At 57.5% G+C, this 113176-nt stretch carries 107 protein-coding genes and 1 riboswitch (2 of these 108 only partly in view); of the genes, 41 read left to right on the top strand and 66 right to left on the bottom strand.

Features of this window, described 5'->3' with window-relative positions; genetic code table 11:
* Window positions 1-130, top strand: partial view of an FUSC family membrane protein gene (locus E5K02_RS11765; RefSeq protein WP_135395008.1) — the 3' end only. It extends 2009 nt beyond the left edge of the window; 130 of the gene's 2139 nt are visible here — the last part of the coding sequence; the start codon falls outside the window, past its left edge; its stop codon occupies window positions 128-130.
* A gap of 9 nt (window positions 131-139) precedes the next feature.
* On the opposite strand, the gene E5K02_RS11760 is transcribed toward E5K02_RS11765, so the two are convergent.
* The 3 genes from E5K02_RS11760 to E5K02_RS11750 form a co-directional block, all read right to left on the bottom strand.
* The gene (locus tag E5K02_RS11760) at window positions 140-784 is read right to left on the bottom strand and encodes a response regulator (protein WP_135395007.1); all 645 of its coding nucleotides are present in this window, start codon (window positions 782-784) and stop codon (window positions 140-142) included.
* A 60-nt stretch (window positions 785-844) separates the two neighbouring features.
* Window positions 845-2683: a sensor histidine kinase gene (locus E5K02_RS11755; RefSeq protein WP_167856378.1), complete on the bottom strand. Its 1839-nt coding sequence runs from the start codon at window positions 2681-2683 to the stop codon at window positions 845-847.
* A gap of 252 nt (window positions 2684-2935) precedes the next feature.
* Window positions 2936-4990, bottom strand: a complete 2055-nt coding sequence (locus tag E5K02_RS11750; protein ID WP_135395005.1) for a S9 family peptidase — start codon at window positions 4988-4990, stop codon at window positions 2936-2938.
* A 165-nt stretch (window positions 4991-5155) separates the two neighbouring features.
* On the opposite strand from E5K02_RS11750, the gene E5K02_RS11745 reads away from it, so the two are divergent.
* Window positions 5156-6058, top strand: coding sequence for a LysR substrate-binding domain-containing protein (locus E5K02_RS11745; RefSeq protein WP_135395004.1), 903 nt, complete (start codon window positions 5156-5158; stop codon window positions 6056-6058).
* Window positions 6059-6151: 93 nt separating this feature from the next.
* Entirely contained in the window at window positions 6152-7180 is a 1029-nt protein-coding gene (locus E5K02_RS11740) for a YeiH family protein (RefSeq protein ID WP_135395003.1), read from the top strand.
* 85 nt (window positions 7181-7265) lie between these two features.
* Here the strand turns inward: E5K02_RS11740 and E5K02_RS11735 are convergent, their stop codons facing one another.
* Complete coding sequence (locus E5K02_RS11735) at window positions 7266-7451, bottom strand: hypothetical protein (RefSeq protein ID WP_135395002.1); 186 nt, start codon at window positions 7449-7451, stop codon at window positions 7266-7268.
* Between the two features lie 148 nt (window positions 7452-7599).
* Between E5K02_RS11735 and E5K02_RS11730 the strand changes: the two genes are divergently transcribed.
* From E5K02_RS11730 to E5K02_RS26055, 5 genes are all read left to right on the top strand, one after another.
* A complete protein-coding gene (locus E5K02_RS11730; RefSeq protein WP_135395001.1) occupies window positions 7600-7848 on the top strand; it encodes a hypothetical protein in 249 nt (82 codons plus the stop codon).
* A gap of 46 nt (window positions 7849-7894) precedes the next feature.
* Window positions 7895-8623 (top strand): hypothetical protein, encoded by a 729-nt coding sequence (locus E5K02_RS11725; protein ID WP_135395000.1) that lies wholly within the window; start codon window positions 7895-7897, stop codon window positions 8621-8623.
* A gap of 32 nt (window positions 8624-8655) precedes the next feature.
* Window positions 8656-9879, top strand: coding sequence for an SHOCT domain-containing protein (locus E5K02_RS11720; RefSeq protein WP_135394999.1), 1224 nt, complete (start codon window positions 8656-8658; stop codon window positions 9877-9879).
* A gap of 126 nt (window positions 9880-10005) precedes the next feature.
* Window positions 10006-11025: a DUF3089 domain-containing protein gene (locus E5K02_RS11715; RefSeq protein WP_167856377.1), complete on the top strand. Its 1020-nt coding sequence runs from the start codon at window positions 10006-10008 to the stop codon at window positions 11023-11025.
* Between the two features lie 9 nt (window positions 11026-11034).
* Complete coding sequence (locus tag E5K02_RS26055) at window positions 11035-11166, top strand: hypothetical protein (protein WP_262709848.1); 132 nt, start codon at window positions 11035-11037, stop codon at window positions 11164-11166.
* A 402-nt stretch (window positions 11167-11568) separates the two neighbouring features.
* Here E5K02_RS26055 and tsf read toward each other — a convergent pair whose 3' ends face one another.
* From tsf to rplM, 4 genes are all read right to left on the bottom strand, one after another.
* Entirely contained in the window at window positions 11569-12405 is an 837-nt protein-coding gene (gene tsf / locus E5K02_RS11710) for a translation elongation factor Ts (RefSeq protein ID WP_135394997.1), read from the bottom strand.
* Window positions 12406-12556: 151 nt separating this feature from the next.
* Window positions 12557-13324, bottom strand: a complete 768-nt coding sequence (gene rpsB, locus E5K02_RS11705) for a 30S ribosomal protein S2 (protein ID WP_100337368.1) — start codon at window positions 13322-13324, stop codon at window positions 12557-12559.
* A gap of 18 nt (window positions 13325-13342) precedes the next feature.
* Window positions 13343-13729: a 30S ribosomal protein S9 gene (gene rpsI / locus E5K02_RS11700; protein WP_135394996.1), complete on the bottom strand. Its 387-nt coding sequence runs from the start codon at window positions 13727-13729 to the stop codon at window positions 13343-13345.
* 38 nt (window positions 13730-13767) lie between these two features.
* Window positions 13768-14220: a 50S ribosomal protein L13 gene (gene rplM, locus E5K02_RS11695; RefSeq protein ID WP_135394995.1), complete on the bottom strand. Its 453-nt coding sequence runs from the start codon at window positions 14218-14220 to the stop codon at window positions 13768-13770.
* Between the two features lie 207 nt (window positions 14221-14427).
* On the opposite strand from rplM, the gene E5K02_RS11690 reads away from it, so the two are divergent.
* Window positions 14428-15906, top strand: a complete 1479-nt coding sequence (locus E5K02_RS11690) for a hypothetical protein (RefSeq protein ID WP_135394994.1) — start codon at window positions 14428-14430, stop codon at window positions 15904-15906.
* Between the two features lie 12 nt (window positions 15907-15918).
* On the opposite strand, the gene E5K02_RS11685 is transcribed toward E5K02_RS11690, so the two are convergent.
* The 5 genes from E5K02_RS11685 to recA form a co-directional block, all read right to left on the bottom strand.
* Window positions 15919-16635 carry an RluA family pseudouridine synthase gene (locus tag E5K02_RS11685; protein ID WP_135394993.1) on the bottom strand — a complete coding sequence of 239 codons (717 nt, stop codon included), beginning with the start codon at window positions 16633-16635 and terminating at the stop codon, window positions 15919-15921.
* Window positions 16636-16670: 35 nt separating this feature from the next.
* Window positions 16671-17753, bottom strand: coding sequence for a sensor histidine kinase (locus E5K02_RS11680; protein ID WP_135394992.1), 1083 nt, complete (start codon window positions 17751-17753; stop codon window positions 16671-16673).
* Between the two features lie 101 nt (window positions 17754-17854).
* Window positions 17855-18553, bottom strand: a complete 699-nt coding sequence (locus E5K02_RS11675; RefSeq protein ID WP_240737256.1) for a response regulator transcription factor — start codon at window positions 18551-18553, stop codon at window positions 17855-17857.
* Between the two features lie 321 nt (window positions 18554-18874).
* Entirely contained in the window at window positions 18875-19579 is a 705-nt protein-coding gene (locus E5K02_RS11670) for a DUF3108 domain-containing protein (RefSeq protein ID WP_240737254.1), read from the bottom strand.
* A gap of 327 nt (window positions 19580-19906) precedes the next feature.
* A complete protein-coding gene (recA, locus tag E5K02_RS11665; RefSeq protein WP_135394989.1) occupies window positions 19907-20992 on the bottom strand; it encodes a recombinase RecA in 1086 nt (361 codons plus the stop codon).
* Between the two features lie 243 nt (window positions 20993-21235).
* Between recA and E5K02_RS11660 the strand changes: the two genes are divergently transcribed.
* Window positions 21236-22366 (top strand): hypothetical protein, encoded by a 1131-nt coding sequence (locus tag E5K02_RS11660; protein ID WP_135394988.1) that lies wholly within the window; start codon window positions 21236-21238, stop codon window positions 22364-22366.
* Between the two features lie 27 nt (window positions 22367-22393).
* Here the strand turns inward: E5K02_RS11660 and E5K02_RS11655 are convergent, their stop codons facing one another.
* A complete protein-coding gene (locus tag E5K02_RS11655; RefSeq protein WP_135394987.1) occupies window positions 22394-22963 on the bottom strand; it encodes a GNAT family N-acetyltransferase in 570 nt (189 codons plus the stop codon).
* A gap of 192 nt (window positions 22964-23155) precedes the next feature.
* Here E5K02_RS11655 and E5K02_RS11650 point away from each other — a divergent pair, with 192 nt between their 5' ends.
* Window positions 23156-24043 (top strand): SDR family NAD(P)-dependent oxidoreductase, encoded by an 888-nt coding sequence (locus tag E5K02_RS11650; RefSeq protein ID WP_135394986.1) that lies wholly within the window; start codon window positions 23156-23158, stop codon window positions 24041-24043.
* Between the two features lie 81 nt (window positions 24044-24124).
* Here E5K02_RS11650 and E5K02_RS11645 read toward each other — a convergent pair whose 3' ends face one another.
* From E5K02_RS11645 to E5K02_RS11595, 11 genes are all read right to left on the bottom strand, one after another.
* Window positions 24125-24571, bottom strand: a complete 447-nt coding sequence (locus E5K02_RS11645) for a hypothetical protein (protein WP_135394985.1) — start codon at window positions 24569-24571, stop codon at window positions 24125-24127.
* A gap of 93 nt (window positions 24572-24664) precedes the next feature.
* On the bottom strand, window positions 24665-25630 hold the full coding sequence (locus E5K02_RS11640; RefSeq protein ID WP_135394984.1) for an AAA family ATPase: 966 nt from the start codon (window positions 25628-25630) through the stop codon (window positions 24665-24667).
* 125 nt (window positions 25631-25755) lie between these two features.
* Window positions 25756-27144, bottom strand: a complete 1389-nt coding sequence (locus E5K02_RS11635) for a peptidylprolyl isomerase (protein ID WP_135394983.1) — start codon at window positions 27142-27144, stop codon at window positions 25756-25758.
* Window positions 27145-27384: 240 nt separating this feature from the next.
* Window positions 27385-29685, bottom strand: coding sequence for a peptidylprolyl isomerase (locus E5K02_RS11630; protein WP_135394982.1), 2301 nt, complete (start codon window positions 29683-29685; stop codon window positions 27385-27387).
* Window positions 29686-29855: 170 nt separating this feature from the next.
* Window positions 29856-30269, bottom strand: a complete 414-nt coding sequence (locus E5K02_RS11625; protein ID WP_135394981.1) for an ATP-binding protein — start codon at window positions 30267-30269, stop codon at window positions 29856-29858.
* A gap of 22 nt (window positions 30270-30291) precedes the next feature.
* The gene (locus E5K02_RS11620; protein WP_135394980.1) at window positions 30292-30621 is read right to left on the bottom strand and encodes an STAS domain-containing protein; all 330 of its coding nucleotides are present in this window, start codon (window positions 30619-30621) and stop codon (window positions 30292-30294) included.
* Between the two features lie 14 nt (window positions 30622-30635).
* A complete protein-coding gene (locus tag E5K02_RS11615; protein WP_135394979.1) occupies window positions 30636-32732 on the bottom strand; it encodes a PP2C family protein-serine/threonine phosphatase in 2097 nt (698 codons plus the stop codon).
* A gap of 191 nt (window positions 32733-32923) precedes the next feature.
* Window positions 32924-34396 carry an IMP dehydrogenase gene (guaB, locus tag E5K02_RS11610; RefSeq protein WP_135394978.1) on the bottom strand — a complete coding sequence of 491 codons (1473 nt, stop codon included), beginning with the start codon at window positions 34394-34396 and terminating at the stop codon, window positions 32924-32926.
* Window positions 34397-34512: 116 nt separating this feature from the next.
* Entirely contained in the window at window positions 34513-35307 is a 795-nt protein-coding gene (locus E5K02_RS11605; protein ID WP_135394977.1) for a DUF2490 domain-containing protein, read from the bottom strand.
* A gap of 230 nt (window positions 35308-35537) precedes the next feature.
* Window positions 35538-38072 carry an ATP-dependent helicase HrpB gene (gene hrpB / locus E5K02_RS11600; RefSeq protein ID WP_135394976.1) on the bottom strand — a complete coding sequence of 845 codons (2535 nt, stop codon included), beginning with the start codon at window positions 38070-38072 and terminating at the stop codon, window positions 35538-35540.
* A 78-nt stretch (window positions 38073-38150) separates the two neighbouring features.
* The gene (locus E5K02_RS11595; RefSeq protein ID WP_135394975.1) at window positions 38151-38474 is read right to left on the bottom strand and encodes a rhodanese-like domain-containing protein; all 324 of its coding nucleotides are present in this window, start codon (window positions 38472-38474) and stop codon (window positions 38151-38153) included.
* 118 nt (window positions 38475-38592) lie between these two features.
* Between E5K02_RS11595 and pnuC the strand changes: the two genes are divergently transcribed.
* From pnuC to E5K02_RS11575, 4 genes are read left to right on the top strand one after another with little or no spacing between them, the layout of a single operon-like run.
* The gene (gene pnuC, locus E5K02_RS11590) at window positions 38593-39222 is read left to right on the top strand and encodes a nicotinamide riboside transporter PnuC (RefSeq protein ID WP_167856376.1); all 630 of its coding nucleotides are present in this window, start codon (window positions 38593-38595) and stop codon (window positions 39220-39222) included.
* Complete coding sequence (locus tag E5K02_RS11585) at window positions 39222-39776, top strand: AAA family ATPase (protein ID WP_135394973.1); 555 nt, start codon at window positions 39222-39224, stop codon at window positions 39774-39776. Before pnuC ends, E5K02_RS11585 begins: the two co-directional genes overlap by 1 nt.
* Before the next feature lie 29 nt (window positions 39777-39805).
* Window positions 39806-40693, top strand: a complete 888-nt coding sequence (locus tag E5K02_RS11580; RefSeq protein ID WP_135394972.1) for an aldose 1-epimerase family protein — start codon at window positions 39806-39808, stop codon at window positions 40691-40693.
* Between the two features lie 11 nt (window positions 40694-40704).
* Entirely contained in the window at window positions 40705-41124 is a 420-nt protein-coding gene (locus E5K02_RS11575) for a GNAT family N-acetyltransferase (RefSeq protein ID WP_135394971.1), read from the top strand.
* Between the two features lie 111 nt (window positions 41125-41235).
* Here E5K02_RS11575 and E5K02_RS11570 read toward each other — a convergent pair whose 3' ends face one another.
* Window positions 41236-41478: a hypothetical protein gene (locus E5K02_RS11570; RefSeq protein ID WP_135394970.1), complete on the bottom strand. Its 243-nt coding sequence runs from the start codon at window positions 41476-41478 to the stop codon at window positions 41236-41238.
* A gap of 203 nt (window positions 41479-41681) precedes the next feature.
* Window positions 41682-41790: riboswitch (TPP riboswitch) on the top strand.
* A gap of 62 nt (window positions 41791-41852) precedes the next feature.
* Here E5K02_RS11570 and E5K02_RS11565 point away from each other — a divergent pair.
* A complete protein-coding gene (locus tag E5K02_RS11565) occupies window positions 41853-44351 on the top strand; it encodes a TonB-dependent receptor (protein WP_135394969.1) in 2499 nt (832 codons plus the stop codon).
* A 210-nt stretch (window positions 44352-44561) separates the two neighbouring features.
* Here E5K02_RS11565 and E5K02_RS11560 read toward each other — a convergent pair whose 3' ends face one another.
* Window positions 44562-46298, bottom strand: a complete 1737-nt coding sequence (locus E5K02_RS11560) for an APC family permease (RefSeq protein WP_135394968.1) — start codon at window positions 46296-46298, stop codon at window positions 44562-44564.
* A 232-nt stretch (window positions 46299-46530) separates the two neighbouring features.
* On the opposite strand from E5K02_RS11560, the gene E5K02_RS11555 reads away from it, so the two are divergent.
* Complete coding sequence (locus E5K02_RS11555) at window positions 46531-47763, top strand: acyl-CoA dehydrogenase family protein (protein ID WP_240737251.1); 1233 nt, start codon at window positions 46531-46533, stop codon at window positions 47761-47763.
* 497 nt (window positions 47764-48260) lie between these two features.
* Here E5K02_RS11555 and E5K02_RS11550 read toward each other — a convergent pair whose 3' ends face one another.
* On the bottom strand, window positions 48261-48620 hold the full coding sequence (locus tag E5K02_RS11550) for a hypothetical protein (RefSeq protein ID WP_135394967.1): 360 nt from the start codon (window positions 48618-48620) through the stop codon (window positions 48261-48263).
* A 55-nt stretch (window positions 48621-48675) separates the two neighbouring features.
* Entirely contained in the window at window positions 48676-49098 is a 423-nt protein-coding gene (locus E5K02_RS11545) for a hypothetical protein (protein ID WP_135394966.1), read from the bottom strand.
* Window positions 49099-49305: 207 nt separating this feature from the next.
* On the opposite strand from E5K02_RS11545, the gene E5K02_RS11540 reads away from it, so the two are divergent.
* Window positions 49306-49740, top strand: coding sequence for a hypothetical protein (locus E5K02_RS11540; RefSeq protein WP_135394965.1), 435 nt, complete (start codon window positions 49306-49308; stop codon window positions 49738-49740).
* Between the two features lie 66 nt (window positions 49741-49806).
* Here the strand turns inward: E5K02_RS11540 and E5K02_RS11535 are convergent, their stop codons facing one another.
* Entirely contained in the window at window positions 49807-50268 is a 462-nt protein-coding gene (locus E5K02_RS11535) for a DUF4268 domain-containing protein (RefSeq protein ID WP_135394964.1), read from the bottom strand.
* Between the two features lie 126 nt (window positions 50269-50394).
* On the opposite strand from E5K02_RS11535, the gene E5K02_RS11530 reads away from it, so the two are divergent.
* Window positions 50395-50751, top strand: a complete 357-nt coding sequence (locus tag E5K02_RS11530) for an HIRAN domain-containing protein (protein WP_135394963.1) — start codon at window positions 50395-50397, stop codon at window positions 50749-50751.
* A 15-nt stretch (window positions 50752-50766) separates the two neighbouring features.
* On the opposite strand, the gene E5K02_RS11525 is transcribed toward E5K02_RS11530, so the two are convergent.
* Window positions 50767-51774 carry a hypothetical protein gene (locus tag E5K02_RS11525; RefSeq protein WP_135394962.1) on the bottom strand — a complete coding sequence of 336 codons (1008 nt, stop codon included), beginning with the start codon at window positions 51772-51774 and terminating at the stop codon, window positions 50767-50769.
* A 191-nt stretch (window positions 51775-51965) separates the two neighbouring features.
* Here E5K02_RS11525 and ruvB point away from each other — a divergent pair, with 191 nt between their 5' ends.
* The 3 genes from ruvB (at window position 51966) to queG (ending at window position 54528) form a co-directional block, all read left to right on the top strand.
* A complete protein-coding gene (gene ruvB, locus E5K02_RS11520) occupies window positions 51966-53015 on the top strand; it encodes a Holliday junction branch migration DNA helicase RuvB (protein ID WP_135394961.1) in 1050 nt (349 codons plus the stop codon).
* A gap of 137 nt (window positions 53016-53152) precedes the next feature.
* The gene (locus E5K02_RS11515; protein WP_135394960.1) at window positions 53153-53395 is read left to right on the top strand and encodes a hypothetical protein; all 243 of its coding nucleotides are present in this window, start codon (window positions 53153-53155) and stop codon (window positions 53393-53395) included.
* 158 nt (window positions 53396-53553) lie between these two features.
* On the top strand, window positions 53554-54528 hold the full coding sequence (queG, locus tag E5K02_RS11510) for a tRNA epoxyqueuosine(34) reductase QueG (RefSeq protein ID WP_135394959.1): 975 nt from the start codon (window positions 53554-53556) through the stop codon (window positions 54526-54528).
* A 41-nt stretch (window positions 54529-54569) separates the two neighbouring features.
* On the opposite strand, the gene E5K02_RS11505 is transcribed toward queG, so the two are convergent.
* From E5K02_RS11505 to E5K02_RS11485, 5 genes are all read right to left on the bottom strand, one after another.
* Window positions 54570-54758: a hypothetical protein gene (locus tag E5K02_RS11505; RefSeq protein ID WP_135394958.1), complete on the bottom strand. Its 189-nt coding sequence runs from the start codon at window positions 54756-54758 to the stop codon at window positions 54570-54572.
* Between the two features lie 231 nt (window positions 54759-54989).
* Window positions 54990-55859 carry a ferritin-like domain-containing protein gene (locus E5K02_RS11500; RefSeq protein ID WP_135394957.1) on the bottom strand — a complete coding sequence of 290 codons (870 nt, stop codon included), beginning with the start codon at window positions 55857-55859 and terminating at the stop codon, window positions 54990-54992.
* Between the two features lie 32 nt (window positions 55860-55891).
* Window positions 55892-56575 carry a ferritin-like domain-containing protein gene (locus E5K02_RS11495; protein WP_135394956.1) on the bottom strand — a complete coding sequence of 228 codons (684 nt, stop codon included), beginning with the start codon at window positions 56573-56575 and terminating at the stop codon, window positions 55892-55894.
* Window positions 56576-56734: 159 nt separating this feature from the next.
* Window positions 56735-57607, bottom strand: coding sequence for a ferritin-like domain-containing protein (locus tag E5K02_RS11490; protein WP_135394955.1), 873 nt, complete (start codon window positions 57605-57607; stop codon window positions 56735-56737).
* 31 nt (window positions 57608-57638) lie between these two features.
* Window positions 57639-58349, bottom strand: coding sequence for a ferritin-like domain-containing protein (locus tag E5K02_RS11485; RefSeq protein ID WP_135394954.1), 711 nt, complete (start codon window positions 58347-58349; stop codon window positions 57639-57641).
* A 260-nt stretch (window positions 58350-58609) separates the two neighbouring features.
* On the opposite strand from E5K02_RS11485, the gene E5K02_RS11480 reads away from it, so the two are divergent.
* The 3 genes from E5K02_RS11480 (at window position 58610) to E5K02_RS11470 (ending at window position 62158) form a co-directional block, all read left to right on the top strand.
* Window positions 58610-60091 (top strand): BatD family protein, encoded by a 1482-nt coding sequence (locus tag E5K02_RS11480; protein ID WP_135394953.1) that lies wholly within the window; start codon window positions 58610-58612, stop codon window positions 60089-60091.
* 112 nt (window positions 60092-60203) lie between these two features.
* A complete protein-coding gene (gene aroC, locus E5K02_RS11475; RefSeq protein WP_135394952.1) occupies window positions 60204-61280 on the top strand; it encodes a chorismate synthase in 1077 nt (358 codons plus the stop codon).
* Window positions 61281-61531: 251 nt separating this feature from the next.
* Window positions 61532-62158, top strand: a complete 627-nt coding sequence (locus tag E5K02_RS11470) for a NifU family protein (RefSeq protein WP_135394951.1) — start codon at window positions 61532-61534, stop codon at window positions 62156-62158.
* A 125-nt stretch (window positions 62159-62283) separates the two neighbouring features.
* On the opposite strand, the gene E5K02_RS11465 is transcribed toward E5K02_RS11470, so the two are convergent.
* The 10 genes from E5K02_RS11465 to E5K02_RS11420 form a co-directional block, all read right to left on the bottom strand.
* Complete coding sequence (locus tag E5K02_RS11465) at window positions 62284-63186, bottom strand: DUF5777 family beta-barrel protein (RefSeq protein WP_135394950.1); 903 nt, start codon at window positions 63184-63186, stop codon at window positions 62284-62286.
* Window positions 63183-63758, bottom strand: a complete 576-nt coding sequence (locus tag E5K02_RS11460; protein WP_135394949.1) for a YceI family protein — start codon at window positions 63756-63758, stop codon at window positions 63183-63185. The genes E5K02_RS11465 and E5K02_RS11460 overlap by 4 nt, the downstream gene beginning before the upstream one ends.
* Before the next feature lie 12 nt (window positions 63759-63770).
* On the bottom strand, window positions 63771-64142 hold the full coding sequence (locus E5K02_RS11455; RefSeq protein WP_135394948.1) for a hypothetical protein: 372 nt from the start codon (window positions 64140-64142) through the stop codon (window positions 63771-63773).
* A gap of 33 nt (window positions 64143-64175) precedes the next feature.
* A complete protein-coding gene (locus tag E5K02_RS11450) occupies window positions 64176-65741 on the bottom strand; it encodes a hypothetical protein (RefSeq protein WP_135394947.1) in 1566 nt (521 codons plus the stop codon).
* Window positions 65716-66312 (bottom strand): RNA polymerase sigma factor, encoded by a 597-nt coding sequence (locus E5K02_RS11445; protein ID WP_240737249.1) that lies wholly within the window; start codon window positions 66310-66312, stop codon window positions 65716-65718. The genes E5K02_RS11450 and E5K02_RS11445 overlap by 26 nt, the downstream gene beginning before the upstream one ends.
* A gap of 157 nt (window positions 66313-66469) precedes the next feature.
* The gene (secDF, locus tag E5K02_RS11440) at window positions 66470-69469 is read right to left on the bottom strand and encodes a protein translocase subunit SecDF (protein WP_135394946.1); all 3000 of its coding nucleotides are present in this window, start codon (window positions 69467-69469) and stop codon (window positions 66470-66472) included.
* Window positions 69470-69594: 125 nt separating this feature from the next.
* Entirely contained in the window at window positions 69595-69960 is a 366-nt protein-coding gene (locus E5K02_RS11435) for a hypothetical protein (protein ID WP_135394945.1), read from the bottom strand.
* Window positions 69961-70216: 256 nt separating this feature from the next.
* A complete protein-coding gene (locus E5K02_RS11430; RefSeq protein ID WP_135394944.1) occupies window positions 70217-70846 on the bottom strand; it encodes a uridine kinase family protein in 630 nt (209 codons plus the stop codon).
* Between the two features lie 108 nt (window positions 70847-70954).
* Complete coding sequence (locus E5K02_RS11425; RefSeq protein ID WP_135394943.1) at window positions 70955-71545, bottom strand: non-canonical purine NTP diphosphatase; 591 nt, start codon at window positions 71543-71545, stop codon at window positions 70955-70957.
* Between the two features lie 155 nt (window positions 71546-71700).
* Complete coding sequence (locus tag E5K02_RS11420; protein WP_135394942.1) at window positions 71701-72096, bottom strand: hypothetical protein; 396 nt, start codon at window positions 72094-72096, stop codon at window positions 71701-71703.
* Window positions 72097-72291: 195 nt separating this feature from the next.
* On the opposite strand from E5K02_RS11420, the gene E5K02_RS11415 reads away from it, so the two are divergent.
* The 4 genes from E5K02_RS11415 (at window position 72292) to hemC (ending at window position 76271) form a co-directional block, all read left to right on the top strand.
* On the top strand, window positions 72292-72537 hold the full coding sequence (locus E5K02_RS11415) for a type B 50S ribosomal protein L31 (protein ID WP_135394941.1): 246 nt from the start codon (window positions 72292-72294) through the stop codon (window positions 72535-72537).
* 218 nt (window positions 72538-72755) lie between these two features.
* Window positions 72756-73991, top strand: a complete 1236-nt coding sequence (locus E5K02_RS11410) for a GlmU family protein (protein ID WP_135394940.1) — start codon at window positions 72756-72758, stop codon at window positions 73989-73991.
* Window positions 73992-74001: 10 nt separating this feature from the next.
* On the top strand, window positions 74002-75138 hold the full coding sequence (locus E5K02_RS11405; RefSeq protein ID WP_135394939.1) for a DNA polymerase III subunit: 1137 nt from the start codon (window positions 74002-74004) through the stop codon (window positions 75136-75138).
* Between the two features lie 185 nt (window positions 75139-75323).
* The gene (hemC, locus tag E5K02_RS11400; RefSeq protein ID WP_135394938.1) at window positions 75324-76271 is read left to right on the top strand and encodes a hydroxymethylbilane synthase; all 948 of its coding nucleotides are present in this window, start codon (window positions 75324-75326) and stop codon (window positions 76269-76271) included.
* Window positions 76272-76331: 60 nt separating this feature from the next.
* Here hemC and E5K02_RS11395 read toward each other — a convergent pair whose 3' ends face one another.
* On the bottom strand, window positions 76332-76976 hold the full coding sequence (locus E5K02_RS11395) for a DUF2238 domain-containing protein (RefSeq protein WP_135394937.1): 645 nt from the start codon (window positions 76974-76976) through the stop codon (window positions 76332-76334).
* Between the two features lie 239 nt (window positions 76977-77215).
* On the opposite strand from E5K02_RS11395, the gene E5K02_RS11390 reads away from it, so the two are divergent.
* Both E5K02_RS11390 and E5K02_RS11385 read left to right on the top strand, forming a co-directional pair.
* Window positions 77216-77860 carry a peptidylprolyl isomerase gene (locus E5K02_RS11390; protein ID WP_135394936.1) on the top strand — a complete coding sequence of 215 codons (645 nt, stop codon included), beginning with the start codon at window positions 77216-77218 and terminating at the stop codon, window positions 77858-77860.
* Window position 77861: 1 nt separating this feature from the next.
* Window positions 77862-78770, top strand: a complete 909-nt coding sequence (locus tag E5K02_RS11385) for an SDR family oxidoreductase (RefSeq protein WP_135394935.1) — start codon at window positions 77862-77864, stop codon at window positions 78768-78770.
* A gap of 584 nt (window positions 78771-79354) precedes the next feature.
* Here E5K02_RS11385 and E5K02_RS26250 read toward each other — a convergent pair.
* The 4 genes from E5K02_RS26250 to E5K02_RS25545 all read right to left on the bottom strand — a co-directional run bounded on the left by E5K02_RS26250 (window position 79355) and on the right by E5K02_RS25545 (window position 83380).
* Window positions 79355-80044, bottom strand: a complete 690-nt coding sequence (locus E5K02_RS26250) for an ABC transporter permease (RefSeq protein ID WP_394346419.1) — start codon at window positions 80042-80044, stop codon at window positions 79355-79357.
* A gap of 284 nt (window positions 80045-80328) precedes the next feature.
* Entirely contained in the window at window positions 80329-81066 is a 738-nt protein-coding gene (locus E5K02_RS11375; protein WP_167856374.1) for an ABC transporter permease, read from the bottom strand.
* Window positions 81067-81399: 333 nt separating this feature from the next.
* Entirely contained in the window at window positions 81400-83139 is a 1740-nt protein-coding gene (locus E5K02_RS11370) for an ABC transporter substrate-binding protein (RefSeq protein WP_135394932.1), read from the bottom strand.
* An 88-nt stretch (window positions 83140-83227) separates the two neighbouring features.
* A complete protein-coding gene (locus E5K02_RS25545) occupies window positions 83228-83380 on the bottom strand; it encodes a hypothetical protein (RefSeq protein WP_167856373.1) in 153 nt (50 codons plus the stop codon).
* 372 nt (window positions 83381-83752) lie between these two features.
* On the opposite strand from E5K02_RS25545, the gene E5K02_RS11365 reads away from it, so the two are divergent.
* Complete coding sequence (locus tag E5K02_RS11365; protein ID WP_135394931.1) at window positions 83753-85294, top strand: hypothetical protein; 1542 nt, start codon at window positions 83753-83755, stop codon at window positions 85292-85294.
* A gap of 3 nt (window positions 85295-85297) precedes the next feature.
* On the opposite strand, the gene E5K02_RS11360 is transcribed toward E5K02_RS11365, so the two are convergent.
* From E5K02_RS11360 to E5K02_RS11335, 6 genes are all read right to left on the bottom strand, one after another.
* On the bottom strand, window positions 85298-85792 hold the full coding sequence (locus E5K02_RS11360; protein WP_135394930.1) for a hypothetical protein: 495 nt from the start codon (window positions 85790-85792) through the stop codon (window positions 85298-85300).
* A 297-nt stretch (window positions 85793-86089) separates the two neighbouring features.
* Window positions 86090-86827 (bottom strand): LytR/AlgR family response regulator transcription factor, encoded by a 738-nt coding sequence (locus E5K02_RS11355; RefSeq protein WP_135394929.1) that lies wholly within the window; start codon window positions 86825-86827, stop codon window positions 86090-86092.
* 55 nt (window positions 86828-86882) lie between these two features.
* Window positions 86883-87707: a response regulator gene (locus E5K02_RS11350; RefSeq protein WP_135394928.1), complete on the bottom strand. Its 825-nt coding sequence runs from the start codon at window positions 87705-87707 to the stop codon at window positions 86883-86885.
* 31 nt (window positions 87708-87738) lie between these two features.
* A complete protein-coding gene (locus E5K02_RS11345; protein WP_135394927.1) occupies window positions 87739-89775 on the bottom strand; it encodes an OmpA family protein in 2037 nt (678 codons plus the stop codon).
* Window positions 89776-89823: 48 nt separating this feature from the next.
* Window positions 89824-90888: a tetratricopeptide repeat protein gene (locus E5K02_RS11340; protein ID WP_135394926.1), complete on the bottom strand. Its 1065-nt coding sequence runs from the start codon at window positions 90886-90888 to the stop codon at window positions 89824-89826.
* Window positions 90889-91001: 113 nt separating this feature from the next.
* Window positions 91002-91319 (bottom strand): hypothetical protein, encoded by a 318-nt coding sequence (locus E5K02_RS11335; protein ID WP_135394925.1) that lies wholly within the window; start codon window positions 91317-91319, stop codon window positions 91002-91004.
* A 167-nt stretch (window positions 91320-91486) separates the two neighbouring features.
* On the opposite strand from E5K02_RS11335, the gene E5K02_RS11330 reads away from it, so the two are divergent.
* Window positions 91487-91909, top strand: a complete 423-nt coding sequence (locus tag E5K02_RS11330) for a BrxA/BrxB family bacilliredoxin (RefSeq protein ID WP_100337443.1) — start codon at window positions 91487-91489, stop codon at window positions 91907-91909.
* A 79-nt stretch (window positions 91910-91988) separates the two neighbouring features.
* On the opposite strand, the gene E5K02_RS11325 is transcribed toward E5K02_RS11330, so the two are convergent.
* Both E5K02_RS11325 and recQ read right to left on the bottom strand, forming a co-directional pair.
* Entirely contained in the window at window positions 91989-94076 is a 2088-nt protein-coding gene (locus E5K02_RS11325; protein ID WP_135394924.1) for a M3 family metallopeptidase, read from the bottom strand.
* Between the two features lie 177 nt (window positions 94077-94253).
* Window positions 94254-96449, bottom strand: coding sequence for a DNA helicase RecQ (recQ, locus tag E5K02_RS11320; protein ID WP_135394923.1), 2196 nt, complete (start codon window positions 96447-96449; stop codon window positions 94254-94256).
* A gap of 122 nt (window positions 96450-96571) precedes the next feature.
* On the opposite strand from recQ, the gene E5K02_RS11315 reads away from it, so the two are divergent.
* Both E5K02_RS11315 and E5K02_RS11310 read left to right on the top strand, forming a co-directional pair.
* Complete coding sequence (locus E5K02_RS11315; RefSeq protein ID WP_135394922.1) at window positions 96572-97510, top strand: KpsF/GutQ family sugar-phosphate isomerase; 939 nt, start codon at window positions 96572-96574, stop codon at window positions 97508-97510.
* 83 nt (window positions 97511-97593) lie between these two features.
* Entirely contained in the window at window positions 97594-98685 is a 1092-nt protein-coding gene (locus E5K02_RS11310; RefSeq protein WP_135394921.1) for a mannose-1-phosphate guanylyltransferase, read from the top strand.
* A gap of 111 nt (window positions 98686-98796) precedes the next feature.
* Here E5K02_RS11310 and E5K02_RS11305 read toward each other — a convergent pair whose 3' ends face one another.
* Entirely contained in the window at window positions 98797-99288 is a 492-nt protein-coding gene (locus E5K02_RS11305; protein WP_240737247.1) for a cupin domain-containing protein, read from the bottom strand.
* A 104-nt stretch (window positions 99289-99392) separates the two neighbouring features.
* The gene (locus tag E5K02_RS11300; RefSeq protein WP_167856371.1) at window positions 99393-100457 is read right to left on the bottom strand and encodes a LacI family DNA-binding transcriptional regulator; all 1065 of its coding nucleotides are present in this window, start codon (window positions 100455-100457) and stop codon (window positions 99393-99395) included.
* Between the two features lie 193 nt (window positions 100458-100650).
* On the opposite strand from E5K02_RS11300, the gene E5K02_RS11295 reads away from it, so the two are divergent.
* Window positions 100651-101697 (top strand): LacI family DNA-binding transcriptional regulator, encoded by a 1047-nt coding sequence (locus E5K02_RS11295; protein WP_135394918.1) that lies wholly within the window; start codon window positions 100651-100653, stop codon window positions 101695-101697.
* Between the two features lie 85 nt (window positions 101698-101782).
* Here E5K02_RS11295 and rlmB read toward each other — a convergent pair whose 3' ends face one another.
* The 5 genes from rlmB to E5K02_RS11270 form a co-directional block, all read right to left on the bottom strand.
* Window positions 101783-102721 (bottom strand): 23S rRNA (guanosine(2251)-2'-O)-methyltransferase RlmB, encoded by a 939-nt coding sequence (rlmB, locus tag E5K02_RS11290; RefSeq protein ID WP_135394917.1) that lies wholly within the window; start codon window positions 102719-102721, stop codon window positions 101783-101785.
* Window positions 102685-103908: a GWxTD domain-containing protein gene (locus tag E5K02_RS11285; protein ID WP_135394916.1), complete on the bottom strand. Its 1224-nt coding sequence runs from the start codon at window positions 103906-103908 to the stop codon at window positions 102685-102687. The genes rlmB and E5K02_RS11285 overlap by 37 nt, the downstream gene beginning before the upstream one ends.
* Before the next feature lie 161 nt (window positions 103909-104069).
* The gene (locus E5K02_RS11280) at window positions 104070-107057 is read right to left on the bottom strand and encodes a glycosyltransferase family 117 protein (protein WP_135394915.1); all 2988 of its coding nucleotides are present in this window, start codon (window positions 107055-107057) and stop codon (window positions 104070-104072) included.
* A 157-nt stretch (window positions 107058-107214) separates the two neighbouring features.
* Window positions 107215-107847 carry a T9SS type A sorting domain-containing protein gene (locus E5K02_RS11275; RefSeq protein ID WP_135394914.1) on the bottom strand — a complete coding sequence of 211 codons (633 nt, stop codon included), beginning with the start codon at window positions 107845-107847 and terminating at the stop codon, window positions 107215-107217.
* A 239-nt stretch (window positions 107848-108086) separates the two neighbouring features.
* Window positions 108087-108854 carry a biotin--[acetyl-CoA-carboxylase] ligase gene (locus E5K02_RS11270; protein ID WP_135394913.1) on the bottom strand — a complete coding sequence of 256 codons (768 nt, stop codon included), beginning with the start codon at window positions 108852-108854 and terminating at the stop codon, window positions 108087-108089.
* 41 nt (window positions 108855-108895) lie between these two features.
* Between E5K02_RS11270 and rsfS the strand changes: the two genes are divergently transcribed.
* The 5 genes from rsfS to E5K02_RS11245 all read left to right on the top strand — a co-directional run.
* Window positions 108896-109282 carry a ribosome silencing factor gene (gene rsfS / locus E5K02_RS11265; protein ID WP_100337452.1) on the top strand — a complete coding sequence of 129 codons (387 nt, stop codon included), beginning with the start codon at window positions 108896-108898 and terminating at the stop codon, window positions 109280-109282.
* 80 nt (window positions 109283-109362) lie between these two features.
* On the top strand, window positions 109363-111480 hold the full coding sequence (gene ftsH, locus E5K02_RS11260) for an ATP-dependent zinc metalloprotease FtsH (RefSeq protein WP_135394912.1): 2118 nt from the start codon (window positions 109363-109365) through the stop codon (window positions 111478-111480).
* 145 nt (window positions 111481-111625) lie between these two features.
* A complete protein-coding gene (locus tag E5K02_RS11255; RefSeq protein WP_135394911.1) occupies window positions 111626-112279 on the top strand; it encodes a LutC/YkgG family protein in 654 nt (217 codons plus the stop codon).
* Window positions 112254-113036: a UDP-2,3-diacylglucosamine diphosphatase gene (locus E5K02_RS11250; protein ID WP_135394910.1), complete on the top strand. Its 783-nt coding sequence runs from the start codon at window positions 112254-112256 to the stop codon at window positions 113034-113036. The genes E5K02_RS11255 and E5K02_RS11250 overlap by 26 nt, the downstream gene beginning before the upstream one ends.
* A protein-coding gene (locus E5K02_RS11245) for an NHL repeat-containing protein (protein ID WP_135394909.1) crosses the window boundary here: on the top strand, window positions 113026-113176 show its 5' end (the start). 788 nt of this gene lie beyond the right edge of the window; the window shows 151 of its 939 coding nt (coding positions 1-151); it begins with the start codon at window positions 113026-113028; the stop codon falls past the right edge of the window. Before E5K02_RS11250 ends, E5K02_RS11245 begins: the two co-directional genes overlap by 11 nt.

Below are 113176 nucleotides of genomic sequence, written 5' to 3'. Positions count from 1 at the left end.
CGTCGAAGCTGATGCTTTTCCTAAGCAGGTGCTAACGCCGGAAGAGAACCTGGTGCGCGAGCAGCTAGAGTTTATTCAAAAAGTCAGCAGCGACATCAGCAAGACCACCGACGCCATTCTGGCCCGGTAAACTACCTGGTTACAACCCGTAGTCAAACGCGAACTGCAGCAGGGCCGCCATATTCGGCAGCTCCAGCTTGTGCATGATGTTGCGGCGGTGGGTACCCACCGTGAATTCCGACAACGACAACCGGTCGGCAATTTCGCGGGTAGTCAGCCCACCCCGAATCAGCCCCACTATTTCCCGCTCCCGCACTGAAAGCCGGTGTAGGCGTAGCAATGGTTCGGTGGCCGTCAGGGTCGGTGCGTGCTGCCGGGGCCGCTGGGGAAACATCTGCTCGCCGGCGTGCACCCGCCGAATGGCGGCCAGCAGCTGGTCGGCGTCCGCCGATTTGGGCAGGTAGCCCTGGGCCCCGGCCGCGGCCACCCGCTCGATAAGCTCGGGGCCGGTGGCTGTGCTGAAGACCAACACCCGCAGCTGGGGCCACTGCTGGCGCAGCTGGGGCAGCAGGGTCAGGCCGTCGGGCCCGGGCAGGTGCAGGTCCAGCAGCAGCACATCGGCAGGGGAGGGGGCGGCGGCATGCAGCCAGGCTAGCAGCGCCCCACCCGAAGCCAGCTGCCCCACCACTGTAATGTCGGCCTGCTCGGCCAGCAGTAGGGCCAGACTTTGGGTTAGCATGAGGTGGTCATCAACGATAAGAAGGCGGCAGGGAGCAGCGGGCATATAGGTCGTTGAAGAGAGAGCAGGAGAAAGTGAAAAAGCGGCTGGATCTCCAGAAAGGGATTAGCAGGGAAGGCGTACGATGATACTAGTACCGTGGGATGCGCTGTCGATATGCAGCTGCCCGTGCAGGTAGTCGGCCCGGGCCCGCACCCCCCGCAGCCCGATACCGGCGGCCGGGTGATTTTGTTCGAAGCCGCGGCCATTATCTTCCACCAGGATTTCCAGCTCTTGCGGGTGGCGCAGCAGCTGCACCGATACTTCGGTGGCCCGGGAGTGCCGAATGGCGTTATTCAGCAGCTCGGCAGTAATACGGTAGGCCGCCTGTTGCACCGCGGCGGGCAGTTCATTGACCCCAGCGTCGCAGTAAGGAGTTACCTTCGGAGTGCCATACGCATTGTGCAGCTCGGCCAGCACCGCCACCGATTCGGTTAGGGTGCCCTGGCCGGGTTCGACGGGCAGGATACTGTGGCTGAAGGTGCGGACATCGTCGCGCAGGTGGCGCAGCAGCAGCTCGGTGTGGTGGGCTACGGCCGTGGCGGCCGGGGAGCTGGCCAGGGCTTCGCGCATGGCCGGGCCCTGCCAGGCCATGTGCAGGGCCGCCAGGTTGGGGCCCAGGGCATCGTGCAGCTCCCGGGCCAGCTGGGCGCGCTCTTCTTCCTGGGCGGCAATCAGTCGGGTGCCTTGGGCATTGCGCTGGCGCAGCTGGCGGATGCGCAGCTTCTCGTTTTGCCGCAGCGTGTGCCGAAACCGGCCCGTGAGCAGGGCACTCAATACAATAAGCTCTAGCACCAGGCCCCAGGCTAGGGCATTGGGCCGAATCAAATTAAAATTGGTCAGGCCCAGGTGATTGAGCCAGAAGAGCATGAACCCGACGAAGAAGAAAAAATACGTAAGCGCGTAGTAGGCGGCCAGCTGCTGACGGCGGGAAAGCAGCACCGCTATCAAGGTGCCCCAGCTGTAGATGGCCAGTGTGAGTAGCAGTACTTCCCGCGCGCCGTTGAGCACGGTGGCCAGCGTGGCACTGGTTTTCACGGCCCAGGGAAAAAGAAGGGAATACGCCAGCACGAACCCGGCCGAGCCAGCCGCCAGCCAGTTGCCCAGGCGGTAGAGGCGGGGCCAGCCGGTCCGCAGCCGCAGATACGACTGCATAATCTGCACCCCGCAGGCGGCGGCCAGCAGCAGCAGGTTAAATTGCCCCACCGACCATATCAGCTGGTAGAGGACTGCGGGCAGCACCAGGGCATCGAAGCCGTCTTCCATCAGCAGAAACAGCGTGATGCAGAGCACGTACAGCACGTACCAGATGTGGATACGGTCGCGCAGAAAGGCGAACAGCACCAGGTTGAACAGGGCACTGCTAACGTAAAAGCCCAGCAGCCAGATCCAGTGCCGCTCAAAAGGAGCCTGCACTTCCGAGGCCAGAAACTGCTCGGTGGTTTCGATGTAGGTGGGCAGGTAGAGGGCCCCAGCCCGGTGGTCGACGCGTAGGTAGAGCACGGCCCGCTGACCTGCTTCCAGGGTGAAGGGAAAACTCAGGGAACGGGCCGGAAAGGGGCGCTGGTCGGCGGGCTGCCAGGAGCTGGCCGTTACTTGGCTGAAGCGCTGCTCACCGGCAGTACGGATGTAGAGGGTGGCCGAGTCGGTGAAGTTGTAGATGCTCCACACGTAGCGGCTACGCTGTGGCGAGGTATTGGCCACGGCAATTCGCTCCCAGACGCGCTGGTGCAGAAACCCCAGGCTAAGCGCCTTGTGCCAGCGGCCCGGGGCAAAGGCGCCGGCCCGCCACAAGCTGTCGGCGTGCTCCGGGCTGGGCTTGACGGAAAACGGCTCGGTGTAGTAACGGTACACTTCCGAGACGTGCCGGTGGTTTTCGCCTTCCAGGAATAGTGTATCCAGCAATGTCTGAACCTCAGCTGTTTGAGCTATACCGCGCACCGAAAAGCCAAACAGGAAGGCACACAGAGCAAGCAGGCGAAGAAGCACGGGAGCGGAAAAAGCGGGGTGAAGGCAAAGAACAAGGGAGGAACTGGCTGTATAGTACTGCGGAAGCCCTTGCCACGTTGCCTTGCCGCCCAACTTAAGGGCCGTAGCAAGCATAAACGCCCGTTTCCACAGCAGGAAACGGGCGTTGGCAAGGCGGCCCTAGTAGATTTACTTGGCCACCGGAGCTTCGGGCTTTAGTGTGCGGCCCAGCCACTCAAAAAACACCCGGTTCCAGAGCACCGCATTCTGGGGCTTCTGAATCCAGTGGCCTTCGTTGGGGAAGTACAAAAAGCGGCTCGGAATACCGCGCAGCTGCGCCGTGCCGAAAGCTTCCATGCCCTGATCTTCGGGCACCCGGAAGTCTTTGCCGCCGTGAATCACCAGAATCGGGGTGTCCCACTTGCCCACAAACTGCTGGGGGTTAAACTCAGTGTAGCTTTTGTTGAGCGGGGTTTCCCAGGGCGCCGCGCCCAGGTCGTGCTTGGCGAAGAACATTTCCTCGGTGCTGGGGTACCAACTCGTCAGGTTGAACAGGCCGGCGTGGGCAATGAAGGTTTTGAAGCGGCCTTCGTGGTGGCCGGCCAGGTAGTACACCGAGTAGCCGCCGTAGGAGGCGCCCACGCAGCCGCGCCGGTCCTTGTCCACAAAAGGCTCCTTGCTCACCTCGTCAATAGCCGAGAGGTAGTCGCGGATGGGCTGTCCGCCCCAGTCGCCCGAAATGCTATTGTTCCACTCGGTGCCGAAGCCCGGCAGGCCGCGGCGGTTGGGTGCCACCACAATATAGCCGTGGGCGGCCATGAGCTGGAAATTCCACCGGTACGAAAAGCTCTGGGTAATGGGGCTCTGCGGGCCGCCCTGGCAGTAGAGCAGGGTGGGGTACTTCTTGCTCGGGTCAAAATCGGGCGGGTAAATGACGTAGACCTGCATCTGTTTGCCGTCGGTAGTCGTCACGCGGCGGTTTTCCACCTTGCCCATTTTCACCCCGGTCAGCTGCTCCTGGTTGAGGCTAGTCAGCGACGTTTCCTTGCCGGTCTTCAGGTCTAGGCGGACCAGGTCGGCGGGGCTGCTGATGGTGGTTTTGTTGGCCACCGCCTGGTCTTTGCCCACCAGTTCAAAGGCATTGTAATTTTGGGCGCCCTGGGTCAGCTGCCGGATTTTGCCGCCCTTGCTCGGCACCGAGAAAATCTGGTCGGTGCCCTGAATCACGCTGGCAAAGTAGATAGTCTTGCCGTCGGGGCTCCAGCGCAGGTTGGCCGCCGACTGCTCCGAGCCTGTGGTAATGTCTTCGCGCTTCTTGGTTTTGAAGTCGTACACCACAATGCCGTTGCGGTCGGCCTCGAAGCCCGGCGTGGCCATGCTCAGCCAGGCCACCTTAGTACCGTCGGGCGAAAATACCGGCTCCACGTCGTAGCCCTCCAGACCCTGGCTCAGATTTTCGGTTTTACCGTCCCGGATGCTGTAGAGGTAGATGTCGGAGTTGGTGCTTTCGGCCTCGGCCTTGCCCGTGAGCTTGCGCGAGGTGTAGGCAATGGTGTAGCCGTCGGGCGAAAAGGCGAGCTGCTCGGAGCCGGCCAGCGGGGCCAGCGGCGAGTCGAATTTCTCCCCGGCCATGGCGTCCTTGCCGTAGCCAGTGGGTTTGCCATCAGCGGCCAGGGGTTGGAAAAACACGTGTGAGACTTTGAAATCGTCCCACACATTCCAGTGCCGGTAGTTCAGATCGTCGATGATACGGGCCTCGGCCTTGGGCAGGTCGGGATACCAGTCCTTCACCTCCTTGCCCGTCTTTACATCCTGGGTGTAGAGAATAAAGTTGGCTTTGGGGGCGTATTTCAGGTTAGCCAGTCCTTCCTCCGGAAACTGGCTGAGTTGCTGCTTGCCCGAGCCATCGGCGTTGATGACGTAGAGCTGGTCGGTGCCGCTTTCCCCCGATACAAACGTCAGCTTGCCGTCGGGGCGCCAGTTCAGGGTGTTTTCCGAGGTAGGGGTGGTGGTAAGTTGCTGTACGGCCCCGCCGGCCACCGGCACCAGGTAGATGTCCGCGTTGCCTTTGTTGTCGCCCAGGCTGTAGCGCGTCACGGTGAAGGCTACCGTTTTCTGGTCCGGCGACACCTGCATCTCGCCCAGGCGGCCCAGCTGCCAGAGCTTTTCCGGTGTCAGCACCGATGGTTGGGCCACGGCGGCCAGGGGGAGCAGGGCCAGTGCGGCGAGGAAAGGTTTATTCATGGAAACTGTGGAAATGGGAATTGCTCAGGAAAGGTAAGCAGAGTTCGTTTTGGGTAGGCCGAACGTAAGCTTTGAGCAACTGATTAACCGACCAATACCCTCTAAAAGCCCGGCCCGGCCCAGCGTAAACAACGAAATACCAAAAACCGGCAGCATCTTGCACCCATGCCCGATTTTCGTCTTCGCGTTTTTCAGTCGGTGGCGCGCCACCTGAGCTTTACCAAGGCCGCCCAGGAGTTGTTTATCACCCAGCCTGCCATAACCAAGCACATCCGGGAGCTGGAGCGTAGCTATGGGCAGCGCCTGTTTGAGCGGCGCGGCAACCGGGTCAGTCTTACCGAAGCGGGCCGCCTGCTGCTCAGCCATGCCGACGCCGTGGAAGTGCTGCACCAGCAACTCACCGACCAGCTCCACGGCTTGCACGCCGAGGCGGCGGGCCGCTTGCGGCTGGGAGCCAGCACCACGCTGGCCCAGTACGTGCTGCCCCCGATTCTGCCCGGCTTTCAGGCCCGCTACCCCAACATCGAGCTGACCCTCTACAACGGCAACTCCGAGCAGATTGCCGAGTCCTTGCTCTATGGCCACGTCGACCTGGGCTTTGTGGAAGGGCAAGTGAAAAACCGCGACCTGCACTACGAGCCGCTGCTGGACGATGAGCTGGTCGCCGTGCGCCGCACCACGCCCACGGGGCCGCCCACCGAACCCATGTCGCTGCGCGAAGCCCTGCAACACCCGCTGGTACTACGAGAGCGGGGCTCGGGTACGCTCGAGGTCCTGGAGTTTGCGTTGCGAGCCCAGAAAATTCGCATGTCCGATGTGCAGGTAGCACTGTACCTGGACAATACCGAAGCCATTAAATCGTACCTGGAGGCGGCACCCAACTGCCTGGGCTTCGTGTCGAAACAGGCGTTGAAAAAAGACATTGAGGCGGGGCGGCTGGAAGTGGTGCCCGTGCGCAACCTGACCCTGACGCGGCAGTTTGAGGCCGTCTGGTTGCAGGGGCAGCCGCTGGCCGTGCCGGCCCGCCGGTTTTTGCTCCACGCCCAGCAGGCATTTAGTGAGGTTTAGTATTACTTTAAGTAATAACTAATAATCAATTTTGATTATCGAACGGGCTGGGGTGCACGTACTTTTGGGGCAGTAATTGCTTCTGCCCTACCTATGAAGGTAACCCACCCCGCCCCACCCGTATTGCCTCACCCCGAAGAAGCGCGTAGTGCTTTTTCGGCTTTTCTACGGCATCCCTTTCCCCTGTTGGGAGGAAGCCTCACGCCCCAACGGCTGATTTTTGCCGCGGCCTTGCTGGTCTGCATTTCGCCCTTGGGCTCGGCGCCCCTGGCTTTGCTGCTGGGGCTGCTGGTGGCCTTGGTAGTTGGTAATCCTTTTCAGGCGCAGAGCCGGCGCCTTACGAGTAAGCTGTTGCAGTGGTCCGTCATCGGGCTGGGCTTTGGTATGAATGCCCAGGCGGCCGTGCAGGCCGGGCAGCAGGGCTTTGTCTTTACCATTGCCTCTATTTTCGGCACGCTCACGCTGGGCTACCTAGTTGGGCGCTGGTTTCGCCTTGATACCAAAACCTCCCACCTGATTGCCAGCGGCACGGCTATTTGCGGGGGCAGTGCCATTGCAGCCGTAGGCCCGGTGCTGAAAGCCAATGAGTCGCAGATGTCGGTGGCCCTGGGGGCGGTGTTTATCCTGAACTCTATTGCCCTGTTCGTTTTTCCAATGCTGGGCCACGAGCTGCACCTAAGCCAAACCCAGTTTGGGCTCTGGTGCGCCATTGCCATCCACGATACCAGCTCGGTAGTAGGGGCGGCCAGCCACTACGGCGACCAGGCCCTGCAGATTGCCACCACCGTTAAGCTAGCCCGAGCCCTGTGGATTATTCCCGTAGCTCTGGGCACCGCCTTTCTGTTCAAAACCCCGGGCGCCAAGGTCAAGCTGCCGTACTTCATTTTGGGCTTTATCGGGGCCATGCTGCTCAATACCTACGTACCGGCGCTGCAGCCCGTAGCTCCCTGGGCCGTGAAGCTGGCTAAAATCGGCCTGACGCTGACCTTGTTTCTAATTGGAGCCGGACTGTCGGCCCAGGTGCTGCGCTCCGTTGGGGTCCGGCCCTTTGTGCAGGCGGCCCTGCTCTGGGCCGTTATTTCGCTGGTTTCGCTGTATGCCATCCTGCATACGGTCGTTTAGCCCTCCAAAAACCGACTTAGCAAAATCCAAAAGGCCCATCCTGCGCAGGATGGGCCTTTGCTCTGTGGGTACACAAAACAGCTGACTACTCGTCGGCTTTCTTGCGGCCGGAGCCGCTTTTCTTACCGCCGCCGTCGTTCTTGTTGACCGTGGCCCAGGCCCGACGCTCGGCCTCGTCTTCCGACAGGCCCCGCTTTTCGTAGCCTTCTTCGATATGTTCAGCCTGCCGCTTCTGTTTGTCGGTGTAGGCCGATTTGTCTCCTCTTGGCATGATGGAAAGTCGTTAGGTGCGAAGAATCACTAAACTGGTTTTCAAGCTATACGCCCCGTTTTTTGTGGTGTTATGTCGAGCTTGGAGCCCGGGAGTTGCCAGCCGGTGCCTATCTTCGCCCCTTGTTCGTTCCTTATGACCTGTTGCCATGCGCCAACTTGCTGATATTCCGCATCCGGAGGCTAAAATCACGCTTTTCTCCTGGAATGGTAAATACCTCATTAAGCTGGAACGGGGCCCGTTTGAGCAAACCTATAAGGTGAGCGAAATGGATGTTGCCAGCGAGGCAGAAGTGCGCGCCCTGCTCGATGAGGAGTTTATTGCAGCCGCAGTGCAGCGCTTTGCCCAGATGCACCACGATTTGCAGGCTGCCTTCACCCGGCACGATATTTATTAACCAGCCGCCACTGGCCTGGTCGTTCCGTTCGTTTGAATCCTTTACTATGAAATTCTTTGTTTCTACCATCCTGCTAGCCTCGTTGTTGGGCTTGTCGGCCCCGAAGGCCAGTGCCCAACTCTACGAGGCCCGCACTAGCTCTGTCAACTTTGAAAAGAAGGAGCGCGACGCAGTGAAAGTGCAGATAGAAGCCACCGCCGCCTGGACGCGCGACTTCTGGCAGTCGTGGCTAAAGGACACTTACAACATCCGGCTCAAAGGCGACGGAGTGCTGGGCGTTGGCAAAAAAGACGTTCTCGTGGCCAAACAAACCCCCGCTTCCAGCGTGTCGGGCAAGCTGATTGACTTCTATTCCATGGTTACGGCGCCCTCCGATTCGACTTCGGAGCTCTCGGTTTTTGCCGCTTTTGGCCCCGACACGTTTCTGAACCCCGACAAAACTCCGACCGAGTTTGCCGCCCTGCGCAGCATGGCCCAAAGCTTTGCGGGTGCGGCCCGCATCAAGGCCTACAAAGAGAAAATTGCCGAAGCCGAAAAGCAGCTCAAAGAGGCTGAAAAGGAAAAGGAGCGCCTGCAAAAGGAAATTACCACCCTGGAAGCCAATACGACCAGCAACCTGGCCCGGATTGAGGCCCTGAAGCAAACCAACATCAGCAACGCGCTGAAAGCTCGCGAAGACTCGGTCAAGCTCGTCACCAACGCCCAGCAAATGGAGCTGCGCAAGGTGCAATTGCAAAAGCGGCGTGACCGTCTGTCGGCCCTAGACCGTAAATAGGCTGCTGCTTGCCAGCCAAACAGCTGATTCCTATGGAAAAAGACCCTTCTCCCCTTGATACCCTGCGCCAGCTCAAAGAGTGGCTCGACGCCGGTACGATTACGCCGGCCGAGTTCGACACCCTGAAGCGCAAGCTCCTCTTCAGTGAACAGAACGCGTCGGCTTCTGCTCCGCCTGCGCCAGCTACTCCGGCGACTCCTGTTGCGCCACCACCGGCACCAACCGAGCCGCCCGTGGTTGTAGGTCCGCCGGCGTCTCCGGTACCACCCTTGCCAAGCTCAGCGGCTGGTGGCTTCGGGCAGGAGCCGCCCCGCCCGCCGGTGGTAATGAAGCCCGTGGAACCCGAGTTCCGGCCAACTCCTCCGGTTGTGCCACCCGTAACTCCGCCACCCGTCCACCCGGTGCCGCCCGTAGAAACTTACAGCTACACGCGCGACCGGCCGGCCGAGCCAGTGTATACCAACGTTCCGGCCCCGCAATTCGAGGCCAACGAGCTGCCCGATGAGCCGGACGAGGCGGCTTATGTGGCCCCGGCCCGTAGCCCGTTGTCGACCATTCTGATTGTGGGCGGCATTCTGGCTCTGCTGGCTCTTATTGCTTACCTAACCCTTGGTAACCGCGAATCGGAGCGTCTGAGCAGCTTGTCGCGCACTGAGCAGGATAGCCTGGCCACTAAGCCGGAAGAAGGCCCCCAGGCCGAGCAGATTGATTTGCCGCCCGCCGCCGCGCCCGAAACGGTGCGGGTAGCTCCCGCGCTGCCGCCGGCCGCCGCCCCGGCCCAAGACTCGGCTGCTACGGTTCCGGCTACTAGCCCTGCGCAGGAAGCCACGCCTGCGGCTGCCCCAGCCGTCGATGAAAGCGCCGTGCGCAGCCGTATCGAAAGCACACTGTCGGCTTACTACGAAGACATGAAAGCCGCACCCTTCAGTGCTGCTCAGTATTTCTCGCCTACGGTCGAGCGGTTTTATACGCTGCAAAACACCACGCCGGCCGCCATCAATGAGGAGCTGACCCGCAGCCACTTCCCGGAGTTTCTGGAGGCGTCCACCGAAATTGAGCCAGGCAGTTTGCAAATCAGCGACGTGGCCAACGACGGTTCGCGCGTAGTGACCTTCCTGGAGAAAAGCCAGGCCTTGCGCCAGTCGCTGCAGAAGCACCAGCAAACCCGGGCGCAGGTGCGGGTGCGCTTCGATAAGAACTACAAAATCAAGTACCTGCGTCAGGAGCGGTTGCTCGAAAATACATTTACGGACTAACCTACTTGGGTTAGTGCTTCTGGAAATAGCTCACGCAGTCGGCTGCGTGAGCTATTTTTGTGTTCTCCTTATCCGTTGGCAATGGTTACTTCTGCTCTATATCGGTCGGTTTGGGTAAGTGCAGCATTGCTGACTCTGCCAGGACTGAACGCCTGTATTTCGGTTATCAAGCCCGGCAAGCAGTTCGCCGATACCCAGCCCGCCTCCCTGCCCGACTACGCTCAGCCCGACAACTGGGCCGCGCTGCCGACCCGGCGCGACTCGGCCGACGTCGTGCCGCTGGGCTCCGGGCTGCGCGACCAGCAGCGGCAGGCGTTGGCCGATGTGTTCTACGTGCACCCAACTACTTACTACAAGCGCGAATCCTGGAATGCCGACCTCACCGATGAGCGCCTGAACCACTTCACCGACAACAGCACCATCCGCAAGCAGGCTACGGTTTTCAACGCGGCGGCTCGGGTGTATGCCCCGCGTTACCGGCAGGCTACGCTGTATTCTTTCTTCGATGAGAAAAGCAGCAACGGTAAGGAAGCGCTGAATCTGGCGTATTCAGATGTTAAAGCCGCTTTTCAATACTACTTAGCGCACTACAACCAGGGCCGTCCCATCATCATTGCCGGCCACAGCCAGGGTACGTTCCATGCCACGCGCCTGCTCCACGAGTTCTTCGACAATGACCCCAAGCTGCGCAAACAGCTCGTCGCTGCCTACCTCATCGGCTTCAAAGTCAAAACCGACGAGTACCAAGCCCTGCGTCCCTGCGAAGACTCCACCCAAACCGGCTGCTACGTGGGCTGGAATTCGGTGGAGTGGGGCAACGAGTATCCGCCTTTCGACGGTGGGGTGGCCACCAACCCTCTGACCTGGAAGCGCGACACCGCCGCGGCGCCTAGTCACCTGAACAGGGGAGGAGTCCCACTGGCCTTCAACCGGATTGACACCGCCGTTGTCGGGGCCCAGGTACACAACGGCTTGCTGTGGATCAACGTCCCCAAGCCCATCGGCTACCCGCGCTTTCTGCTGCCCGGCCAGCCCGAACTTCGCCATTCCTTCCACATTGCCGACTACGGCCTGTTCTACCTCAACCTGCGCCGCAACGCTGTTACCCGGGTGCAGGCTTATACTGCCCAGCCCCAACGCCCGTAAAGCCTTCCTATGAAGAATATCAATTGGCCCCGCGTCCTGATTGGCCTGCTGTTTTTACTGCTGCTGGCTGCGCTGGCTAAGAATTTGGTTGGTGGCCTGAATCGGCGGAAGCAACTGCGTACGACGACGCAAAGCCGCTGATTGACTAGCTGATTCTGCCTTCTAAGATTCCGTCGAATATTCGTCGGAAGTGGCTTAAGTTACCTTGAGGCTCTCGTTGATTGTATGCCTCAATGTTTGCCCAAAACGCTGTTTCGTTAAAGCCTACGAAATCAGTAGCAGCTTGTAAGGCAAAGTTGTGTAGCAGATAAGCAACTGAGCCAGCATACCTCAACCGGTTATCCCGCTGTTCAGCTGTCCATTCAGTGGGCAACGCTGATTCAAAGATTGGGGTAGTTCGAATGTCGAGCAGAAACTGGTATAGTAAGTACCGGTACGCATTCTTTCTTCTTTCCTCCATAGTCGTTAGATGAACGAGTAATCAATAAAAAGGCCCGCCGGTTTTCACCAGCGGGCCTTTTCAATAAACTAAACTTCTACCGCTTAGGCACCGATGGCCACGCGCTTGAAGTCGGTTACGGTCATGCCTTTCGACGTTTTGTCGAGCAGCTGAGCGATGGTCAGCGAGTTGTCTTTCACGAACTCCTGGTTCAACAGGGTGTTTTCCTTGTAGAACTTGTTCAGCTTGCCCTGCGCGATTTTCTCCAGCATAGCCTCGGGCTTGCCTTCGGCACGCGCCTGCTCTTTGCCGATTTCGATTTCGCGCTCGGTGATTGAAGCGTCCACACCGTCTTTGTCAACGGCAACGGGCTTCATGGCTACGATCTGCATAGCAACGTCGCGACCAACGGCGGCGGTGTCGGCACCACCTACGTTCTTCAGGCCCACGAGTACGCCTTTCTTGCTGTCGGAGTGGATGTAGGAAGCTACTTTCTCGGCGCTCAGGGTAGCGTAGGTCAGGTTCAGCTTCTCGCCGATTTTGCCCATCAGGTCGGTGATGTGCTCCTGAATGGTCAGGCCATCTTCTTCCTTGGTAGCCAGCAGCTCTTCCTGGCTGGTAGCGTTGGTGCGCACAGCAGCATCCAGGATGCGCTGCACCAATTCGCGGAACGAGGCAACCTTGGCTACCGATTCCGTTTCGCAGGCCAGGGCCACCAGCTTGCCGGCGGTGCCGTCTTCGCTTACGGCTACGGCTACAAAGCCTTCCGACGTTTCGTTGTCAGCACGCTTGTCAGCAATTTTCTGACCCTGCTTGCGCAGAATGTCACGAGCAGCTTCGAAGTCGCCATCGGCTTCGGTCAGCGCTTTTTTGCAATCCATCATGCCTGCACCGGTCATGGTGCGGAGCTTGTTCACGTCTGCGGCGGTAATTGCGGCCATGTATTTAGAACTTAGAGTTAAGAGCTTAGAATGTAGAATGGGGAACGGGAAGGGCTTAAAAGCAAGAAGAAGTTAGAAGCCAAAAACAGAGAAGTAAATCAACTCCTGCCGTCTCTAACTTCTAACTTCTCAAGTCTCACTTCTAAGAAGACTATTCGTCGGCGGCCAGCTTCTCTTGGATGCCTTCGTCTTCCGACTGCTTCTTGTCTGCTTCGTCTTTGTCGACTTTGCGCTCCGACAAGCCTTCTTCGATAGCCTTGCTGATGATACCTACGATCAGCGAAATCGACTTCGAGGCGTCGTCGTTAGCGGGAATCGGGAAGTTTACCAGCTCGGGGTTCGAGTTCGTATCGCAGATAGCGAAAACGGGGATACCGAGTTTCTGGGCTTCTTTAACGGCAATGTGCTCACGCTTTACGTCCACAACGAACAGAGCAGCGGGCAGGCGGCTCAGGTCGGCAATGCCGCCCAGTACACGCTCCAGCTTCTCCCGCTCGCGCGACAGCATCAGACGCTCACGCTTTGCAAGTGCTGCGTAGGCCGTGTTTTCCTTCACCATCTTGTCGATGGTGCTCATTTTCTTCAGCGACTTGCGAACCGTGGCGAAGTTGGTGAGCATGCCACCCAACCACCGGTCGGTAACGAATGGCATTTTCAGGCGCTTGGCCTCTTCGGTAACGATTTCCTGAGCCTGCTTCTTGGTAGCAACGAACATTACTTTCCGACCGCTCTTGGCGATGTTGCGGATAGCAGTGGCGGCTTGCTCCAGCGAAACCAGGGTTTTGTTCAGGTCAATGATATGGATGCCGTTCTTCTCCATGAAGATGTACGGCGCCATTTTCGGGTCCCACTTGCGCGTAAGGTGACCAAAGTGGGCACCTGCGTCGAGCAGTTCTTTATACGTGGTGGACTGAGCCATGATAAAATTCCTCTGGGTTTAGCGTTTCGAGAACTGGAACGAACGACGAGCTTTGCGCTTGCCGAACTTTTTGCGTTCCACCATGCGGGGGTCACGGGTCAGGAAGCCTTCTTTTTTCAGGGCGGGACGCACGTCGGCGTTGTCACCCACGAGGGCTTTCGAGATGGCCAAACGGATAGCCTCAGCCTGAGCCGAGATGCCACCACCGCGCACGTTCACCTTGATGTCATACTGGTTGAGTTGCTCAACCGTGTTCAAAGGCTGGTTCACGATGTTTTCCAGGAGTTCATTGCCAAAGTAGGCTTTCATTTCCCGGCCGTTGATAGTGATATTCCCTTGCCCGGCTTGCATGTAGATACGAGCCACCGAGGTTTTTCTTCTACCAGAGGTGTTGGAGATTTCCATTAATGAAAAATTAGAGAAAAAAGGAAAGCTGGTGAGGCTTACAGGTTCTTCAGATCAACAGCTACCGGCTGCTGAGCTTGGTGGGGGTGCTCGGCACCTTCGTACACGAACAGGTTGCGGAATTGCTCCCGGCCCAGACGGTTGCCGGGCAGCATGCCGCGTACGGCGTGCTCGATAACGCGGGTCGAGGATTTCTCCATCACCTCACGCATCGACTTGCGCTTCTGGCCGCCGGGGTAGCCCGAGTGCGACACGTAAATTTTGTCGGTCATCTTTTTACCCGTCACGCGCAGTTTGTCGGCGTTGATAACGATAACCGAATCGCCGCAATCAGAGTTGGGCGTGAACGAGGGCTTGTGTTTGCCGCGCAGAATGTTGGCAACTTGGCTGGACAGGCGGCCCAGGGTGTTGTCACCAGCATCAATCACGACCCAGCCCTTGTTGGCGTTGGCTTTGTTGACGGACACCGTCTTGAAGCTCAGATGATCCATTGGGGAGTTGAGTAAGCGTTTGAAAATGAGATAGAACCCAGCAAGGGTTCGGGAAAAACGGACACAAAGTTACCCTTTTTCGCTTACGAAGCAAAGGGCTGTATAGAATTATCCGCTTAAAACCCATTCACTTACCGGTTGCAGCGGTTTTCAAGTAACGGTATAGCGGGTCGTTACTACCTTTAAGGCTCTTGCTGCATCCTTTCTATGCCCGTACTTCCGGAATTACCTGTTGCTACTGCCACCCCGACGGGGCAGCGCCCGGCTCTGCTTTTACTATTGGCTTTATTTGCCTTGTCCATCGTGTTGGCCGCTACCACAGCCACTACCTACGACAGCGGCGACAGTATCAACCACTACCTCTTTAGTCGCTACGCTTTTCAGCACCCCAGCAACTTCCTGGATTCCTGGGCCAAGCCGTTGTTTGTACTGCTCACGGCGGGGCCTTCCCAGCTGGGCTTTCTGGGTATCAAGCTCTTCAATTGCGTGGTAGTAGCCGCCGCCGCCTGGCTGGCGTACCGGGTGGCCGATAGACTGCGGCTGCCCTGGCCCTGGCTGGCCGTGCTGTTCAACTACGCCGCTCCCGATTATTTCCGAATTCAATTTTCGGGGCTGACGGAGCCCTTGTTTAGTTTGATTTTAGTCGCGGGCGTGTGGCTGGCCGTGAGCAACCGGGTCGGCTGGTCGGCGCTGCTTATGTCGTTTCTGCCTTTTGTGCGCTCGGAGGGCTTTTTGCTGCTGGGGGTCTGGGCAGTGTATCTGGCGCTCAGCGGGCAGTGGCGACAGTTGCCCAAGCTGCTGGTCGGTTACGTGGTGTATAGCTTAGTGGGCCTGCTGGTTTACCAGGATTTCCTGTGGGTTTTCACCCATAACGCCTATCCGTACCGCGCTGCTCAATACGGGCACGGCACGCTGGACCATTATTTCATTCAATTACCCGGGGTCATCGGGCTGGTCCTGTTCGGGCTGTTCTGGCTGGGCGGTGTTCGGCAGATACTGCTTTGGCTGCGGCCGCAGCTCCGGTCGCAGCCCGCGCTATTTTGGGCCGAGCTATTTCTAATTTATGGCAGCGTGGTGGTGTACTGCGGGGCGCATATCCTCTTCTGGTGGAAAGGAATATTTGCCTCCTTTGGCATGGTGCGCGTGCTCAATGCCATGGTACCGCTGTTTGCGCTTATTGCTCTTCATGGCTTGGATGGGTTAGCCTCCCTTTTCAAGAGTCCGCAAGCGCAGCACCGGCTACGCATTTTCTTCACGGCAGCGGTGGTGCTCTTCCTGTTCACCGGGGCCCGCACGGCCTTTCGGTGGAAGCGCGACTTCTATGCCGCGGCCGATATCCAACTGGCCGACGAAGCCGGAGCTTGGCTTCGCCAGACCTACCCCCAACAGAAACCCCTGATTGTGCTGGAGCATCCTTACTTGGCGCTGGCCCTGCAGGTCGACCCGTTTGATTCGGAGCAGCGCCGGAATATGGGCTTTTTGCATCCTAACGGCCCCAAGGAGCCCGTGCCAGCTGGTTCGCTCATCTTCTGGGACAACTGGTTTTCGGTAACCGAAGCCGGTGTGCCCCTGGCCCGCCTGCAGAACGACCCGCACTATCGGCTGCGCTGGCAAGGCGCCAAGCCCAGCAACCTGACGCGGCCCGACGCCGACTCCTGCCGGCTGATGGTATTCGAAAAACTCTAGCTTAGCCCCAAGCTAGCTGTATTGGCGTAGCGTATCGACCAGCACCCGGAAGTCCTTGGGGTAGGGGGCTTCGACCGTTATTTCTTCCCCGTTAAGACGAGCGAAAGTCAGCTGGGCCGCGTGCAGGGCAAACCGCTTGATGAAGGGCTGCTCTTCTTCGCCGTCCTTCATGTTGAATTTTTTCTTGAGCGAAGACAGGTAAAAATCCTCGCCTCCATACACGACGTCGCCCACAATCGGAGCCTGCAGATACATCAGGTGCAGCCGGATCTGGTGCATGCGGCCCGTGATGGGCACGCACTGCACCAGCGTATGGCGAGCAAAGGGCTCTAGCGTCGTGAAATACGTTTCGGCAGGCTTGCCTTTGTATGCCAAGCGGGCTTTGCCTTTGGTCGTGGTTTCGATGCTGCGGTCAACCAGCTTATTATCGAACTGATGCACGCCCCAGGCCACGGCGTGGTAGCGCTTCTTGACCTCCCGGTTTTCAAACTGCATCGAGAGGTGCCGATATGCCTCCGGGTTTTTGGCCAGCGCCAGGGCCCCCGATGTTTCCTTATCGAGGCGGTGGCAGGCCTGCATATCTTCGGAGTACTCCCGGGCCAAACGCAGAATGTTCGGGGCGCCGCCCACCCGCTCATCGAGCGTGGCCAGAAAAGGGGGCTTGTTGATGACTACGAAGTCGTCGTCTTCAAACAGAATGAGGTCTTTAAAATCTAAGTGCTTCTTCATAGCGGGCCGCAAAGGTACGCCGAAGACTTGGAAGCTCAGGCTTCGGAGGTACTTACTTCATCGGTACTGATTTTCTGGGCGCGGGGTTTGGGCAGCTTAAACTCCAGCGTGGTGCCAACCCCCACCTCACTGCGCACCCGAATTACGGATTTATGCGCTTCAACAATGTGCTTGCTGATGGCCAGCCCGAGCCCCGAGCCCCCTGAGTCGCGGGAACGGCTTTTGTCGATGCGGTAAAACCGTTCGAAAATGCGGTTTTGGTGCTGCTTGGCAATTCCCTCCCCATCGTCGCGCACCGCTACGCGCACCACTTTGCCGCTTTCCACCAGGCTGACGATGACGTGGCCCTCTGCCCGGCCGTACTTGATGGCGTTATCAATCAGGTTGACCAGTACCTGCCGGATCCGGTTGCGGTCGGCCAGTACCATAAGGGGCTGGGTGGTCAGTTCGGGGGGGGAAAGCTCCAGGGTAACGTGGCGCTGTTTCGCTTTTAGTTCAAGCTGCTCGAATATCTCCTGCACCAGCGCCGCTAGGTTGAAGTTCTGCTTGCGCATGCGCACCACGCCCTTCTCCAACTGCGAAATCGTGACCAGGTCCTGCACCAGGGCGTCGAGGGTATCGAGGCTGGTAGCAGCTTTGGTGAGAAACTTCTGGCGTAAAAATTCGTCATCAACATCTCCATCCAGCACGGTGTGCAAAAAACCTTGGGCCGCAAAAATTGGAGTTTTTAGCTCATGCGACACGTCGGCCAGAAACTCCCGCCGTAGCACCTGCAGGCGCTTGAGTTCGTCAATTTCCCGCTGCTTACGCTCGGCCATTTCCAGAATCTCGTCGCGCATGCGCTTCAACGGCTCGGGTCGGAACAGAAACTTATTAGACATCCGCCGAAACTCCTTACGCTTAATATTTTCCAGGCCGGCGTAGATATTGTTGATTTCCCGGAATATCAGGGCCTCAAAAGACAAATACACCAGCAAAAAGCAGGCAGCCACCGTTATGCCCGTAGCTAGCACCGCCTGGCGCATGGGCAGCGTGGGAGCCACCCAGGCAAAAGTGCTCAGCACGCCCGCCACGAGCAGGGCAATGAGCAAGGCAATAGTGCGGGACGAAAGATTCACGCGCGGAGAAAAGTGGTATGGGTATTAAAAATACGACTGTCACCCCAGAATTGGAAGGATGACAGTCGTGAAGCTGAAAAGCGGTTTGGCAAGCTGCCGTCTTAATCGGCGTTGAACTTGTAGCCTACGCCCTTAATGGTTTGGATATGATGGTCGCCCACCTTTTCCCGGACTTTGCGCACGTGCACATCCACGGTGCGAGCCAGTACGAATACGTCGTTGCCCCAGATATTCTGCAGCAGCTCTTCGCGGCCGAATACCTTGTGGGGTGAGGCCGCCAGGAAGGCCAGCAGTTCGAATTCCTTCTTGGGCAGTGAAATCTTACGCCCTTCCTGGAACACGGCAAAGCCCGTGCGGTCGATAGTCAGGCCGTTGATTTCAATGGTTTCTGATGCGGCCGAGGTTTCATGGTCGCGGCGCACGTAAGCGGCCAAGCGGCTCATCAGGGCCCGGGGCTTAATGGGCTTGGCAATGAAGTCGTCGGCGCCGGCATCGAAGGCGGCTACTTCCGAAAACTCTTCGGCCCGGGCTGTCAGAAAGATAATGTAGGTTTCCTTGAAGCGGCTCATGGCCCGTAGCTGCCGGCAAGTATCGATGCCGTCGAGGTGGGGCATCATCACGTCGAGCAGAATGATGTCGGGGCCAAACTGGGGGGCTACTTCCAGGGCCTTGCGCCCGTCGGGGGCACTGGCCACGAGGTAGCCTTCTTTGCGCAGATTATATTCCAGCAGTTCCACGATGTCCGGGTCATCATCGACTACCAGGATTTTGTAGGCGTTGGAGGAAGGGGTAGGGTGCACGGGTCGTGGGGTTTGGGGGTAAAAAAAAATGCGCGACGACAAAAATACCTCTTGCCGAATGGTAGCGCGTGTTACCTTTTTGTGAACTGCGCCGCCCGGTGCTGCTGTCTGCCGCACGTTCTGCGCGGGTCGAACCACCGTTGGCGGGCAGTGTCGGTTCGGGACCAGATTCTGCAGAAGGGACTTAGCGCTCTTTGGCGGCAACGTTTCAGTCAGCGGCATAGCGTGGTGCTAGGGTGAGTAAGCGGAAAGGGCGTTTGGGACAGCAGCATAGGAGCATAAAAAAAAGCGACCCGGACGGAGTCGCTTTTAGAAACAGAATCAATTTTTGGCCACCAGATTCAACCGGTTTCGCAGGCCTTGGTATTTATACATGTCGACTTTCACGGAGCCGACAAACATTTCAGCCTGAAACAAAACCGGTATTTTATTTCGGTCGTCGGAGAGGTATACTGATACGGCATTTTCTCCTTTAAAAATCTTGTTTTCAGGCATCTTCGGCACCAGGCGAATGGCCCGAATGACGCCGGCTTTGGTTTCAACCGTTTCCTTGCCTTTGTAGGTCACGTCCATGTTGAAAACCTCATCGTCGAAGAAGCCCTGCACCCGAATAACCTCGCCGACTTTGCGGTTGTCGTAGTTCAGGGTCCGCAGAAAGTAAAAGCCGCTGACGATGTCCTGAATGTTGTCGGGCGTCTTGAAGGTTCCTTTCTTGGCCGGGTCCTGCTTGCGGTGAGTTTCTACCTGCACCACGTTTTTGTCGTGGTCGAAATCCATATACTCCTTTTTGCGGAAGCTGTTTTCCTCAATACTCTGGAAAAAGCGCTGGGGCAGGATGCTGGTCGTATCAATATAAGACCGCCACGTGTCGCGGATGCGCAGGAAAAAGTCGAAGGAGCCGGTCGTCTTACCCGTAACGGTGGCCTTGTAGCAGGGCCGGTCGTTGACCTTGTGAATCTCGTCGGAGAGCTCCACCGTAGCTTCGGCTGCGTTGATCAGGCCGTAGTGCACCTTGTAACGCAGCACTTCACCCTTGGTAAAGCTGTGATTAGAAACGGCACGTTCGGTTTTGGCAGTGTCAAAAGACCACAACGAGGCGCAAAAAGCAAGAAGCAACGGAGAAAACAGGAGCCAGCGACGGTTCATGGAAAACGGCAAAATGGTTTTGGCCGATGCTTATTCAAACGAGATGCCAGCAAAGATACCAGTAACCGGATAAACTACATCGTACTTGGGCAAAAGGAACGGAAATGGGGGTATTGAGTTCCGTTACGCTTTTTCCAGCCTGATAAGTTACGCACAAAAAAGCCTCCCCGCTTTTGCAGGGAGGCTTTTTTCGATGAACCGGGAAGTTTACTCGTCGTCGTCCTCGTCCGTCGACTCGTCGGTGGGAATGGCGGCCAGCGCAGCGGCAGGCTCGCCTTTCACCATGGCCCGAATCTTCTGTTCGATTTCGTCGGCCAGCTCAGCGTTGTCGAGCAGAATTTGCTTCACGCCTTCGCGGCCCTGGCCGAGGCGGTTGCCATTGTAGGAGAACCAGGAGCCCGACTTGACGATGATGCCCATGTCGACGCCCAGGTCCAGAATCTCACCGACCTTGCTGATGCCTTCGCCGTAGATGATGTCAAATTCAATGACCTTGAAGGGTGGGGCCACCTTGTTTTTCACCACCTTCACTTTCGTGCGGTTGCCGGTTACGTTGTCCTTGTCTTCCTTGATCTGGCCAATCCGACGGATGTCGAGACGGACCGAAGCGTAGAATTTGAGGGCGTTACCACCGGTCGTGGTTTCGGGGTTACCGAACATGACACCGATTTTCTCACGCAGCTGGTTGATGAAAATGCAGCAGCAGCCGGTTTTGTTGATGGTACCGGTGAGCTTCCGCAGGGCCTGGCTCATCAAGCGGGCCTGCAGGCCCATTTTGGAGTCGCCCATGTCGCCTTCCAGTTCGCCTTTGGGCACCAGAGCGGCTACGGAGTCAATTACAATAATGTCGATGGCACCCGAGGAAATCAGGTGGTCGGCTATTTCCAGCGCTTGCTCGCCGTTGTCGGGCTGCGCAATCAGCAGGTTGGTCGTATCGATACCCAGCTTCTCAGCGTAGGTTTTGTCGAAGGCGTGTTCGGCGTCGATAAACGCGGCGATACCGCCTTTTTTCTGAGCTTCGGCAATGCAGTGCATCGTGAGCGTGGTTTTACCGCTCGATTCAGGGCCGTAGATTTCTACGACGCGGCCGCGGGGTAAGCCGCCGATGCCGAGGGCAATATCAAGACCGAGAGAGCCGGTGCTGATGGCCGGAATGTCGACCACGCGCTCATCGCTCAGCTTCATGACGGTGCCTTTACCGTAAGCTTTGTCAAGCTTGTCCATCGTGAGCTGAAGCGCCTTCATCTTCTCGACGTTGGCATTGACAGCTTTATCAGTGGTGGGTGCAGCCATTGGAATGGGGTTAGAGATAAATGCTTAGGTTTGGTGAATGTAGGCGTTTTAAGCCGCTAAAACAACCCGACAGGGGCCTTTTACGACGTCGGCCGCAGGGTGTTCCTGGTCGGCAATGGGTAACACAACGGGACTATATTTTGTCCCCGCAATGCTAAAAAAATTTGCTGAATTTCGGGGTAAAGAATGATGCTAAAATTTTTATCAAAGATACTCCCTGATTGCCAGGCAAAACCAGTTTGGTTGGCTTTTTTTACTTGCTTTTTTTTCCTGGCAGCGGTTCCCCAAAGCTGGGCGCAGCTCAACAACCGGGCCTTCTACCGCCCCATTGAAATCAAACCCGAGTACGACCAGCAGCTCTGGCTCGACGTGCAGGGCCTGCTCTTCAACAAGGACAACGAGTACTTCAACAAGATTGACGAGGGGCGCACGTATTACGGTACCCAGCTGGCTCCCCGCCTGGTGTATTTTCCCAGCCCGAAGCTGCGCCTGGAGGCCGGCGTGTTTCTGCAGAGAGACTACGGCACCGAGCGGCTGCGCCTGGTACGGCCCTTGTTCACGGCTATCTACCAGCACGGGCCGCACCGGCTGCTGCTGGGCAATATTCAGGGCCACTTGCAGCACGGCTATATCGAGCCGCTGTTCGACTTCGAGCGGGTCATGACCCGCCCGCTGGAAGAAGGCACCCAGTATCAACTCACGACGCGCCGCCTCAAGCTCGATGCCTGGGTGGACTGGCAGCGCCAGCAGTATGCCTACAGCGACTATCAGGAAGAGGTAGCCGGGGGCCTGGCCCTGGAGGCTACCGTGCTGGAAGATTCGCTGGGCTGGCGGGTGGGGGTTCCGTTTCAGTTTACGGGCTTCCACCGGGGCGGACAGATTGATACCGTCGCCAAACCCTTGCAGACCTACTTTAACCTCGCTAGCGGGCTACGGGTGCGAAAAAAGCTGGCTTCGGAACTGGTGCAGGCAGTGTATATGGAAAGCTACCTGACGCAGTTCATTGATTACTCCTTTACCCAGGAGCTGCCGTATGAGAAAGGCTACGGATTATACCTGAATGCCGGCGTGGACACGCGCTTGTCGAACCTGCAGGTAGGCTACTGGAAAAGCAACGGGTTTTATTCCCCGCTCGGCGGGCGGTTGTACCGCTCTACTTCCTCAACCGTGAGTGACCCCAACTACACCGAGCGGCAGCGGGAGCTACTGATTCTGCGCGTTCTGCGCGACTACCGCCTGACGGACAACTTTGTGCTGAGTACCCGCTTTGAGCCCTTGTATGACTTTGGCAACAAGTCCATTGACTTTTCTTTTGCCCTCTACCTGAACTTCAACCGCAGCTTCGTGCTAACGACACTGGGGCGAAACAAGTAAGCCTGTGCTTCCACGGCCGAGGCGGGGTCAGGACTTGCTTAAGCTGTAATAATAGATTTCGGGCTGCTGGCGCTGCAGCCACAGCCGCGGACGGGGTGGTAAACGCCGAAAGCCGACGCGCTCAGCCACGGTACAGCTGCGCGGGTTGGTAGCGTAGCACCGGATGTCGAGCCGGCTGGCCCCAAGTGGGGAATTGAAGCCGAAGGCTACGGCCGCGGCTAGAGCTTCTTGGGCATAACCCTGGCCTTCGGCCGCGGCGGCAAGGTAGTAGCCTATTTCGGCCGTAACCGTGCGCCCCCATGCGGGCTTTAAGCTGATGTCGCCCAAGTAGGTGCCCGATTCGGAGTGCCAGATACCGAAGACGAACAAGCGCCGCGTGTGCCAATCCTGGGTGTAGGAAGCAAGAACCTGCCGGGCATCGGCTAGCGTTTGGACTGCGCCAACCCGGGAAGGGAAGGCTGGCAGCAGCCGGGGCCGGTTCTGGTCGATAACCATGAAAAAGTCCTCCGCATCCGTGGCGACATACGGCCGCAGCGTGAGGCGGAGGGTGCTGAGGGGCGTACGGGGCGGGGCTTGCGGCAGCTCAGCAATACTCATAAGGCTAGGACCTGAACACCTTGGACTAGACGTAGCAGCGGGCGGAAGGTTGGGCCCAAAGAGGTGTCAGTCCGATAACCTCCACTGGAAAATGTCGTTATGACTAAGGGCATCTGCCGGCTACAGCACGTGCGTTGAAGGCCGTTGCCGGTGACCAAACCGTATTCTGACACATATAGATTCATCGTTATCATGACAAAAAGACTGGAAGGAAAAGTGGCTATTGTGACCGGGGGCGGTGCCGGCATAGGGGAAGCCATTAGTAAAAAGTTTGCCCAGCAAGGAGCCGCCGTCGTGGTTGCTGGCTTTGCCGAAGACCCGGTAGGTGCCGTAGTCGAGGAAATTGTGGCGGCGGGTGGCCGGGCCGTAGCCTTCACGGGCGACATTTCCGACCAGACCACGGCCGAGGCCTGCGTCCAGATGGCGCTTTCCCAGTTTGGCAAGCTCGACGTGCTGGTGAATAATGCCGGGGTTTTTCCCGCCACCGACGAGCTGGATAAGTACCCGGTGGAAGCCTTCGAGTACATGATTAAGAACAACATCTACACCGTGTTTCACATGAGCCGGGCGGCCTTGCCGTACCTGCAGAAAACGCGGGGCACCATAGTCTCGGCCGGCTCGGAAGCCGGGAAGATGGGTTCCCCCAATATCACGCCCTACGGTGGGACCAAAGCTTGGGTCATGACTTTCTCCAAAGGGCTGGCGGTAGAGCAAGCCAAGTACGGAGTACGCGTCAACTGCGTGGGCCCGGGCCCCATCGACACGGCCTGGACTCATAAGGAAACCGGCCCGATGGACAAGAAGATGGAGAAGAACACGGTGGAAGGAGTACCGATGGGCCGCCGCGGCACGCCCGAGGAGGTTGCCAACGTGTACTTGTTCCTGGCTTCCGACGAGGCCAGCTACGTAACCGGCACCACGTACTTCGTTGACGGGGGCGTAACGGTTTCCAAAAGCTTGTCGGGGGAAGAAGTGCCGAGCGACTTGAAAAAGGAGCCGGCGGGCGAGCTGGTTTTGGCTCATTCTAAGGAAGGCCACGCCGAAATTCGCCCGCAGGACGGCGGACACATGAGCAGTTAAGGCACTTCTGGTCTTAGTAGCTACCAACAAAAAAAGCCTCCCGCGTGCGGGAGGCTTTTTTTGTTGGCTCTGGCAGAGCTATTACTTTTTCAGGGCAACGCCGGTGCTCAGGTGGGGGTGCTTGTATTGGGTGGGGCTGCCCAGGGCCTGCTGGGTGCGCATCACGTTTACTAGGCGGGCTGTTTCGTTGAAGTACTCCAAGCGCCGAATCATCATTTCCTTCGTCAGGACGCGGCCTTCGGGGGTACGCATAAAAGAGCGTTTGTCTTCCAGAATGCGGCGCATGATGGCCTCTGTCTCGGCTTCCTGGCGCAGATACTGCTCCTCGAATTCGGCCAGCCGGGCTACGCCTTCGGTCGTGAGCCGGTAGGTGGCCCCGCCTTCATTGAGCACTTCGCACAGTACGTAAACTTCCAGGGGCAGGGAAACTTCCAGCGGAGTCGTGCGCAGATCCAGGCCGGCCCGCAGCGCGTCGAGGATGATGCCAATATTACGCTCAAATTGCTGATAGTAGCCGAGAACTTCCACGGTAATGAATCTTGAAAAGGTGAGGAAAAGTTGAGGGAAAGCCTGGAGGAAGGATGCGCTTAGCCGGCATTCAACGCCCAAAATTCAACATTTCTAAAGAATTTCTTTTACGATTTGGTCAATGCTGATGCCTTCGGCTTCGGCCTTGAAGTTGCGCACCAAGCGGTGGCGCAGAATGGGCAGGGCAATGGCCTTGACATCCTCAATGTCGGGGGAATACTTGCCGTTGAGTAGGGCGTTGCACTTGGCCCCGACGATAAGGTGCTGCGAAGCCCGCGGGCCCGCTCCCCATTCCAGCAACTGATTAATTCGAGCCGGAGACCGTTCGGTGTTGGGCCGGGTTTTGTGCACCAGGTTCACGGCGTACTCCACTACGTTGTCGGCCACGGGCACGCGGCGCACCAGCTGCTGGTAAGCCTGAATCTCGTCGGCGTGCAGAATTTTGCTTACCGACGGCTTCTTATCGGAAGTCGTGTTCTTGACAATCTGCAGCTCGGCCTCGTAGCTGGGGTAGCCCAATTCGATATTGAACATAAACCGGTCGAGCTGGGCTTCGGGCAACGGGTAGGTGCCTTCCTGCTCAATCGGGTTTTGGGTGGCCAGCACAAAAAACGGGCGTTCCAAACCATACCGCTTACCGGCCACCGTTACGGCGTACTCCTGCATGCTTTCGAGCAGGGCCGCCTGGGTTTTGGGCGGTGTCCGGTTGATTTCGTCAGCTAGTACAATATTGGCAAACACGGGGCCTTTCACAAACTGGAAGTCGCGCTGCTGATTCATCGTCTCCGAGCCCACAATGTCGGAAGGCATCAGGTCGGGCGTGAACTGGATGCGGTTGAACGACAGGTCCAGTGAGTCGGCTATGGTTTGAATAAGCAAGGTTTTGGCCAGACCCGGTACCCCCACCAGCAAACAGTGGCCTTGGGAGAATACCGCCGTCAGTACGAGGCGAACCACGTCGTCCTGGCCAATAATAACTTTGCCGATTTCCTGGCGCAACGTACGGTAGGAGGCTGCCAGGGCATCGGCGGCTTCTTTATCAGAAGAGAAAGTGCGCATGAAAAGAGGAAGTGGTGAAGATGTGAAATTGTGAGATGGGGAAATGGTGAGTTAGGATTCGGTTAGCGCCATCAGGCGCGGCTCGAACAGCAAACTCACCACCTCAGACTTCACAATTTCACCATTTAATAAACCGTATCCAGCAGCTTGCAATCGGCATACTGAGGGTCGGCTTCGAGGTAAACCGAGCCGCGGTTCTTCAAAAACCACTCGTCCAGCGCCTTGTTTTTCTTTTCGGTCAAAGCGGCCTGAGCAATTTTCTGGTAGTCGTCCTTGAGGTTGGCCTGGTGGGGCGGGGTGTTCGACTTCAGCCAGATAATGCGCATGGCGTCTTTGCCATCGTCGGTACGGTAGGGCAGGGGCGGCGTAATGTGGCCCACTTTCATCGTATCGATGGTAAAGAAAATGGCCGGGTCGAGCTTGTCCAGGGGCAGATACGTACCACCGTCCTGGCGGTTGGCCAACAGCCCCCCGTTGCCGCTGGTGGGCTTGTCGTCCGACATATCCTTCGCCGCCTTAGCAAACGTAATGCTGTCGGCCAGAATGCGGCGGCGCAGCTTGGTCAGCTGGGCGCCGGCTTCGTTTACGTCGTTGCCACCGGCAGCAGGCTTGAGCAGAATGTGACGGGTGCTGTAGCTGTCGCCCTTGCGCTCGATAAGCTGGATCAGGTGAAAGCCGAATTGGGACTCGACGATGGGCGACAGTTGCCCGGGCTCCAGCCGCAGGGCCGCCGCTTCGTACTCGGGTACCAGTTCCTTGCGCTTGAAGAACCCCAGGTAGCCACCCTGCGCCCCCGAACCGGGGTCTTCGGAGTACTGCTTGGCCAAGGTTTCAAAGCTTTCCCCGGCCTGAATCCGGGCGCGAAGGTCGTTGAGTTTGGCAACAGTTTCCTGCTTAGCCTTCGGGTTTACCTGGGCCAGCTTCACAATCTGACCAACTTCCACCTCGGTCGAGAAGTAGGGCAGGCTGTCTTTAGGAATGCGGTTAAAGTACTGGCGTACCTCGCGCGGGGTCACGGTGACTTTACCGGCAATCTGCTCCTGCATCTTCTGCTGAATCAGCTGCTCTTTTACCTGGGGCCGCAGGTCGTCCTTGAGCTGCTTGATGGGTTTGTTGTAGTATTCCTCCAGCTTTTTTTCTGAGCCGATCTGCTGCACGAAATAAGCCATGCGGCGGTCCAGCTCATTTTTTACCTGATTGTCATCTACCACCACCGAGTCCGTTTCGGCCTTGGCCAGCATCAGCTTATTGAGCACGATGCTCTGCAGAATCTTGCAGCGCAAATCGGGGGGCAGTGGCTTGCCCTGCGCCTGCTGCACCTGCTGGGCGTAAGCTATTTCCAGGTCGGAGCGCAGCACAATCTGGTTGTCCACCTTCACAATGATGGCGTCGGCAATCTGGCGGCCGACGGGGCGGCCAATACCAAGCTGCGCGTAACTAGTTGTAGCAGTGCCAGCCAGCAAACCCATGCCAAGCAGGGCCGCGCGGGCCGACGAACGAAGGAATTGAATCATGGAATCGTAAAGAGTAATGCTCGCGGCAGCTAGAAAGAAAGCACTTGCCGGAGCCAGCCGACTTCTGAAACGCAGAAAGCCGCCCGTAAATTTCAACATAAATCCTTTCTCCGGCAAAAACAACGGTTTGGATAGTCCAAGGAGTCGGATGAGGGCAATGGCGTTGCATTGTGGTCAACAAAGAACAAGCCTCGGTGGTGGCCGAGGCTTGTTCTGAAGGGGGCTGGCAGGGCCAAGAGGTTACTTAGTTACAAGCTTATCCACTTCGCCCTGATTGATTTTTACGGGGTACTCTTCGCGCAGCTGCGAAATCCACTGCTTTTCCAGGAAGTTCTGGTAGTCGGAAGTGGCTTGGCCGCGGGCTTCGGCCAGGGTTTTGGGGCCGGCTGGCAGCACCTTGTCAATCGTAACGGCGTAGTAGCGGCCGTCCTTATTGACCGTATACGTGCCAGGGCCCTTGCTCACGAGCTCGTCTACCACTTTGTTGTCACCCTTCTGGAAGCTGCGCTGCTGAATCTGCACTGCCAAGGGATTCTGCTCGTTCAGATTTTCTTCCAGGGCCGTTGGGCTGGTGCTCGTCATCGACAGTGCAATGGGGCTGCTAGCGGCCGTCTTGCTGGTTTTGGTGAGCAAGCGGCGGGCGGGCACTCCTTTCTGCACCAGGTAGGACTTCACGCTATTGGCGCGGGGAGCGGCCAAAGCCGCCGACTCACCCTTTTTCGGCCGGCCCGTAATAGTCAGGGTCAGCGTGGTGTCCGACTGCAGACGGCTAGCCAGGCGGTCCAGGTCAGCCCAGCCGCCTTTCGCAACATTCGATTTGCCCGCCAGGAAAGGCACATTCTGTACCAGCCCGCGCTTCACCTCGTACCGGCCGGCTTTGAGCTGGGCCTGGGCCTGGGTAAGCAGCTGGGGCGTAGCCGCGCTAATGACAGTACCCTGCACGCGGGGTTCCCACTGGTATTTGCTTTGATTGTCGGCAAAGAACTTCTGCAGGCCTACTGTGTCTTCAATGGCTTTCGACCATACTTTCTCGTCCATCAGCTGGAAAAGCAGAATACCGTCGCGGTACTCCTTGACGAGCATGCGGTAGTCTTCGTACTTGGTTTCCAGGTTGGCTTTCTCGAAGTCGGTCAGGCTCTGATCCACGTACTGGTCGTAGAGCTGCTGCATGGCGTAGCGGGGCTCGGCGCCGGCCTTGGCCCGCTGATTTTGCTGGGCGTAGGTCAGGAAATCTTTTACCAAGTAGGGCTTGCCCTTAATGGTAAACAGCGTGGAGTTGTCGTTAACCGTCTTGCTGGCCTTGGTTGGAGTGGCCGGAGCAGTGTACTTGAAGCGGCCCCGTACCAGCGACGTGTCGGCTTTGGCAAAGACGAAATCTTTGCCGGCCTGGTTTTCGGTGAACTGGTTTTCGGTGCGGATGCGCTTGAGGAAAGCCGTGCGGTTCAGCTCCGAACGGGAATCTTTCGAAACCTTGCCTTTCAGGGAAGCTTCCATGTCCTCGAACTTGGGCACCGGCTGTTTTTCCAGCAGGCGGATGATGTGCCAGCCGTAGGGCGTCTGCACGGGCGACGACAAGTCGCCGGGGTTCTGGAGGCGGAAGGCGGCTTCTTCGAACGAGGGAATCATGCGGCCCGTGCCGAAGGGCGGCAACTCGCCCCCGTTGGCAGCGGAGCCGGCATCTTCCGAAAACTGGGCTACCAGCTTATCCCAGGGCTCCTTGCGCTGCAGGCGGCTGTAGAGCTCGTCAATCTTTTTCTTGGCCGTAACCGAATCGGCCTTGGGCATGCCCGGCGTGGCCCGGATCATGAGGTGGGCTACTTTAATTTCGCCCTGGGCCGTGCGCACATCGTTTACCTTGATGATGTGGTAGCCAAAGCGGGTACGCACGGGCTGCGACACTTCGCCTACTTTGGTGCGGTACGCCGCCGACTCAAACGGATACACCATTTGCATGGCCGTGAAGTAGCCCAGCTTGCCCCCGTTGTCCCGGGCTGAGGGGTCTTCGGAAGTTTCGGCGGCTACTTTGTTGAAGTCTTCCCCACCGGTTACGCGCTGGCGCAGGGCCACGATCTTGTTGTAGGCGGCCAGCGTGTCGGCCGGCGTGGCGTCGGGAGCCATCCGGATCAGAATGTGGGAGGCGTTGACCTCCTTGCTCATCCGGTCGTAGGCTTCGCGCACCAGTTGGTCGGTCACGCTCTTCTCGGTGAGATAAGGCTGGGCCAGTTGCTGTTTGTAGCCTTCCAGTTCGCGCTTGAATGCTTGAGTGGTATCGAGGCCGCGCTTCTCGGCTTCCAGCACTTTCAGTTTGAAGTTGGTGTACAGGTCTAAGTATTCCTGCACGCTGGGCCGGGTGCCAAATTCGGGGGCGCTGCCGTTGTTTTTCCGGTAAACATAGGCAAACTCCCCTGCGGGTACCTCGTAGGTTCCCAGGGTCTCAATGACGGGCTGTTTGGCGGCAGTAGTAGTCGATTTGGTCGTCTGGCAGCCAGCGGCCAGCAGTGCAGCAGCCAAGGGGCCGGCGTACAAAATGCGTTTGTGCATACAAAAAATAAGATACTACAAAGCGTGCAGTCCTCGTAACAGGGTAAGACGGAGGGCTGACTGACGCAATTTTACGCATTTTTTTCGGGCCGACGCTGCCAACCAAGTTCCACGTCGGGCATAAAAAAAGCACTCCGCAGGCGAAGTGCTTTTTCGGATAAGCTCGGGGCTCACACAATGCGTTTGTAGAGCCGGCAGACGTTGTGGGTACCCGTTGTGGTAAACTCTACGCGGTCCATAATTCGGTTGACCAGCGTCATACCCACCCCACCTTTTTTACCGATGCGGATGTGTTCCTGCAGATCGGGTTCTTTGTAGAGCGAAGGTTGGTAGGACGACTTGCTGTCGTCTTCGATTTCGATTTCAAATACCTGATTGTCCATGCCCATGCGCAAATCCAGAAACTGGGATTCGTCCTCGTGGTTGGCATGAATAATTAAGTTAGCTACGACTTCGTCGACAGCCAGGATAATCTGGTTGAGCTGCAAATCCGACAGGCGGTAAGCCGCCAGATAGGCGCTTACAAAGTCGCGCACCACTTTTAGGTTGTGGCGGTTACAACTGATACGGATTGCGTCTTTCATTCCCTACGATACCCCTAGAAGCTTAAAGAGCAGTGGCTTCGGCCTCCGAAGGCACGATGGTCATCAGGGCATCCAGGCCCAGAATTTCAAATACGTTGTGCACTTTCTCCTGCATGTTGAAGAAAATCAGCTTCACGTTAGCATCTTGAAAGCGTTGCAGATGGGAAATAAATACGCCCAGGCCGGCGGAAGAAATATAGTTCAGGCGCTGGCAGTCTACCAGAACCTTCTTATAATCAAGAACTTCAGGCTTGGTCAACTCCGTGTCAAGCAGAACGGAGGAGCTGGCATCCAGTTCGCCATCCAGACTGAGGGTGAGGGTATCTTCGGTGGTTTGTTGGTTAATTTTCATGCCTCCACTGTACGTTAGATAGTTGCTTCTGGTTGAGCTGCCTTAAACTTGATGACCAGTAGAGTCTGGTCATCGTGCATGGGCTGGCCTTTACTGAACTCATTCAGGTCGTCCAGAATCTGTTGCTTGATTTCGTCGGCCTCCAGGTAATACGTGTGTTCGAGCATTTGTTTGAGGCGCTCCTCGCCGTATTCTTCCTGGTTGGCCCCGCGGGCCTCCACAATGCCGTCGGTATAGATTACCATCACGTCACCGGGGTTGTAGTCGTAGAACTGGTTCTTGATGTGCTTCTCGTACGAATCGTTCCGAATGATACCCAGGCCCAGACCAGCGGTGCGGAAGTAGGACACTTCCTCCTTGATGGAGTGGTAGTAAAGCGTGTGGCAGTGGCCGGCGCGGGCAAACACGAAGCCCCCGTGCTCGTAGTCGACGATGTAGAGCGCGGCGGTAATAAAGGACGACTTCTCCAGGCAGTGGGTCAGGGCGCGGTTGGCCATCGACATGAACTTGCTGGGCACCGGAAATTTCTCCCGCTCGTCCTTGGCCAGCGGGTTTTCCTGCATCAAGGCGTGGAAAATGCCCTTCATCTGGGCCATGTGGAAGGCCGCCGTGATGCCCTTGCCCGATACGTCGCCGATGAGAATAGCCAGCCGCTTGCCGGGCAAGTGCAGGAAGTCGTAAAAGTCGCCGCCTACTTCCTTGGCCGCCAGGGCGTGGGAGCCAATTTCAAACCAGTTGTCAATAGGCAAGTCCTTCGGAATCAGGCTATCCTGCACCGAAGAGGCAATTTTTAACTCCTCTTTTACCCGCTCATTTTGCAAGGAGGCTGCCACCAGCTGCAGGTTTTCGATGCTAAGCACCGTCTGGCTGGTGAAGGTTTGCAGAATGCCTAGGTTTTCGCGGTCAAAGCTCTGCCGCTGCTCTTTCAGCATGTACAAGGCGCCGTACTGCCGCTTGGCCGAGCGCATAGGCATCACAATCAGGGAACCGTAGGGTAGCTCCAGGCTGCGGAAGCCGCTGCTGTTGGGCAAGTCGTTATTGAGGTATTCAATCTGACCCAGATTGTAATCGGTAAGCAGGGTCCGAATAGCCTGGGTATGCTCGGTACTGACGTTGAAGAGCTGGGCGGGGTGGAGCTGGCCCTCGTTCTCGATATCCAGCCAGGCCGCGTCGGCTTCTACCGTTTGAATGGCAGCCTCGAACAGCATCTGGTAAACTTCTTCTTCCGTCTGACCTTTCTGAATCAGCTGGGTTAAGCGCTGTAGGCTCAGAATCTCGTCCCGTTTCTGCTCAAAAACGCCGGCCGTGGGCAGGTTGAAAAAAGTAACCAGCAGCCCCGCCAGGGAATAGAACCCGGCAAAGAATACGGTCAGCAGCAGAAAAGCATGCTGGGGCGCGGGCGCAACTAATTTGGGGTCTTGGGCAATGCGCAGAAAGTAAATCGTGAAAATGCCCAGGCACAGCAGCAAGGCCAGTTGCATAAATACTACTTCCCACTTTTGACGGCGGTTCAGGTAAGCCACCCACTTTTGATTGCCACTCAGATACACCCCAAACACCGCCAGACCGCCCAAAATAAAGTAAGCTACCGGCACGGGCGGGGTCCAGGCAAACAGGCGAAATAGTAAGGTTCCACCCAGCAGGAGTTCAAACCACTGCCAGTCGCGGCGTAGGCGGGCCGAGGAACGGAACAGCACCAAGGAGCGCCAGGAGTAGTTGGTATACGCCAGAAAAACGACGAACAGGCCCAGATTGATAGTGTAAACGCAGGCAAAGAGCGTCCGGTCGGCAGTAGGCTGTCGAAACTCGATGAGGCGCTCAAGCAGGTGCAGGCCGACACAGACGGTAGCCAGCAACCCCGGCCCCAGTACCAACCGCCGCAGCAGGCCCACAAAGTCGGTGCCCCGGAGCGGGTCGGGCTGGCTGCGCTGGTACACAAAGACGCCGGCCACGAAAGCTGCTTGGGCCAGCAGCGTGACCCATTGCGGGGGCAAACCAAGGGATTCAGCAGTGGCCGGACTAGCGTGTAGCAGAGTGCTGATAAGCAGTATCAACCAGCTCAGCACGGTGAAGGGCAACACTATAGCTTTCAGCTTCTGTCGGAAGGGCATGAATAGGAATAAAATACGAACGGGCTTCTGAGTTAGTAGCGCCCGTAATGTATCCGCAAGATACGGCCTGATTAGCAAATTGGCCGATAGGCTTTCCGGGATGATAAGATTACCCCTACGAAAATGCAAAAAAAGAGGTCAACCGCCCTGGGGCAACTGACCTCTTTTTTTGTAATAATTACCCCGAAAAGTTAGCGGCTGCTATAATTAGGCGCTTCACGGGTAATCTGCACATCGTGGGGGTGACTCTCGCGCAGGCCGGCTCCGGTGATGCGCACCATCTGCGCCTGCTGCAACTCCTCGATGGTAGCCGCCCCGCAATAGCCCATGCCGGCCCGCAGGCCACCCGCCAGCTGGTAGAGTACCTCCCCGGCGCCGCCCTTGAACGGCACCCGGCCAACAATACCTTCCGGAACCAACTTTTTTACGTCGTCCTCGGCATCCTGGAAATACCGGTCCTTGGACCCTTCTTCCATTGCTTCGACCGAGCCCATGCCCCGGTACGACTTGTATTTGCGGCCTTCGTAGAGCGTTACTTCCCCGGGCGCTTCTTCTGTGCCGGCCAGCAAAGAACCGACCATAATAGACGATGCTCCGCCAGCCAGGGCTTTCACTGCGTCGCCGGAAAACTTTACCCCGCCGTCGGCAATAAGCGGGACGCCCGTGCCTTCCAAGCCGCGGGCCGCTTCCATTACCGCCGAAAGCTGGGGCACCCCGATACCGGCAATAATGCGCGTCGTGCAAATTGAGCCGGGGCCCACCCCTACTTTCACAGCATCGGCCCCGGCGTCGGCCAGGGCTCGGGCTCCGGCGGCCGTAGCCACGTTGCCGGCAATAACCTCTAGCTTGGGAAATTTGGTTTTGATATTGCGCACGGCGTCCAGCACGCCCTTGCTGTGGCCGTGGGCCGTGTCGACGCTTACCACATCCACGCCCGCGTCAACCAAGGCGCCTACCCGGTCTAGCAGGTCGGGCGTGACGCCTACGGCGGCCCCCACGCGCAGGCGGCCGAATTCATCTTTGCAGGCATTGGGGCTGCGGCGGCGCTTGCGAATGTCGCGGTAGGTAATCAGGCCAACCAAGCGGCCTTCGGTATCAACCACGGGCAGCTTTTCAACTTTCGAATCCTGCAGAATCTCCTCGGCATGAGCTAGTTCGGTGCCGGCGTTGGCCGTGACCAGCTTGTCTTTGGTCATTACCTCGGCCACGGGCCGCTCCATGTCTTTTTCGAAGCGCAGGTCCCGGTTCGTCAGAATGCCCTTGAGGCGGCGCTGGTCGTCGACAATCGGAATACCGCCAATTTTATTGTCGCGCATCAGGCGCTTGGCATCCCCCAGGGAAGCGGTTTCCTGCAGGGTGAAAGGGTCCAGAATCATTCCGCTTTCCGAGCGTTTCACGCGGCGCACCAGCTCGGCTTGCGCCTTGATGCTCATGTTCTTGTGAATGATGCCGATGCCGCCTTCCTGGGCCATGGCAATAGCCATTTCCGCTTCGGTGACGGTGTCCATGGCAGCCGAAATAAAGGGCAGCTTCAGGCGGATGTTACGGGTGAGCTGGGAGCTGGTGTCCGCGTCGCGGGGCAGTACCTCCGAATAGGCAGGCAGCAGCAGGACGTCGTCGTAGGTAAGGGCCTCGAAGGCAATTTTGGGCAGCGCGTTGGCCATGGCAATAAGATGATTAGGTACCGCTTATTGCCGGGTAAAGCTACGACGAAAAATCGGGTAAGCGCGTGTTAAGGTTTAGCTACCCCTGATTTTGCGTTGCGTAAGACGAAGATGGCCTACTGTGGCTGGGCGGAAGCCAGGGTGCCAGTGGGGCGAAACTCCGGGTTGAATGTCAGGCCTATCTGCACTGAATGCATGCTGCCAAAGTCAGTGGCGCTGTAGGGTTGTAGCAGTTGATTCAGGTAGCCCGCTTCCAGGGCCAGGGCCTTACTAATCTGGTAGCCCACCGCTGCATAAGCACGGTTTTGATCGAAGATGCCGTGCTGCACATTGGCCCCGAAGCCCAGAAACAGTTCATCGGCAGCTACTAGGTAAGCCCCACCGGGTTGTAAGGTCGGAGCCGAAAGCGGATAAGTCAGGCGGAGCTGGTAGCGGATGCGGTTAAGGTAAACGGGCGCCGGTTGGTCGGCAAGCTGCACCCAGCGCTGTTCGAGCCGGTAGCGGTGCAACAACTGCAGGCGGCCGTGGGAGTCGTGCAACTGCAGCTGCTCGTACACCCGGTGCTCGGGCAACTGCGTAACGGCAGAAAAGTCACCGCTCGGAAAAGTCAGTACGTGCGCATACCCGGCCGAAAAGACCAAAGCAGCGCTGGCATGATAGTTTATGCCTAAGCGTAGCAAGTTTTGCCGGGCGGCGCCACCGGAAGTTCGGCGCCCCTGAACTTCGGCATGAGCACCCCAGTGGTCGGCAAGGCGTGTATCAGAGGTAAGGGCTAGCCAAGTGGCAGTACCTGCCCGGCGCGGCTGGCCCAAACCTGGACCCGACCCTGCACTTTGCGCCCATGCCTGTTCCGTCCCGGTGATGAGGAGGGCTAACGTAGCAAACAGCAGAGAGGTAGGGCGCGCAAGCATCCACTAATGTTACGCAATTGTTACCTGCATTACCAAATTGTTACGATTGTATTTTAGCTATTACCGGTAGCAGCAGTTAATTTTTTTCGAAACGAGGTGTCTTCGGGCAAGTACAGGGTGTTTTCCCGATAGGCTGGCCTTACCGGATCAACCGGTACAGTTGGAGCTGATGGGAAGAGAAAAGCAGCGCGCCCAACTTCGTGCGTTAGCCATAAGCAGTGTATTGCATTTTACCCCGGGCGTTTCTTAGTGCCCCGAGTGGCGGGAGCCTCCAACGGGTTGTCGGGCCAATGATGCTTGGGGTAGCGGCCCCGTAGGTCTTTGCGTACTTCAAAATAGCCCGTAGACCAAAAGCTGCGTAGGTCGCGCGTGACCTGCACTGGGCGCCGGGCCGGGGATAATAGGTGCAGGGTAAGCGGAATTTTACCGTGGCCCACCGTAGGCGTATCGAGCAGGCCAAACACCTCTTGCAGGCGTACAGCCAATACTGGAGCTTCCGGGTTAGAATAGTCCAGGGTGATATTCGAGCCGCTGGGTACCAGGCAATGGGCCGGGGCTAGGCGCTGTAATTCCTGTTGTTGAGCCCAGCCACCAGGCAGCCAGTTCAGCAGGGCTTCGCCCAATGGCAAACGGTTTACTTCGGCCATGCTTCGCACACCGGCCAAGTAGGGGCCAAGCCACTCGGGCAAAGCTTCGGCCAAGGCCTCGTCCGACACATCGGGCCATTCCGCCGGGTTCCAATAGTGCGCAAAAGCCAGCCGTTCCCGAACCTGCTGGGCTTCCTCAGTCCAGGGCAGGCGCACTATACCGCCTTGGCGCAGGCCTTCCAGCAAGGCCGCGGCCACTGCTTCGGCGCTGGGTTGGGCTAGGATAGTTTCGGAAAGGGTAACTGCCCCGAGGCGGCGGAGGCGGCGGGCCACCACGCGCCCGGCAGCAGCATCCCAGCGGACTTCCTCTAAGTTTTCAAGTAACGCCGTGAAATGCTGCTCCAACTCTTCCCGCTCCACGGGCGCGGCCAGGGCAGCGCGCGGGGCGTGGGGCGGCCCATCCAGATGCGCTATGGCGAAAAAGGTAGTGCCCTGACTGAAGTACTCGGCGGGCAATGCGGCCCGCTGCCCCGTAATAAGACGTACTCGTTCGGGAGTTTCGCGCTGGGCCAGGCGGTCGGGGTAGGCCAGGGCGGCCAGCAGCCCCGCCGCATCCGGCTCCAGGGGGGTGTCGCGGACGTGGGCCCGGTTGCGCAGTACTGCTGCCGCTTCCCGTACGCGGCGAACCGCGCCGGCATCGGGGAGCAAGCCGGGGAGTGGGGCCCGGCCCGTAGCCAGCGCCTCGACCCGTAAGCGCAAATCGGGAGGAGCCGGGGTACCATCGGCTAGGCGCAAAATGTCACGCTCCGTAAGCAGGGCGGCCAGGGCGCAGGCCGTAGCACCGTGGCCGACGGCCTTGCCCTGAATAACCAAGTGGCCCAGGCGAGGAACCAGGCCCAGACCGGCCAAGGTGCGGCCGTGGGGCGTAGGTTGCCCTTCCTTTGTGAGAGCCCCCAAGCGCACCAACAGCTCCCGGGCTTGCGCTAGAGCGGCCGCCGGCGGGGCATCGAGCCAGCGGAGCGCGGCTGGATCCTGCGTACCCCACAAAGCCAGTTCCAGCGCCAGCCCACTCAGGTCAGCAGTTAAGATTTCGGGTGGCAAGTGGGCTGGGCGCATGCTGTGCTCGGCCTCGGTCCAGAGCCGATAGCACGTGCCGGGGCCGAGGCGGCCCGCCCGCCCCCGGCGCTGGTCGGCGGCAGCCTGACTGACGGGCACCGTGGCCAGGGTCGTCAGGCCGGTGCGGGGCTCAAACTGGGGCACGCGGGCAAAGCCACCATCGACCACAATCTGCACCCCCTCGATGGTCAGGCTGGTTTCGGCTATGCTGGTGGCCAGCACAATCTTACGCCGCCCTTTGGGCGCGGGGCGCAGGGCGGCATCCTGCTGTTCGGCGGGCAACTCCCCGTGGAGCACGTGAATATCCGTTGTGGCAGAAACGGCTCCGGCCAGCTTCTCCGCGGTGCGGCGCTGGTCGGCCAAGCCCGGCAAAAACACCAGTACGTCGCCTTCCGGGTGCTGGTGCAAGGCTTCCCGAACCACGGCCGGGGTGAGGTCGGCCAGGCGCTCCGAAGGCCGGCTACCGGCGGCGGCTACCCGGGCCGGCGTCAAGTAACTAGTGCTAACGGCGTGTTGCAAGCCGGCACTGCGGACCACCGGGGCCTGCAGCCAGCTGCCCAGACGCTCGGCTTCCAGCGTGGCACTCATAATAAGCAGGCGTAAGTCGGGGCGGAGCACAGCCTGGGCATCAAGGGCCAGGGCCAAGCCCAAGTCGGCTTGCAGGCTCCGTTCGTGAAATTCATCGAAGAGCACGGCCGCTACGCCTTCCAGGGCCGGGTCGTCCTGCAGCATCCGGGTCAGAATAACCTCGGTGGCCACCTCAATGCGGGTGTGGGTCGATACGCGGCTTTCCAGCCGAACCCGGTATCCGACCGTTTGCCCCACCGGCTCGCCCAGAAGGCTGGCCATGCGGGCGGCGGCGGCCCGGGCTGCCAGGCGCCGGGGCTCGAGCACAATGATGCGGCCGGCGGGGGGCATCCAGTCGGCTGCAAGCAAGGCCAGCGGTACTACCGTGGTTTTGCCGGCGCCGGGCGGGGCCTGCAGCACGGCGCAGTTAGTGGTGGCCAGGGTAGCCAACAGCTCGGGCAGAGCCGCACAAATAGGTAAGTCGGGCAGGCGCACGGGGCGGGGAAGGGGAAGTATTCGGAGAAAAGTCGCTGAACTAGGCAGCGGTTGGAAGCTGCTATTTGCCAGGTGGCCTTAGTACACCGGCACGGTGGGGTCGACGCGCACCGACCAGGCGTGAATGCCGCCGCGTAGGTTGAGCAGATTGCGCAGGCCGTGACGGTGCTGCAAAAAAGCCAGGGCCTGGGCCGAGCGGACGCCGTGGTGGCAAATCAGTACCACGGGCTGGTCGGTGGGCAGCTCTTCCCAGCGGCGGGCAATTTCACCCAGCGGAATAAGTTGGCTGCCCGTAATCTGGCAATAGTCAAATTCCATGGGCTCCCGTACGTCGAGCAGGTGCAGGGCCTCGCCTTGCTGCAGGCGGGCGTGCAAATCTTCGGGAGTAATTTCGGGGAGCATAGACTAAGAAAAGCAAAAGTGAGATGAGACCGTAAAATTAGCGGGTCACTGGTTAGCTTTGGCCTCGGCCCGGCCCGGTCGGCCCGAATACTTCCCTACCGCGTCATTCTCTTTCACTTTGTTACACGCTCTCTACGAGTTCTGGACTTCCGCTGCCGGCGGCACCCCGCTGGAGTGGGTGGCTGTGCTTACCGGGTTTGCCTGCGTCTGGCTGGCGGCCCGCGAGTCGCTTTGGAACTTCCCGGTGGCCATCTTCAGCTGCGGCCTCTACGCGGTGGTCTACTTCCGCACCCAGCTGTATTCGGACAGTCTGCTGCAGGGATTTTTCATTTTGATGAGCCTCTACGGCTGGTACGAGTGGCTCTACGGCGGAGCCCGCCAAACGGCCCTGGTCGTGAGCCGGACGCGCCCCTGGGAGTGGGCGGCCGTGGGGCTGGGCGTGGCCGCCTTCACCCTGGGCTTCGGCTATTATCTGCAACACAACACCGACGCGGCCCTGCCACACTGGGACAGTTTCACGACGGCCGGCAGCATGGCCGCTCAGTACCTGCTCACCCGCAAACGCCTGGAAAACTGGCTGCTCTGGATTGTGGTCGACCTGCTGTACGTGCCGATTCTGTGGTATAAGCAGCTGTATCCAACCAGCGGCTTGTATGCCGTGTACCTGGTGCTGGCCGCGTATGGCTACATTGAATGGCGCCGTACGGCCCGCCTGGCGGCCCCCACTGCTAACTCCGTTTCTGCCTGATGCTGCGCGTAGCCCTCACCGGACCCGAATCGACGGGCAAAACCACGCTCAGCCGCCAGCTGGCCGAGTACTACCACACCACCTGGGCCCCGGAGTATGCCCGCGAATACCTGGAAAAGCACGGCTCGGCTTACACCATCGACGACCTGGAACGCATTGCCCGCGGGCAGGTAGAGGCCGAGGAAAAAGCCGCTGCCGGGGCCAACCGCGTGTTTTTTTGCGACACCGACCTGCTGGTCATCAAAGTCTGGTCGGAGCATGCCTTCGGGCAGTGCCCGGAGTGGGTCAAGCACCGGATTCAGCAGCAGCACTACGATTTGGTGTTGCTGCTCGGTATCGACATTCCCTGGGAAGCCGACCCGCTGCGGGAGCATCCCCACCACCGGCAGTATTTCTATACCATCTACCACACCGAGCTGAGCAGCCAGATGTCCAACTTCGCGGAAATCAGCGGCTCGCCGGCCCAGCGGCTCGAGCAGGCCTGCTTTTACGTGGATGCCTTGCTGGCGGAAAAAAGCCGCGCTGTGCCGCCGCCCGACGCCTTGTCGGCGTAAAAGGAGCTTTCCTGAACCAATGGTAGCTTATGAACTATTCGCTCGAAAACGACCAGTGCCGCGTTACGATAAATAGCCAGGGAGCCGAACTGAGCAGCCTAGTGCGCAAAGACCTGCCCGAAATTGCTGATCTGGAATACATCTGGCCCGCCGACCCGGCCGTGTGGGCCCGGCACGCGCCGGTGCTGTTTCCCATCGTTGGCCGCCTGCCCCAGGATACCTACCGCCACCAGGGCCGGGAGTACCGGCTGCCCCAGCACGGTTTTGCCCGGGACCGGGAGTTTATGGTGGTAGAGCAAACGGCCGAGTCCCTGACCTTCGAACTGCGCGCCGATGCGCAGAGCCGCCAGGTGTACCCGTTCGATTTCGTGCTGCGCATCGGCTACCAGCTGCGCGGGCTGCAGCTCACGGTGCAGTGGCAGGTGCAGAACCCGGATTCCGCCCAGGAGTTGCTGTTTAGCATTGGGGCCCACCCGGCGTTCAACTGCCCGCTGATGCCAGGGGAGAAATTTGAGGACTACTTTTTTCACTTCGACCACCCCGTTACCCTGGAACGCCACCTGTTGGAGGGCGGCCTGCTGAACGGCCAAACGGCCCCGGTGCTACAGCAAGAAACCGAAATGCCCCTGACCTACGAGCTGTTTGCCCAGGATGCGTTGGTGTTCAAGCACTTCGACTTCACGCACATTTCGCTGCGCAGCTTTGCCTCCGACCGGGCCGTGCGCCTGCGCTTCGATGGGTTTCCATTCCTGGGCCTTTGGACCAAAGGCGAAGGAGCCCGGTTTGTCTGCATCGAGCCCTGGCAGGGCATTGCCAGCAGCGTGGGCGGCCCCCCGGAACTAGCCGACAAGGAAGGTATCTTGACCTTGGCTCCCGGCCAGGAATATTCGGCGCAGTATGCAATAGCCATAACCTAGCGGCCACCCCAATGACCACCTCAGTGCCGGAGATTAGGGCCATTGCGGCGGAGCAAACGTACCCGCTGCGCCATGCTGTGCTGTGGCCGGAGAAGCCTTTCGACTACGTAAAAGTTGAGAATGACGGCGAGGGGCAGCATTTTGGGGCTTTCCTTGACCAGCAGCTGGTGTCCGTTATTTCCTTGTTTGTGGACGACGAACAGGCCCGTTTTCGCAAGTTTGCCACTGACCCCAAGTTCCAGCGGCAGGGTATCGGCTCGGTGCTGCTTCAGCGGGTAATCGACGAGGCCCGGCGACTTGGGGCACGCAGTCTGTGGTGCGATGCCCGCCAGGATGCTACGGCATTCTATCAGCGTTTCGACATGAGGGCCGAAGGGGCGGTTTTCTACAAAGGCGACATTCCTTACCAGCGCATGCGGCTGGCCTTGTAAGCTTGCGCAGCGCAACCATAAAAAGCGGCCTTTCTGCCAGTTTTTTCCAGTATCAGCCACGATTAACCGGAAGCAACAAGGCAAAAAGGCCGCTTTTTTATACCTGCGAAATCAGAAGGTGATGGTTTCCAAAGGCCGGACCGGGGTGGTGGGGCGGCCGTAGTCGGGCTCCCAGTCGTTGATGGGCCGGGAAATGCCGGGGGGCAGATCCAGGTCGGGTAGTCCGTCGTCGAGGGGCTCCCCGCCGTCGTCGTCACCGTCGGTGTATGGAGGCTGCTGGTAGCGGTGGCGCGGAGCCACGATGAAGTAGGCCAGAATGGCAAATACCACGAGCGTGTAGATAAGACTGATCATGGCAGCAACGGGTAAAAGGCGACGGAAAGGGGGACGAGCCGGCGGGCTTTAAAAATCTAACGGAGCGAACGGCAAGGATGTTTTCAGAAGCCGTAATTTTTCCGGCTTGCCTTACCGCTAGCCTAATATAGGTGATTATCAGGCGAAAGTAAAGCGTAGAAATACTGGATTTGGAACTCCCCGGCCGCGGCTCTAGCTTTGCAGAATAGTTTTAGGGGTGCCCTACCAGCGGCTTGCTGCCGTGGGGCTGAGATCATACCCATTGAACCTGTCCGGGTAATGCCGGCGAAGGGAACAAACGATCCGCGAACGTGAAAACCTAGTGCGCCGACCCCTGGCGCAGGGCCCGTTCCACTTTTTCTTTACCCATTTCCTTGAAAAATATATTGGTTTTGGGCGCCGCCACCCTGGCGTTGCCCCTGCTGGTTGCTCCGGCGGCGTGGGCCCAAGGGCCCCTGACGGGCACCGTGACCGACGCCCGCTCGGGCGATGCCCTGCCCGGCGCCACGGTGCTGCTCGACGGCGCCGTAGTGGGCACGACCGATGCGGCCGGCACTTTCGTGCTGCCTGCCGTAGCAGCTGGCCCCCACGCGCTGCGCATCTCGTTTCTGGGCTATGAGGTGCTGCAGCGCCAGGTACAGGGCCAGGCCGAAGAGCAACGCCTCGCGCTGGGGCTGCAGGCGGGCGTAGTGCTGACCGGCGAAGCGCTGGTAACGGCCAGCCGCGCCAACGACCGCACGGCCACGGCCTATACCAACGTGAGTCGGGAGGACTTGGCCAAGCGCAACTTCGGGCAGGATTTGCCTTACCTGCTCGACCAAACGCCTTCGGTGGTCGTCAATTCGGATGCCGGAGCCGGGGTGGGCTACACCGACATCCGGATTCGGGGCACCAGCAACACGGGCATCAACATGACCATCAACGGGGTGCCGCTGAACGATGCCGAGTCGCACGGCTCGTTTCTGGTGAACCTGCCCGATCTGGCGTCGTCCATCAACAACCTGCAAGTGCAGCGGGGCGTGGGAACCAGCCAGAACGGTGGGGCAGCTTTTGGGGCCAGCATTAACATTTCAACTCTGGAAAACCGGCGCGAAGCCTACGCCGAAACCCAAAACACCTACGGCTCTTTCAACACCTGGAAAAACAATGTCTCGTTTGGCACGGGCCTGCTCGGCGGGCACTTCACCGTTGATGGCCGCCTGTCGCGCATTGCCACCGACGGCTACATGGTGCGGGCCTCTTCCGATTTGAAGTCGTACTATCTGGCGGCGGGCTACCAGGCCAAAAACACGCTGCTCAAGTTCATCACCTTTTCGGGCCGGGAGAAAACGTACCAGGCCTGGAACGGGGTGCCCGAGCCCTTTATCACCGGCAATAAGCAGCTGTTGCAGCAATTCCTGGACAATGGGGAGCTGAGCGAGGCCGATGTGGCCCGCGGCCTGCGCGAAGGGCGCCGCTACAGCTACTATACCTACGACAACCAGACCGACAACTACCAGCAGAACCACTACCAGCTTCACCTTTCGCAGGGGCTGGGCGCCGACTGGAACATCGGGGCGGCCCTGCACCTGACCCGGGGCTTCGGCTATTATGAAAGCTACCGGGCCAACCGCAAGCTGGTCGATTATGGGCTGGAGGATGTCGTTATCGGCACCCAGACCATCAAGCGCACCAACCTCGTAGACCAGAAGTGGCTCGACAACTACTTCTACGGCGGCACCTTCGCCCTGAACTACCAGCCCCACGACAACGACAAGCTGCAAGCCACTGTGGGCGGGGCCTGGAACCGCTTTACCAATGACCACTACGGGGAAGTAATCTGGGCCCAGTATGCTTCCAACGGCAGCATCCGCCACCGCTACTACTTCAACGACGCTACCAAAACCGACTACAACGCCTACGCCCGCGCCACGTGGCAGGTGCTGCCCTGGCTGAGCGTGTACGGCGACCTGCAGGTGCGTCACATCAAGTATGCCATTGATGGGGTAGAGGACGACCAGAACGACGTGACCACCCGCGCCGACTACACTTTCTACAACCCCAAGTTCGGCTACACCATTTCCCTGGGGCAAGGTCATCAGGTGTACTCCAGCTTTGCCGTAGGGCAGCGCGAGCCGGTCCGGTCCGACTTCACCGACCGGCCCGCCGGCGACCAGACCGCTAAGTCGGAGCGGCTGGAGGACTACGAGGCGGGCTACCGCTTCACGCGGCCCGGAGTGCCCCTGTTCGGCCGCCCGACGGCGGTGCGCTTCGAGGCCAACTACTTCTACATGAACTACCACAACCAGCTGGTGGCCACGGGGCAGCTGAACGACGTGGGGACGGCCCTGCGTACCAACGTAGCCCGCAGCTACCGCACGGGCCTGGAGCTGAGCGGCTCGGTGGCCGCCCAGGACGTACTCAGCCTCAGTAGCACCCTGACGCTGAGCCGCAACCGGATTCTGAACTACCGCGAAACGGTGTACAACGAAAATTTTGAGCCCGTAACCGCCTCGGAAGGCCGTTTGTCCACTATTTCGTATTCGCCCGCCGTCGTGTCGGCCCACACCTTGGAAGGCCAGCCGCTGAAGGGCCTGCGCGTGGCGTTGCTCTACAAAACGGTGAGTGAGCAGTTTCTCGACAACTCGGCCAGCGACGCCAAGCGCATAGCGCCTTACCAAGTCCTGGACCTGCGCCTGCGCTACACCATTCGGCCAGTATTCGTAAAGGAAATCGAGCTGGGCTTGTTGGTCAACAACCTGCTGAACCGGGAGTATGTGGCCAATGGCTACACCTACGGCTACCCCGACGCCACCGGCCGCCAGCAAATTTTCAACTTTTACTTCCCGCAAGCTACCCGTAACTACCTGGCCTCGGTCGGCGTGAAGTTTTAATGTGCTGAGCTACTAATGTGCTACATGTGGGGAGCGTGTCGTTGCGAGGCGCAGCCGTGGCAATCCGTCCGCTGAAAGGTGCTGAGTGCTCTAAAGTGAAAAGCCCCTTCCTACCGCGTGTAGGAAGGGGCTTCCTGATTTAAGGGCGTTAGTCGCCAGTGTAGGACGGATTGCCACGGCCTCCGGCCTCGCAATGACACGTTTACCAGATCAGATAATCAGCCGCACGCCGCCCAGCTCGGATACGTGGTAGGGAAACTGGTTGCCGGGGGAGCCGATGAACATGAAGTTTTTGGGGATGTTCCACTTCTGCGACAAGTCATCAATCAGCTGGGGGCCGAATTGCCCTTCGATGGTCACAAAGTCTACTTCTATCTGCTCGTAGGCGCGGTCCAGTACGTGAATGTCGGTGAGCAGCTCCTGCGGGTACTGCTCGCCGGGCTTGAGCAGGGTCACGATTTTGAGGCGGTTGGTAAACTCATTCTCCACCACGTAGGCCATAACCTTGTTCAGGTTGGAAACATTGTCGCCTTTGGTGAAAAACACAAATTCCTGCTTGTGCAACTCCCGCAGCTGCCGACGCACAAACAGCCGGCCCAGGCGCGAGAAACGGGAGTGTTCGGCAACGGAATTGATGGCCGCCAGCCCCAGATTTAAAATAGCCGTGCGGTTGAGCATAATATACACCAGCGCCATGGTAGGCAGGAAGTACTGCAGGAAGACAATCAGGTAGTCGGGGTGGATTTTGATATTGCCGTACAGGGCCACCAGAATGCTGATTAAAGCAAGTGTCACGGTGAAAATGCCCGCGTACACTGGTCGGGGCAGCTTGGGCCGCTTACTCTTGAGCAGAAAGTTGCCCAGGGCAAAAAAGGCCATTACCGCCAAAAACGAAATAGTATACACCCCCGACAGCGGCCCTAGTTGCCCGCTCGTAATAAAAAGCACCGACGCGCAAAGCAGGAAAAAAGTAATCAGGATGAGGTAGTTGCTCTTGCGCTTGTTCTCCTTCAGAAAGAACTGGGGCAGAATCCGGTCCAGAGTCATGCGCTTCATCAGCCCGCTTACTCCCACGAAGGACGTTAGCACGGCCCCGCTGAGCACAGCCACCGCATCCACCGAAATCAGCGTGCCCAGCCACCGCCCGCCCGTGGTAGTGCCCAGGTGGGAGAGCAGGGTTTCGGTGTGCTGGCCTACTTCCTGCATGGGTAGCGCGGCAATGGCCAGAAAGGCGATGACCGGGTTGAAGAAACTCACCACAATCCACATGTTGCGCAGGGTTTTGGGGAATACCCCCCGGGCTTGCTCTTCAACAAAGTTAGCCGAGCTTTCGAAGCCCGAGATACCCAGCATGGCGGCGCTAAAGCCAAAAAATAGGGCGTTAGCAATGCTGCCCCCTTTCACGGGCAGCTGAAAGTTCAGATTCAGGTTGGCCAGCCCGTGCGTAGCCAGATACCAGACAGCACTGCCCACCAGCAGGGTGAGCGAAACCAGATGCACCAGGAAAATGCCCACGGCCACCTTCGCCGATTCGGAAATACCCAGGATGGTCAGCACCAGAAACAGGCCCAGCAAGCCCAGCGTGGCCCCGATAATAGGCAGCCCGTGCCAGAGCGTGTGCAGGTAGTGCATGGCCTCGGAAGCCGAAATAACGGCCGTAGCCATGTAGGAGAGAATGGTGAGGCAGGCAGCCAGGGCGGCGTTACGCTTGCTGGTCGTGTTGAGCAGCACGTTGTAGGCCCCACCGTTGAGCGGCAGCGCCCCCACAACTTCACCGTAAATCGTGCGAAACAGAAACAACACGGCTCCCACAAGGAGCAGGGCAATCCAGGCGTACTGCCCGGCGTAGGCTATGGCCAGGGCCGACACATACAGACACGACGAAGAAATGTCGTTGCCGCAGATAGCCGTGGCTTCCAGTTCGTTTAGTTTCTTTTCGTGACTCATAGATGCAGGGAGGGAAAGGGCGGATGGGAGAATGTGCCCTCTACGGAGAAATTGGGGTTTTCGAATATAAAAACGAATGATTCTCGGGCTGAGCAGGAGTTGCTACTGGTGGAATCAGGATATAGCATACACTGCTCTACTTGCTGCGCCACGGCGAACCAACCCCCCGCAGAGCCTGTTCCGCATTTTGAAACTTCTATCTTTGAGGCTGATTCCCACCCAATCCCCAGTTATGTCTTCCCAATCCGACGTCCTCTCGCCGAAAGCTAAAGCTGAGCACCGCAGCGGTTCTTTGAATGCGGCCGGCTTTACCGACTACTACGACATCGACGGCCTGCTAACCGAAGAGCACAAGCTCATTCGGCAGAGCATCCGCGACTTCGTTAAAAAGGAAATCAGCCCCAGCATCGAGAAGTGGGCTCAGGACAATCATTTTCCCTCCGAAATCGTCAAGAAGTTTGGCGACGTGGGCGCCTTCGGGCCCACCATCCCGACTGAGTACGGCGGCGGCGGCCTCGACTACATCAGCTACGGCCTGATTATGCAGGAAATCGAGCGGGGCGACTCCGGCATGCGCTCCACGGCCTCGGTGCAGGGTTCGTTGGTGATGTACCCGATTTATGCCTACGGCTCGGAAGAGCAGCGCAAGAAGTACCTGCCCAAGCTGGCTTCGGGCGAGTGGCTGGGCTGCTTCGGCCTCACCGAGCCCGACCACGGCTCCAACCCCGGCGGCATGGTGACCCGCATCGAGGACAAGGGCGACTACTACCTGCTCAACGGCGCCAAGCTCTGGATTTCGAACTCGCCCGAGGCTCAGATTGCCGTGGTGTGGGCCAAAAACGAGCAGGGCCGCATCAAGGGCCTGATTGTGGAGCGCGGCATGGAAGGCTTCACCACGCCCGAAATTCACAATAAGTGGAGCCTGCGCGCCTCCTGCACCGGCGAGCTGGTATTCGACAACGTGAAGGTGCCCAAGGAAAACCTGCTGCCCAACGTGGAAGGCCTACGCGGCCCCCTCGGCTGCCTCGACTCGGCCCGCTACGGCATTGCCTGGGGCGCCATCGGCGTGGCCATCGACTGCTACGAGTCGGCCCTGAAATACTCTCTGGAGCGGGAGCAGTTCGGCAAGCCCATTGCCGCCTTTCAGCTCCAGCAGAAGAAGCTGGCCGAGATGATTACCGAAATCACCAAGGCCCAGCTGATGGTGTGGCGCCTGGGCATGCTCAAAAACGAGGGCAAAGCCACCAGCGCCCAAATCAGTATGGCCAAGCGCAACTCCGTAGACATGGCTCTGCAGGTAGCCCGCGAAGCCCGCCAGATTCACGGCGGCATGGGCATCACCGGCGAGTATCCCATCATGCGCCACATGATGAACCTGGAGTCGGTCATTACCTACGAAGGCACCCACGATATTCACCTGCTCATCACCGGGGCCGATATTACCGGCATTCAGGCGTTTAAGTAAAGCTTTCTGACAAGAAAACAGAACGTCATGTCGACCAACAGAAACGGCCGTCCTGGAAACCGGGCGGCCGTTTTTTGCTATAATGCTGACATGAATCATGAGACGGTAGAGTATATACTCACATACTTTTCACGCCTGCTGTCAGACCAGGAGAAATTGCTGTTGCGGCACATACAGTCAACAGAAAAATTAGGCGCAATGGCTGATGCCAGCCGTCAAAGGATGCTGTTACTCTTTCAGCGTAAGAACTGGCTAATCATGGATAAGCACCTGTTGGAAAGGCTGGCCGACGGGCCGGAGGCTTTTCTATATAATACGGCCGTTGCGGTCTTCAACGCACATGGCCGCGAGAAGCTCTTGAACCTGTGCCCCCGATGCGGCCGGCTAGCTCGCACGCCCAATGCCCGCCAGTGCCGTCATTGCGGCCACGACTGGCACTAGCCCGATCTGCGCACTTATTTAGCAGACTCAACGCAAAAGGCTGCCTCGTATCCAGCTCAGCGCCGCTCCAATAAATACGTGGCCGAGCTCACCACGTCCGGGCCCAGCAACGGGTAGTTCAGGTTGGGCGTGCTGGTTTCGGTCTGCTGCATGTCGACCACCGTCCAGCCCTGGCTGCGCAGCTCGTTGAGTTTTACCAGCAGCAACGCCTGGTATTTGTAGTCCCCCTTGGCTTTGGTCGTCAGCTTTTCCTCCGTGACCTCCCCACTGGGTGAAATGGTGACCAAGACAGGTTTGCCAGAGCCTGCGTACATCGACACCTGCATATAGCCCCCAGCAGCACCAGAGCGGGGGTAAAAGGCCCAGCTACCCAAGGCTACGAGTAGTAAAGCGGACACAAAAAATACATTTCTCATAGCGTGAGCGAAAGGTTAGAAGGGAAACTACATTGGCAAAGACCCCGGCGCGGTCTTAATTCGCTGGACCATCCTTGCGGAATAAATAACGGATGGTCTGGGCTTCCTGAGTGGTGCTCACCAATTGCCACCCTTGGGCGCTCAGCTCGTTGAGCTTTTTCACCTCGGCCTGATGCACGATATTTTGGATGTAACGCTGCCGCCGCAAGAAGTTATTGGTCGAGTCCGGTGTGAAACGGGCAATACTGGCATTGACGGCCTTTTTGCTCACTTTGTTGGCTTCCACCTGTAGTTCCTCGGTGCGGAAGGTGCCGTCGGGCGCAATGACCGTGAGCGATATGCGGCGGCTGGCATTGGCATCAGAGGCATCCACTTCGCGCACCAGCATCAGGTAGCGAGCCGCGGGCGTAGCCTGCCCTTGGGCAACGGCCAAGCTGGTCGTTAGGCCGAAACCCAGCAGATAGATAAATTTTTGCATAAGACAGGATGAGTAAATGAAAGAATAACAGGCTTCCTCAAGCTTTTTTCGGCTAGCAGGGGCGCAGAAATTACGCCAGATCTTGCCGCAAACCCATGCGTCACGTACCGCAGAGCACCGGCTGCTCCTGATAAGATTTCGGTCTTTGCTATCCGGCTGCGGCAGTAATCGTATAAAGAGCTGATTTCCACCACCAACCTCAACGCTATGAACAACGACCAGCAGCACGAAAACGCCGAGTCGCGGCGGCAGGAGCGCCGGGAGCACGACAAGGAGCAGTACCGCCAGCAGGGCGACGAAATGCGCCAGGGCGGCCCCGACCCGAACATGCGCCACCACGACCGCACCCGCGACGGCGACGGCAGCTTCCGTCCCGACAGCCAGTCGGATTCGGGTTCCTCAGATGGCATTGCCAAGACCACGGCCGGCAGCGGCGGCAACAATGGCGGCCGCTACGACAACCTCGATGAGGTGAATAACAGCAGCCCCAATGCCGACCAGGGCGGTACCACCGGCGCGGGCCAGAGCCGGGAACCCCAGCTGCGCACGCCCAGCGCCCAAACCTCCCACACCAGCAAAGGCCCGCAAAGTGAAGGTGGCGAAAGCCAGAGCCAGGGCAGCAAGAGCGGCAACCAAGCCTAGCAAGCTGCCCTAGTTTCTGTTAAAAAAGGCTGCCTCTATCCGTAGAGGCAGCCTTTTTTGTGAAGTTTAGCGCAGGTCGTCGAAGGCGTATTGGGCCCCGCTCCAGAACTCATCCAGAGCCATAAGGCGGGGTTTGAAAAAAGAAATCAGCTGGGGCCAGTCTTCGCGGTTAAACATATTCACGGGCCGCAGCTCCTGGTAGATACGACTCAGTGTCTGCCCGTTCTCATCCACGAAACTCGGTTCCCAGATCCAGGCTTCCCCCAGACTTTCCTCCAGCATGCCTTTCAATTCCTGAAACTGGTGGAAAAACAGCTCCCGAATGCCTTCGTCGGGGTGGGTGATGTCGATGCTGATGGTGGCGTGGCGCACGTCGGCCCGCATGCGGAAATACACGTGCTTGAGGCCGGTTTTGTAGTTAATCCAATTGGTTGGCAAGCCTTCAGCGGATGGCACGGGCGCCATGTACTGGCCAAAGGTCGTCCAGAAGGCCTGCCGGAGCTGGGCTGCTTCGGTTTTGCTATACATCTGCTACAGAAAAGATCAAGAGAGTAGGGGTGTTTGGGCCCGAGCTTAGCCCCGTAATACGACCGTTCGCACAGCCCGATAACTGAAAAAAGCAGAAACCTTGCGCGACTCCCGTAAATTGGCCGCATGACTACTGCTTCTGTTTCTTCAACCCAGGATTTGATTTTGCTGGAATGCCTGGTGGCCGGCACCACGCACCGCGAGAATCTTAAACAGCACGAGCCCCAGCTGTACGTCGGCCAGGCCCTGCAGCTACTCCGCGAGGCCGACAGCAAATACGACGACTGGGCCGTGAAAGTGCTGACTACCGACGCGGAAGGGGCCCTGTGGCTGGGCTACCTGCCCGAAGTGCGCAACGAAACCGTGGCCCGCCTGCTCGACGCCGGTTATTCCCTCGGAGCCCGACTAGTGCACAAGGCCTGGGAAGATGACTGGCTGTATCTGGAAATAGAAGTGCTGCTGCCCGCCGGGAGTAGACAGTAGGGCTCAAGCTCAGCCTCAGACCAGATCCGTCAGATCCGCTATTTCCTGACGTGCCTGCGCAATAGCAGGCTCTTCGGCGAAGTTGGCCTGCACCCATTCGGTAAAGCCACTCACCATTTCGCCGACGGCCTGCCGGCTGCTCATCGGGCCTTTACCAGTAGCGTCGGCGGCCGTGGCTCCGGAGGGTTCGGGTGGCCCCGACATGAAGTCTTCCAGCCCCAGGGAAGCCAGTACGTCCGACACGAAAACCAACCCGCAGACCTGCATAGCCTGGTAAAGCTGTACCAGTTCGGGCATCGTGAGGGTCAGCTGCTCGCCGGCCTGCAAGGTGCCCAGCCGCTCGGCTGTGGCCTCGAGGTGCTCGGGCTGCAAGGCGGGTAGCTGCAGCACGGCCTGTAGAAACGGCACTTCCGAATCTGCCGGGAGGCTGTGTACCAGCAGTACGGCCAGGCGCACCATCTGGAGCTGCGGTTCGTTGAAGCGCACCGACGCTACCGAAGGCAGCGGCTCAGCTACGGCTTCCAGGGCACGGCTGTGCGTGAAAAACACTTCTTCCACCTGCAACCGATGCTGACCCAGGCGGCCGGCTACGGCGCGGTCCGTTTCGGCCAGGTGCTGCTCCACCGATGCCAGAAAAGCCTCGCTCAGGTCGATACAGTAGCCTTTAATCGCCTCTATCTGCTCCTCCGAAACGTACATCTGCTGGCGTACAAAGCGCAGCACGGGTTCGGCCAGGGAGGTATCGAGGCCCAGGCGGCCCAGTAGGAGCAGGTCGTACACATGGGCGGGCTGCTGGCGCAACGCATCCAGCAGCTGCTCCTGGCTCAGAATGGCGTTTAAATCGGCTACGGTGGCAGCATTAATAGGTGTCAGGAGCGTGAGCTGTTGCACCAGGGCCGAGTCGGGGCGGCTAAACAGCTCGGCGCACACCATACCATGCAACGACAGGCAATGGGCCAGCTGGTCATAGATGTCGGCCGGCAGCTGGGTCAGCCAGGTATCGGAAAGAGTGAAATTCATCATTGCGGCGAATAAGGGCGCAAAGAAGAGAAGAAAGCCTTGTTTCCAGCCTATTAAAACACAAAAACAGCTGCATTGCTAATTTGAATAGTAGAACGGCCGAGGTTCTTGCTAATTTTTACTAAAAACAGGGAGCATTTTGGGCGTGTAAAGCGTTACCTTTATTCAACGCAATACCTGAATATAGCCCCGCTATGCGCGAACCATTCATGACCGGTGGCAACGACCACATGGACTCCGGCGAAAAAGAAATTGACAAAGCGCTACGTCCCCTCAGTTTCGCCGACTTCACTGGCCAGGCCAAAGTAGTCGACAACCTGCAGATCTTTGTGGGGGCGGCCAAGCAGCGTGGCGAAGCCCTCGACCACGTGCTCCTGCACGGGCCTCCCGGCCTGGGCAAAACGACCCTGTCCCACATCATTGCCAACGAGCTGGGTGCCGGCATCAAGATGACCTCGGGCCCGGTGCTCGACAAGCCCTCGGACCTAGCCGGCCTGCTCACCAACCTGGACCCGCACGACGTGCTGTTCATCGACGAGATTCACCGCCTGAATCCCGTGGTGGAAGAGTACCTGTACTCGGCCATGGAGGATTACCGCATCGACATCCTGCTCGACTCGGGCCCGAATGCCCGCTCGGTGCAGATTTCTCTGAGCCCTTTTACCCTTATCGGGGCCACCACGCGTAGCGGCATGCTGACCTCGCCGTTGCGGGCCCGCTTCGGCATCAGCTCCCGCCTGGAGTACTATGACGCCAAGCTGCTGACCGACATCGTGATGCGCTCGGCCGAAATCCTGGCCACGCCCATCTACGAGGATGCGGCCTTCGAAATTGCCCGCCGCTCCCGCGGTACGCCCCGGATTGCCAACAACCTGCTGCGTCGTACCCGCGACTTTGCCCAGATCAAAGGCACCGGCACCATCACCGTCGACATTGCCCAGTTTGCCCTCAACGCCCTCGACGTGGACCACCACGGCCTCGACGACATGGACAAGCGCATCCTGACCACCATCATCGACAAGTTCAAGGGTGGCCCGGTGGGTATCAGCACCATTGCCACGGCCTGCGGCGAGGAAGCCGAGACCATCGAGGAAGTGTACGAGCCTTTCCTGATTCAGGAAGGCTACATCAAGCGCACCAGCCGGGGCCGCGAAGCCACCGAAGCCGCCTACAAGCACCTCGGCAAGCTCATGCCCCAGCACCTGCGCGGCAACTCGCCCGGGGACTTGTTTGAGCAGCAGTAAGCAGATTCATTTATTAAGGGAGCTAAAAGGAAGCTTTTAGCTCCCTTTTCTTTTGTCTTTGCTCTGGTGAATGGGTCGGCCGCAGACCCAGCAGCGGCGATGCCCATATAATGGCAAACCTCTAAAACCCTTTTTTAATGGAGAAAGTAAAGCTGAAATCTTTTCTTGGGACGACTCAGGCTCCGGCTGATACAGAGCAGAGGGAAAACTACTGGCAGCTGATTGGCAAAAGCGGGGAAATCATTGATGCAAATGAAAATCACGACGGGCGGGTACTGGTACTGTTTGACAACAATCTGGACGACTATGATTTAGAGAGTCATAATCCTGTCAAGAACTCGCTCTGGATTCGCCTTTCTGATTTGGCAATAGAAGGGTAAGTGAGACAACAAATGCGTTTTTTCGTCCCAACCGGTCGTTGGTAAAAGGCAGGCGTACCCGAACTACCCGGGTGCGCTTTTTTGTTGTCCCCGAATTACGGCAAGCTCCTAATGTGGAAATCTGCGGGTAGCTGCCTCGTTCTCCCGACCTTTGCCTGATGCTGGCCTCCGATCTTATCCGCTCCGACCGAACTGCCTTTATCAAGCGCCGCGCGGCGGAGCTGGGCTTTATGTACTGCGGGATTTCCAAGGCTGAGTTTCTGGAAGAAGAAGCGCCCCGGCTCGAAAGCTGGCTCAACCAGAACATGAACGGCAAGATGGCCTACATGGCCAACCACTTCGACAAGCGCCTCGACCCGCGCCTGCTCGTGGATGGGGCCAAGTCGGTTATTTCCCTGCTGCTCAATTATTACCCGGCTCCGGAAGACCAGCAGCCCGCCGACGCCGATACGCTCAAGATCAGCAAATACGCCTACGGCCGCGACTACCACTTTGTCATTAAGGACAAGCTCAAGGAGCTGCTCCAGGACATGCAGGCCGAAATAGGGGAGGTGGGCGGCCGGGTCTTTGTCGATTCGGCGCCGGTGATGGACAAGGTCTGGGCCAAGAAGAGTGGCCTGGGCTGGGTCGGCAAAAACTCCAACCTGATTACGCCCGGCGTGGGCAGCTTCTACTTCATTGCCGAGCTCATCGTGGACGTGGACCTGGACTACGACGGGCCCATCAAGGATTACTGCGGCACCTGCACCAAATGCGTAGATGCCTGCCCGACAGACGCCATTACCAACCCCTACGTGGTGGATGGCAGCAAGTGCATCAGCTATTTCACTATTGAGCTCAAGGACCAGATTCCGCAGGAAGTGGCGGGCAAGTTTGGCAATTGGGTTTTCGGCTGCGACATCTGCCAGGATGTATGCCCCTGGAACCGCTTTGCCAAGCCGCATACCGAGCCCCAGTTTCTACCCCATGCCCAGCTGCCCCACCTGAAGACCAACGACTGGCAGGAAATCACCCACGAATTGTTCACGGAGCTGTTTCGGCAGTCGGCAGTGAAACGAACGGGCTATGCGGGCCTAACACGAAACATCCGGTTCGTGACGAACGAACCGGATGCACCGTTTGGGGATGAATAGATGGTGGAAAGAAGAGAAAGGGTGAACGAAGGACGAGTTGCTCAGGCGGCCGTGGCAAACACTCGATTCAGGATGCCGCGGTAGATTTTAGCAAACTGTTGATAGCACCAGGCTTTCAACTCGGCTAACTCCGTCGGGACAAGCATGCGGAAACCTTTGCGCAGCTCTTTCTCAAATAGAATTTTGTCGAAGCTGACTTTTAGCAGGATGGTTTTAACGTATTCCAGCATCGGTCAAGGTTGTTTTGGGTAGGTTGGGTAGGTTGGGGGATGAGGGCAGGCACTGTATACGAGAGCCGCTGAAAAAGCTGCGGCTGGGAGGCTGATACGGAACAACTTTACTGAAAGATACAAGAATAAACTCTGATAGTACAAGCTGAGCGGTGACTTTAACCTATTAGTAATACAAAAAAAGAACGGCCGAAGCCGTTCCGAAGGTCTTGTTCCAAAGTGTACTTAGCGCTACACCAGAAAGAGCCCCGCAATAGACGTGGCCGTGGGCGCCGTCATAGGCTCGTCGAAGGCCTCGCCTAAGCTAATCGTGGCTTGCTCGCGCGTGCCCGTTACCACTAAGGAAGTGGCTTTGGGAAAATAATTAACAAGGTCGGGCAGGAGCTGACGGGCTGCCTCCTCTCCGGCATACACGGCATCGGTTACCCCGGCTGTGGTAATGCTTTCATCCTTGGTGCTGATCCAGGGACGAACGTTGGCGCCAAGTGCGCGGCGCATGCCGCGAATGTGGGCGGCGTGACGGGCTTCTACGGCATGGATGCGCAACGCGGCGTCGAGTAGGTCGTTATCGGTTATCAGCGCGTCAACCTGACCTTTATAGGCTCGCACGCCCGTGTCTTCCAGCAGTTGAGCTACTTTCAAAAAGGTGCCAAAATCCTGGAAAACCGTGGGAAACAGGGGCGTCCGAGTGCCGTTTTTACTGCCCGTAAAATCAAAAGTCGGTTTCGCTGGCACTTCCACTCCGGAAGCCCTTAACGTAGCCTGCAGAAAAGCAACATGGTCTTGCTCGTGCTTGGCAATCTGCTCGATAACGGCTTTTGTGGTACCCGGGAAGGCTAGAGAAGAACTCAGGGCCCGGCTGTAAAAGTCGCTTTCCAGGTACTCCAGCGTGAGGGCTAGCGTAAAAGCATCCAGAATAGTCGACGACTTGCGGCCATAAGCCTTGGTGAGCACCGCGCCAAAAGCCAGGGGCACGGCGGCGGCTACGGCCCGCCGGCCGGTCTGGCCCAGGCTGGTAAGCGCCCCCCGGCGGCCACTAAGCCGCTCGTAGGAATCAGGGTCGACAGCAACCAGGTCAGCGAGTAATTTGAGAATATTCATGGGCAGAAAAATAGCAGAGCTGAAGCCTGTGCTTAGGCCGTCGGCAACCCGGACGTAATGACGGTGAAGGGAAAAAACTTAACGGCGGCCTCGATTACCTGTAGTGGGGTAAGAGCCGTAGCCATGCCCGTGTACCGGCCGCTGGTTTCAACGACACCGGTAAAAGCCGGAGCCTGAGCCAAGTCGTGGATAAAGGCCGCGTGCCGGGCCTCTACCGAGGCAATTTTGCCGGCGGCTACCAGAAACGCCTTGCTCGTAAAAAGCTTGCCGGCTCCGTTGTAAGCCGCTACGCCCAGGTCCTCAAACGTGCGAGCTGCGGCCAGCACGCCGGCCCGGGTAGTCAGGGTAAGCGAAGTAAAGTCAAACTCAACGGTGGGAATAGCATTGGCACCCAGCAACTCCTTTAGGTACTCGCGGTGAATGACCTCATGGTCGCGTAGCTCCGTGAACAGGGCCAGCTCTTCCTTAGGCATGTCGGCTGGGGGCGTATCCAGCACCTTTTGGTAGAATGCCGCCTCCAGTTGCTCGAGTAAATAGGCGTAATTCAGCACGCCCGCGTCGTTGGAGCCCAGGTTGAGGACGTTGGTAGTTGTGGGCTGCACCACTTCGGTGTCTTTGCACCCGGCCAGCACCAGCGTAGAAGCGGCCACGGTAGCGCCGGCTACCTGGAAAAAGGAGCGGCGCCGCATTGTACGGGCCAGAAAAGAAGTTTTCATAAGCAGACTAACTCCCAACACTACCGCACCAAGCACGGCTCTGGGTTCAACAAAGGTAACTTGTTCTGATGGGATCCTCTAATGGGGCAGTAGGTTGCATAAAAAAGGCGTCTTCTGTTCGAAGACGCCTTTTTTGGTAGGCAGAAAACTGTTGCCAGACTAGAACGTGGCCGTTGCGCGGGCAATGGCCGTTACGGTCGTGTTGTCGAGGCCTTCGTCGAAGGCCGCGCTTACATCTTCCACTGTGTAAGTAGTACCCAGGCCCGTGGCTAAGTTTGAAATACCGCCCTGAGCTAGGTTGCTTTCTGCCGGGAAGGTAGCTACGGGGTTGCCGGCGCCATACACAACAGCCGGTGCGCCATTGGCATCCGCGTTGTTGATCCAGGGGAAAATGGTGGATTGGGCACCTGCCGTGGCACCGCGCCGCATGTAGCGGATGTGGGCGGCGTGACGGGCTTCTACCGAGTGAATTTGCAGGGCTACAGTGAGCAGGTTTACCACGGCACCACCAACAGTGGGGTTCAGCGTGCGGGGAATGTTGCCAGCTTGGCCTTTGTAGGCGCGTACTCCGGTATCTTCCAGCGCCTGTGCCACGGTCAGGAAACCGGGGTAGGTAGCGAAGGCCGAACCAAAGTCGAAGCCGTTGGCCGGAGCCGGAGCCGCATTCGAGCCCAGGGCCGCCGTCAGCAGGTTCACGTGGGCCAACTCGTGGGCCCGGATGGTTTCGATGGCCGTGCGGGCTGCCCCGGTCAGCGTGCCGGTGAGTGTAGCTGCTTTCAGAGCCTGGTCGTAGAAGCTGTACTCCAGGCGCTCGAGCAGCAGCGCGTAGTTCAGAATGCCGTTGGCATCGGTAAGGGTATTCTGGCCCATGGCCTTGTTGAAGGCCGAACCAACCGCAATAGGAGCCGCGGCCAGCGCCATTTTCTTGCTGAAGTCACCCAGGGCCGACAAGGCGCTGCGGCGGTGCGAGAGGCGGTCCATCACTTCAGGATCCACCTTTTCCAACTCGGCAATTATTTTGAACAGATTCATAGCAGTGAGAAGTCAGTTGTGAGAAGGTGGATTACTTGCCGACGTTGTCGCCGTTGATCTTTTCCTTGATGTAAGGCTGGGCGGCGGTCAGCACGGCCGACACCGAAAGGGCCTGGTCAAGTCCCGACGTATTTACCACATCGTTGCCGGCGAAGCTGCCGGGGGTGAGCAAGTCGCGGATGTAGGCCGCGTGCCGGGCTTCTACCGACACGATTTTACCGGCCAGCAGCAAGTAGGTTCCGTTCTGGATAAGCTGTCCGGCACCGTTGTAAGCCGCTACGCCCAGGTCTTCAAAGGTCTTGGCGGCGGTCAGTACCTGGGTGCGGTCGGTGAAATTGATTTTGCTGAAATCCGGATTCAGGCCAGGAATTGCCTGATTGGTTGGAATTGCAGCTTTAAAGAAGTCACGGTGGATGGCTTCGTGCTTGGAAATAGCAGTCAAGGCTGCGCGCTCGTCAGTAGTGATGCCCGTGTAAGGAGTTGCGATTACCTGCGCGTAGAAGGCTGCCTCGAGCTGTTCCAACGCGTAGGCGTAGTTCAAGACGCCGATATCCCCCGAGCCCAGGCTAACCGTGCCGGGAGCCGTTACGGTGTCCTCGTCGTCGCTGCAACCGGAAAGGATAAGGGCCGTGGCACCTGCCGTAGCGCCGGCATACATGAAGAAAGAACGTCTTTTAATCGGAGCATAGAGAGGCTTGGTGAAGTCAGCCTCATCCCCACCGGAGTTGATGATCTTGGACATGGGAGGAAAAATTAGGGGTGAATGGAAAGTAAAGACAAAGCGCTGCCAGGACGGCCCAAAAGCCGTTTTTTGCGCAGAGCAACCAGTAAATTTGTTGTGGTTGAGGTGATTTACGGCGCAGCTAAAAAAACGGATTGCTATTGTCGAGCTTTTTATGTATACCTATTGGGGTATATTGGGTGTCGGACTGAGCCGGTAAAGGCGCCTCCACACTGGCAGACACGTTTTTACGTAGCTTTGCAGCCTCTTTTTTTCGTTGAATGGCTGCCACACTTCGTTTGATTTTTTTGCTGTTGCTGCTCTGGGGCACTGCTGCTCCCGAGCTGCGGGCCCAAACCGGGGCAGCCCAGGCCGATATTGTGCTCGGCCGGCCAGCTTTTCCGGTCAACGACTATTTTACCATCAGCTTTCGGCTGCGTGGGGCCAAGCTGGAGCGTTATTCGCCCTTCCCCGATATCGAAGGATTCAAGAAGAGCAGCAAGTCGAGCACAACGACTACGCGGATCGTAGGGGGCCAAACCTCGACCGAGCTGACCATTACCCAGCGCTACGCGGCCTACGCGGAAGGTGAGTTTGAGTTGAAACCCTTCACCATGACCGTGAACGGGCTGACGGTGCAGTCGGCCGGGGCCAAGCTGCAGGTGCAAGCCCAGCAGGCTGCAGCGCCGGCACCGCCCGGCGGCGCTACCCAGGGCATCGGCCTGCTCGACAAGCTCTTCGGCAAGCCCAAGCCGCAGGAATATGTAGAGCCGCACGACAATGCGTTTCTGGCCCTGGTACCCGATAAAACCTCAGTGTTTGTGGGCGAGGGAGTGCACGTGGGGTTGTATTTCTACCTGACCCCCGAGGACCAAGGCTTGCTGAGTTTTTACAACTTTGGGGGGCAGCTACCCGAAATTCTGCAGCTGCTGCGGCAGCGCACGGCCTGGGAAGAGCCGTTCAACGAACAGGAAATATTGCCCGAGACCGTAACGGCGGGCGGCAAAACCTACCTGCGCTACCGCCTCTACGAAGCCGAGTATTACCCCCTGAACACCCAGCCCCTGCAGTTTCCGGAGGTGCCGCTGCAAATGGTGAAGTACCGGGTGGCCAAAAAGCCCGAGGCTGGCCTCGACAACCGCATGGAAGGCTTTAAAACCTACCGTACCGTAGCCCGCACCATTACCGTGAAGCCGCTGCCGCCCCACCCGCTGCGGGACCAGGTGCCCGTCGGCGACTACCGCCTGCGCGAAGCCATTGACCGCACCGCTTTCCGGACCGGGCAGGCATTCACCTATTCGTTTATGGTAGAGGGTGAAGGCAACCTGGCCGCGGTGTCCGCCCCGGTGCCGGTGCTGCCGGCTACCGTCGAAGTATACGGCCCCGACAGTGAACTGGGCCTGACCCGGCAAGCCGGGCGGGTAGGCGGCAGCAAGCGGTTCCGGTACCGCCTCATAGCGCGCCGCCCCGGGGTATTGGCACTCGATAGTATCTTTTCACTTATCGTGTTCAACCCGACCACAGCCCGTTACGACACGCTGCAGCCGGAGGTGCGCCCCACTATCAAAGGAGCCGCTAGCAGTTCGGTGTCCTTTTCGGCACGGCCAGATGACCCGTTTTATCAGGATGTGCTTGAGTCGGCCGATAACACCCTGCAGCCCCTGGATACTTATACACAGGTGCAGCGCTACGCGAATTATATTCTGCTGGTGCTGGGTGGGCTGGCCCTGGTTGGGTGGTGGCGCAGCGGCCGGGCCTCCTAAAGCCTTTCGAGTTGCTCTCTAGGACGAAAAAAACAGCAGCCAGCCGGTAGCTTCCGGCACAAATCAAGTTTTTAGCGGTTCCTTTGCGGCATCCGAACTGATTTTTTTGCCCATGAATACCTTTGGCACTTTATTCCGCATTACCACTTTCGGCGAGTCGCACGGGCCGGGTATTGGGGTTATTATCGACGGTTGCCCGGCCGGCATTGCCGTGGAGGGGGCCACCATTCAGGCAGCCCTGGACCGGCGCCGCCCCGGGCAGTCGGAGCTGACTACCCCGCGCCGGGAGGCCGACCAGGTAGAGATTCTGTCGGGCATTTTCGAAGGCTATACCACCGGCACGCCCATTAGCCTGCTGATTCGCAACCAGGACCAGGCCAGCCACGATTATTCGCATATCGAGCACGCCTACCGTCCCTCGCACGCCGACTATACCTACGACCAGAAGTACGGCCGTCGTGACCACCGGGGTGGGGGCCGTAGCTCGGCCCGCGAAACGGCCGCCCGCGTGGCCGCCGGGGCCATTGCCGCCCAGTTTCTGACCCAGCACGGTATTACAGCGCTTAGCTACGTGTCGCAGGTAGGGGCCGTAGCCGTGCCCGTGGGGTACGAACAGCTCGACCTGAGCCTGATTGAAAGCAACATGGTGCGTTGCCCCCACCCCGAAACGGCCGAGCAGATGACCGAGCTGATTCGCCAGACCCGGAACCGGCACGATACCGTGGGGGGCCTGGTAACGGGCGTGGTGCGGGGCGTACCGGCCGGCCTGGGCGAGCCGGTGTTCGATAAGCTGCACGCTGAGCTGGGCAAAGCCATGTTGAGCATCAATGCCGTGAAGGGCTTCGAATATGGTTCCGGGTTTGCCGGCACCCTGCTGTTTGGCTCCGAGCACAACGATGCCTTCTATACCGATGAGCAGGGCACCGTTCGGACCCGAACCAACCACTCGGGCGGCATTCAGGGCGGCATTAGCAACGGACAGGATATTTACTTCCGCGTGGCCTTCAAGCCAGTGGCAACGATTTTGCAACCCCAGACGACCATCAACGACCAGGGCGAAGAAATAACCCTGGCCGGCAAGGGCCGGCACGACCCCTGCGTGCTGCCCCGGGCCGTGCCTATCGTGGATGCCATGACCAACCTGGTGCTGGCCGATATGCTGCTGCGGGCCCGGGCCAATAAGGTGTAGGGCCGCAAATAAAGGCGGGAGTAAAAAAGTTGTCCTACTGGTCCTGCAGTAATACTAGAGCTCCTGCCAACCCCGGCACGAACCTGGATATCGCAGTTTTATATCAATGGTGACGGCCAGCTTGGTATCACCGGAGTGGTTCCTTCCGTACCTTTGGAACATATAGCCGGTGGCACGGTTTTACCGCCGTTGCTGTTTACTTCTACAGCGCTACTCCTGCGTCTTCTCTTTTGTCTCCAAGTCTTTCAAACATGGCTGATACCCTCACTTCCCCCGCTGCCCCGGTTTCTATCTACGCCGAAGCCAGCCCCAACCCCGAATCCATGAAGTTCGTGCTCAACACCCAGCTGCTTAGCGAGGGGGTGAGCGTGGATTATCCGAATCTGGAGGCGGCTGCCAATTCTCCCCTGGCCCAGGAGCTCTTCAATTTCGACTACGTAGGCCGCGTCTTTATTGCCGCCAACTTTGTGACCATCACCAAGACCTCGGACCTGACCTGGACGCACCTCATCCCCGAGCTGCGCACCTTCCTCAAGTCGTACGTGGAGGCGGGTGGCCCCATCTTCACCGTGGACCCCGCCGCCGAGCAGAAAGCCGCCCAGCACGCTGCCGCTACCGGCGACGCTTCGGAGCAGGATCAGCAGATCAGCCAAAAGGTTATCGACCTGCTCGAGAACTACGTGCGCCCCGCTGTGGAGCAGGACGGTGGCAACATCACCTTCCGTTCCTACAAGCAAGGCGTGGTGACCGTGAACCTGCAGGGTTCGTGCTCGGGCTGCCCCTCGGCTACGGTTACGCTGAAGTCGGGAATCGAGAACCTGCTCAAGCGCATGGTGCCAGAGGTAACCGAAGTCGTAGCCGAAGGCATTACGGTATAGGTTCTTGCTGAAAGTTTATAGAAAAAGCCCGGCTGGAGCATCCAACCGGGCTTTTTCGTGCAGAATACTTTCTGTCAGGAGAGCCAACCGGACTTATTTGTTTGGCCCTGTCGGGTGGGTGCGGTCTAGCGGCTTTTTACGGTAAAGGCCCGGCTGACATTGAAGCCGAAGTAAATATCGCCGTCGAAAAAGTTGCCGGTGGTCTGGGGCACGAAAAACTTCTCAATCATGCCCTGAGCGTTGGTGAAATGCAGCTGGAACACGTGGCCGCCGGTTTCGATATCCACGCCGAGGCCCAAGGCGTTCCGTGTATCGTCGGCGGTGGCGCCGGGCAGCAGGTAGAAGTAGTCGGCCGTGAGGGCCAGCCGCTTGGTGATTTTCTGGCGCACGGCAGCTCCCAGGGCGTACACGTCGTTCTGGTCGCGGCGGGTTTCTACGAAGTTGCGGTGAATCAGCGTGGGCATGAGCTGCACCGACAGCGCGGGGCTAAACTTGCGGGCAATCAGGGCCTGGTAGGTGTAGGTCAGCCGGGTGCGGGTGGTGCGCTCCGCCTCCCGGAACCGGAGCGAGGTAAGGGCCGAGCTAGCCAGCAGCGTCACCGAAATCGGCATGGCCCTTGGCCCGCTGCTTTGCCGCAGCGCGCGGTATTTCACAAAGCCGTCGAAGGTTTTCTCCTGGGAGCTGCGCCCGATACCCAGGGCCAGCCGGTCGTTGAGGCCGTACTCAAAGCTGAGGCGCAGCACCGCCTGGTCGAGCCCGAAGAAGTTGTAGGCCCCGCTGTTCAGGGTGCCGAAGCGGTGCTGAATCAAGAACAGCAGCGTGCCCTCGCCCGGGGTTTCAATCGACTGGCTGTTGATGATGTGGGTGCCTTTAAAGGTGGCCTGCGTGATATCCGGCGCCTGGCTACTGTCAACTTTGGCTTCCAGTTCGTTGAGCAAGTCGTTCTGGGCCAGCGCCGGGGTGGTGCTGGCCAGCAGTAGCAAGCTGCCTAGTAGCCTCCAGGATAGAAAGCGGGGTACCTGTCTCATCGGGAGAAAGAAGTTTGGGGTGGGGTGGTTGGGGCACAGGTGAAAGCCAGGGTTACCTCCACGGTTTTGGCAATATTGTCGCGCACCAAGGCCGGAATCTCAATGTTGTAGTCGGCCGGCGCTACCGTAAACTTCGACCGGACCAGCAACTGGTGGTCTTTCACCTCCAGGGTGCCCGGCACTTTCACGCGGCGCTTTACCCCGTGAATGGTTAGGTCGCCCTCCACCTGCACGCTCTGGGGGCCGGTCGGCGGAAGCTGCCCGGGCTGGAAGTTGACTACCGCTCCGGAAAAAGTGGCTTTCGGGAATTTGTCGGATTCTACATAGTTCTCGTTGAAGTGCTCCTGCATTAGGGTGCGCTTAAAGACGAACGACTTCATGGGCACGCTAAAGGCTACTTGTCCGGTACTTAAGTCAAGCACGCCGGCGGCCTGGTTGCTGCGGGCCTCAATGTCTTCGAGGGGCGTACCGGAGAAAAAGCTGATGAGCCCGGCCCGGGTGGAGTATTTGCCCTGGGCCTGAGCGGTCGGCAACAGCAGCAGGCTTAGCCCGAATGCTAGTAGATGTCTCATAAGAAGCACGGGTTAATTATTAGGAGCCTTATCCTCAACCCACTTTTTGATGCGGGCAATGTCACAGTCTGAAAGCTTGGGCATGCCCTGGGGCATGGGGGAGAAGCCGTCGGCGTGGCTGACGACGCCCACTAGCAAGCCGCTGTCGGCGTAGCGCTTCACCTGGGTGTAGCCCTCCAGATTTACATTGCCGCTCGGGAAGCGGGAACTGTGGCAGGTGCGGCAGTTCTGGTCCAGAATAGGCGAGATGGTAGCGCTGTAAGTAGTGCTGAGCACCTCGCAGGCTACGGTAGGCTGGTTTTCGAACAGTTCCTCGGCGTTATCGTAGGCGCAACTGCTGAGCATAGCCAGTCCGCCAACCAGAAAAAGCACTGGGCGTAGCATAGGAAATAGGAAATGAGGGGAGAAGACCGGCGCTTAGTGCGTCGGCAGCAAGTGGTATTTAAGGCTGAAAAACACACCGGCGCTGCTGAGCTTCACCTTGCCGAAGCCCACGCCGCCCAAGGGCACCTTCACGAACGGCTCGACTTGCCCCGACCAGCGGCTGGCCAGACTCCGCTCGTAGCCCGCCGACAGGTTTACCACGCTCAACCAGTGGTTGGAGCCCCTGGTCACGTTCCAGTCGCGCGAGTAGTACTTGCCGTAGTACTCGTAGTCGTAGGAGTACTGCTCGTCGCGCATGAGCAGGGAGGTTAGGCCCGCCGACACAAACACGGCAGTGTGCGCACTATGCACCACGTCGTAGCGCAAGTTGATTGGCAAATCGGTAATACGGCACACGGCGTCTACCTTATCAATGGTGTAGTTGCCGGTCCAGGTGCCGTCCGGTACGGTGTAGTCGCTGCCCCGGGCCACGTAGCGTTTTACCGAGCGAATGGCCGCCACGTTCAGCCGCAGCCGGTCGGTGAAGCGGTATTCAACCAACACGCCCAGGTTGCTGCCCGGCGAGGTCGTTTTCGTCCAGCCCACTGTGCTCAGTTCCGGCGCATACAGCCCGCCAATACTCAGGCGGTAGGTCGGCTTGCGGCTACTGGGTTGGTTCTCGTTGCGCACGGAGTCGGCGGGTGCCGGCAGCGCCGGAGTGGTAGCGGGTGCCACAGCGGGCACCGCCGCAACGGCCGAGTCAGCCACCAGGGTGGCTCCTGAAGAGCGGTCGGGGAGGGGCTCACTACCCGGCTGCGTAGCCGCTGCAACAGCTGTTTCAGGAGCCACCGGTGCGGGCGCCGTGGTATGATTGTCGTCGGCAACCAGGGGGGAGGAAGGTGAAATTAGCGGGCGAGTTGGATCTGTGGCCGCTCCCGTTGCCGCCCCGCCGGGTACGGCCGGTAGCGGCTGGCCGCTCGGCTGGTTTTCTGCCAACTGAGTCGGAGCACTGCTTTCAGCCGATGCCATTGCTATAAGCCTGTTCTGGCCGACCACGGTTGTCGAGCGGGATTCTGCCGCTGCCCGAACCGTAGCCCTTTGCCGCTGGGTTCGGGTTGCCGCTATCAACAAGCGAATTGGACGACGCTCTGGCCTCGCTACGCGGGTGGGCTGCTCTATGCTGGTCATTGGGCGGGCAGCGGGCGAGGCGGGGGCTTCTTGCTGAATGCTAGCTGCTACAAGTGCAGCCCTTGGTGTGCCCGACTGCGGCCGGGTGGGAAGGGCCGTAGCAGCTGCTATCCTTGCTTGAGTGGCTGGTTGGGGGTGGTTGGTTTCCGCTGGGCTCGTAACCGCTGGCAGGGTGGAAGCCAGGGCAGCGGTTTTTTCGGGTTGCTGATACTGGCTAAGGCCAAACCAGCCCAGCAGGGCCAGTAGCACTACTACGGCTTCGAGGGCAAAAATGCGTAGCACCCGCTGGCGCACCAGCTGCTGAGCGGCCGCTGCATCCAGCTTCCGTTCCATCTGCAGCCAGGCGCTGAGGTTGTATTCGTCGGGGTAGTTCTCGGCGCCCCGCTGAAACAGCGCGTCAAGTTCTTCATCCGACATATCCGGCGTACGCATGGTGACTAGTTTTTTTAAGAATGTATTTGAGGTGGGCGCGCGCCTTAGACAAGTTTGATTTGGAAGCGCCTACCGAGATACCCAGCTGGCTGCTTACTTCTTCGTGCGTGTATCCGTCAATGACGTACAGGTTGAACACCGTACGGTAAGCGGGGGAAAGCTGCTGAATCAGGCGCAGCAGCTCTTCGTAGGAAAGGTTGTCGAGGGCCGGGTTGCCAGCATCAGCCTCGGCATAGGCCGCGTCGGTCAGTTCCTGCTGGTGCTGGTGTTTTTCCTGGCTGCGGTACTGGTCGATGGCCGTGTGAATCATGATGCGCTTCAGCCAGCCACGGAACGAGCCACTGACCTCGTGGCGGGCTACGTCGAAGCGGCTCACGTCGCGGAAAACCTTCATGAACCCGTCGTTTACGGCTTCCATGGCTTCGTCGCGGGTGCGGGTGTAGCGCAAGCAAATGCTCATGGCAAAGCTATAGTAGAGCCCATACAGCCGCCGCTGCGCGTCGCGCTCCGCCCGCCGGCAACCAGCCAGCAGGGCAGTAAGCATCTCGGGGTCGTGGTCGGTATGGGGCACGGCAGCGGGGGTTATATCTAGCGACTCGGGGGCGCCCGCGAAAAGGTTGCCTTGAAAATTAAAATTTAAGAATATGACGGATAGCCAGCTCGGTTTTGGCTATAAAAAAAGCCCGGCCGTTGCGGGCCGGGCTTTTTTAAGCGGATAAAGACAATCCTTATTGTACCGTGGTCGACAGCTTGGGAGCGTCAGCATCGGTAATAACGGTCGAGGTAGTCGTGCCCCGCTCGCGGGCTTCCTTGCGGCCGTAGGTGTCGAGGATAATCGGCGTAGCGATGAACAGCGACGAATACGTACCGAAGATGATACCCACAATCATGGCGAAGGAGAACGAGCGCAGCGTCTCACCACCGAAGATGTAGAGCACGATTACTACCAGGAATACCGTGGTAAACGTAATCATCGTGCGGGAGAACGTGCTGTTCAGGGCGGGGTTCACTACCTGCGCAAACGTCAGGTGCGGATTCTCGCGCAGGTATTCCCGAATTCGGTCGTAGATAACCACGGTATCGTTCATCGAGAAGCCGATGATGGTCAGCACGGCCGCCACGAAGATCTGGTCCATTTCGTAGTTCAGACCGAACAGACGGGCAATGGGGTAGGCGGCAATAACCAGCAGGGCATCGTGGAAGAGAGCAATTACGGCGGCCATCGAGTACTGCCACTTTTCGAAGCGGAACAGTACGTAGACGAAGATACCCAGCAGGGTCAGGCCCAGGCTCAGCACCGAAGTCTTCTTGATGTCGTCGGCAATAGTAGCGCCTACTTTCGAGGTGCTCTTGATCTGCGGGTTGTCGGCCCCGTATTGCTTCAGGCCGGCCAGCAGGGCGTTCTGTACTTTCTCGTCGGCGGCTACACTCTCGTCTTCGGCCAAGTAGCCGGTAGTGATGCGCAGACGGTTCGGAGCACCGAAGGTTTTCACCTCCGTACCAGCACCCTTGAAGTCATCAGCCAACGATTCTTTCACATCGGAAGCAACCTCGGCTTTGTTAAAGTCAACCACGTAGCTGCGGCCACCGCGGAAGTCAACCCCCAGGTTGGGACCACCTTGCACGGCCATCAGCACAAAGCCAATGATGATGAAGATGGTCGAGGTGATGTAGGCAATCTTACGCTTGCCCACGATGTCGAAGTTCAGGCCCTTAAACAGGTGACGCGAAATCGGGGTGCTGAAGGTGATGCTGGTCGTTTCCTTGCCTTTCGTGAGCCACTCAATGATAAGGCGTGACACAAACACGGCCGACAGGAACGAGGTCAATACGCCGATACCCAGCGTGATGGCGAAGTTCTGTACCGGACCCGTACCGAAGAAGCCCAGGATGATGGCAATCAGCATCGTCGTCACGTTCGAGTCGAAGATGGCCGAGAAAGCACGGGCGTACCCTTTGTTGATGGCATCCTTCACGGTCAGGCCGTGGTCAAGTTCTTCGCGAATCCGTTCGAAGATCAGTACGTTGGCATCCACGGCCATACCGAAGGTCAGTACCAGACCGGCAATACCAGGCAGGGTGAGGGCCGTGCCGAACTGAGCCAGAACGCCCAGAATCAGGAAGCCGTTGAAGAGCAGGGCCGCATCAGCCACTAGGCCAGCCTTGCCGTAGTACACGGCCATGAAAATCATAATCAGCACTAAGCCAGCCAGCGACGAGTACAAGCCCTGGTTGATGGCTTCCTGACCGAGCGAAGGACCTACTACGGCCTCTTCCACGATGCGCGTCGGAGCGGGCAGCTTACCGGCCTTCAGTACGTTGGCCAAGTCCTGAGCTTCTTCGATGGAGAAGTTGCCCGAGATGCTGGAGTTGCCACCGGCAATTTCAGCCTGCACTACGGGAGCCGAGTACACATAGTCGTCGAGCACGATGGCTACCTGACGGCCAATGTTGGCGGCCGTCAGACGCTGCCATTTCTTGGCGCCCGAAGGGTTCATCTGCATCGAAACCTCGGGCCGGCCGCCCTGGTCGTAGTCCTGGCGGGCGTCCGATACTACTTCGCCACCCAGCGGAGCCGTAGCCTCGCGCGACTTGCGGATAGCGTAGAGCTGCAGGTATTCCTGGCCCTCGATTACTTCAGGCTTCACGCCCCACAGGAAAGTCAGGTTGGAAGGCAGTACAGCGCGTACTTCGGGAGTCTTCATCAGCGAATTCACCCGGGCCGTGTCGCGCACGTTCGAACCCAGGGCGCCGGGCATGGTGAAGAGCTTGGCCAGGGCGCTGCTCTGCTGGGGGTTGGCCGAATCGGCTTTGGCCGTGGTAGCGGCGTTCTTTTTAGCCAGCTGGCTGGCCAGCGAAGTAGAGTCGCCAGCGGCGGCGGCAGCTGTAGCAGTAGTGTCGGTAGTTGCCGGCGTAGTAGCGGCGGTGCCGGTGAGTTTCTCCGCAGCTTCTTTGGCCGTCAGCACTTCGTTGAGCTGGTTGAAGTAAGGACCGAACTCGTCGGTGCGCCATACTTCCCAGAACTCCAGCTTGGCCTGGCCCTGCAGCAGCTTGCGCACCCGGTCGGGGTTGTCTACGCCGGGCAGCTCAATCTGAATGCGGCCCGTGCCTTTCACGCGCTGAATGTTGGGCTGGTTCACGCCGAACTTGTCGACGCGGGTCCGCAGAATGTTGAAGGAGCGGTCAATGGCTTCCTCCTCTTCCTTGTCGATGGCGGCAATTACTTTCTCGTTGGTCGAGTTGATGTCGATGCCGCGGCTCTTGTTGGTTGTGTTAGCGAAGATGCGGGCCAGACGGTCGTTGGGCGCGATAGTACGGTAGGCCTGAGCAAACAGGGCTGTGAAGGGAGTCGAAGGGTTGGTCTTCTGCAACTCCTGGGCCTGGGCCAGGGCTTTGTTGAAGTTCGGGTCTTTGGAATTGCCCGACATAGCCCGCACGATTTCCACCGGCGAAACTTCCAGTGTCACGTGCATGCCGCCTTTCAGGTCAAGGCCGAGGCCCAGCTCCGAGGCGCGTACGTCGCGGTACGTGTAGGGGCCAAATACGGGGGCGCGCCACACCGAGTCGAGGTAGTGCTGACGCTGGCGTTCCACCAGCTTGCCACTCTTGGAGGCATAGTTTACCGCATCTTTCTGCACCCCACGCGAGATGTAAGTGAAGAAGAGGAAGTACGCGCATAAGGCCGTAACAACGGCTGTCAGCGCGATAATAAGTCCTTTATTACGCATTGAAAGAAAATAAAATGAAGTCGGGGAAAAGCAATCCGGATTGGGCGTCTTAGCCTACACACGAGTCTGCTGCACTTGCAAAAGCACGCCGGCTACCGGGAGCCGGTCGGAGTTGGCCGGCCCCGCTACGGAGCGTGCGGCGACAAGGCTGCGACCAGCAGCCGGGAGCGGAACAAATCGGGGACGGCACTGGGGCGGGGCTGCAGGGAGGCCGTGCGCCCCAGCGGCCGAGGCCATACCAGTGGTTCGATGCTTGGCTGCCACGCTTCGGCGGCGGGCGCCAGCCACAGGCCCAGGGGGGCTGTGGCTTCCAGGGTTACTTTTTGCTTTACTACCGCCGCTTTGGGCCCCACGCCCACGCGCGTTTCCTTGCCCACCGGAATCCGGAAGGTGGCAACGGCCTGGTGGTTCAGCGAGAGCACAAACAGCAGGGTAGCTGTGAGCAGCGTGAAGCGCAGGCGAGGCAAAAAGTGGGAGATACAGACCGACATTCTCAAAGCAATGGCTACAAATATAGCCAAACCCGGCAGCGCGGGCAAGGCAAACTGGGCAGAACAGGCATTAAAAGACTAACAAACGTTGGCAAAATCCGTAGCCATCGGGCAGTTCGGCTCAGCTTAGAGGGCCAAACCCGACTTCGGGGCTTCTGGTGCCAAGCCCTCAGTTTTTTCACAAAAAAAGTCCTGACCAACTGCTGGTCAGGACTTCTCAGGTAGTTCTGCAGGCTTCAAAGCCCACACAAAGACTTTACTGCTTGGCTTCCGTCACCTTACTGCGCAAATACGAGACGAGTACTTCCAGCCCCCGCTCGAAGTGGCGGTTGTTGGGAATCACAATGTCGGCATCCTGCTTGAAGGGCTTGATATATTTCTCGTAGGTGGGCGCTACGTGGTTGGTGTAGCGGTAAAGCACGTCCTCCAGGTCGTAGCCCCGCTCATCCCGGTCGCGCACGATGCGGCGCTGCAGCTTCACATGTTCCCGGGCGTCGATATAGACCTTCAGATCGAGTAGCTTGGCCACCTCCTCGAAGTAAAACACGAAGATGCCCTCTACTACCACAATAGGCGCGGGCCGAAACACCAGCTCGGCCGGCTTTACGTTGGGATTATTAAAGGTGTACTCCAAGCGGCGCACTTCCTTGCCCTGGCTGATTTGCAGCACATCGGCCGCGTAGGAGGCCGAGTCGATGGAAGAGGGCAGGTCGAAGTTGGTTACGCCATTGACATCAATCGACTGACTTTCGCGGGGGTGGTAATAGTTGTCCTGGGAAATCAGACAGATGTCTTCTTCCGGAAACGAGGCCAACAGGCGGCGCAGAAAGGTGGTTTTGCCCGAGGCGCTGCCGCCCGTGATACCGACGATGAAAGGATGTTGCATGGGGGTGGGAAGTGGCCCGTACCGACAGGGCCAACCCTGCAAAAGTAGCAAAATGACTTGGGTGCCGACGGTTTCTGACCCCAGAACAGCGGAAATTTTCCGCTTCCGCTACTTTTTTGCCTCTATTTTCTGGAAAAAGGCAATTAATTGCTCGACTGCCCGGGCCCGGTGGCTCAGGGTGTTTTTTTCGGCTAAGCTCATTTCCGCGAAGGTTAGGGTGTGTCCGGTAGGCTGGAAAACGGGGTCGTAGCCAAAGCCGTCGACGCCGCGTATTTCGGGGGTAATTTTCCCCGCCACGGCACCGGCAAATTCGTGCACGCTACCGTCGGGCAACACCAAGGCAATAACGGTCCGGAACTGAGCCGCCCGGTTTAGCTGCCCTTGCAACTCGTGCAGCAGCTTGGCCACGTTGTCGGCGGCGGAGCGCTGGGGGCCGGCGTAGCGCGCCGAGTACACGCCCGGCGCCCCGCCTAATGCGGCTACTTCCAGCCCGGTATCATCGGCAAAGCAGGAGGTCTGGTAATGCTGCCACACATACTCGGCTTTCTGCCGGGCGTTGCCTTCCAGGGTAGACTGCGTTTCGGGCAGCTCTTCGTAGCACCCGATATCCTGCAGGCTGACCAGTTCGATACTGGCCGGCAGCATCGCCCGGACTTCGGTGAGCTTGTGCTCGTTATTGGTCGCAAAACAAATCCGCATGAGTGGTAGGGTGGTGAAATAGTGAGTTAAAAAGCGGGGTTGGCAGCAGTTTCAATCTGCACCGAATACGACCAAGCCCGCCGGCCAAAGATACGGGCACAAAAAAACCGGCTCCGCGCCGGCTTGGTTATTCGATACCTCCGCGTCTCGCTGTTTCACCGAAACATGGACTTGATGCTGCCCCACGAGCGTTGTACGGCACTAGGCGTGGTACTCAGCACCGTAGTATAGGTCTGGTCGCCGGTAGAAGTGTGTACCACTAGTCGGTAAGTAAAAGGGCCACCGTTGATGCCCCGGTACAGGTTGGTGTCCAGAAATTGGTAGCGGCGCAGGCTGCCGGGCTGCATCGTAATCATGTGGGCAAACGAGGGCTCGTTGTTCGCCTTGCGCCAGATATCGTAGGACTGCACCCCGGCCTCGTTGGTGGTTTCCCATTCTACCCGTACGTTGCTACCGTCGAAAGTGGCCTGGAACAGCGTAATAGTGGCCCCGTACGCCAGCGTAGCGACCAGCAGCCAGAAAACAGCGAATACAGTAACCTTACGGGTCATAATGGAAGCAATAAGAGCGCGATAAGGAGTAGCTGAGCAGAAACCAAAAATAAACATTTTCCACTGCTAGCCGCTGATAATCCAACCAAATATAGAAAAGACGACTTACGTTTTTAAATTCCGGAGCTAACGTGTACTTTTGCAGTCCCTTCCGCAAAATCGGCAGGGCCAGAAGGTATTAACGGCATCACGACCATGAAAAAGAACATCCACCCCGAGTATCGCGAAGTTGTGTTCCAGGACACGTCCAGCGACTTTAAATTCATCACCCGCTCGACGATGAACTCCAACGAAACCATCACGATGGAGGACGGCAAGACTTACCCCGTCATCAAGGTGGAAGTTAGCAGCGCCTCGCACCCTTTCTACACCGGCAAAAACGTGTTTATCGACACCGCTGGCCGCGTTGAGAAATTCCGCAACCGCTACCAGAAGAAGTAATTCTGGTCAGTGGCCGCACGCGGATGCCTGCAGCTTACTAGCATATCTAAAACTCCTTTCGGCTTCGCCGGAAGGAGTTTTTTGTTGGCCGAAAGCAAAGCTGCTGGCCAATTTTAAGCCGCAAAGTTGGGCCAGTAGCAAGTGGTTCTACCCCCAAGGCGCTAACTTGCCGCTTCAAATTTTGGCCTCCGCTTTACGCTTATTTCTCTCCGCTTCGCATGACTGTTCTGCTTTTCGATGACCCCGCTATCCGGCCCAAACTGCTGCCTTTTACCTTCACGCGCCCAGTGGCGGCTCTGCGTTGCGGCATCCTGACGGTAGCCGAAAAGTGGCAGCACCGCTTGCAGCAGCCGGTGCATTACCTCACCGAAACGTATCTGCAGGGCAAGTATCCCGCGGGTCCCATCGGCGGCCCAGCGCTGGTTATCAACGGAGCCGTGTGCCCCGATGAGTTGCTGACCAAACAGGTGCAGGCCCTGCAGCCCGGCCAGGCTCTAATGGATGGCAGTCTGCTCGTGGCGGCGCATCTGGCCGAGGCCACCAATATTGCCGAACTGATTCAGGATGGATTTGCGGACACCAAGGAAGTAGCCGAGCCCGTCATTGCCTTGCGCGAGGTATGGCACCTGTTTTTGCAGAACGGCGCCGAAATCCGCCGCGACTTTGCTTTGCTTACCCAAGGTCGGGTGTCGCAGCCGGTGGGTGATGCGCACACCATCGTGTATGCCCCCGAGAATATCTTTATCGAGGAAGGGGTAAAAATCCGGGCCGCTATTCTCAACGCTGAGGACGGCCCGATTTATCTGGGTAAAAACTCCCAGGTACACGAAGGCGCCATCATAAAAGGGCCCTTGGCTCTGTGTGAAGGCTCGCACATTAATGTCGGGGCCAAGATGCGCGGCGACAATACCGTGGGCCCGTACAGCAAAGTAGGGGGCGAAGTTGGCAATTCCATCCTGCTGGGGTATTCCAACAAGGGCCACGACGGCTACCTGGGCAACTCCGTCATCGGCGAATGGTGCAACCTGGGCGCCGATACCAATACCTCCAATCTGAAGAATAACTACGCGCCGGTTAAAATCTGGAGCCACAGCGCTGGCCGCTTCGTGAGCACGGGCCAGCAGTTCTGCGGCCTGATGATGGGCGACCATAGCAAGTGCGGCATCAACACGATGTTCAACACCGGCACGGTGGTAGGCGTGGGCGCCAATATCTTCGGGGCGGGCTTCCCGCGCACGTTTATTCCGTCCTTCAGCTGGGGCGGTTCCGCGGGTTTCGAGACCTTCAAGATGCCCAAAGTAGCCGAAGTTGCCGAGCGCGTCATGGCCCGTCGTCACCTCGAGTACGACGCCACCGAGCAAGCCATCATGCAGCACGTGTTTGAGGCCACGGCCAAAGACCGGATTTGGGAAAAAGCCGTCGGCAAGGACGTGCCCACCCAAACAGCTGAGTAATCAATTACCAATGCGCTTTTCTGCAATACCTGGTCAAACGGATGTCAAGCGCGTGCTGGTGCAAACGGTGCACCGGCAGCACGTGGCCCACGCTCAGCTGTTTCGCGGGGCCGAAGGTTCGGCAGCCCTGGCCTTGGCCCTGGCTTACGCCACCTTTCTGAATTGTGAGCAGCGGGGCCCCGCCGCGCAGGATTCCTGCGGACACTGCGCCGCCTGCCAGAAATCCGATAAGCTGATTCACCCCGACCTGAACTTTATTCTGCCGGTTACCACAACTAAAGCCGTGGCCAAGGATGCCGTCAGCAGCAAGTTTGCCGCCGACTGGCGCAGCTTCGTGCTGGAGAATCCGTATCAGGGCCTCAACGACTGGATGCAGCATATTGGCGCCGACAACAAGCAGGGCAGCATTTCCAAGGAGGAAAGCCTACAGCTCCTCAAGCTTGTGTCGCTGAAAGCCTTCGAGGGACAGTTCAAGATTGTGGTCATCTGGCTGCCCGAGCTGATGCATCCGGCGGCCGCTAACGCCGTGCTCAAACTCCTGGAAGAGCCGCCACCCGCCACTATTTTTCTGCTGGTAAGCTTTTCGCCGGAGCAGCTGCTGCCAACCATTATCAGCCGGGTGCAGCCCGTGGTAGTGCGGCCTTATTCCGAAGCTGAGATTACGGAGTTTTTGCGCGACCAGCACCACGTGCCCGAAGTAAAAGCCCGGCAAATTGCCCAACTAACGGAAGGCAACTTAGGCGCCGCGCTGGCCGCCCGGGAAGCCACCTCGGATAATGACTACTTTACATTCTTCGTGGAGTGGATGCGGCAGTGCTATGGCTATAAGGTGGATTTGATTCTGGCCAAAACCGATGAGTTTCAGAAGATGGGCCGCGAAAACCAGAAGGAATTTCTGCAATTCGGACTCGGTATTCTGCGCAAGGTGCTCCTGTTTGGCATCGATGCGCAGTTTGTTCCTCACTTGCCAGCCAATGAGCAGCAGTTCGTAACGGGTTTCAGCTGCTTTGTTCACCGGGGCAATGCTGACGCACTGAGCCAGGAACTGAACGATGCCCACTACCACATTGAGCGCAACGCCAATCCTCGCATGGTCTTCGTGGATATGTCGCTACGCATTGCCGAGCTGCTGAAAATCCCGGCCTAGAGGCCAGAAACGCAGAAAATACAGTTTGCTAAACTGCTATAGCTAGTGCTAAACCACCTATAGCCGGCTTAGACTTGGTAAGCATCGTACCTTTGCACAATCAATAATGCGTAGTCTGGCGCAGGAATCCAAAAGCAGTTTTTGCCGTTTGGGTAGCTTCCGCAACCGGCTCTTTTTTCTTCCGCATGAATCTTCACCGTCCTATTCGTATCGGTACCCGTGGGAGCCGTTTGGCTCTTTGGCAGGCGCATCACGTAGCTGCCTGTTTGGAGCTCGCCCAGCTTTCAACCGAAATCGTCATTATCACCACCAAAGGAGACGTGGTCTTGGACCGCTCCCTGGATAAGATCGGGGCGAAGGGCGTCTTCACCGAAGAGCTGGAAGAGAGCCTGCGCTCAGGAGCAATTGATATTGCCGTACACAGCGCCAAGGACGTGCAAAGCAGCATTCCCGAAGACCTGGAGCTCCTGGCTTTCATGGAGCGTGAAAAGGTGAACGACGTTATTATCAGCTTCGACCCCGACTTGTCGCTCGACCGGCCCGACTTGGTATTGGGCACCAGCAGCACTCGTCGCAAAGCCATGCTGCGCCGCTTTTACCCGAACGCCACTACCGCCGAAGCCCGGGGCAACCTGCAAACCCGCTTGCGCAAGCTGGAAGAAGGGCAGTATCACGCCTTAGTGCTGGCTTATGCCGGGGTACACCGCATGGAGTATGACGAGCTAATCCGCTTTGTGCTGCCCGAAACGCAATTCGTACCCGCTACCGGCCAGGGTAGTGTAGCCGTAGAGTGCGCCCGTAGTTTGGAGCCCGCCTTGAAAGCCGAGCTGCACCGGATTCTGGACCACCAGCCTACGCACACCTGCCTGCTGGCCGAACGGGCTTTTTTGCGCACTATGGAAGGGGGCTGCAGTATTCCATCTTTTGCGCTGGCTACTTATACCGCCGAAGGTGCTCTGCAATTACATGGCGGGCTGATCAGCCTCGATGGGGAGCAATACCTGGAAGAAATCCTGACTACCGCTGATTTGGGGCAGGCCGAAGTCATGGGCATCGAACTGGCCGAACGTGTCTTAAATCGGGGTGGGCGCGAGATACTGGAGGAAATTCGCAGCCAGCGGGCCGTGAGCTAACCAGTACAAACGTTGCAACCAACAAAAAAGACCGACGCTAGCGCCGGCCTTTTTTGTTGGTTATGCGGCCCTCGCAGGGGCTGCAGGTTCAGTGAATGAGCTGCGCAGCCAGTAGAGCAGTAAGGCAAAAACAGCCCCGCTGGTATCGGCCAGCATATCTTTCTGAGCGTCCCAGATGTCACCTTGGCTACCCAAGAAAGCGGCACCGGCGTCGCCCCCGGCCGTCTCAGCGTACACCCATTCGATTAGTTCGTACGCCATGGCTACCGTACCAATTACGCAGAGCGGAAACAGGTAAGCCACCACCCGATTGCGAATAACCTGGTATCGGTCGATAAGCTCTATAATGGCAAACGCGTAAAAACCGACGCTAAAGTGAGCTACTCGGTCGTACATGTTGCGCTTAAAGCCGAATAGATTATTGAACCAGGCAAACGGTACTTTCTCGAAGGTATAATGGCCGCCTATGGTATGCATAAACAACAGCACGCTCATCAAGAGGTACGCTAAGTTAGAGAACCGGACTCCACGTGCGTACAGCACTGCCAAAGCAGCGGTAATGGCTACAATCGGCAGATTTTCGGCAACCCAGGTGCCACGTTCAGCCGGATTAATAGCCAGCACGATGAACAAAATCACGTAGGCAAGTAGTAAAAGCTTAGGAAACCAGTGTGGGGGAGGAGTAAGCAGAGTAGAAGAAGGCATAGGAAAAAGATAAGGTCGAGCTTGGCGTCAATACGAATATTTTCCCGCTTCGCCGATTAATCAGCGAAAAAGTGGCGTAGGCTATGGGTATGGCCAAGGCCTGGTAGTAGACGAGTGCTTTTCAAGAGTCGCGCGCGGATGGTACGTAAGCATGGTGCCAGCCAACTACAGACCAATTTTATAGCGTCGGCTGCTGAAACCATGTAGTTTTGCTTTCTACCCTCCACTAACTCCCCGCTATGAAGTTCATTTCCCGCGCTACGGCGCTCTGCTGGCTGCTAATTTGCTTGTTGACCCCAGTATTGCACGCTGCCAAAGCTCCTAAAAAAAGCAAGAAGGATCAGGTCGTCACCATCAGCACTTCGCAGGGTGATATCAAGCTGATTCTATTCGACGAGACGCCCCAGCATAAGGCCAACTTTCTGAAGCTGGCCCAAAGTGGTTTCTACACTGGTACTACCTTCCACCGCATCATCCAGAACTTCATGATTCAGGGCGGCGACGGCAATTCCAAAGATTCCGATCCGAGCAACGACGGTATGGGCCCCCAGAATGACAAAACTATTCCGGCTGAAATTCGTCCCGAGTTCTCGCACAAATTTGGCGCGGTAGCCGCCGCTCGTCAGGGCGATATGGTGAATCCGACCAAAGCCAGCAGTAGCTCCCAGTTCTATATTGTGCAGAACCACAGCGGCACGCCCCACTTGAACGGTGGATACACCGTATTTGGCCAGGTAATCAGTGGTTTGGATGTTATTGATAAAATAGCTGCCCAACCCAAAGATGAGCGCGACCGGCCAATCACCGACATCAAAATGACTGTGAAAGTGGAAAAGCTGAAAAAGAAGAAGATTACCGAACTCTACAGCTACAAATACGAGTAGCATGAGCAAACGCATTTTAGTGACCGGCTCTAACGGCTTGCTGGGACAAAAGCTGGTAGAACTGCTGCCCCAGCAGACGGGAGTAGAGCTTATTGCCACTTCCCGCGGCCCGAACAAGTTGGCAGAGCTTTATCCGCAGGTGCGCTTTGTGCCGCTGGATGTAACTGACCGTACCCAAGTAGAGCAGGTCTTGGCTGCTGAGCGCCCTACCCACCTCGTGCACACTGCCGCCATGACCAACGTGGATGAGTGCGAGTTAAACCAAGAGGCGTGTTGGGCGCAAAATGTGACAGCTGTCGAGAATTTGGTAGCAACCTGCGTGCAGCTGGGTATCCACCTGACCCACGTCAGCACCGACTTCATCTTCAGTGGCGAAGAAGGGCCTTTGTCAGAAGAGGCCACGCCGGCCCCCGTCAATTTCTATGGGCAAAGCAAGCTGGCGGCCGAGCAGGTGGTGCAAGCCAGTACCGGCGCCTGGGCCATTGTCCGTACCGTGCTGGTCTATGGCACCGCCCACGACTACGGTCGGACCAATATCGTCCTGTGGGTGCGCGACTCGCTTCGGGCCGGTAAGCCTATTAAGGTGGTCAACGACCAATTTCGGACGCCTACCCTGGCCGAAGATCTGGCCCTGGGCTGTTGGTTGGTAGCCAAGCATGATGCAACCGGTATTTTCCACATCAGTAGCAGTGAAATGCTGACACCGTATCAAATGGCGCTTCAGGTTGCCGACTACTTTAAGCTGGACAAGACGTTGATAACAAGGGTAGACAACAGCAGCTTTTCGCAGCCGGCCAAGCGCCCGGCCCGTACCGGCTTCATCATCAGCAAGGCTCAGCAGCAGTTAGGCTATCAGCCCCATAGCTTTCAGGAAGGTATTGCTGTTCTAGCGCGTCAAACAGAAGGCTGAGCCGCAGAAGCACCAGTACCAGAGGCTATAAACGCAAAAAAACCGGTGGCAAAGCCAGCGGTTTTTTTACACACCTATTGCAACAACCTTTAGGTTGTATCGCTGCGAGCAGAGCTGCGATACGCCCTTTTACTTTTATTTTTCGCCAATTTTTGGCGGATTATTCTTACTTTTTTTCTCAGTTTATCTACCTTGATAAGCGCCGTTAGCGTCGTACCAGCAGTAGCAGCGTCATCACCTCTTTGTGATTAAAGACCGACAAGACACTGTGCTAGGATTGAAACTCACAGCACGCTGAGAGGCTGAAGAAAGGGAGCCGCCCACTTGGCTAGCTGTTTCTTATGACAATATTAGGGCAATAACCGAGGCCTGTAAAGGATGATTTGGGTGTAATTGTGACATGGGATTTGAAACCCGTTTTTGTAGCATACTTTGAAGGATTTGGAAGCTGCATGAGCCGATATGGCGGCATTTTGCATAAGTACACAGCTACAGAAGATATTATAACTATTTTCTGAAGTACGGGGGAGGTTATGTAAGAAGACAATATTGCCTCTGTTGTGACGTGGCTGCAGAGCTTATCCCTACTCTTGCTGAGATGAAAATGTTATTTGTCGCAGAGCTAGCATCGTAAATACGATGCAGGTGCTGGGAAACACAATCAGCCACCATGCTGTCGGATCAAGACGGGCTGTAGCTAGTATGCGTCCCCAACTAGCAGTTTGTGGGGGTAAGCCTACGCCTAGAAAGGAAAGAGTTGTTTCAATACCGATAAGGGCTGCTACCCCAAGGGGAAGCGTGACCTTGATACTATTCCATATGCTTGGTAAAGCATGTCCGATAATAATTCGCCAGTTGGGAAGGCCCAGTGTATAGGCAGCCTCAATGTATGACAAGTGACGAATGCGTTGCATCGTCGCGCGGGCTATTTGTGCCGTCACTGGCCAGTAAGTCAGGGTTAGGACGATGAGTAGGGCCAACTGAGATGGTTCTTGTACAGCTGCTAGAGCCAAGACGAGTATAAGCCGGGGGATAGCCGTCAGAAAGGCAATGAGCAGCAAGACCAACTTATCAACGGGAACCGGCCAGGTAGCGGCGTACTTGTTTCTAGTGGCCAACCACAGGGCCAGCCCGCCTAATACTGCCAGCCCCAGCCACCATACCAGCTCAGGAGTCGGTAGGGAAATGCAACTGGCTCCGGCTCCAAGAATCACTAGCCAGCCGGTTACCACCGCTGGAACGCGTAGGCGGGAATTGCCCCAATAGCCCGCCATGCTACCTAAAAACGTGCCCAGCAGGGCTGCCGACAGGGCGGCTGGTACACTTGTTAGAAGAGTAGTACGAGCTCCAAAAATAAGCCCGGCTAGAATGTCTCTCCCCGCTAAGTCAGTGCCTAGCCAGTGGGAAGGCGTGAGAGGCGGCTGCGTAATAGCACGCAAGTCGGGTGCATCCGGTGCAGGTAAGGGTAACATCGTGGCACTAGTGCCCGCAGCGACTAGTGCCATCAGCCATAGAATTGCCAACCACCGTTGCCACAAACGTCTTGTTTCTGGCCGCCTCATGCCTCAAGCTTGATTCGCGGGTCGGCCTGATAGTAAAGCCAATCGGCCAGAATTTGTGCTAGTAACCGCACTAAAGCAATGAGTACTACGCCGCTGAGCACCACGGGAAAGTCGCGCGCTGCTGCCGACTCTGCTATCAAACGTCCCATACCGGGAAGTGCGAATATCAATTCTACTACCACTGCTCCTGCTACCAAAGCCGGTAATAAATCTGTCAAGTACGTAATAGCGGGTAACAGCGCATTCCGCAGGGCATGACGGCGAATCACTAAGCTGGGACGTACTCCTTTCGCCCGCGCCGTCAGAATGTAGTCAGCCTTTAACTCTTGCTGAAGCGCGTTGTGCCACTGCACCACAAAAGAAGGCAGACTAACCAGGACTAGGCTGAAAAGCGGCAATACCGAGTGGTACAGGGAACTTAGCAACTGATAAAGCCCAGTAGTACTATTTTCCGGTCTTGCTAACCCATAAGCTGGAAACCAGTCCAAAAAATCAGGGTTTGCTAGCAGGAGTAGCAACAGCAGGGCCACCACAAAAAGCGGCAATGTCTGTAAAAAGTGCAGCGCAGTTACGACCACTGGGCGTATGGAACGATAGTGCGCCAGCAGCAAGGTAAGCCCCCAGCCGGCTCCGGCTATGGTAATAAAAGCCCCTATTGTTAAGGGAAGGGTGCAGGTCAGCGCCCGGCTTACCAGCGTCGTTACGGGTTGATTGTCCCGAAAAGAACGTCCCAAATCCCCACGTAGCAATCCGCACAACCATACATGGTACTGGTTGTGTACCCCATTCCAACGCCAACGCCACGCCACGCCCCCTGAAGCCGGTGTGGCCCGGGACGATACGTAAAACAAAGGCAAGTCCAGGCCCCGACGCTTGCGCAAGGCGTATTCTGCCAGTCGGTTTTGGGTTGGAGTCGTGACATGAACAGCTAAGTTTCCTGCTAATGAGCCGTCTGCTTCTGTCGGCTGATTGGTTAGCCCTCGGCTAAGCAAGAAAATAACAGACAGAATTACCCACGCGGCGGGCAGCGCATGCGCTAAGCGGGAAATCAAAAAGCCCCGCATGCGTTACTGAACAGGAGCTGACTTGGTCTGAATAGCAGTAGCCGAGTAGCCCGGTCGCAAGCCCGATACCTGCAAATTGGTGAGCCGACTGCTAGCGGCTAAGCGGGAGCGAAGAAAGAAAAGTACCGTCAGAGGCTTTTCTTCGTGCAGGATCCGCTGCAAGCGCCGGAGTAACTGCGCTTGACGCCTTGGCTGTTCCTCGGCTGCTATGGCTTCAATTAGCTGGTCGCTGGCAGCTGTGCCAAAGCCCGTATAGTTGCCCGAACCAATGCTTTGTGTGTGCAGAATAGGGGCAAAGTTGTATACAAATGGATTACCGGTTATGGTAAACAGATACATATCTACGGTGCCCGATCGTAACCTGTCCCAAAATACAGAAGACTCCAGGGGCTGGGGCTGCACCGGAATACCAAGTTTACTGCCTGCAGTGCGCAGTTGCAGCGCTATAGTTTCAAATGCGGGGTCAGTAGTTCGGTAACTTAGGGTCAGTGCCAATTTCTGTACCTGCCCGTCAGTACTACGACGGGACCAGCCGCCGCTGGGTTGGCGTTGCCAGCCCGCCTGACGCAGCAGAGCCGTGGCAGCCGTCGGATTATAGGCAGGGAGGGGTAAGCTGTCATTGTATAGCGGCCCCAATTTAGGGCTTATCAAGCCCGCACTTGGGTAAGCCATACCAAGTTGAGTAGCTTCTATAAGTGCTGGTACATCAAACAAAAGCGACAAGGCCTGACGGGTCAGCTTGTCCCGTACAATAGCCTGCTTGGTATTAAAACAAGCCGTTATCATTTTGTATGAATCGGCAGTATAGAAGCTCAGAGCAGGTTGGTTTGTTGAGTCCTGCCGCAGGTGCTGAAATTCCCGCGCGGGCATCATCGGGTACACATCAATATCACCACGACGCAGAGCCAGCACCGCAGTGGCTACATCCGGAATAATTTGGTAGTCCAATTTCTGGGGATATGCCTGCAATGGAAGAAATTCGGAACGCAGCGCATCGGCCCACCAGGTGGGTTTTCGCTTAAAGGTGAGGTAGCGGCCGGGTTCCCAAGCCTCAAGCACGTAAGGTCCGCAGCCGGGCAACCGCTCGGGGTGATGGTCAAGCTGGGCTTGTTTGTAACGAGTTACGAATGCCTTGATGGCGGGTGTATGTCGGTCACCGGCCGTATCAGCGCGCAGCGAGGCCAGTGAGAAAGGGCGTAGTTGCCCCTGGGGATCTAGTGGATATTCAGGTAAAATAATATAATCGCCGGAAGACCACTTGTATTCGGGTGAGCGGCCTGCGCAGATCAGCGTGAAACGCCGAGGATCCTGAGCGTCAAGCTGAATGTCCTTAATAAAGCCCCATTGAGATTGATTAGACTCAATCGGCAGGCCTGGACAGTTCATCACCTTAAGCGTAAAAGCCACGTCCTGAGCTAAGACGGGCTTACCATTGTCCCAAACTGCTTCACGCCGTATGCGGTATGTAAGCAGAGTTAGGGAGTCTTTTAGCTGTACGCTTGGCAGTGCTTCGGCCAAGCAAGGCGTGAACTGCTGCTTGCTTGGGTCGACAAACAGAAGGCTTGAATACAGTAAATTTGCGGCTTCAAGCGCGTTTTCGTTCGGTAGGATGAGCGGATCCAGATTCTCAGGGTCTCGCTCCCACCGAATTCGAATAGGAGAGGCTGACTTTTGCTGGGGAGATGAGCAAGCGCCTAAGACGCTGCTCATCACAACCAGAAAACCAAATAAAAGCTGCTTCATGAAGAGGTTACTGCGCCGAATGAGTGCCGGGCAAGTTAACTAACATTCTACAGGAAGCCGAACGCTACAATGCTAGAGTACGGGAGTCTTAGTCACCACCCCAGCCGCCACCGCCTTGCTGGTTTTCGGTTGGAACAACAACAACGGGAGTATCGCTGGTGGTAGACTTTGATTCGGGCTGCTCGGGAGAAGAAGTAAAGCTAGCGAGTTGAAGCAGGGCAATTGCGATGAGTTCTAACATGGCGCTTTATGAGGTTGGGTCGTTCGAAGGGTTTGAATGACACAAAGTTGCTTTACATCCGGGCTGGCTGAAAGGAAAGATATCGTGTAAAAGTGACTTGGATAATACAGATATAAACGAAGGAAAATTTGCTCATACAGGCATATTAAGGCGTTGATAGGGTGAATTGCAACCCGTTCAGAGTGGAAAAGTGCCAATAGACCTTTCAAATTGTGACTTTCTCATCTTGGTCTATGCAGATGTCCTCAAGTACAAAGGTGTAGAAGGCGGCCCAAAGTAATAAAGGAAATATTTGGATTATTTGTGACGTGATTTCTGTTCCTTTTTCCATCTTGCAATAGCAATCAGGACGGCTCCAAAGCCATTTATACTATGGAAAAGCTTAGCAATCTTGCTAGAATTGTGACAGACCGTCGCGTGAAAGAATCACCGTTATTTGATTTTTCAGCTAAAAAGTCCTCTAACAAAGATCTGAAGCTCATCCGGCTCTTGGAGGAGGAGCCAGATAGCACTCAACTGCAACTGACTAAAGCCCTGTATGGCAAAGTCTCGACAGCTAGCAACACGTCTTTTCGTAAGCTTAAGTCGCGCGTGCAGCAGAAACTACTGAATCACTTATACTTTCTGGAGCAGTCGGACCCGCGGTACTTGGTATCAAGAAGATACGAATTACAGTGCATAGGGTTATACCACCAAGTCACTATTCTATATCGGGAAGGCGAGTACATGCTAGCCGAGCAACTCCTGCGCAAATGCCTGCGCCAAGCTTTGGAAGGCGAGTTTACGGAGTATGCTGTAATGGCCACGCGCTTATTGTGTAAGCTTTACGTGGATCTGCGGCAACCCGCCCGCTACCGGGCTGTTAGTAAACAGCTCAAGCAACTGCAGCACCTTATGGCACTGGAAGATGATGCTGGGCAGATATACCTGAGTAGTAAAATGGCGCAAGCACATACCGTTCGAACCCGGCGGGCTTTGTTGAATGAGCTGCCAGGGTACTTAGCTCAGTTGCAGCAGCTACACGATAAAGCGCAAAGCTATACTACATTCAACTACCTGTATCTGACCCAACTGACGTTGCTGGAGTTTACTGGCAATTACGAAGAAATTATCAAAATCACGACGTCGACTGAGAAGCTGTGGACGAAGGGAAAAATAAACCGTCGCAGGTTCGATAGCCGGTTTAATAACTACATGTCGGCCTATGCTTATTTGCACAATAAGCAGGCTGCAAAGGGGCTACAACTGTCGGAAGACTACCTGAAAGATTTTCATCCTTCCTCAGGTAACTGGTTTTTCTTTATGGAAAACTATGTGCTTTTGGCCTTGCATGCGGGCCAGTACAGCCAAGCGCAGCAACTACTGGAAATGGCGCACAAGAACCCGTATTTCCGCAAACAGCGCGCCGCAGCCCGGCAGCGCTGGGACCTTTATAAGGCCTATATATACTTCCTGCAGCCCGAGAACTCGCCTCTTACGCTACGGCACTTCAACCAATTTGTGCAAACAGTTCCTGACTATAGTCGCGATAAGCAGGGGTATAATGTCGCAATTTTAATTCTGCAGTATCTCAACTTCTTACGGCGGCAGGATGTAGAGAACCTGCTGGCACGTTTAGAAAGCCTGCGTAAGTATGAACAACGGCATTTAAGGGAATCTGCAACATTACGAAGCCAACTGTTTTTCCGGCTACTAGTGCTGACTGTAAAGGAAAATTTCGATCCGGAAGTTTGCCAGAAAAAGGGCCAGCCTCTGCTTAATCGTCTGCATGAGGCTCCACAGCCCGGAGAAGCCTACGCGGAAATCGAAATCATTCCCTACGAGGCCTTGTGGGGACTCACGCTAGATATTCTGCGGGCCAATATGGCGGAAAATAAAGCCGTTGAGCAAGCCCAGCGGGCCCGAGTTGGCTAACGGTTAAGGACGGCGGGAGGAAGTGCTGGCGTGAGTTGCCGAATTCACTTTCTTGGTCGTTGGAAGCGGCGCCGTCTTAGCGTTGGGCTGGGCCTCAGGCTTGTTGACAGGTAAAACTGGAACACTGGCGGCGGGCGTTGGTGCAGCAGCCGTAACAGGAGCTAGGGCTGGAGCTTTTAAGGCCATGAAGCGCTGGAACTGAGCATCCGTTAGTACAGCTTTCAGTTTCTCAGCGTAGTCTTGCTCTACCACCACCATTTTGCTTTGCAGCAGGGCTGGGTCAATGCTATACATCTGCTTAAGCTCATTTTCCTGCACCAAACGATCATAGGTTAGGTTCTTAACCTTGGTTGTGCGGGCGTCATCAAGGGCAATCTGTTGGGCCAGTTTGCGGGTATTTTCAACCGCCTGCATACGCAGGTTTGGCGCTTGTTGAGCTTGAGCAACTGAACCGCTCAAAGCGGCTGCAAGAAGGCAGAAGAAGAAATATTTCTTCATGTGAGGATGAGCGGGTAGGGCAGAATACAATATGAATGGCACAAATAAACAAAATGATATTGATATAATGCAGTATGTTGACAATAATATTGGAATTTGTGTAGAAATAATATGGCAGCTCGTGCGTAGTTTGTTCTTTGGGGTATTCAGATGATAGGCGCAGATATTCTAACCCGTATTGGCTTTAAACACGACAAGCGGTAGCGCCTCGTTTTGGAGGCGCTACCGCTTGTCGGAATAGCTTAGGCAGTAGATGCAGCTACCAGCTGCCTTCAGCTTGAATATTCTGGCTCAGGGCTAAAACTTATTCAGGCGCTGCAATACGTCCCGCAGATAGGTTTGCCCAATGGGAATTTGTTTGTTTTCGATAGTAATGGTGTTGTCTTCGATAGCCTGCACCCGTTTGAGATTAACAATAAACGAGCGGTGGGCCCGCACGAAAACAGATGTTGGAAATTTTTCTTCCACAGCTTTCATAGTGCTATAAACGATGAGCTTGCTATGGGGCATTACAATGTGCACATAGTCGCCGAGGGCCTCGACGTAGCAGACGTCGTTGAAAAGCACTTTGACTAGCTTCGTATCAACCTTTACAAAGGTAAAATCAGGATCGGTGCTGGTCGCAACTGCATTGGTCGTCGCCGTTGCCGTGCTGGCATCGGTTTCGGAGAGTTCAAGGGCCTTTTGTGCGGCTTTAAGAAAGCGGGCATAGCTGATGGGTTTCACCAGGTAATCAACTACATCGTGCTCAAAAGCTTCGACGGCGTAGTGCTTGCTGCTGGTAATCAGGATTACCATGGGCGGGTTTTGGAGTGTACTCAGCAAGTCGAGGCCAGACATCAACGGCATCTCGACGTCCAAGAATAATAGGTCAACGGGTTGGTTGCGTAGTACTTCCGCGGCGGCCAAGGCGCTGTCAAAACTGCCTACTGTAGTTAGAAAAGGAGTATTGTTGATACAATTAATAACGATTTGAACTGATAGAGGATCGTCGTCGACGACAAGGCAACGCAGAGGGGAAGGAGGTGTTGACATAACGCCAAAGGTATAAGAAGACTTGAGAAGTCAAATACTCGTCTGCACTGGCGTTTTATTTGGGCTGAAAACGGTCTAACCGGTGCTGTAGATAGGGGTACAAAGCCGCGAGTTGCTGGCCAATCTTTTCAACCCTATGGAGGGGCAGGGCGGAGTCGGAAACAGTAGACGGCCGCTCCAGCTTCTCGAGGTGGTACTCCATGGCCGGAACCCCAAAATACACCACCTGTCCTTTAAGCTTATGCGCAAGACGCGCCAGGGCAAGCTCCTCTCCTGCGGTGCAGGCGGCAACTAGCTGCTGGTAGAGCAGTGGGGTTTGTTCTAAAAACGTAGTAACGAGTTGGGCAATGAATGATTCATTGCCCGCGGCCAGCTCCTCCAACAACGTCCAATCGGGTTGGATAATAATTTCTGGTTCTGTAGCTGGCTCAGGCGTAGACGAGCCTGCTTGGCTGGGCTGAGCGGATTTCGTTGACCGCTGAGTCGTATAGTGCACCAGGTTCGCGTGCAGCAGAGCTGGGTCAAACGGCTTGGCCAAGGTAGTGTTCATACCCGCTTGGAGAGCCTGAGCTTGGTCTTGAGCAGAGGCCGAAGCCGTTAGGCCGATGATGGGTAGCAACTGCAGGTGCGAATGGCTACGAAGCCGGCGGGTAGCTTCGTAGCCATCCATTTCAGGCATCTGAATGTCCATCAAGACCACATCAAAAGGCTGCGCGATGACAAGCTCCACGGCCTGACGACCGTTATCGGCCAGGGTTGCTTCCACATTCCAGTCTTCCAGGGCCCGGCATACTACCAGCTGATTCAGCTCATTGTCGTCGACAACGAGCACGCGCAGAGCGGGCTCGAACGGGGGCAGATGGGGAATGGAAGCGGGCATGTAAGCAAACGGACAGCAAAGACAAACGGCATTACTTACCTGTTACTTTAAACTCGGTGCGCCGGTTTAGCTGACGCCCTCCTTTGGTAGTATTTGTTGCTACTGGCTGGGTGTCACCGTACCCCGCATACGTCAGCCGGCCTTTGTCAATTCCCTTGGTTACCAGATAGTCCACTACTGCTTTGGCGCGGCGGTTAGACAAGTCTTTGTTGTACTCCGCTTTGCCAACGTTGTCGGTGTGGCCGGAAATTTCCAGGCGCAGGGCCGGGGTTTCCACCAGCAGCTTCTGCAGGCGCTCTAGCTCGGCGGTGCTTTCCTTGCGCAAGGTGGCTTTATCGAAATCAAAGAAGATGTTGTTTAACACGACTTTCACGCCGACATCCAGCTTCTTCAACGCTATGTCTTTTACGACCTCTGAATAGGCTGCTCCCGCGGGCAAATCGAAGTTTTCGGAGTGAAACAAGTAGCCTTCTTGGCGCACGACGATACCGTAGTTGATGCCTGAAGGCAGCGAAACCAGGTAGCGGCCCGACTGGGCATTAGCCCGGAAGGAGGCAATCAGCTCGTTGCGCGAGTTGTCGACCACGTCGATAGTAGCCTCCAGAGGCTGCTTAGAGGCTGCGTCGGTGACGACTCCCTTTAGAATCGTAACCTGGGCCGTTGCTATCGGAACCGGCGGAGCCAGGGAAGCTTCTTTCACCGGTTGGGCACGGGAGGCCAAAAGCTGGTCTTCCTGCGACAATACCGGTGGCTTTTCGGCACCCAGAAAAGTAATCTGATAAATGTCCTTGCTGCCCAGGCCGTCGTCGCGGAAGGACGAATAGTAGCCGTGGCGGCCCGAAGCCGAAGTCACGAAGAACACGTCGTCATCGGGCGTGTTGATGGGCCAGCCCAAGTTTTCGGGCTCACTCCATTTGCCATTCTCAAACACCGATTTGAAGATGTCGTAGCCGCCCATGGAATTATGACCCTCCGAGCTGAAGTACATCGTTTTACCATCGGGGTGCAGAAACACGCCTTCCTCGCCGTAGGGCGTGTTGATGGTCGAGCCCAGGTTGATGGCCGGGCCGCGACCCTCAATTTCAACCTTGTAGATGTCGCGGCTACCCAACCCGCCTTGTTTGTCGCTCACGAAGTACAGGCTGCGCCCATCGGGCGTGTAAGCCGCCGACGACTCGTGGTACTTGCTGTTGATGCGCGGGCCCATTTTCTCCGGCTTTTTCCAGGCCGCGCCGCGCAGCTCGGCTTCCTGTAAGTCGCCGCCATTGTCTTCCACATACACCAGCATGCGCTGGCCATCGGGAGCTAGGCCCACCGTGGCATCATGCCCTTCATTATTTACGGGTTTGCCCAGGTTGCGGGCGGCCGACCATCCCGAGGAGGTGCGGGTGCTCTGGTAAATGTCCTCGAAAAAGCCGCCAGTTTCCGGGTCCCGCTCTTTGCCCGTCGAGTTGTCGCGCCGGGAGGTGAACAGAATAACGGATTCGTCGGCCGAAATAACGGCGCCGTAGTCGGCGTAAGGCGAGTTGATGGCCGCCCCAATGTTGTCGATGAACACCCGGGAAGGCTTTTTCTCCAGCTTCAGGCCGTTTTCACACTCTTTAATCTTCTTGCTGATGGCCGCCAGGAACTGCGTTGAATTTTTGCCGGCCACAGCCGGTTGAGCCGCTTTATACTCGGCAATAGCCTCGGTCCATTTGGCATTCAGGTGCAGGCCTTGACCCAGCAAGTAGTGAATGCGCGGGTCGATGTCGGCATTGAGCTGGTAGGCTTTCTGCAGGTAGGGCAGGGCCCGGGGCTTGAAGCCCGAGTGCAGATAACAGTCGCCGATGCGCAGGTTGAGGCGGGCGTTGCTGGGGTTAAACTTCTGCGCCTCGAGGTAGTGGGGAAGGGCCTGCTCGTAGCGGGGCGGGTCCATATCGTACCACTCGTCGCCGGTCCGAACTTCTTTTTGGGCTTCTTTCAACCCGTCTTTGTTGGACTTGAAATTGTCTTTGTCAAACTCCACGTTTTGAGCAACTGTGACCTGGGCCAGCAGCAGTAGAGCTATGAGCAGAATTCTAGACATGGTACTTGCTAGCAGAAGAGAAGAGGGAAGGAAGCAGAAGAGAACAGGCTAGTCGCCGCCGCAGCCGGAATTAGCTGCGTAGCTGGTGCCGGTTTCCAGGCCCAGCTCGGCCGCTTTCCGCCAATCCTGGCAGGCGCCATCGGCGTCGCGCAGCATTTCGCGGGCGTGGCCCCGGTTCATGTAGGCTTCGGCATACTGCGCGTTCAGGGCAATGGCTTTAGCGGCATCAGCCGCGGCACTCTTGTAATCTTCCAGCTTGAGGTAGGCCGCGGCGCGGTTATTCCAGGCAAAGGCGTAGCTACCGTCTAATTCAATAGCCTTAGTGAAGTCTTCCACGGCTCCTTTGTAGTCGCCGGCCTCGTAGCGCGTACTGCCCCGGTTGGTGAAGGCCGTGGCGTTGTCCTGCTTTTTACTCAGGTAGGTGTTATAATCGGCCAGGGCGCCTTTCAAGTCGTTGTCCCGGCGCTTGGCGGCGGCCCGGTTGAGCAGGGCCGGCATAAAGTCGGGCTGCAGGCTCAGCGCTTTAGAGTAATCCTGGACGGCCGCATCGAAGTTGCCAAGCTTGCGCTCCGCACTGGCCCGGTCGTGGTAGGCATAGGCGTAGTTGGGGTCAACTTTGATGGCCTGGTCGAAATCGGCTTTGGCTTCCTTAAATTCGCCTTTCTCGAAACGCAAAGCCCCGCGGTAGTACCAGGAGGGTGCGTAGTCAGGCTTGATTTCGGCCGCTTTGCCGTAATCCGCCTCCGCTTCAGTCTTCTGGCCCAGCGCTTCCTGCGCCTGGGCCCGGCCGAAGTAGTTGCTGAAGCCCGTCGTTTCCAGCTTGATGGCCTGGTCGTAGTCCTGCACGGCCTGCTGGTACTCCTTGAGCTCGTAGCGGGTCGTGGCCCGGTTGTAGAAGGCCTTGGCAAAATCTGGGCGTAGCGTCAGGGCTCGGTCGAAGTCCTGAATAGCGGCCCGGTAGTTTTTGCTGTTGAACTTCGAAACCCCGCTGTTATACAGTTTTTCGGCCTGCTGAGCCGGGGGCAAGGTAGACGCACGAACGGTATCTACCTGGGCCTGCACTGCCGTAGCCGACAAACATAAGCTACTGGCAAAAAGTAAGAATTTCTGCATAATGTCTGGTCTAGTCGACTGGCAGGTTAAATGTACTTTTATTTACCCTAACGCGGCAACGCCGTCATTTCTTTCTTGGAAAATGTAATTCTGACGTTACCTGAGTCTAATTGTCAGGTACCGGACTTTGCTTCCGATTCGATATCAGGCTGAGCCTTTACCAGCTGCATCCATTCATCGGGAAGAGGGCCGGTAGCCACACTGCGGCCGGCGCGGCGGTACCAATAAGCGGCATTGGCTAGGTCGGCTTCCTGGCGGTGCAGGTAGGCGTGCAGCCAGTTGTGCATGGGGTCGTAGTCGTGGTCTTGAGCCACGGTGTGGGCCAGGTCCCATTCCTGCCGCCCGGCGTGCCAGAGCCCGCGCAATACCGACGACAGGCCCGCAGGGGGCTGCGTGGCCGACAGACTGGCTACGAAGTTTTCGTACGTCATACCAACAAATATATTGAACAGGAAATACAAGAACCGGTGTTAGGGAGCTAACCATTCGGCTGGTCGGCGGTTTATGCAAGCGCAGCCGCCAGAGTTTGCGTATTTTTGTTTCGCCTACGGGCCTTACTTCTGATTTCTCTCTTTCACTTTCAGCCCATTTTTTAACAATGGCAACGTATCCTGAATACATGGTAGCTCCTATTCGGCAAGACCTCACGTCGGCTGGTTTTGAGCAACTGATGACCCCCGAAGAAGTTGATTCGGTTCTCAACACCCAGAGCGGCACGGTGCTGCTGGCCGTCAACTCGGTGTGCGGCTGCGCCGCCGCCAAAGCCCGTCCGGCCCTGAAAATGGCCGTGTCGAGCTCGGAAAAAAAGCCCGCCAAGCTCGTAACGGTATTTGCCGGTATGGAAACCGAAGCCGTAGCCAAAGCCCGGGAACACATGCTGCCGTACCCTCCCTCGTCGCCCAGCATTGCCTTGTTCAAAGACGGCGAGCTGGTGCATGTCATCGAGCGCCACCACATCGAGGGCAACGACCTGATGCGCATCGTGGACAACCTGCAGGGCGCTTTCGAAGAGTACTGCTAGGTGTAATCTTCCGCTTGAAACACAAAAAGGTCCGGTAGCAGCTGCTACCGGACCTTTTTGTTGGGTGTCGTACCTACTTCTACAAACCCAGGGATTTGAAGAAGGCGTCCTGGTTGGGCTCCCGGCCCAGGAAGTTTTTTACCAGGTTGTACTCTTCCTCAGTGCCACCCCGGGCCAAGATCATGTCACGGTAGCGCAGGCCGGTTTTCTGGTCCATGATGCCGTTCTTCTCAAACACGGAGAACATGTCTTCGGCGTATACTTTCGACCACATGTAGCCGTAGTAGCCGGCGCCGTAGCCGGTGAGGTGGCCGAAAGCGGCCTGCATGTTGGTGCCCTCTACGTAGGCAAAGGGCGTAATCTGGTTTTGCAGGCGTTTCACCACATCGGTAGTCGTTTCGGTACCGTTGGGGTCAAACTTGTCGTGCAGGGTCATGTCGAGCGTGCCGTACAGAATCTGTTGGGAAGCGGCCAGGCCCGAGCCCACGTTGCGGGCTGCCCACATCTTGTCGTAGAGGGGCTTGGGCAGTACTTCGCCGGTTTGGTAGTGCTTGGCAAAGGTCTTCAGCGCGTCGTAGTTCCAGGCCCAGTTTTCCAGAATCTGGGAAGGCGCTTCCACGAAGTCGCGTTTCACGCTGGTGCCCGACTGCGAGGACAGCTCGGCCGTGGTCAGCAGGTTGTGCATCACGTGGCCAAACTCGTGGAAAAAAGTCACCACTTGGCTGTGGCTCATCAAGGCGGGTTTGCCCGGCGTGGGCGCATTAAAGTTGCAGAGTAGCACCGCCGTGGGCAGCTGGTAGCCCTTGGGCGTGGCCTTGCCGCTGCTTACCCCGAAACAGGCCGCGTGGGTGTACTTGTTGTCGCGCGGAAACAAGTCGATGTAGAAACGGCCGATAAGCTTGCCGTCGCGCTGCACTTCAAACATGCGGGCATCCGGGTGCCACACCGCCGGGTCTTTCACCTCGTTGAACTTCAGGGCAAACAACGACTGCGTGGTCTGAAACAAGCCGTTCACCACGTTATTCACCTCAAAGTATTCCTTGGTTTTCTCAGCGTCGAGCTGGTATTTCTCCTTCATCAGCAGGTTGCCGTAAAACGAGCTTTCCCAGGGGTTAATAACCTTGGCACCGGGGTCCTTGGTGTAGGCGCGCTTCACGACGAGGAGCTCTTCCAGGTCCTGTTGGCTTTTCTGTTTCACGCGGTCCACCAGCTTGGTTTCGAAAGCCCACACCGTTTCGGGCGTTTTGGCCATGCGGCTGCTGGTTTGGTAGGCGGCGTACGTCTTATAGCCTAGCAACTGGGCCTTCTTCTGGCGCTCAATCAGCAGCTGCTTCAGTACGTCCAGATTTTTGTCCGCGGCCCGGTTGTTATACAAGGTGTAGAGCTGCTTGCGCATGGCATCCGACTCGGCATACTTCATAAACGTGCCGTAAGCCGGTCCGTCCAGCCCGATACGGTAGGCGTCCCCCGCCTTGGGCCGGCTCTTGACGTAGTCCTCGGGCAGGCCTTTCATGTCGGCGGCATTTACCAGCAGAAAGCCCTGGTCTTTGGCAATGTTGGCTCCGAAGGCAATAGAGAGGTCCCCGATTTTATCATTGATGGCCTGCAATTCCTTGCGCTTCTCAGGCGTCAAGGCAAAGCCGTTGCGCTCATAGTCCTCCACCGTCTCAGTCAGGTACTTCTTCCGGGCGCCCGTCAGGCTCTGGGCCTCTTTGGTTTTGGAGTAGTCTTTCACAGCCCGGTACAGCTGCTCGTCCAGCTCCAGCTCGTTACCATACTTGCTGATCAGGGCAATGCTTTTCTGAGCCTGATTGCGAATAGCCGAGTCGGGGCTGGCATTGAACAGGATGCTGATGGGCCCGGCCACGTTGCCGATATGGTCGCCCAGGTTGTCGAGGGCCAGCATGGTGTTGGCGAAGGTGCGTTTGGCGGCCGGCACCTTGTAAATAGCCTGCAACGAGGTTTTCGTATCACTGATAACCCGGTCGGTAGCCTGCTTCACGTCGGCCTTGGTGGCTCGCTTGAAGTCGATAACCTGGTTGAAGCCCGGCGTGAGCGGGTTGGTGGGCGGGGCAGGCTTGTCGGCGGCCGTGCTCAGCAGCGCGGCCAAGCTGGCTAGGGCCGTAAAGCCGAGGCGCCGGGCCCCGGAAGGGGAGAAGTGAACCATGCGGGTCTGGGTTAAGGGGATGGAAAGCCGAAGATAATTCTTGCCAAAGACATTCCTGTCTTTCAAATGTTGCTGCCAGTCAGCCACAAACAACAAAGCCACTCCCGCGGGAGTGGCTTTGTTAACTAGGTAAGGAGTTGCTCCTAAAGGCCGCCTCAATTGAAACGTCTGCCGGGGCTAGTTAGCGTATTCGCTCAAGAACTTGATACGCATCAGGCGTAGGTCTTCCTCGGTGTACTCGTCGGCGCCGAGCTCCTTCAGGGCCACGGCAATATTGTCGGTGCTGGCCTGCAGGAAGTAGTCGGTAATTTCCTCCTGCCGGTCCTGGTCCAGCACCCCGTCGATGTAGTAGTCGAGGTTGAGCTTGGTGCCCGAGTAGCAGATGTGCTCGATTTCCTCCATCAGTTCCCGCATATCAATGCCCTTGGAGGCGGCAATTTCCTCCAGGTCCATCTTCTTATCAATTTGCTGGATGATGTAAATCTTGATTTTCGACTTGTTGACGGCCGACTTCACAACAACGTCCGCAGCCGTTACGATGTCGTTTTCTTCAACGTACTTCTGAATCAACGCCAAGAAGGGCTGCCCAAACTTCTGCGCCTTGCCCAGGCCCACACCGCCCACGTGGGCGAGGTCGTCCATTTTGGTGGGGAAGGTCGTGGCCATTTCCTTCAGGCTGGGGTCCTGAAACAGCACGTAGGGGGGCAGGTTTTTCTCCTTGGCTATCTTCTTGCGCAAGGATTTCAGCATCTCAAAAAGGGCGGCGTCGTGGCCCGCGGCTTCCTGGACTTCCTCTTTTTCTTGCTCTTCTTTCACCTCTTCCTCGTAGTTATGGTCCTTGGTGAGTTTGATAGAATGCGGATTCTCAATGAAATCTAAGCCTTTCGGACAAATTTTCACAACGCCGAAATTCTCAATGTCCTTCTCCAGGAAGCCATTCAGCAAGGTCTGCCGCAGCAGCGAGTGCCAGAAGGCCGCGTCGTGGTCCTTGCCGGCCCCGTAAATCGGCAGGGCATTGTGGCCGTAGCTTTCCACGTGGGCGTTATTCATGCCCATGAGTACCGTGCCGATGTGCTCGATACCGAAGCGCTCCTCGGTCTGCACCACGGCTTTGAGGGCCATCAGTACCTCGTCCTTGGCCTCAAACCGCTCCTTCGGGTGCTTGCAGTTGTCGCAGAAGCCGCAATCCTTCTCGAAATGCTCGCCGAAGTAGTGCAGCAACTGCTTGCGCCGGCACACCGCGGAGTCGGCGTAGTTGGCCATTTCCTGGAGCAGCAGCTTGGAGTTGTCGCGCTCGGTCACGGGCTTGTCCTTGTTGAACTTCTCCAGCTTCACGATGTCGTCGTAGCTGTAGAACATCAGGCAGTTGCCTTCGAGCCCGTCGCGGCCCCCGCGGCCGGTTTCCTGGTAGTAGCCCTCAATCGACTTGGGCGTGTCGTAGTGAATCACGAAGCGCACGTCGGGCTTGTCGATGCCCATGCCGAAAGCAATGGTGGCTACCACTACGTCGGCTTCTTCATTCAGAAAGGCGTCCTGGTTGGCCATGCGCACGTGCGGGTCGAGGCCGGCGTGGTAGGGCAGGGCCTTCACGTCGTTGACGCGCAGCAGCTCGGCAATTTCCTCTACTTTCTTCCGGCTCAGGCAGTACACAATGCCGGCCTTGCCCTTGTGCTGCTTCACGTACTGAATCAGCTGCTTCTTGGTGTTATGCTTGGGCCGTACTTCGTAGTAGAGGTTGGTGCGGTTAAACGAGGTCTTGAACACCGAGGCCTCGTCCATTTGCAGGTTCTTCTGGATGTCGAGCTGCACCTTGGGCGTGGCCGTAGCCGTCAGAGCAATAATGGGTACCTGGCCGATGTTGTCGATGATGCCCCGGATGCGGCGGTACTCGGGCCGGAAGTCGTGGCCCCACTCCGAAATACAGTGGGCTTCGTCGATGGCCACGAAGCTGATGGTAGCCTTCTGCAGGAAGTCGATGGTTTCGTCCTTGGTCAGGCTTTCGGGGGCCACATACAGCAGCTTCACTTCGCCGCTGATGACGTCCTTTTTCACCCGGTTCGTCTCCGACTTCGACAAAGTCGAGTTCAGAAAGGCCGCGTTTACGCCGAAGGCGTTGAGCTGGTCGACCTGATTTTTCATCAGGGCAATCAGGGGGGAAATGACGATGGCCGTGCCGGGCAGAATCAGGGCGGGCAGCTGGTAGCACAATGACTTACCGGCACCAGTCGGCATAATCACGAAGGTGTTATTGCCCTCGATGACGTTCTGAATAATGGCTTCCTGGGTACCGCGGAACTGACCGTACCCAAAAACTTCCTTTAACTTGCCTTTCAGATCAGCCTCACGCTTGACTGCTTGTTTTACCGCTGGCATCGACATTTCCACTTGCTCTTTTGAGTTGCAGACTTGAGCACCAACACCACTCGTGTTGGTTACTCAATCTAGACAAATTTAGATTGAAACAGCAGAACGACACCAACACAATTGCAAAAAAAGTGCTTCTCGAAGAAGCAGACGCCGTTCGGGGCGTGGCCGAAGCCATTGCCCAAACGCCGGATTTTGCACAATGCGTAGCCGCCATACTCTCTTTACGGGGTCGGGTGGTGGTTACCGGCATCGGTAAGAGTGCCCACATTGCGGGCAAGATGGTCGCCACCCTGAACTCCACGGGCACGCCCGCGCTGTTTATGCACGCCGCCGATGCCATCCACGGCGACCTGGGCATGATTCAGCCCGAGGATTTCGTCATTGCCATCAGCAAGAGCGGCGACACGCCCGAAATAAAGGTGCTCGTGCCCCTGCTCAAGCGCAAGGGCGTGCCGCTGGCGGCCCTGGTCAGCAATGCCGACTCCTACCTGGGCGTGCAGGCCGACTACGTGCTGCACGCGCCCGTGACCCGCGAGGCCTGCCCCCACAACCTGGCGCCCACTACCAGCACCACCGCAGCCCTGGCCCTGGGCGATGCGCTGGCCGTGTGTTTGCTCGAGTCGCGGGAGTTTACTTCCGCCGATTTTGCCCGCCTGCACCCGGGCGGTACTCTGGGCAAGAAGCTTTATCTGAAAGTGGGCGACTTGAGCCGGCAAAATCAGACGCCGCAGGTGCTGGAAAATGCCCCGCTCAAGGACATTATTCTGGAGATATCGGGTAAGCGCTTGGGCGCCACGGCTGTGCTGGCCCTGGCCGACCAGCACCTGCTGGGCATCATTACGGACGGTGACCTGCGCCGCATGCTGACCAACTTTACTAAGCTCGAAGAAGTGCGAGCCCGCGACATTATGACGCCCCAGCCCATGACCATCGACGTGGAGGACTTCGCGGCTGAGGCTTTGGTTCGAATGCAAAATCGTAATATCACCCAACTCATTGTTACTGAAAGAGGTCAGTTCAGCGGGTTCATTCACTTACACGACTTGCTGCGTGAAGGCTTGGTATAGTCGAATTGTTACATTACTTTACGCTTAAATACCATGTTTGCGTTTTGTAAGCATGGTCAGCACCATTTAATCAGCTTCTTCTGATGAATCAAAATACGTTCCTCGTCGTGATGGCCGGCGGTATCGGTAGCCGCTTCTGGCCCTTTAGCCGTACGCACCTGCCCAAGCAGTTTCACGACGTAATGGGCGTGGGCCGCTCTATGCTGCAGCTCACCGTGGACCGGTTCAGGGAGATCTGCCCGCCCGAAAACGTGTTTGTCGTGACCAACCGCGACTATATGGAACTGGTGCAGCAACACTTGCCCGAACTGCCCGCCGACCAGATTCTGGGCGAGCCAATTGGCCGGAACACGGCTCCTTGTATTGCTTACGCCAGCTACCGCATTGCCAAGCGTAATCCCCAGGGTATTATCATCGTTACACCCGCCGACCACGCGGTGCTGCACGAGGACGAGTTTCGCGCCATTATTCGCAAGGCTGTCGACGTGGCGCAGAACCATGAGGTATTGCTTACACTTGGCATTCAGCCCTCCCGCCCCGATACGGGCTACGGCTACATCCAGTACATTGATGAGGACGGAAAGAGCGGCTTGCCCAAGGGCCTGGAGAAAGTGAAAACTTTTACGGAAAAGCCGAATCTGGAGCTGGCCCGCATGTTTGTCGACAGTGGTGATTTTCTCTGGAATTCGGGCCTGTTTGTGTGGCGGGCCGATGCCATTATCCACGCCTTCCACCAGTATCTGGGCGATATTGCCGAGGTATTCGACGAGGGAGTCAACGACCTGGGTACTGAGCGTGAAACCGATTTCATCACCCAGGCCTACACGCGTTGCCGCAACATCAGCATCGATTACGGGGTGATGGAAAAAGCCGACAACGTGTACGTACTGCCCGCCGACTTTGGATGGAGCGACCTGGGTACCTGGGACTCGCTGCACCGCATGGGCCACCACGATGCCGACAACAACGTGGTCGACGGCGACGCGCTGCTCTATGACACCCGGGAATGCGTGATTAAAACGCCCTCGGAGCGTCTGGTCGTGGTGCAGGGGCTGGATGGCTATATCATTGCCGAATACGACAACGTACTGCTGATTTGTAAGCGCACGGAGGAGCAGCGGGTTAAGGAGTTCGTAGCCGACGTGAAGTCGAAAAAAGGAACGGGCTATAACTAAACCGGAAGCTGATGCTACGCAGCCGTGCTACGCAAGAAGGCCGCCCCACCTGGGGCGGCCTTCTTGCGTTTGGAAGACAAAGACAAAAGATAAAGCCCGAAAAGCCCCGGCTTAGCGGCCGAAGTCGTCCTGCACGCGCACAATATCTTCTTCATCGGAGGGCTGCTGGGCGTCGGTATGCTGCCAGATTTCGGCTATCATGCCCCAATCGTCGAGGCCCACGAGCCGGTGCCGCTCGCCTTGCTTGAGCGTGATGGTTTGACCGGGCGAATACGTCTTCAACTCACCTTCCTCATCGGTTGGGCTGGTGACAATGCCCACGGTGCCGCGCACTACCTTCCAGATTTCGGCCCGGCGGTGATGGTATTGCCACGAGAGGCGCTGGCCGGGCGCTACGAGCAGCACTTTGGGGCTTAGCTTGCCCGAAATGCGCAGCTGGTCGACCGAAAGGCCGTCGAAGTAGGTGTCGGCAAATTGCTGGGCCTGGTTTTCGTCGAGTACGAAAAAGCCCCCCCAGGGGCGGGTTTGGTCTTGTTGGGCAATGCCGAAGCCTTGCTCCTGTAAGTGTTGCTGAGTTTGCTGAAACAGTTGTTGCTTGGACATATCAGAGCTCATAACTAGGTCGGGAAGTGTGCAGTGGGCCCGGGTTGGCAAGCCACGGGCCGCGGCAGCTAGCAGGTAGTAGAGTTTGAAGTAAGATAGAAGTCTTATTTGGACTCTGAAAGCTCTACCGCAACCTGCGACTGGTGCAAGGACGAGCTACGGATAATCAGCTCGGGCTTGAGCACCAAGTGCGGGGGCTCGTACGAAGGACCGCGCTTGAGCAGCTGCAGAAATAACCGGACGGCAGTTTCGCCCATTTGCTCGGCCCGCTGGTCCACGACTGTCATTTGCGGCTGGGTCATGGTAGTGAAAGGCTCATTGCTGAAGCAGGCCAGGGCAATATCCTGGGGAACTCGCAGACCTTTTTCACGCAGTACTTCCAGCGCACCCACCGAGGGAATGGCGTAGGCGGCGAAGATACCGTCCAGGGGCGGCTCCAGGGCCAGCAGGTGCTGCATGCCCAGGCGGCCAGCGTCGTGGGTCAGGGCGGGCAAGGAATATACCCAATCGTCTTGGAAGGGCAAACCGTGGGCTTCGAGGGCGGCCTTGTAGCCCAAGAACCGGTTGCGACTGGTGTTCAGGTGCTGAGGTCCGGCCAAGTGTACTATCCGCTTGCAGCCCTGGGCAATCAGGTGGGAAACGGCCTGGTAAGCGCCCTGAAAATCGTCGAGCACCACGGCCATGCTGCGCGGCAGCTCCGGAGCCCGGTCGAAAAATACCAGCGGCGTACCCTGGCGGCGCACCTGCTCGAAATGGTCCATGTCGGCGAAGGTGGTAGCCGACACCGATACCAAAATACCCTCAACCTGAGCTGCCAGCAGAGTTTCAATGTTTTTTTGCTCCCGCCGCAGCTCTTCATTCGATTGACAGAGCAACACGTTGAAGCCTTCCAGGGTGGCTACTTTTTCAATACCGTTCATCACAGCCGGAAAGAAATAGCCTTTGATGTGCGGCACTATCACGCCAATAGTCTTGCTATGGCCCCGGCGCAGGGCAGCCGCTAGCTGGTTGGGGCGGTAGTTGAGTTCCTGAGCCATTTGCCGGACCCGCTCCTTCGTGGCTTCGCTAATGTCGCGGTGGTCGGCCAGGGCCCGAGAGACGCTGGAGGTCGATAAATTCAGGTGCCGGGCTAAATCCCGTAGCGAGATTTGCTGCTTTTTAGCGGCCATAATTCGGTGCGTTAAGGGCGGAAGGCAATGCCAGTCGGGGTCAAGGAACAACACAGACCGCAAACGCCCAAGAAAACTGCGAAACATCGGTCCGGTACCTGTCAGTAGAAAAGCACAAGCTGGACAATACCGTACGGAGAGCTATAGCCGATTCTTCTACCTTTGGTGGATATACATTCCTGATTATCCCGGTATGAGCACAAAGGTGAAGAAGCGGACCCTGATTAATGACATTGCCAGTCATCTGGAAGTGTCTATTGCCACCGTCTCGTTGGTACTGAACGGGAAAGCCAAGCAAAACCGCATTAGCGACGCCGTCGCCGAACGGGTGCTCAAGTACGTGGAGGAGGTCGGCTACAAGCCCAACCACCTGGCCAAAAGCCTGCGCACGGGTAAAACCAACATTATTGGGTTGGTCGTGGAAGATATTTCCAACCCGTTTTTTGCCACGGTAGCCTGGCTGATTGAAAAACAGGCCTTTGAGCGGGGCTACCGGATCATTTACTGCAGCACCGACAACAACACGGCCAAGACCAAGGAGCTGATTGCCATGTTTCAGGAGCAGCACGTGGACGGGTTTATTATTGTGCCCTCGGAAGGAATTGAAAAAGAGGTGAGCAATATTCTGCGCGAGCAAACGCCGACGGTTCTTTTTGACCGCTACCTGCCCGGGCTGGCGACCAATTATATTGTAGTCGATGGGGCCCAGGGAACCTACGAAGCCACGCGTCACTTGCTGGAACAGGGCTTTGCCAACGTGGGCTTCGTCACGACCGACTCTACCCAAACCCAGATGGAAGCCCGTTTGCACGGCTATGCCCGGGCCCTAACCGAGCAAAACCTAGCGCAGAAAGTAAAACGCGTGACCGTGACCAAAGACACGCAGCCCATTGTTGCCGACATCCACGCATTTATTCAGGCTAATCCTGAACTAGACGCGCTTATCTTTTCGACCAACTATCTGAGTATTTACGGGCTGGAAGCCATTGGGCGCCTGGGTCGGCGGATTCCGGACGACCTGGCCATCATTTCCTACGACGACCACGACCTGTTCCGGTTGTATACGCCCGCTATTACCGTTATTGCCCAGCCCGTTGAGAGCATAGCCAAAAATGTCATCGATATTCTGCTGCACGAGCTCCAGGACTCCGGCAACCAGAGCTTAGCTCGCCCGCAAAGTGTAGTATTAGCACCAACGCTCATTATTCGCAAGTCGTCGGTTCGGTTGTCAAATGCCTAAGTTGCGTTAAAGCTGATTCAGCCCTAAAAGCAAGAAGCCCGACCAAGTGCTTGGTCGGGCTTCTTGCTTTTAGGGCTGAATCAGCCTACTGCCCGCTTTTCAGGCGTTGGCGCAGTACTTCAAAGAGCATGATGCCGCTGGCTACCGATACGTTCAACGAGCCAATCTGACCGGCCATCGGAATGCGCAGCTTGTGGTTGGCCAGCTTCAGGTATTCCGGCGAAATGCCATCCTCTTCGCTGCCCATCAGCACGGCCACGGGACCGGTCATGTCCACGGTTTCGGCTTCCAGGCTGGCATCCGACTTCTCGGTGCAGGCAATAACCGTTACGCCCGACTGCTGCAGAAACGTGATGGTTTCCTTTAAGTTGGGCTCTCGGCACACCGGAATCAGGTTTAGGGCGCCGGCCGAAGTCTTCAGCGCATCGCCATTGATCTGGGCCGCTCCCCGGCTGGGCACCACAATGGCGTGCACGCCCATACACTCGGCGTTGCGGGCAATGGAGCCAAAGTTGCGCACGTCCGTAATCCGGTCGAGCAGCAGCAGGAGCGGGGTTTTGCCTGCCTCATACAAGCCCGCCAGAATACTGTCGAGGGGCTGGTAGTCGATAGGCGACACGAAGGCTACGGCGCCCTGGTGGTTTTTGCGGGTCAGGTCGTTGAGCTTCTCAATCGGCACCAGCGACATGGGAATGTTGGCCGCTTTCGCCAGCTCGGTAATTTCCTGGGTGATGCTGTTTTTGGTGCCGCGCAGCAGGTAAATTTTCTCCAGGGTGCGGCCCGCACTCAGGGCCTCCAGGATGGGGCGCAGGCCAAACAGCATCTCAATGCTGCGGTCGGCCGCCGGTTTGTGCGGGTAGCGCGGTTTGTAGTCGCCACCCCCGCGCGCGTCGCGGCCTTCGCCCCGGGGCTCACGCCGGTCGTCGCCAGCCCGGTCATCACGGCCGATTGGGCGGTTTTCGCTGTTGTAGTACGTGCGCCGCTCATTCAGCGGCCGCTCCGGGCGGTCAGTCCTTTTCTCCATTGCTCAACGGCGGCATACCAAAGCATTTCGTACTCCGGCCGGCGCACCAATTCATAGTGTTCAGGGGCAAAGGTACTGGGTTTGGGCCGGAACGTATACGTACCGTTGCTGCCATCGGCGTCGCGGTATACCCAGCGCTCCTCGGCGGCCGTGCGGTACACGGCATCAGGGGCGCCCAGGGCCACGTAGAGCATGCCCCGGTCGGTCATCCACCCCGGTTTGTGAGCAGTAAATAATTGATTGGCCGCCGTTACCCGGCCGTAGTAGGTACGGATCAGTTGGCGGGCTACGCCTTGGTTGTCGCCGGCCACGCGCAGCCAGAACTGGTCAACGGCGCGCTTGGGTTCGGGCGCATCGTACAGCTTTTTGCGCTCAGCGGAAGTAGTCAGGTAAATAAGCGGTTGAATGAGCTCATCGGCAGTGGTAAGCTCCGGAAAGTCGGGGTCGGTTACGAGCAAGCCGTACCCGCTTGGGGCGCCATCGACGCGCAGCATGTACAGGCCGGCCTGGGGTAGTAGTAGCCGCTGCCCGGCCCGGAAAAAAACGGAGTCACGAGCGGGCAATGTGCGTGATACTGGTTGGGCGGCTGGGTTGGCCATAGGGGGCAGGGCGGCGTTGAAGCCCGAGTCGTAACGTTTGGCTACAAGCGGCCTTTCTGGTCCGTAGCAGTCGAGCATAAAAGGCTCGTTGAGGCGCACGTAGCGGCGCAGCAGCGGGTCGCCCACCGAGTCAGTTACCAGAAAAGTGCGCCCCAGCCGCTCTTTGGTAATGGGCAGCCAGGCCGCCTCGCTGGCATCGGCCTCATCGGGCGGGGCGCAGGCCATGCTCAGCACCTGCCCGGGCTGCAGGCTGGCCGCCGCTACGCAGAACTCCACCCAGGCCGCCGATTTATCCAGGCGGGTACGGTTAGCCAACTGCCGCAGCTCCTGGCGCCACACCGGCCGCTTGGCCTCGAAGCTGGCCCAGGCGGCCACCCGCAGCGGATTGCCCCGCTGCAATACACTGCCATCCGGAAAACGCAGGTAGATGCGCAGACTGTCGCCCTCCCGACGGGTTTCCGCTAATATCCGGCGCTGGGGCTGGTACTGGCCCGCAAAGTCCCGCCGCGGGTCAGCTGCCAGGGGCTGTAGGCCTCCCGTTAGGAAAAGCAGCGTGTTAAGCAGCAAACAGTGTAGTAGAGTACGCATCGGGGGAAGAGAGGTAATTCGGCAGCCGACACGTGCCGGGTTGGTAAGCAACGAGTACGTGCAAGGTATAGTACGGCAGCCGGTTACAAAGTAGCTAACATAAAAACAGCCATCCCGGGGGCAGGATGGCTGTTTTTATGTTAGGTCGAAACTATTGGGCATTACTGCCGCGGATAATACTGGTTGAGCAAATCCAGGGCTTTTTTGGCGCGGGCTTGGTCTCCTACTTCCTCGGCGGCGCGGTACACACTCTGCAGGGCCAGCAGGTTGGTTTGCACTTCCATGTCAAACAGGGCACTGCTGCGGGTACTGTAGTATGCCAAGGACTGCTGGGCCCGGTTGGTCATGGTGTCCATGATTTCGTTGGCCCGCTGCTTCTCGCCCACTTGTACCAGCGGCACCACAAACTGCGGCACGTAGTAGTCGTAGCGAATCGACTTGTCCGGCATTACCTGGAAGCACTTGTCGAGTACCTCTTTGGCTTTGGCTTTGTCGCCGGCGGCCAGGTACGCCTCGGCCAGGCGCGAGAACTTGTCGCGGTAGTTGGCCGGGAAGCGCAGGTTGTTTTCGTCGTAGAAAATATCGGCCCGGTCCAGGTTGCGGTAGGCAAACTTCTTCATCATGTTTTCAAACATGAGTTCCTTCGACACGTAGCCTTCGTTACCGCGCGGGTCGTAGTTGGGGTCCTTGGCGGGCAGAATGCGGTAAGCCATGCCTTCGAGCTGGAAGTAGGGCTGCAGGCTCATAAAGTCCGAGGAATTTACCGTGCTGGAGAAGTAGATAGGCCGCTTCCAGTTATTGGTGGCCAGCATATCCAGAATTACCAGGTTCTTCTTCTCGATGGCACCTTTGCCCATATCCCACTCCATGCGGCTCACGAGCTGCTTGCGGCGGTCCTTGGGAATAATACCCAGGGCTTCCACGGCAGCGGTATCCACGGGCAGGTAGAATTTACGCGTCGGGAAGGACAGCAGCGGCCGGCCGCTCTGGGTCTGGACCTGCAGCAGCGGGCTGTTCTGATCCACCAAACCGATGAACTCGCGCAGGTTTACTTCCTGCACCGCCGGGTTTTCCACGTAGGGCAGATAATCGTTGGTGCCCTGCGCGTAATTGTCGCTCTTCATCGAGATGGGCAGCGGCTGCGACAAGTAAGCGCGGCGCTTCATCTGCTCGATATACCAGTCGGTGTTCAGGTAGCTTAGTACGGCTACGCGCACGTCGGTCCGTACGCCTTCCACTTCCTGGGCGTACCAGAGGGGGAAAGTGTCGTTGTCGCCGTTGGTGAACAGAATAGCGTTTGGAGCGCAGGAGTTCAGCAGGTTCTTGGCCGAATCTACCGAGTTGTACCGGTCCGAACGGTCGTGGTCGTCCCAGCCCTGGGCTACCATCAGGCCGGGGGCCAGCAGGCCCACCAGGGTAGCCACCACTGCGCGTGAGCCATCGGCTTTGAGCACGGCCTTCAGCAAGTCGGCCAAGCCCAGCACGCCCAGCCCAATCCAAATGGCGAAGGCGTAGGTAGCACCGGTGAAGGTGTAGTCCCGCTCGCGGGGCTCAATTGGGGGCTGGTTCAGGTAGAACACAATGGCCAGGCCCGTAAAGATGAACAGCAGGCCAATGACCAGGGCGTTGCGTCCGTCGCGCCGCACGTGGAAGAACAGGCCAATCAGACCCATAATCAGCGGAATGGCGAAGAAGTTATTCCGGGCCGGACTAGTGGCAATCCGCTCGGGCAGGCCGTTGCTGCTGGCATTGGTAGGCCATACTACGCCTGCCTGCTGAATGTCGCTTTCGCGGCCCACGTAGTTCCACAGGAAATAGCGCCAGTACATATGGCCCATTTGGTAGCGGGTCAGGAAGCTCAGGTTCTGGCCCATGGTCGGCTTCACGCCCTCCTGGATGTCGACCCACTTCTTGTAGTTATAGATGTGCTCGGGCGCGGGGCTGTAGATGCGGGGAATCAGCATCTTGTCCTCGTCGCGGTAGATGGTTTCGAGGCGGCGCTCGGCAATGACGTATTTGTCGCCCTTGCGCACGTAGCGCGGAGCGCCTTCCTTCTGGTCGATGGGCTCGGCGTTGAACTGCGGCCCGTAGAGCAGGGGCCGGTCGCCGTACTGCTCGCGCTTGAGGTAGCTCACGAACGACAGCACATCCTTGGGCGCGTTTTCGTTGATGGTCGGCTCGTAGCTAGACCGAATGGGTACAATCAGGTACGACGAGTAGCCAATGAGAATGAACACGAAGCTCAGCATGGCCGTGTTGACCAGGCGGCTGTGGTTGCGGAACGAGTAGCGGAAGCCCAGCCAGATCAGGGCCACAAACAGCAGCAGGAAGAAAATCAGGCCCGAGTTGAAGGGCAGCCCGATGCTGTTGACAAAGAATACCTCGAACGCCCCGGCCAGGGTGGGCAGCCCGGGAATAATGCCGGCCAGAATCAGGCCTACAATCACGCTGCTGATAACCAGGGTCAGGATACCACCCCAGGTAGTCGGGTTTTCGTGACGACGGTAGTAGTAGATAAAGCCCAAGGCCGGAATAGCCAGCAGGTTCAGCAAATGGACGCCAATGCTCAGGCCAATTACGTAGGCAATCAGAATCAGCCACTTGTCGGAATCGGCCTCGTCGGCGCGGTTTTCCCATTTCAGCATAATCCAGACGACGGCTGCCGTGCACAGGGCCGACATGGCGTATACCTCGGCCTCCACGGCGTTGAACCAGAACGAATCAGAGAAGGCGAAGGCCAAAGCGCCCACGACGCCCGCACCCTGAATCAACAGGGTCTGGCCGCTGGTGGGCTCCACGGTGCGCGCGTCGCGCAAGCCCGGGGCCTGCACCACGAGCTTCTTGGCCAGCATGGTAATCGTCCAGAACAGGAACAGCACCGTGAACGAACTGCTCAGGGCCGAGAGGAAGTTGATTAGGACCGAAACCTTGGTGACGTCACCGAAGGAAAAGAGCGAAAACAGGCGGCCCAGCAGCAGGAAGGTAGGGGCCCCCGGAGGGTGAGGCACCAGCAGCTTGTAGGAGCAGGCAATAAACTCGCCGCAGTCCCAGAAGCTGGCCGTGGGTTCTAAGGTGAGCAGATAGGTAATCGTGGCAATGGCAAAAACAAGCCAGCCGACTAGGTTATTCAGGCTTTTGTAACTCCGCATACTGGTTTAATCAGAGAAGGGCCAAAAGTAGGCAATAAATCTGGCCATGCCGCACCCGGCTTGCAGACACCTAAAAGGAGCTATATTCCGGTACAAGCATAAAAAAAGCAGCCAGGGGTACTGGCTGCTTTTCAAAAAGCGTCGGGCGTCAGAAAGTTCAGTTCTGCAAAATCAAGCGTTTGGTGCTGATGACTTTATCGTTGGCCAGCAGGCTGTAAAAGTAAACGCCGGCTGGCAAATCAGTCAGATCTAGTTGCAGGCCATCAGCCATCAGTTCGGGTTTCAAAGCCACCATCCGCACTTCCCGGCCAATGATATTGCTGAGGCGCAGCTTGTAGCCTTCACTTACTTTCTGACCCAGGGAAACCGTTACCAGGCCCTTGCTGGGGTTAGGGTACACACTCAACGTGGGAGTAGCTGGGCGCGCCTCAAGCACGGGCGTCACGGTGCTGACGGTAATCGAGCCTATCATTCCCTGCCAGGTGTTGGTGCTGGGGTCCAGGAAGGAATGGGCCGTACAGTGGTAGCCAAACGTACCCGGCGTATTGAAGGTAATGGACTTGGTACGGTTGGCCGAGTTCATCTGAAACGTGGCCCAGGCGGCGTTGTCGGAAGCCGTGGGGTGGCTGCCGGCCTGCCACTGCCAGACCACCACGTCGCCGGGGCGGATGGTGACATCCTGGGGCGCGTAGAAATTGTCGCCCACGGTAATGGTAATGGTAGCGGCCCAGGCCGAAACCTGCGCCAGAACCAGAAAGAACAATAAAAAAAGACGAGTAGATGTTTTCATGTTTCGGGGGCTGTGAGCAAAAGAACAAATCGTTGCCTCGCAGGAGCGGCTTTTTACCAACCCTGCCAGGCCTAAGACAAGCACCGTGCCCTTTTCTGTGCCTAGCTGAGTACCCTGCCTCGGCCGTCGCGACCAGGTCGATTAGAGTAGTTAGCCGGCGAAGAGTTTAAAGCAGCAGTAGCTAAGCTTGCTTTGTTCATACTCGGGGCAACGGCCGGAATGGTTGTCACCCCCAGAAACTATTTATGTATATATTTAATTTCCTGCAGCGCGAAACTTCTCAACTCTTTGTTTATTTCTACTACCAAGCGGCCCGTTTCGTCCACGCCCACAATCTGCCCGCTTACCTCTTGGCCGTCTACCTCATAGGTATGCCGCTCTTGGTAGCGGTACAGCGCCTGCAGATAATCGAAGCGCAGCGCCGCCACACGGCCCGCCCGTAGCATCAGGTAGCGGCGCTCTAGGCACTCGAGTAGGCGGGTGATAAGGACTTTGAGCGGGTAGGCCCGACCGGTAAGCCAGGCCAGCGAAGTAGCCGTAGGCATGCCAAATTCCCGCTGATTGACATTTATCCCGATTCCGACGATGCTATATTGAATCTTGGCGCCGCTTATGGTGTTTTCAATCAGGATGCCACCCAGCTTCTGGGAACCGTAATAAATGTCGTTCGGCCACTTCAGGCGCAGGGCGGCATCGGGGCCCAGCAGGTCCCGGGCCCAATCGAGTACGCCCAAGGCCACGGCCTGGCTCAGTTGAAACTGATTGGTCGGGGCCAGAAAGGTGGGCTGCCAGATAACCGATAATGTCAGGTTTTCGCCCGGGCTGGCCTCCCAGCGGTTGCCCCGTTGGCCCCGGCCAGCGGTCTGTTTGTCGGTAATCACCGTACAACCATCGGTGGCGCTGTTTTTGACAATGAGAGCTTGTGCTTCGCTGTTTGTCGAGGCGCATTCGGGCAACCAAACAATTTGCTGGCCCGTGAATAGGGTTTGGGGGGATAGTGCCTCCACCTGATTTTCTTACTTTGTGCGTTCAAACCTAATAATACCCTATGAAAAGTACCCTGGTTCGGCAGGATTCAGACAGATTGGCAGACGTAGTCGTACGCGGCATGCAGGAGAAAAAAGCGGCCGATATCGTGGTGCTCAATCTGAAGGACCTTAAAAACGCAGTAGCGGATTATTTCATCATTTGCTCTGCTTCCTCCGATACCCAACTGGACGCCATTGCGCGTTCCGTGGAAGAAGAAGTTGAAAAGCTTACCGGCCAGAACCCCTGGCAAACCGAAGGCCGCATGAACCGTGAGTGGGTACTGCTCGACTATGTCGATGTAGTGGTACACATCTTCCTGCGCGACCGTCGGCAGTTCTACGCACTGGAAGAGTTGTGGGGCGACGCCGAAATAAAATATATCACCGAAGAAGCCGAGGCCGTTTAAAGTAAAACCGGCTCTGGTGCGTCTTAACAATTAGCGCGGGCGGCGGTTCCGCCTTTGTTCTTCGTTTAGAATTCCTTTTCATGCCAGATACAACCCCTAAGAAGAAAAAACCAATGCTACCCTCGCCGGCTCCCCGGCCGAGTATGCAAATGTGGGTGCTGGCTGGGCTGGTGGTGTTCATCTTCGGGATGCTCTTCATCAACCGCAGCAGTTCCACCATTGAAATTAACCAGCAGAAGTTTAAACAAATGCTGCTGGCCGGTGACGTGCGCGACGTAACCCTGGTGAATGACCGGGTGGTAGAAGTAGCCCTGAAGCCGGAGGCAGCTCGTAATGCCAAATACACCCAGGAGCTACGTCAGCGTGGTCCGCTTTCGACTGAATCCGGTCCACAGTTCAGCTTCCGCGTAGTCGACGGCAAGACGTTCAAGGAAGACTTGGATAAGATGCAGGCTGCGCTGCCCGATACGCAACAGGTAGGGCTTAATATTGATACCCGCCAAGGCTACGGCGACTTGCTCACCAGCTGGGGCTTTATCCTGATTTTGTTTGTCGGCTTCTGGTTCCTGATGCGCCGCATGAGTGGCGCCGGCGGGCCGGGTGGTCAGATATTCAATATCGGCAAAAGCCGCGCTGCCCTTTTTGAAGGCGGCGACAAAGTGAAGGTGACTTTCAAGGACGTAGCCGGCCTGGAAGAAGCCAAGGAAGAGGTAGAAGAAATTGTGGAGTTCCTGAAGAACCCCTCGAAATTCACCGTTCTGGGTGGTAAGATTCCTAAAGGCGCCTTGCTCGTTGGGCCTCCCGGTACGGGTAAGACCTTGATGGCTAAGGCTGTGGCGGGTGAAGCCGATGTGCCGTTCTTCTCCCTGTCGGGCTCTGACTTCGTGGAAATGTTTGTCGGGGTAGGCGCGGCCCGGGTACGGGACTTGTTTAAGCAAGCCAAAGCCAAGGCCCCCTGCATCATCTTCATCGACGAAATTGACGCCATTGGTCGTAGCCGCAGCCGGGGCAACGTGCCCGGTGGCAACGATGAGCGCGAAAACACCCTGAACTCCCTGCTGGTAGAAATGGACGGTTTCGGTACCGATTCCGGGGTTATTATCCTGGCGGCTACCAACCGCCCCGATACGCTGGACTCGGCCCTGCTGCGTCCCGGCCGCTTCGACCGGCAGATCAGCATCGACAAGCCCGACATCAACGGCCGCACCCAGATTTTCGACGTGCACCTCAAGCCCCTTACCTTGGGCCCTGATGTGGATGCCCGCAAGCTGGCTGCCCAAACTCCGGGTTTTGCCGGTGCTGAAATTGCCAACGTCTGCAACGAAGCCGCCCTGATTGCGGCCCGTCGCGACAAGAAGATGGTAACCATGCAGGACTTCACCGATGCCGTCGACCGGGTGATTGGTGGTCTGGAGAAGAAGAATAAAATTATTTCGCCTAATGAAAAGCGGATTGTTGCTTACCACGAAGCGGGCCACGCTATTGCCGGCTGGTTCCTAGAGCACGCCGACCCACTGGTGAAAGTAAGCATTGTGCCTCGTGGGGTAGCAGCCTTGGGTTATGCTCAGTACCTGCCCCGGGAACAGTTCCTGTACAACACCGAGCAACTGACCGACGAAATGTGCATGGCCCTGGGTGGTCGCGCTGCCGAAGAGTTGGTATTCGGTAAAATCTCGACCGGTGCGTTGTCCGACCTGGAGCGGATCACGAAAATGGCCTACAGCATCGTGACCATGTACGGCATGAACGCCAAGCTGGGCAACATCTCGTACTACGACTCCAAAGGCCAGAACGAATACGGTTTTTCGAAGCCCTATTCCGAGTCGACTTCCCAGCTGATTGACGAGGAAGTACGCACGATCATTGATAATGCCTACACCCGCACCAAAGAGCTGCTGACCGAACGCCGCCACGAGTTGGAGGTGATTGCCAAGGAGCTGTTGGAAAAAGAAGTGCTGCTACAGGAAGATTTGGAGCGACTAGTGGGCAAGCGCCCCTACGACAATCAGACTTCGTATCAGGCGCACATGGCCGGCACCGACCGTAGCGAAACCCTGAGCGAGCGGAAGCAGGAGCACCCCGTGCCCCTGAGCAATGACCTGCCGGAAAACGACCTGCCGGGCCTTGACAGCCGCCCCCGCGATACTGGTTCGAGCACGGATGTACCAAGCGGCAGTACGGTGTCGTTTGATGTTTAAAAGTTATTAATGCCTTGAAAAAAGCCAGCCTGTCTCAGGCTGGCTTTTTTTCTGTTACCCTCTCGCTCAGCTAAGCGGGCTGTTGCCTCTCGGTCCGTCTTTCTATCTTTGATAACCTCTTCACCTCTTCCAGCCGGTGCTTTCTATGTCTGAAACCTCCCGCGACATCATCCTGCGCCGTATTCGGGAATCGTTGCAGCAGCCTGCTCCCCAGCCGGCCGCTCCCGATTTTACCATGCCCTTGCACCCGGTGCCCCACGACGATTTGGCCGTCCTATTCGCCGAAAGTTTTGTGCGGGCCGGAGGACTGTTCTACTACTGCGTGTCCGAAGATCATTTCTACGACCAGCTCTTCACGTATAAAAAGGACAAGGCCCTCGATAACTTGTACGTATGGGAGCCCGAGTTGAAAAAGCTGCTGCACACCGGCGGAATCGGGTTTATCGGTGATGAGTCGGACTGGCTACAGAAGGCAGATGCTGGGCTGACCACTTGTGAAGCCTTGGTAGCTCGAACCGGGAGTGTGCTAGTGAGCGGCGCCAGTGCCAGCGGCCGCCGCCTGAGTATCTACCCCGATCAGCACCTGGTACTGGCCCGCACTTCCCAGATAGTACCCGATATCGGCGACGCCTTAAAGCGGGTACAGGAAGAGTATGGGAGTAAATTACCCTCGATGATTTCGCTCACGACGGGCCCCAGCCGCACGGCTGATATTGAAAAGACGCTGGTGCTCGGAGCCCATGGCCCGCGCAGCATCGTGTTGTTTTTACTGGATGACGCGCCCGAAGCAACTACCTGATTTGGCCCTGCCGCCCGGCCGCAACGTATATTTTGCCTCCGATTTTCATCTGGGAGCCCCCGATGCCGCCCGCTCCGCCGAACGGGAACGAAAGATTGTGCGCTGGCTCGACCAGATTGCCGCGGATGCCGCAGCCATCTACTTGGTTGGGGATATTTTCGACTTTTGGTTTGAGTATCGCCACGCCATTCCTCGCGGCTTTGTGCGGCTGCAAGGGAAGCTGGCCGAGCTGACGGACGCCGGTATCCCGGTGACCTTTTTCACCGGCAACCACGATATGTGGATGTTCGACTACTTCACCCAGGAACTCAACATTCCGATTTTGCGCCACCCCGTTAGCCAACGCATCGGTACTCAGGAATTCCATATCGGGCACGGCGACGGGCTCGGACCGAAGGATTATACTTATAAGGTGCTGAAGCGCATTTTTGCCAGCCCAGTTGCCCAGTGGTTGTTTGCCCGCCTGCACCCCAACTTTGGGATTGGTCTGGCCAATAAGTGGAGCCAGCACAGCCGCATTCAAAACGGAGCGGCCGATGAGAAGTATTTCGGCGACGACGAATGGCTAATGGTGTATTGTCGGGAGCTGGAGCAGCAGTACCACCACGACTACTACGTGTTTGGTCACCGCCATTTACCGCTCGACGTGCCCGTAACACCCCAGAGTCGCTACGTGAACCTGGGCGAATGGGTCAATTATTGCACCTACGCCGTATACGATGGGCATGAATTGGCACTGCGACACTTTGAGCAATAGGGCAGGGCACTGGGCCAAGCGCTGGGTGGCCACCGTCGTTGTGGCTATGCAGTGCGTGGTTTCGGGCTGGGCGCAAACGACGGTGCCTTCTGCCGCCTCGGTGGCCCCGGCGGCCAAGCCGCTCCCGGCTGCCGCAACAC

Origin of the sequence: Hymenobacter metallicola, assembly GCF_004745645.1 — a bacterium.
Lineage (GTDB): Bacteria > Bacteroidota > Bacteroidia > Cytophagales > Hymenobacteraceae > Hymenobacter > Hymenobacter metallicola.
This window is presented reverse-complemented; position numbering and strand designations above follow the sequence as displayed.

Excerpts from the sequence above, each read along its gene's own strand:
- E5K02_RS11760 (WP_135395007.1), bottom strand. The coding sequence starts at position 784 with ATGCCCGCTGCTCCCTGCCGCCTTCTTATCGTTGATGACCACCTCATG.
- E5K02_RS11750 (WP_135395005.1), bottom strand. The coding sequence starts at position 4,990 with ATGAATAAACCTTTCCTCGCCGCACTGGCCCTGCTCCCCCTGGCCGCC.
- E5K02_RS11745 (WP_135395004.1), top strand. The coding sequence starts at position 5,156 with ATGCCCGATTTTCGTCTTCGCGTTTTTCAGTCGGTGGCGCGCCACCTG.
- E5K02_RS11740 (WP_135395003.1), top strand. The coding sequence starts at position 6,152 with ATGAAGGTAACCCACCCCGCCCCACCCGTATTGCCTCACCCCGAAGAA.
- E5K02_RS11735 (WP_135395002.1), bottom strand. The coding sequence starts at position 7,451 with ATGCCAAGAGGAGACAAATCGGCCTACACCGACAAACAGAAGCGGCAG.
- E5K02_RS11730 (WP_135395001.1), top strand. The coding sequence starts at position 7,600 with ATGCGCCAACTTGCTGATATTCCGCATCCGGAGGCTAAAATCACGCTT.
- E5K02_RS11725 (WP_135395000.1), top strand. The coding sequence starts at position 7,895 with ATGAAATTCTTTGTTTCTACCATCCTGCTAGCCTCGTTGTTGGGCTTG.
- E5K02_RS11720 (WP_135394999.1), top strand. The coding sequence starts at position 8,656 with ATGGAAAAAGACCCTTCTCCCCTTGATACCCTGCGCCAGCTCAAAGAG.
- E5K02_RS26055 (WP_262709848.1), top strand. The coding sequence starts at position 11,035 with ATGAAGAATATCAATTGGCCCCGCGTCCTGATTGGCCTGCTGTTTTTA.
- tsf (WP_135394997.1), bottom strand. The coding sequence starts at position 12,405 with ATGGCCGCAATTACCGCCGCAGACGTGAACAAGCTCCGCACCATGACC.
- rpsB (WP_100337368.1), bottom strand. The coding sequence starts at position 13,324 with ATGGCTCAGTCCACCACGTATAAAGAACTGCTCGACGCAGGTGCCCAC.
- rpsI (WP_135394996.1), bottom strand. The coding sequence starts at position 13,729 with ATGGAAATCTCCAACACCTCTGGTAGAAGAAAAACCTCGGTGGCTCGT.
- rplM (WP_135394995.1), bottom strand. The coding sequence starts at position 14,220 with ATGGATCATCTGAGCTTCAAGACGGTGTCCGTCAACAAAGCCAACGCC.
- E5K02_RS11690 (WP_135394994.1), top strand. The coding sequence starts at position 14,428 with ATGCCCGTACTTCCGGAATTACCTGTTGCTACTGCCACCCCGACGGGG.
- E5K02_RS11685 (WP_135394993.1), bottom strand. The coding sequence starts at position 16,635 with ATGAAGAAGCACTTAGATTTTAAAGACCTCATTCTGTTTGAAGACGAC.
- recA (WP_135394989.1), bottom strand. The coding sequence starts at position 20,992 with ATGGCTGCACCCACCACTGATAAAGCTGTCAATGCCAACGTCGAGAAG.
- E5K02_RS11655 (WP_135394987.1), bottom strand. The coding sequence starts at position 22,963 with ATGAGTATTGCTGAGCTGCCGCAAGCCCCGCCCCGTACGCCCCTCAGC.
- E5K02_RS11650 (WP_135394986.1), top strand. The coding sequence starts at position 23,156 with ATGACAAAAAGACTGGAAGGAAAAGTGGCTATTGTGACCGGGGGCGGT.
- E5K02_RS11640 (WP_135394984.1), bottom strand. The coding sequence starts at position 25,630 with ATGCGCACTTTCTCTTCTGATAAAGAAGCCGCCGATGCCCTGGCAGCC.
- E5K02_RS11635 (WP_135394983.1), bottom strand. The coding sequence starts at position 27,144 with ATGATTCAATTCCTTCGTTCGTCGGCCCGCGCGGCCCTGCTTGGCATG.
- E5K02_RS11630 (WP_135394982.1), bottom strand. The coding sequence starts at position 29,685 with ATGCACAAACGCATTTTGTACGCCGGCCCCTTGGCTGCTGCACTGCTG.
- E5K02_RS11625 (WP_135394981.1), bottom strand. The coding sequence starts at position 30,269 with ATGAAAGACGCAATCCGTATCAGTTGTAACCGCCACAACCTAAAAGTG.
- E5K02_RS11620 (WP_135394980.1), bottom strand. The coding sequence starts at position 30,621 with ATGAAAATTAACCAACAAACCACCGAAGATACCCTCACCCTCAGTCTG.
- E5K02_RS11615 (WP_135394979.1), bottom strand. The coding sequence starts at position 32,732 with ATGCCCTTCCGACAGAAGCTGAAAGCTATAGTGTTGCCCTTCACCGTG.
- guaB (WP_135394978.1), bottom strand. The coding sequence starts at position 34,396 with ATGGCCAACGCGCTGCCCAAAATTGCCTTCGAGGCCCTTACCTACGAC.
- E5K02_RS11605 (WP_135394977.1), bottom strand. The coding sequence starts at position 35,307 with ATGCTTGCGCGCCCTACCTCTCTGCTGTTTGCTACGTTAGCCCTCCTC.
- E5K02_RS11595 (WP_135394975.1), bottom strand. The coding sequence starts at position 38,474 with ATGCTCCCCGAAATTACTCCCGAAGATTTGCACGCCCGCCTGCAGCAA.
- E5K02_RS11585 (WP_135394973.1), top strand. The coding sequence starts at position 39,222 with ATGCTGCGCGTAGCCCTCACCGGACCCGAATCGACGGGCAAAACCACG.
- E5K02_RS11580 (WP_135394972.1), top strand. The coding sequence starts at position 39,806 with ATGAACTATTCGCTCGAAAACGACCAGTGCCGCGTTACGATAAATAGC.
- E5K02_RS11575 (WP_135394971.1), top strand. The coding sequence starts at position 40,705 with ATGACCACCTCAGTGCCGGAGATTAGGGCCATTGCGGCGGAGCAAACG.
- E5K02_RS11570 (WP_135394970.1), bottom strand. The coding sequence starts at position 41,478 with ATGATCAGTCTTATCTACACGCTCGTGGTATTTGCCATTCTGGCCTAC.
- E5K02_RS11560 (WP_135394968.1), bottom strand. The coding sequence starts at position 46,298 with ATGAGTCACGAAAAGAAACTAAACGAACTGGAAGCCACGGCTATCTGC.
- E5K02_RS11555 (WP_240737251.1), top strand. The coding sequence starts at position 46,531 with ATGTCTTCCCAATCCGACGTCCTCTCGCCGAAAGCTAAAGCTGAGCAC.
- E5K02_RS11550 (WP_135394967.1), bottom strand. The coding sequence starts at position 48,620 with ATGAGAAATGTATTTTTTGTGTCCGCTTTACTACTCGTAGCCTTGGGT.
- E5K02_RS11545 (WP_135394966.1), bottom strand. The coding sequence starts at position 49,098 with ATGCAAAAATTTATCTATCTGCTGGGTTTCGGCCTAACGACCAGCTTG.
- E5K02_RS11540 (WP_135394965.1), top strand. The coding sequence starts at position 49,306 with ATGAACAACGACCAGCAGCACGAAAACGCCGAGTCGCGGCGGCAGGAG.
- E5K02_RS11535 (WP_135394964.1), bottom strand. The coding sequence starts at position 50,268 with ATGTATAGCAAAACCGAAGCAGCCCAGCTCCGGCAGGCCTTCTGGACG.
- E5K02_RS11530 (WP_135394963.1), top strand. The coding sequence starts at position 50,395 with ATGACTACTGCTTCTGTTTCTTCAACCCAGGATTTGATTTTGCTGGAA.
- E5K02_RS11525 (WP_135394962.1), bottom strand. The coding sequence starts at position 51,774 with ATGATGAATTTCACTCTTTCCGATACCTGGCTGACCCAGCTGCCGGCC.
- ruvB (WP_135394961.1), top strand. The coding sequence starts at position 51,966 with ATGCGCGAACCATTCATGACCGGTGGCAACGACCACATGGACTCCGGC.
- E5K02_RS11515 (WP_135394960.1), top strand. The coding sequence starts at position 53,153 with ATGGAGAAAGTAAAGCTGAAATCTTTTCTTGGGACGACTCAGGCTCCG.
- queG (WP_135394959.1), top strand. The coding sequence starts at position 53,554 with ATGCTGGCCTCCGATCTTATCCGCTCCGACCGAACTGCCTTTATCAAG.
- E5K02_RS11505 (WP_135394958.1), bottom strand. The coding sequence starts at position 54,758 with ATGCTGGAATACGTTAAAACCATCCTGCTAAAAGTCAGCTTCGACAAA.
- E5K02_RS11500 (WP_135394957.1), bottom strand. The coding sequence starts at position 55,859 with ATGAATATTCTCAAATTACTCGCTGACCTGGTTGCTGTCGACCCTGAT.
- E5K02_RS11495 (WP_135394956.1), bottom strand. The coding sequence starts at position 56,575 with ATGAAAACTTCTTTTCTGGCCCGTACAATGCGGCGCCGCTCCTTTTTC.
- E5K02_RS11490 (WP_135394955.1), bottom strand. The coding sequence starts at position 57,607 with ATGAATCTGTTCAAAATAATTGCCGAGTTGGAAAAGGTGGATCCTGAA.
- E5K02_RS11485 (WP_135394954.1), bottom strand. The coding sequence starts at position 58,349 with ATGTCCAAGATCATCAACTCCGGTGGGGATGAGGCTGACTTCACCAAG.
- E5K02_RS11480 (WP_135394953.1), top strand. The coding sequence starts at position 58,610 with ATGGCTGCCACACTTCGTTTGATTTTTTTGCTGTTGCTGCTCTGGGGC.
- aroC (WP_135394952.1), top strand. The coding sequence starts at position 60,204 with ATGAATACCTTTGGCACTTTATTCCGCATTACCACTTTCGGCGAGTCG.
- E5K02_RS11470 (WP_135394951.1), top strand. The coding sequence starts at position 61,532 with ATGGCTGATACCCTCACTTCCCCCGCTGCCCCGGTTTCTATCTACGCC.
- E5K02_RS11465 (WP_135394950.1), bottom strand. The coding sequence starts at position 63,186 with ATGAGACAGGTACCCCGCTTTCTATCCTGGAGGCTACTAGGCAGCTTG.
- E5K02_RS11460 (WP_135394949.1), bottom strand. The coding sequence starts at position 63,758 with ATGAGACATCTACTAGCATTCGGGCTAAGCCTGCTGCTGTTGCCGACC.
- E5K02_RS11455 (WP_135394948.1), bottom strand. The coding sequence starts at position 64,142 with ATGCTACGCCCAGTGCTTTTTCTGGTTGGCGGACTGGCTATGCTCAGC.
- E5K02_RS11450 (WP_135394947.1), bottom strand. The coding sequence starts at position 65,741 with ATGCGTACGCCGGATATGTCGGATGAAGAACTTGACGCGCTGTTTCAG.
- secDF (WP_135394946.1), bottom strand. The coding sequence starts at position 69,469 with ATGCGTAATAAAGGACTTATTATCGCGCTGACAGCCGTTGTTACGGCC.
- E5K02_RS11435 (WP_135394945.1), bottom strand. The coding sequence starts at position 69,960 with ATGTCGGTCTGTATCTCCCACTTTTTGCCTCGCCTGCGCTTCACGCTG.
- E5K02_RS11430 (WP_135394944.1), bottom strand. The coding sequence starts at position 70,846 with ATGCAACATCCTTTCATCGTCGGTATCACGGGCGGCAGCGCCTCGGGC.
- E5K02_RS11425 (WP_135394943.1), bottom strand. The coding sequence starts at position 71,545 with ATGCGGATTTGTTTTGCGACCAATAACGAGCACAAGCTCACCGAAGTC.
- E5K02_RS11420 (WP_135394942.1), bottom strand. The coding sequence starts at position 72,096 with ATGACCCGTAAGGTTACTGTATTCGCTGTTTTCTGGCTGCTGGTCGCT.
- E5K02_RS11415 (WP_135394941.1), top strand. The coding sequence starts at position 72,292 with ATGAAAAAGAACATCCACCCCGAGTATCGCGAAGTTGTGTTCCAGGAC.
- E5K02_RS11410 (WP_135394940.1), top strand. The coding sequence starts at position 72,756 with ATGACTGTTCTGCTTTTCGATGACCCCGCTATCCGGCCCAAACTGCTG.
- E5K02_RS11405 (WP_135394939.1), top strand. The coding sequence starts at position 74,002 with ATGCGCTTTTCTGCAATACCTGGTCAAACGGATGTCAAGCGCGTGCTG.
- hemC (WP_135394938.1), top strand. The coding sequence starts at position 75,324 with ATGAATCTTCACCGTCCTATTCGTATCGGTACCCGTGGGAGCCGTTTG.
- E5K02_RS11395 (WP_135394937.1), bottom strand. The coding sequence starts at position 76,976 with ATGCCTTCTTCTACTCTGCTTACTCCTCCCCCACACTGGTTTCCTAAG.
- E5K02_RS11390 (WP_135394936.1), top strand. The coding sequence starts at position 77,216 with ATGAAGTTCATTTCCCGCGCTACGGCGCTCTGCTGGCTGCTAATTTGC.
- E5K02_RS11385 (WP_135394935.1), top strand. The coding sequence starts at position 77,862 with ATGAGCAAACGCATTTTAGTGACCGGCTCTAACGGCTTGCTGGGACAA.
- E5K02_RS26250 (WP_394346419.1), bottom strand. The coding sequence starts at position 80,044 with ATGGCGGGCTATTGGGGCAATTCCCGCCTACGCGTTCCAGCGGTGGTA.
- E5K02_RS11370 (WP_135394932.1), bottom strand. The coding sequence starts at position 83,139 with ATGAAGCAGCTTTTATTTGGTTTTCTGGTTGTGATGAGCAGCGTCTTA.
- E5K02_RS25545 (WP_167856373.1), bottom strand. The coding sequence starts at position 83,380 with ATGTTAGAACTCATCGCAATTGCCCTGCTTCAACTCGCTAGCTTTACT.
- E5K02_RS11365 (WP_135394931.1), top strand. The coding sequence starts at position 83,753 with ATGGAAAAGCTTAGCAATCTTGCTAGAATTGTGACAGACCGTCGCGTG.
- E5K02_RS11360 (WP_135394930.1), bottom strand. The coding sequence starts at position 85,792 with ATGAAGAAATATTTCTTCTTCTGCCTTCTTGCAGCCGCTTTGAGCGGT.
- E5K02_RS11355 (WP_135394929.1), bottom strand. The coding sequence starts at position 86,827 with ATGTCAACACCTCCTTCCCCTCTGCGTTGCCTTGTCGTCGACGACGAT.
- E5K02_RS11350 (WP_135394928.1), bottom strand. The coding sequence starts at position 87,707 with ATGCCCGCTTCCATTCCCCATCTGCCCCCGTTCGAGCCCGCTCTGCGC.
- E5K02_RS11345 (WP_135394927.1), bottom strand. The coding sequence starts at position 89,775 with ATGTCTAGAATTCTGCTCATAGCTCTACTGCTGCTGGCCCAGGTCACA.
- E5K02_RS11340 (WP_135394926.1), bottom strand. The coding sequence starts at position 90,888 with ATGCAGAAATTCTTACTTTTTGCCAGTAGCTTATGTTTGTCGGCTACG.
- E5K02_RS11335 (WP_135394925.1), bottom strand. The coding sequence starts at position 91,319 with ATGACGTACGAAAACTTCGTAGCCAGTCTGTCGGCCACGCAGCCCCCT.
- E5K02_RS11330 (WP_100337443.1), top strand. The coding sequence starts at position 91,487 with ATGGCAACGTATCCTGAATACATGGTAGCTCCTATTCGGCAAGACCTC.
- E5K02_RS11325 (WP_135394924.1), bottom strand. The coding sequence starts at position 94,076 with ATGGTTCACTTCTCCCCTTCCGGGGCCCGGCGCCTCGGCTTTACGGCC.
- recQ (WP_135394923.1), bottom strand. The coding sequence starts at position 96,449 with ATGCCAGCGGTAAAACAAGCAGTCAAGCGTGAGGCTGATCTGAAAGGC.
- E5K02_RS11310 (WP_135394921.1), top strand. The coding sequence starts at position 97,594 with ATGAATCAAAATACGTTCCTCGTCGTGATGGCCGGCGGTATCGGTAGC.
- E5K02_RS11305 (WP_240737247.1), bottom strand. The coding sequence starts at position 99,288 with ATGTCCAAGCAACAACTGTTTCAGCAAACTCAGCAACACTTACAGGAG.
- E5K02_RS11300 (WP_167856371.1), bottom strand. The coding sequence starts at position 100,457 with ATGGCCGCTAAAAAGCAGCAAATCTCGCTACGGGATTTAGCCCGGCAC.
- E5K02_RS11295 (WP_135394918.1), top strand. The coding sequence starts at position 100,651 with ATGAGCACAAAGGTGAAGAAGCGGACCCTGATTAATGACATTGCCAGT.
- rlmB (WP_135394917.1), bottom strand. The coding sequence starts at position 102,721 with ATGGAGAAAAGGACTGACCGCCCGGAGCGGCCGCTGAATGAGCGGCGC.
- E5K02_RS11285 (WP_135394916.1), bottom strand. The coding sequence starts at position 103,908 with ATGCGTACTCTACTACACTGTTTGCTGCTTAACACGCTGCTTTTCCTA.
- E5K02_RS11280 (WP_135394915.1), bottom strand. The coding sequence starts at position 107,057 with ATGCGGAGTTACAAAAGCCTGAATAACCTAGTCGGCTGGCTTGTTTTT.
- E5K02_RS11275 (WP_135394914.1), bottom strand. The coding sequence starts at position 107,847 with ATGAAAACATCTACTCGTCTTTTTTTATTGTTCTTTCTGGTTCTGGCG.
- rsfS (WP_100337452.1), top strand. The coding sequence starts at position 108,896 with ATGAAAAGTACCCTGGTTCGGCAGGATTCAGACAGATTGGCAGACGTA.
- ftsH (WP_135394912.1), top strand. The coding sequence starts at position 109,363 with ATGCCAGATACAACCCCTAAGAAGAAAAAACCAATGCTACCCTCGCCG.
- E5K02_RS11255 (WP_135394911.1), top strand. The coding sequence starts at position 111,626 with ATGTCTGAAACCTCCCGCGACATCATCCTGCGCCGTATTCGGGAATCG.
- E5K02_RS11250 (WP_135394910.1), top strand. The coding sequence starts at position 112,254 with ATGACGCGCCCGAAGCAACTACCTGATTTGGCCCTGCCGCCCGGCCGC.